The 114,076-nt window shown below is 73.6% G+C and carries 100 protein-coding genes and 1 pseudogene (1 of these 101 cut by a window edge); 44 read left to right on the top strand and 57 right to left on the bottom strand.

The features are described from left to right. Window positions 1–429 carry the 5' end (the start) of a cytochrome ubiquinol oxidase subunit I gene (locus tag ACH4T9_RS28900; RefSeq protein ID WP_396674256.1) on the bottom strand. 987 nt of this gene lie to the left of the window's left edge, so the window shows 429 of its 1,416 coding nt (coding positions 1–429); its start codon is at window positions 427–429; the stop codon falls past the left edge of the window. A 184-nt stretch (window positions 430–613) separates the two neighbouring features. On the opposite strand from ACH4T9_RS28900, the gene ACH4T9_RS28895 reads away from it, so the two are divergent. Then, window positions 614–1,390 (top strand): lysophospholipid acyltransferase family protein, encoded by a 777-nt coding sequence (locus ACH4T9_RS28895; protein WP_396674257.1) that lies wholly within the window; start codon window positions 614–616, stop codon window positions 1,388–1,390. A 33-nt stretch (window positions 1,391–1,423) separates the two neighbouring features. Here ACH4T9_RS28895 and ACH4T9_RS28890 read toward each other — a convergent pair whose 3' ends face one another. After that, window positions 1,424–1,837: a nitroreductase/quinone reductase family protein gene (locus ACH4T9_RS28890; RefSeq protein ID WP_396674259.1), complete on the bottom strand. Its 414-nt coding sequence runs from the start codon at window positions 1,835–1,837 to the stop codon at window positions 1,424–1,426. Window positions 1,838–2,341: 504 nt separating this feature from the next. On the opposite strand from ACH4T9_RS28890, the gene ACH4T9_RS28885 reads away from it, so the two are divergent. The 3 genes from ACH4T9_RS28885 (at window position 2,342) to ACH4T9_RS28875 (ending at window position 5,317) form a co-directional block, all read left to right on the top strand. Next, window positions 2,342–3,109, top strand: a complete 768-nt coding sequence (locus ACH4T9_RS28885; protein ID WP_396674260.1) for a glycerophosphodiester phosphodiesterase — start codon at window positions 2,342–2,344, stop codon at window positions 3,107–3,109. 22 nt (window positions 3,110–3,131) lie between these two features. Further along, window positions 3,132–4,523: an MFS transporter gene (locus ACH4T9_RS28880; protein ID WP_396674262.1), complete on the top strand. Its 1,392-nt coding sequence runs from the start codon at window positions 3,132–3,134 to the stop codon at window positions 4,521–4,523. Window positions 4,524–4,609: 86 nt separating this feature from the next. Then, entirely contained in the window at window positions 4,610–5,317 is a 708-nt protein-coding gene (locus tag ACH4T9_RS28875; RefSeq protein ID WP_396674264.1) for a thymidine kinase, read from the top strand. 13 nt (window positions 5,318–5,330) lie between these two features. Here ACH4T9_RS28875 and ACH4T9_RS28870 read toward each other — a convergent pair whose 3' ends face one another. After that, the gene (locus ACH4T9_RS28870; protein WP_396674266.1) at window positions 5,331–5,789 is read right to left on the bottom strand and encodes a hypothetical protein; all 459 of its coding nucleotides are present in this window, start codon (window positions 5,787–5,789) and stop codon (window positions 5,331–5,333) included. Between the two features lie 119 nt (window positions 5,790–5,908). Between ACH4T9_RS28870 and ACH4T9_RS28865 the strand changes: the two genes are divergently transcribed. Further along, window positions 5,909–7,615: an acyl-CoA dehydrogenase family protein gene (locus ACH4T9_RS28865; RefSeq protein ID WP_396674267.1), complete on the top strand. Its 1,707-nt coding sequence runs from the start codon at window positions 5,909–5,911 to the stop codon at window positions 7,613–7,615. Window positions 7,616–7,644: 29 nt separating this feature from the next. Here ACH4T9_RS28865 and ACH4T9_RS28860 read toward each other — a convergent pair whose 3' ends face one another. Continuing rightward, window positions 7,645–8,646 carry a tyrosine-type recombinase/integrase gene (locus tag ACH4T9_RS28860; protein WP_396674269.1) on the bottom strand — a complete coding sequence of 334 codons (1,002 nt, stop codon included), beginning with the start codon at window positions 8,644–8,646 and terminating at the stop codon, window positions 7,645–7,647. Between the two features lie 211 nt (window positions 8,647–8,857). After that, a complete protein-coding gene (locus ACH4T9_RS28855) occupies window positions 8,858–9,283 on the bottom strand; it encodes an Hsp20/alpha crystallin family protein (protein WP_396674270.1) in 426 nt (141 codons plus the stop codon). A gap of 409 nt (window positions 9,284–9,692) precedes the next feature. On the opposite strand from ACH4T9_RS28855, the gene ACH4T9_RS28850 reads away from it, so the two are divergent. The 4 genes from ACH4T9_RS28850 to ACH4T9_RS28835 all read left to right on the top strand — a co-directional run bounded on the left by ACH4T9_RS28850 (window position 9,693) and on the right by ACH4T9_RS28835 (window position 13,644). Continuing rightward, window positions 9,693–10,535, top strand: a complete 843-nt coding sequence (locus ACH4T9_RS28850; RefSeq protein ID WP_396674271.1) for a TIGR04222 domain-containing membrane protein — start codon at window positions 9,693–9,695, stop codon at window positions 10,533–10,535. A gap of 46 nt (window positions 10,536–10,581) precedes the next feature. Further along, window positions 10,582–11,043, top strand: a complete 462-nt coding sequence (locus ACH4T9_RS28845; protein WP_396674273.1) for an HNH endonuclease — start codon at window positions 10,582–10,584, stop codon at window positions 11,041–11,043. 563 nt (window positions 11,044–11,606) lie between these two features. Beyond that, a complete protein-coding gene (locus ACH4T9_RS28840; protein WP_396674275.1) occupies window positions 11,607–12,569 on the top strand; it encodes a phosphotransferase family protein in 963 nt (320 codons plus the stop codon). A 619-nt stretch (window positions 12,570–13,188) separates the two neighbouring features. After that, the gene (locus ACH4T9_RS28835; RefSeq protein ID WP_396686871.1) at window positions 13,189–13,644 is read left to right on the top strand and encodes a pyridoxamine 5'-phosphate oxidase family protein; all 456 of its coding nucleotides are present in this window, start codon (window positions 13,189–13,191) and stop codon (window positions 13,642–13,644) included. A 156-nt stretch (window positions 13,645–13,800) separates the two neighbouring features. Here the strand turns inward: ACH4T9_RS28835 and ACH4T9_RS28830 are convergent, their stop codons facing one another. Beyond that, window positions 13,801–14,577 (bottom strand): maleylpyruvate isomerase family mycothiol-dependent enzyme, encoded by a 777-nt coding sequence (locus ACH4T9_RS28830; RefSeq protein ID WP_396674278.1) that lies wholly within the window; start codon window positions 14,575–14,577, stop codon window positions 13,801–13,803. 375 nt (window positions 14,578–14,952) lie between these two features. Here ACH4T9_RS28830 and ACH4T9_RS28825 point away from each other — a divergent pair, with 375 nt between their 5' ends. Further along, window positions 14,953–15,597 carry a DUF1062 domain-containing protein gene (locus ACH4T9_RS28825; protein WP_396674279.1) on the top strand — a complete coding sequence of 215 codons (645 nt, stop codon included), beginning with the start codon at window positions 14,953–14,955 and terminating at the stop codon, window positions 15,595–15,597. A 683-nt stretch (window positions 15,598–16,280) separates the two neighbouring features. On the opposite strand, the gene ACH4T9_RS28820 is transcribed toward ACH4T9_RS28825, so the two are convergent. The 7 genes and pseudogenes from ACH4T9_RS28820 to ACH4T9_RS28790 form a co-directional block, all read right to left on the bottom strand. Continuing rightward, window positions 16,281–17,027, bottom strand: coding sequence for a hypothetical protein (locus tag ACH4T9_RS28820; protein WP_396674281.1), 747 nt, complete (start codon window positions 17,025–17,027; stop codon window positions 16,281–16,283). Window positions 17,028–17,259: 232 nt separating this feature from the next. Then, window positions 17,260–17,949 carry a class I SAM-dependent methyltransferase gene (locus ACH4T9_RS28815; protein ID WP_396674283.1) on the bottom strand — a complete coding sequence of 230 codons (690 nt, stop codon included), beginning with the start codon at window positions 17,947–17,949 and terminating at the stop codon, window positions 17,260–17,262. 80 nt (window positions 17,950–18,029) lie between these two features. Beyond that, a pseudogene (locus ACH4T9_RS28810) lies at window positions 18,030–18,278 on the bottom strand (transposase); the annotation flags it as partial. 27 nt (window positions 18,279–18,305) lie between these two features. After that, window positions 18,306–19,391: a hypothetical protein gene (locus tag ACH4T9_RS28805; protein ID WP_396674285.1), complete on the bottom strand. Its 1,086-nt coding sequence runs from the start codon at window positions 19,389–19,391 to the stop codon at window positions 18,306–18,308. Next, window positions 19,391–19,711: a PadR family transcriptional regulator gene (locus ACH4T9_RS28800; RefSeq protein ID WP_396674287.1), complete on the bottom strand. Its 321-nt coding sequence runs from the start codon at window positions 19,709–19,711 to the stop codon at window positions 19,391–19,393. The genes ACH4T9_RS28805 and ACH4T9_RS28800 overlap by 1 nt, the downstream gene beginning before the upstream one ends. 236 nt (window positions 19,712–19,947) lie before the next feature. Next, window positions 19,948–20,631, bottom strand: a complete 684-nt coding sequence (locus ACH4T9_RS28795; protein WP_396674288.1) for a response regulator — start codon at window positions 20,629–20,631, stop codon at window positions 19,948–19,950. Next, window positions 20,628–21,725: a sensor histidine kinase gene (locus tag ACH4T9_RS28790; protein ID WP_396674290.1), complete on the bottom strand. Its 1,098-nt coding sequence runs from the start codon at window positions 21,723–21,725 to the stop codon at window positions 20,628–20,630. The genes ACH4T9_RS28795 and ACH4T9_RS28790 overlap by 4 nt, the downstream gene beginning before the upstream one ends. A 113-nt stretch (window positions 21,726–21,838) precedes the next feature. On the opposite strand from ACH4T9_RS28790, the gene ACH4T9_RS28785 reads away from it, so the two are divergent. Both ACH4T9_RS28785 and rox read left to right on the top strand, forming a co-directional pair. Further along, window positions 21,839–23,263 (top strand): serine hydrolase domain-containing protein, encoded by a 1,425-nt coding sequence (locus tag ACH4T9_RS28785; protein ID WP_396674291.1) that lies wholly within the window; start codon window positions 21,839–21,841, stop codon window positions 23,261–23,263. Between the two features lie 332 nt (window positions 23,264–23,595). Beyond that, entirely contained in the window at window positions 23,596–25,023 is a 1,428-nt protein-coding gene (rox, locus tag ACH4T9_RS28780) for a rifampin monooxygenase (RefSeq protein WP_396674293.1), read from the top strand. A 155-nt stretch (window positions 25,024–25,178) separates the two neighbouring features. On the opposite strand, the gene ACH4T9_RS28775 is transcribed toward rox, so the two are convergent. From ACH4T9_RS28775 to ACH4T9_RS28750, 6 genes are all read right to left on the bottom strand, one after another. Further along, window positions 25,179–27,524, bottom strand: coding sequence for a glycosyl hydrolase family 18 protein (locus ACH4T9_RS28775; RefSeq protein ID WP_396674294.1), 2,346 nt, complete (start codon window positions 27,522–27,524; stop codon window positions 25,179–25,181). Window positions 27,525–27,872: 348 nt separating this feature from the next. After that, the gene (locus ACH4T9_RS28770; protein ID WP_396674295.1) at window positions 27,873–28,346 is read right to left on the bottom strand and encodes a DUF1992 domain-containing protein; all 474 of its coding nucleotides are present in this window, start codon (window positions 28,344–28,346) and stop codon (window positions 27,873–27,875) included. 73 nt (window positions 28,347–28,419) lie between these two features. After that, window positions 28,420–28,995, bottom strand: a complete 576-nt coding sequence (locus ACH4T9_RS28765) for a GNAT family N-acetyltransferase (RefSeq protein ID WP_396674296.1) — start codon at window positions 28,993–28,995, stop codon at window positions 28,420–28,422. A 114-nt stretch (window positions 28,996–29,109) separates the two neighbouring features. After that, window positions 29,110–29,934 carry an SDR family NAD(P)-dependent oxidoreductase gene (locus ACH4T9_RS28760; protein WP_396674297.1) on the bottom strand — a complete coding sequence of 275 codons (825 nt, stop codon included), beginning with the start codon at window positions 29,932–29,934 and terminating at the stop codon, window positions 29,110–29,112. Next, window positions 29,931–31,247 carry a flavin-containing monooxygenase gene (locus ACH4T9_RS28755; RefSeq protein WP_396674299.1) on the bottom strand — a complete coding sequence of 439 codons (1,317 nt, stop codon included), beginning with the start codon at window positions 31,245–31,247 and terminating at the stop codon, window positions 29,931–29,933. Before ACH4T9_RS28755 ends, ACH4T9_RS28760 begins: the two co-directional genes overlap by 4 nt. 62 nt (window positions 31,248–31,309) lie before the next feature. Then, window positions 31,310–31,951 carry a TetR family transcriptional regulator gene (locus ACH4T9_RS28750; protein ID WP_396674392.1) on the bottom strand — a complete coding sequence of 214 codons (642 nt, stop codon included), beginning with the start codon at window positions 31,949–31,951 and terminating at the stop codon, window positions 31,310–31,312. A gap of 79 nt (window positions 31,952–32,030) precedes the next feature. Between ACH4T9_RS28750 and ACH4T9_RS28745 the strand changes: the two genes are divergently transcribed. Beyond that, entirely contained in the window at window positions 32,031–33,380 is a 1,350-nt protein-coding gene (locus tag ACH4T9_RS28745; RefSeq protein WP_396674300.1) for an MFS transporter, read from the top strand. 51 nt (window positions 33,381–33,431) lie between these two features. Next, a complete protein-coding gene (locus ACH4T9_RS28740) occupies window positions 33,432–34,574 on the top strand; it encodes a hypothetical protein (RefSeq protein ID WP_396674302.1) in 1,143 nt (380 codons plus the stop codon). A gap of 15 nt (window positions 34,575–34,589) precedes the next feature. Here ACH4T9_RS28740 and ACH4T9_RS28735 read toward each other — a convergent pair whose 3' ends face one another. After that, the gene (locus tag ACH4T9_RS28735) at window positions 34,590–36,071 is read right to left on the bottom strand and encodes a peptide MFS transporter (protein WP_396674304.1); all 1,482 of its coding nucleotides are present in this window, start codon (window positions 36,069–36,071) and stop codon (window positions 34,590–34,592) included. A gap of 241 nt (window positions 36,072–36,312) precedes the next feature. Between ACH4T9_RS28735 and ACH4T9_RS28730 the strand changes: the two genes are divergently transcribed. Further along, window positions 36,313–36,654, top strand: coding sequence for an RNA polymerase-binding protein RbpA (locus ACH4T9_RS28730; RefSeq protein WP_007460094.1), 342 nt, complete (start codon window positions 36,313–36,315; stop codon window positions 36,652–36,654). 95 nt (window positions 36,655–36,749) lie between these two features. On the opposite strand, the gene ACH4T9_RS28725 is transcribed toward ACH4T9_RS28730, so the two are convergent. The 9 genes from ACH4T9_RS28725 to ACH4T9_RS28685 all read right to left on the bottom strand — a co-directional run bounded on the left by ACH4T9_RS28725 (window position 36,750) and on the right by ACH4T9_RS28685 (window position 46,989). Then, entirely contained in the window at window positions 36,750–37,274 is a 525-nt protein-coding gene (locus ACH4T9_RS28725) for an FxsA family protein (protein ID WP_396674305.1), read from the bottom strand. A gap of 54 nt (window positions 37,275–37,328) precedes the next feature. Continuing rightward, a complete protein-coding gene (locus ACH4T9_RS28720) occupies window positions 37,329–38,135 on the bottom strand; it encodes a polyprenol monophosphomannose synthase (protein WP_396674307.1) in 807 nt (268 codons plus the stop codon). 38 nt (window positions 38,136–38,173) lie between these two features. Next, on the bottom strand, window positions 38,174–39,733 hold the full coding sequence (lnt, locus tag ACH4T9_RS28715) for an apolipoprotein N-acyltransferase (RefSeq protein WP_396674393.1): 1,560 nt from the start codon (window positions 39,731–39,733) through the stop codon (window positions 38,174–38,176). A gap of 508 nt (window positions 39,734–40,241) precedes the next feature. Further along, window positions 40,242–41,579 carry a glutamate mutase L gene (locus tag ACH4T9_RS28710; RefSeq protein ID WP_396674309.1) on the bottom strand — a complete coding sequence of 446 codons (1,338 nt, stop codon included), beginning with the start codon at window positions 41,577–41,579 and terminating at the stop codon, window positions 40,242–40,244. Beyond that, window positions 41,576–41,968, bottom strand: coding sequence for a hotdog domain-containing protein (locus tag ACH4T9_RS28705; RefSeq protein WP_387024127.1), 393 nt, complete (start codon window positions 41,966–41,968; stop codon window positions 41,576–41,578). The genes ACH4T9_RS28710 and ACH4T9_RS28705 overlap by 4 nt, the downstream gene beginning before the upstream one ends. Continuing rightward, window positions 41,965–42,717, bottom strand: a complete 753-nt coding sequence (locus tag ACH4T9_RS28700; protein WP_396674310.1) for an OAM dimerization domain-containing protein — start codon at window positions 42,715–42,717, stop codon at window positions 41,965–41,967. The genes ACH4T9_RS28705 and ACH4T9_RS28700 overlap by 4 nt, the downstream gene beginning before the upstream one ends. Next, on the bottom strand, window positions 42,714–44,273 hold the full coding sequence (locus ACH4T9_RS28695; protein ID WP_396674395.1) for a lysine 5,6-aminomutase subunit alpha: 1,560 nt from the start codon (window positions 44,271–44,273) through the stop codon (window positions 42,714–42,716). Before ACH4T9_RS28695 ends, ACH4T9_RS28700 begins: the two co-directional genes overlap by 4 nt. A gap of 74 nt (window positions 44,274–44,347) precedes the next feature. Beyond that, window positions 44,348–45,934 carry an amidohydrolase gene (locus ACH4T9_RS28690; RefSeq protein WP_396674312.1) on the bottom strand — a complete coding sequence of 529 codons (1,587 nt, stop codon included), beginning with the start codon at window positions 45,932–45,934 and terminating at the stop codon, window positions 44,348–44,350. A 5-nt stretch (window positions 45,935–45,939) separates the two neighbouring features. Next, window positions 45,940–46,989: a zinc-binding alcohol dehydrogenase gene (locus tag ACH4T9_RS28685; protein ID WP_396674397.1), complete on the bottom strand. Its 1,050-nt coding sequence runs from the start codon at window positions 46,987–46,989 to the stop codon at window positions 45,940–45,942. Between the two features lie 156 nt (window positions 46,990–47,145). Between ACH4T9_RS28685 and ACH4T9_RS28680 the strand changes: the two genes are divergently transcribed. Further along, complete coding sequence (locus ACH4T9_RS28680) at window positions 47,146–48,552, top strand: KamA family radical SAM protein (RefSeq protein ID WP_396674314.1); 1,407 nt, start codon at window positions 47,146–47,148, stop codon at window positions 48,550–48,552. Window positions 48,553–48,775: 223 nt separating this feature from the next. Here ACH4T9_RS28680 and ACH4T9_RS28675 read toward each other — a convergent pair whose 3' ends face one another. Both ACH4T9_RS28675 and ACH4T9_RS28670 read right to left on the bottom strand, forming a co-directional pair. After that, window positions 48,776–49,510 carry a cation transporter gene (locus ACH4T9_RS28675; RefSeq protein WP_396674315.1) on the bottom strand — a complete coding sequence of 245 codons (735 nt, stop codon included), beginning with the start codon at window positions 49,508–49,510 and terminating at the stop codon, window positions 48,776–48,778. Beyond that, entirely contained in the window at window positions 49,510–49,839 is a 330-nt protein-coding gene (locus tag ACH4T9_RS28670) for an ArsR/SmtB family transcription factor (protein WP_396674316.1), read from the bottom strand. The genes ACH4T9_RS28675 and ACH4T9_RS28670 overlap by 1 nt, the downstream gene beginning before the upstream one ends. A gap of 370 nt (window positions 49,840–50,209) precedes the next feature. Between ACH4T9_RS28670 and ACH4T9_RS28665 the strand changes: the two genes are divergently transcribed. After that, entirely contained in the window at window positions 50,210–50,851 is a 642-nt protein-coding gene (locus ACH4T9_RS28665; RefSeq protein ID WP_396674399.1) for a DsbA family protein, read from the top strand. 95 nt (window positions 50,852–50,946) lie between these two features. Beyond that, window positions 50,947–51,507: a vitamin K epoxide reductase family protein gene (locus ACH4T9_RS28660; protein ID WP_396674400.1), complete on the top strand. Its 561-nt coding sequence runs from the start codon at window positions 50,947–50,949 to the stop codon at window positions 51,505–51,507. Window positions 51,508–51,622: 115 nt separating this feature from the next. Here ACH4T9_RS28660 and ACH4T9_RS28655 read toward each other — a convergent pair whose 3' ends face one another. Next, window positions 51,623–51,817, bottom strand: coding sequence for a CsbD family protein (locus ACH4T9_RS28655; RefSeq protein ID WP_396674318.1), 195 nt, complete (start codon window positions 51,815–51,817; stop codon window positions 51,623–51,625). 170 nt (window positions 51,818–51,987) lie between these two features. Here ACH4T9_RS28655 and ACH4T9_RS28650 point away from each other — a divergent pair, with 170 nt between their 5' ends. Further along, window positions 51,988–52,596 (top strand): histidine phosphatase family protein, encoded by a 609-nt coding sequence (locus tag ACH4T9_RS28650; protein WP_396674319.1) that lies wholly within the window; start codon window positions 51,988–51,990, stop codon window positions 52,594–52,596. Here the strand turns inward: ACH4T9_RS28650 and ACH4T9_RS28645 are convergent. Genes ACH4T9_RS28645 through ACH4T9_RS28630 form a run of 4 tightly spaced genes read right to left on the bottom strand, consistent with a single transcriptional unit; the run spans window position 52,529 to window position 55,571 of the window. Beyond that, window positions 52,529–53,032 (bottom strand): Lrp/AsnC family transcriptional regulator, encoded by a 504-nt coding sequence (locus ACH4T9_RS28645; protein ID WP_396674321.1) that lies wholly within the window; start codon window positions 53,030–53,032, stop codon window positions 52,529–52,531. The genes ACH4T9_RS28650 and ACH4T9_RS28645 overlap by 68 nt on opposite strands. A 59-nt stretch (window positions 53,033–53,091) precedes the next feature. Next, complete coding sequence (locus tag ACH4T9_RS28640) at window positions 53,092–53,307, bottom strand: DUF433 domain-containing protein (protein WP_396674323.1); 216 nt, start codon at window positions 53,305–53,307, stop codon at window positions 53,092–53,094. A gap of 9 nt (window positions 53,308–53,316) precedes the next feature. Continuing rightward, a complete protein-coding gene (locus ACH4T9_RS28635) occupies window positions 53,317–54,459 on the bottom strand; it encodes an acyl-CoA dehydrogenase family protein (protein ID WP_396674325.1) in 1,143 nt (380 codons plus the stop codon). Further along, window positions 54,456–55,571 carry a M24 family metallopeptidase gene (locus ACH4T9_RS28630; RefSeq protein WP_396674327.1) on the bottom strand — a complete coding sequence of 372 codons (1,116 nt, stop codon included), beginning with the start codon at window positions 55,569–55,571 and terminating at the stop codon, window positions 54,456–54,458. Before ACH4T9_RS28630 ends, ACH4T9_RS28635 begins: the two co-directional genes overlap by 4 nt. Window positions 55,572–55,789: 218 nt before the next feature. Between ACH4T9_RS28630 and ACH4T9_RS28625 the strand changes: the two genes are divergently transcribed. From ACH4T9_RS28625 to ACH4T9_RS28615, 3 genes are all read left to right on the top strand, one after another. Next, window positions 55,790–56,539: a Clp protease N-terminal domain-containing protein gene (locus tag ACH4T9_RS28625; protein ID WP_396674329.1), complete on the top strand. Its 750-nt coding sequence runs from the start codon at window positions 55,790–55,792 to the stop codon at window positions 56,537–56,539. A 264-nt stretch (window positions 56,540–56,803) separates the two neighbouring features. Beyond that, window positions 56,804–57,031: a hypothetical protein gene (locus ACH4T9_RS28620; protein ID WP_396674331.1), complete on the top strand. Its 228-nt coding sequence runs from the start codon at window positions 56,804–56,806 to the stop codon at window positions 57,029–57,031. 70 nt (window positions 57,032–57,101) lie between these two features. Next, a complete protein-coding gene (locus ACH4T9_RS28615; RefSeq protein ID WP_396674401.1) occupies window positions 57,102–58,001 on the top strand; it encodes a 5'-3' exonuclease H3TH domain-containing protein in 900 nt (299 codons plus the stop codon). Between the two features lie 52 nt (window positions 58,002–58,053). Here the strand turns inward: ACH4T9_RS28615 and ACH4T9_RS28610 are convergent, their stop codons facing one another. After that, a complete protein-coding gene (locus ACH4T9_RS28610; RefSeq protein ID WP_396674333.1) occupies window positions 58,054–60,855 on the bottom strand; it encodes a DEAD/DEAH box helicase in 2,802 nt (933 codons plus the stop codon). 131 nt (window positions 60,856–60,986) lie between these two features. Here ACH4T9_RS28610 and ACH4T9_RS28605 point away from each other — a divergent pair, with 131 nt between their 5' ends. Then, window positions 60,987–61,712 (top strand): HAD family hydrolase, encoded by a 726-nt coding sequence (locus tag ACH4T9_RS28605; protein WP_396674403.1) that lies wholly within the window; start codon window positions 60,987–60,989, stop codon window positions 61,710–61,712. 63 nt (window positions 61,713–61,775) lie between these two features. On the opposite strand, the gene ACH4T9_RS28600 is transcribed toward ACH4T9_RS28605, so the two are convergent. Then, window positions 61,776–62,708 (bottom strand): diacylglycerol kinase, encoded by a 933-nt coding sequence (locus ACH4T9_RS28600; RefSeq protein WP_396674334.1) that lies wholly within the window; start codon window positions 62,706–62,708, stop codon window positions 61,776–61,778. A gap of 272 nt (window positions 62,709–62,980) precedes the next feature. Here ACH4T9_RS28600 and ACH4T9_RS28595 point away from each other — a divergent pair, with 272 nt between their 5' ends. The 5 genes from ACH4T9_RS28595 (at window position 62,981) to ACH4T9_RS28575 (ending at window position 68,172) form a co-directional block, all read left to right on the top strand. Further along, window positions 62,981–63,694, top strand: a complete 714-nt coding sequence (locus tag ACH4T9_RS28595; RefSeq protein WP_396674335.1) for a tryptophan 2,3-dioxygenase family protein — start codon at window positions 62,981–62,983, stop codon at window positions 63,692–63,694. A gap of 76 nt (window positions 63,695–63,770) precedes the next feature. Further along, window positions 63,771–65,051 (top strand): hypothetical protein, encoded by a 1,281-nt coding sequence (locus ACH4T9_RS28590; protein ID WP_396674337.1) that lies wholly within the window; start codon window positions 63,771–63,773, stop codon window positions 65,049–65,051. Continuing rightward, window positions 65,048–66,226 (top strand): aminotransferase class V-fold PLP-dependent enzyme, encoded by a 1,179-nt coding sequence (locus ACH4T9_RS28585; RefSeq protein ID WP_396674339.1) that lies wholly within the window; start codon window positions 65,048–65,050, stop codon window positions 66,224–66,226. Before ACH4T9_RS28590 ends, ACH4T9_RS28585 begins: the two co-directional genes overlap by 4 nt. After that, complete coding sequence (locus tag ACH4T9_RS28580; protein WP_396674340.1) at window positions 66,223–67,254, top strand: methyltransferase; 1,032 nt, start codon at window positions 66,223–66,225, stop codon at window positions 67,252–67,254. The genes ACH4T9_RS28585 and ACH4T9_RS28580 overlap by 4 nt, the downstream gene beginning before the upstream one ends. 162 nt (window positions 67,255–67,416) lie before the next feature. After that, entirely contained in the window at window positions 67,417–68,172 is a 756-nt protein-coding gene (locus ACH4T9_RS28575; RefSeq protein WP_396674341.1) for a zf-HC2 domain-containing protein, read from the top strand. A 94-nt stretch (window positions 68,173–68,266) separates the two neighbouring features. Here ACH4T9_RS28575 and ACH4T9_RS28570 read toward each other — a convergent pair whose 3' ends face one another. From ACH4T9_RS28570 to ACH4T9_RS28555, 4 genes are all read right to left on the bottom strand, one after another. Further along, the gene (locus ACH4T9_RS28570; protein ID WP_396674404.1) at window positions 68,267–68,842 is read right to left on the bottom strand and encodes a sigma-70 family RNA polymerase sigma factor; all 576 of its coding nucleotides are present in this window, start codon (window positions 68,840–68,842) and stop codon (window positions 68,267–68,269) included. Window positions 68,843–69,246: 404 nt separating this feature from the next. Next, complete coding sequence (locus tag ACH4T9_RS28565; protein ID WP_396674343.1) at window positions 69,247–69,762, bottom strand: PepSY domain-containing protein; 516 nt, start codon at window positions 69,760–69,762, stop codon at window positions 69,247–69,249. 71 nt (window positions 69,763–69,833) lie between these two features. After that, window positions 69,834–71,117, bottom strand: a complete 1,284-nt coding sequence (locus tag ACH4T9_RS28560; RefSeq protein WP_396674345.1) for a sensor histidine kinase — start codon at window positions 71,115–71,117, stop codon at window positions 69,834–69,836. Further along, the gene (locus ACH4T9_RS28555) at window positions 71,114–71,806 is read right to left on the bottom strand and encodes a response regulator transcription factor (protein ID WP_396674347.1); all 693 of its coding nucleotides are present in this window, start codon (window positions 71,804–71,806) and stop codon (window positions 71,114–71,116) included. Before ACH4T9_RS28555 ends, ACH4T9_RS28560 begins: the two co-directional genes overlap by 4 nt. 102 nt (window positions 71,807–71,908) lie before the next feature. Here ACH4T9_RS28555 and ACH4T9_RS28550 point away from each other — a divergent pair, with 102 nt between their 5' ends. Further along, window positions 71,909–72,373, top strand: a complete 465-nt coding sequence (locus tag ACH4T9_RS28550; RefSeq protein WP_396674348.1) for a septum formation initiator — start codon at window positions 71,909–71,911, stop codon at window positions 72,371–72,373. 27 nt (window positions 72,374–72,400) lie between these two features. Here ACH4T9_RS28550 and ACH4T9_RS28545 read toward each other — a convergent pair whose 3' ends face one another. Next, window positions 72,401–72,724, bottom strand: coding sequence for a TraR/DksA family transcriptional regulator (locus tag ACH4T9_RS28545; RefSeq protein WP_396674350.1), 324 nt, complete (start codon window positions 72,722–72,724; stop codon window positions 72,401–72,403). Between the two features lie 524 nt (window positions 72,725–73,248). On the opposite strand from ACH4T9_RS28545, the gene ACH4T9_RS28540 reads away from it, so the two are divergent. After that, on the top strand, window positions 73,249–74,298 hold the full coding sequence (locus ACH4T9_RS28540; RefSeq protein ID WP_396674351.1) for an LD-carboxypeptidase: 1,050 nt from the start codon (window positions 73,249–73,251) through the stop codon (window positions 74,296–74,298). Between the two features lie 73 nt (window positions 74,299–74,371). Here the strand turns inward: ACH4T9_RS28540 and ACH4T9_RS28535 are convergent, their stop codons facing one another. The 5 genes from ACH4T9_RS28535 to ACH4T9_RS28515 form a co-directional block, all read right to left on the bottom strand. Beyond that, the gene (locus ACH4T9_RS28535) at window positions 74,372–75,295 is read right to left on the bottom strand and encodes a siderophore-interacting protein (RefSeq protein WP_396674406.1); all 924 of its coding nucleotides are present in this window, start codon (window positions 75,293–75,295) and stop codon (window positions 74,372–74,374) included. Between the two features lie 150 nt (window positions 75,296–75,445). Continuing rightward, on the bottom strand, window positions 75,446–76,006 hold the full coding sequence (locus ACH4T9_RS28530) for a GNAT family N-acetyltransferase (protein WP_396674352.1): 561 nt from the start codon (window positions 76,004–76,006) through the stop codon (window positions 75,446–75,448). 245 nt (window positions 76,007–76,251) lie between these two features. Then, on the bottom strand, window positions 76,252–78,429 hold the full coding sequence (locus ACH4T9_RS28525) for a carbohydrate-binding module family 20 domain-containing protein (RefSeq protein ID WP_396674353.1): 2,178 nt from the start codon (window positions 78,427–78,429) through the stop codon (window positions 76,252–76,254). A gap of 368 nt (window positions 78,430–78,797) precedes the next feature. Further along, complete coding sequence (locus tag ACH4T9_RS28520; protein WP_396674354.1) at window positions 78,798–80,297, bottom strand: MFS transporter; 1,500 nt, start codon at window positions 80,295–80,297, stop codon at window positions 78,798–78,800. A 91-nt stretch (window positions 80,298–80,388) separates the two neighbouring features. Beyond that, window positions 80,389–81,102: a siderophore-interacting protein gene (locus tag ACH4T9_RS28515; RefSeq protein WP_396674355.1), complete on the bottom strand. Its 714-nt coding sequence runs from the start codon at window positions 81,100–81,102 to the stop codon at window positions 80,389–80,391. A gap of 56 nt (window positions 81,103–81,158) precedes the next feature. On the opposite strand from ACH4T9_RS28515, the gene ACH4T9_RS28510 reads away from it, so the two are divergent. From ACH4T9_RS28510 to ACH4T9_RS28495, 4 genes are all read left to right on the top strand, one after another. After that, window positions 81,159–83,264: a penicillin acylase family protein gene (locus tag ACH4T9_RS28510; RefSeq protein WP_396674408.1), complete on the top strand. Its 2,106-nt coding sequence runs from the start codon at window positions 81,159–81,161 to the stop codon at window positions 83,262–83,264. A 14-nt stretch (window positions 83,265–83,278) separates the two neighbouring features. Next, window positions 83,279–83,845 carry a GNAT family N-acetyltransferase gene (locus ACH4T9_RS28505; RefSeq protein ID WP_396674410.1) on the top strand — a complete coding sequence of 189 codons (567 nt, stop codon included), beginning with the start codon at window positions 83,279–83,281 and terminating at the stop codon, window positions 83,843–83,845. Between the two features lie 133 nt (window positions 83,846–83,978). Then, complete coding sequence (locus ACH4T9_RS28500) at window positions 83,979–84,137, top strand: hypothetical protein (protein ID WP_396674356.1); 159 nt, start codon at window positions 83,979–83,981, stop codon at window positions 84,135–84,137. After that, window positions 84,137–85,102 carry an N-acetylmuramoyl-L-alanine amidase gene (locus ACH4T9_RS28495; RefSeq protein WP_396674357.1) on the top strand — a complete coding sequence of 322 codons (966 nt, stop codon included), beginning with the start codon at window positions 84,137–84,139 and terminating at the stop codon, window positions 85,100–85,102. Before ACH4T9_RS28500 ends, ACH4T9_RS28495 begins: the two co-directional genes overlap by 1 nt. Before the next feature lie 51 nt (window positions 85,103–85,153). On the opposite strand, the gene ACH4T9_RS28490 is transcribed toward ACH4T9_RS28495, so the two are convergent. Beyond that, window positions 85,154–86,314 (bottom strand): helix-turn-helix domain-containing protein, encoded by a 1,161-nt coding sequence (locus ACH4T9_RS28490; protein WP_396674358.1) that lies wholly within the window; start codon window positions 86,312–86,314, stop codon window positions 85,154–85,156. A 191-nt stretch (window positions 86,315–86,505) separates the two neighbouring features. Between ACH4T9_RS28490 and ACH4T9_RS28485 the strand changes: the two genes are divergently transcribed. Beyond that, the gene (locus ACH4T9_RS28485; RefSeq protein WP_396674360.1) at window positions 86,506–87,795 is read left to right on the top strand and encodes a YncE family protein; all 1,290 of its coding nucleotides are present in this window, start codon (window positions 86,506–86,508) and stop codon (window positions 87,793–87,795) included. Window positions 87,796–87,856: 61 nt separating this feature from the next. Here the strand turns inward: ACH4T9_RS28485 and ACH4T9_RS28480 are convergent, their stop codons facing one another. Continuing rightward, entirely contained in the window at window positions 87,857–88,657 is an 801-nt protein-coding gene (locus tag ACH4T9_RS28480; protein WP_396674361.1) for a S1 family peptidase, read from the bottom strand. A 212-nt stretch (window positions 88,658–88,869) separates the two neighbouring features. Then, complete coding sequence (locus tag ACH4T9_RS28475; RefSeq protein ID WP_396674363.1) at window positions 88,870–91,485, bottom strand: CHAT domain-containing protein; 2,616 nt, start codon at window positions 91,483–91,485, stop codon at window positions 88,870–88,872. Window positions 91,486–91,679: 194 nt separating this feature from the next. Here ACH4T9_RS28475 and ACH4T9_RS28470 point away from each other — a divergent pair, with 194 nt between their 5' ends. From ACH4T9_RS28470 to ACH4T9_RS28460, 3 genes are read left to right on the top strand one after another with little or no spacing between them, the layout of a single operon-like run. Continuing rightward, window positions 91,680–92,987 (top strand): S8/S53 family peptidase, encoded by a 1,308-nt coding sequence (locus tag ACH4T9_RS28470; protein ID WP_396674364.1) that lies wholly within the window; start codon window positions 91,680–91,682, stop codon window positions 92,985–92,987. Between the two features lie 31 nt (window positions 92,988–93,018). After that, window positions 93,019–93,651, top strand: a complete 633-nt coding sequence (locus ACH4T9_RS28465) for an RNA polymerase sigma factor (RefSeq protein WP_396674366.1) — start codon at window positions 93,019–93,021, stop codon at window positions 93,649–93,651. After that, the gene (locus ACH4T9_RS28460; RefSeq protein ID WP_387024260.1) at window positions 93,626–94,090 is read left to right on the top strand and encodes a hypothetical protein; all 465 of its coding nucleotides are present in this window, start codon (window positions 93,626–93,628) and stop codon (window positions 94,088–94,090) included. Before ACH4T9_RS28465 ends, ACH4T9_RS28460 begins: the two co-directional genes overlap by 26 nt. Window positions 94,091–94,449: 359 nt before the next feature. On the opposite strand, the gene ACH4T9_RS28455 is transcribed toward ACH4T9_RS28460, so the two are convergent. The 3 genes from ACH4T9_RS28455 to ACH4T9_RS28445 all read right to left on the bottom strand — a co-directional run bounded on the left by ACH4T9_RS28455 (window position 94,450) and on the right by ACH4T9_RS28445 (window position 98,931). Continuing rightward, a complete protein-coding gene (locus tag ACH4T9_RS28455; RefSeq protein ID WP_396674368.1) occupies window positions 94,450–95,049 on the bottom strand; it encodes a hypothetical protein in 600 nt (199 codons plus the stop codon). Between the two features lie 132 nt (window positions 95,050–95,181). After that, entirely contained in the window at window positions 95,182–95,820 is a 639-nt protein-coding gene (locus tag ACH4T9_RS28450; protein ID WP_396674369.1) for a hypothetical protein, read from the bottom strand. A 246-nt stretch (window positions 95,821–96,066) separates the two neighbouring features. Next, window positions 96,067–98,931 (bottom strand): condensation domain-containing protein, encoded by a 2,865-nt coding sequence (locus tag ACH4T9_RS28445; RefSeq protein WP_396674371.1) that lies wholly within the window; start codon window positions 98,929–98,931, stop codon window positions 96,067–96,069. A 137-nt stretch (window positions 98,932–99,068) separates the two neighbouring features. Between ACH4T9_RS28445 and ACH4T9_RS28440 the strand changes: the two genes are divergently transcribed. Genes ACH4T9_RS28440 through ACH4T9_RS28425 form a run of 4 tightly spaced genes read left to right on the top strand, consistent with a single transcriptional unit; the run spans window position 99,069 to window position 109,673 of the window. Beyond that, the gene (locus ACH4T9_RS28440; RefSeq protein ID WP_396674373.1) at window positions 99,069–104,786 is read left to right on the top strand and encodes an amino acid adenylation domain-containing protein; all 5,718 of its coding nucleotides are present in this window, start codon (window positions 99,069–99,071) and stop codon (window positions 104,784–104,786) included. After that, window positions 104,783–106,288: a class I adenylate-forming enzyme family protein gene (locus ACH4T9_RS28435; protein WP_396674375.1), complete on the top strand. Its 1,506-nt coding sequence runs from the start codon at window positions 104,783–104,785 to the stop codon at window positions 106,286–106,288. The genes ACH4T9_RS28440 and ACH4T9_RS28435 overlap by 4 nt, the downstream gene beginning before the upstream one ends. Window positions 106,289–106,311: 23 nt before the next feature. Beyond that, entirely contained in the window at window positions 106,312–109,383 is a 3,072-nt protein-coding gene (locus ACH4T9_RS28430) for an amino acid adenylation domain-containing protein (protein ID WP_396674377.1), read from the top strand. After that, a complete protein-coding gene (locus ACH4T9_RS28425) occupies window positions 109,383–109,673 on the top strand; it encodes an acyl carrier protein (protein ID WP_387024225.1) in 291 nt (96 codons plus the stop codon). Before ACH4T9_RS28430 ends, ACH4T9_RS28425 begins: the two co-directional genes overlap by 1 nt. Here the strand turns inward: ACH4T9_RS28425 and ACH4T9_RS28420 are convergent. After that, the gene (locus ACH4T9_RS28420) at window positions 109,648–110,049 is read right to left on the bottom strand and encodes a hypothetical protein (protein WP_396674378.1); all 402 of its coding nucleotides are present in this window, start codon (window positions 110,047–110,049) and stop codon (window positions 109,648–109,650) included. The two genes, ACH4T9_RS28425 and ACH4T9_RS28420, sit on opposite strands and share 26 nt — an antisense overlap. Before the next feature lie 84 nt (window positions 110,050–110,133). Here ACH4T9_RS28420 and ACH4T9_RS28415 point away from each other — a divergent pair, with 84 nt between their 5' ends. Then, complete coding sequence (locus tag ACH4T9_RS28415) at window positions 110,134–110,754, top strand: L-threonylcarbamoyladenylate synthase (RefSeq protein ID WP_396674379.1); 621 nt, start codon at window positions 110,134–110,136, stop codon at window positions 110,752–110,754. Between the two features lie 112 nt (window positions 110,755–110,866). Continuing rightward, window positions 110,867–112,429 (top strand): WD40 repeat domain-containing protein, encoded by a 1,563-nt coding sequence (locus ACH4T9_RS28410; protein WP_396674380.1) that lies wholly within the window; start codon window positions 110,867–110,869, stop codon window positions 112,427–112,429. Between the two features lie 69 nt (window positions 112,430–112,498). Here the strand turns inward: ACH4T9_RS28410 and ACH4T9_RS28405 are convergent, their stop codons facing one another. Next, entirely contained in the window at window positions 112,499–113,617 is a 1,119-nt protein-coding gene (locus ACH4T9_RS28405; RefSeq protein ID WP_396674382.1) for a DUF4185 domain-containing protein, read from the bottom strand. 88 nt (window positions 113,618–113,705) lie between these two features. Beyond that, the coding region (locus tag ACH4T9_RS28400; protein ID WP_396674383.1) for an FG-GAP-like repeat-containing protein at window positions 113,706–114,076 on the bottom strand (371 nt) is incomplete at its 5' end.

Raw genomic sequence — 114,076 nt, 5'->3', positions numbered from 1 at the left:
GATGAAGTAGGCGCTGAGGTTGGTGCCGATGGCGGCGGCCCAGATGGCGGCCAGGTGCAGGCGTTTGGGCAGCCGGTCCCAGCCGAAGATCCACAGGCCGATGAAGGTGGATTCGAGGAAGAAGGCGACGAGGGCCTCGATGGCCAGGGGGGCGCCGAAGATGTCGCCGACGAAGCGGGAGTAGTCGCTCCAGTTCATGCCGAACTGGAATTCCTGCACGATGCCGGTGACCACGCCCATCGCGAAGTTGATCAGGAAGAGCTTGCCGTAGAACTTGGTGAGTTTGAGGTAGCGCTCGTTGCCGGTGCGGTGCCACAGGGTCTGCAGGATGGCGACGAGCACGGACAGGCCGATGGTCAGCGGCACGAACAAGAAGTGGTAGACGGTGGTGACACCGAACTGCCACCGGGCGACGTCCAATGCGTCCACCTGATAACCCCCAGCCTTTCATACTACGAGACGTAGTAGATACTACTGGGTGTCGTAGGGAAGTCGTCAGGGGCGGAGGTCCCGAGCCGGCCCGGGACCAATGACCTTGATCACCACTGCCGCTCGGCCCACCCGGGCGGGCGGCCCCCCGGCTGTGGCGGCGGCGTGCGACCATCGAGCGCTGATGGACACCCCGACCGGCCCCTGGCGGCCACCCCTGCTCTGGCGTGGCGCCCAACTGTTCGCCCGCGCCCTCGTCGGCGCCCTGGCCCGCCTCGAAGTCACCGGCGACGTGCCTGACCGGCTGCGCCGCGGCCCGCTGATCCTGGCCGCCAACCACCTCAGCCCGTTCGACCCGGTGGTCCTTGCCGCCGCCTGCCGCGCCCGCGGCGTCGCCCCCCGGATCATGGCCACCGGCGGCCTGTTCCGCACCCCGCTCGTCGGTGCCGCGATGCGCCGCGCCGGGCACCTGCGCGTGGACCGGGGCACCGACGCCGTGCACCGGGCCCTCGACGACGCGGCCAGGGCCGTGGCCGACGGGTCGGTGATCCTGGTCTACCCGGAGGGCCGCATCGGCCTGGACCCCGGCCTGTGGCCCGAACGCGGCAAGACCGGGACCGCCCGGCTCGCCTTCGCCTGCGGCGCCGCCGTGGTGCCTGTCGCGCAGTGGGGCTCCCACGAGGTGCTGCCCTACCGGGCCCCGAAGGGCATGCTGCGCGCCGTCGCCCGGGCGGTGGTTCGCCGGCCGGTGCTCAGGGTGCACTTCGGGGCGCCCGTGGACCTGACCGGCATCGACCCCGCAGCCCCGGGCGCGGCGACCCGGGCCACCGACCGGATCATCGACGCGATCACCGACAGCCTGGTCCCGTTGCGCCCCGACGAGCCCGACCGGCCCCGGCACGTCGACCCGGGCCGCCCCAGCGACACCAGCCGCTCCCACCGGCGAGGCATGCGGCCCTGACCCGGTCGCGTCGGGGCGCCCGACGCGACCGGGTCAGGCGGCCGGTTCCAACGCCACCACCGGGATCACCCGGCCCGCCCGGGCCTGGTAGTCGGCCCAGCCCTGGTCGGCCTGCGCCGCGCGGGCGAAGGCCCGGTCCCGCTCGTCGCCGGCCAGCACGACCGCCCGCGCCCGCCAGGTCGACGTCCCGTCCTCGACGGTGACCAGCGGATCGGCCGTCAGGTTGCGGAACCACTGCGGGTCCCGCGGCGCTCCCCCGGCCGAGGCGATGACGAGAACCCGGCCGTCCTCGCCGGTCACCCGGCCCACCGGGGTGGTGTGCGGTGCGCCGGTGCGCGTCCCTGTGGTGGTCAACAGCAACAGCCGGGCGCCCTCGAACCACCCCCCGACCCGGCCGCCGTTGGCGCGGAACTCCTCGATGATCTGCTGGTTGAAGTCGTTGGGCATGCGGTGTCCATTCTCCGGACCGGGTGCTCGCCTCGCGCGGGGCGGGCGGCGGGTGACGGGAAGAAGCGGCCGGCGCGTGGCCCCCAGAGGGGCCACGTCGGGGGCGCTGCGGAAGGTGACGTGAAGCGGCAGGACGAGACACCCGCGCGGGGCGGGGCGGTGGATGTCACTCACGTATGGCGGGCCGCGGGCCTGCCCGGCCTTCACGCCTCGGCCGGGTGCCCTGTCCGCTCGTGGCCCAAGGCCGACCCGGCAGTCACGATGTCCGATACTAGTGTCGCCTCCGGATCACCGGCAACGCCCCCGGCCGCTTACGCAGACGGTCCCGCGTCTGATCCGACGAACCGCCACACCGCCCCGGGTGCGGACCTGCAGTTTCGTCGGCGTCGAACTCGCCGACCCCGACGGCCGGGCGGTAACCGGCTGGCCGACCTGACCGGCCCGCCGGCGGTTGATTCCCGGCCGGACACCCGCCGGCCACTGCGGCCCGGCATACTGCCCACCGTGCAGCCCCGCTCCGGCTACCTCGACGCGCCCGCGCCGCTGGCGTTCGCCCACCGCGGCGGTGCGGCCGACGGCGACGAGAACACCGTCGCCGCGTTCTCCCGCGCCGTCGACCTGGGCTACCGGTACGTCGAGACCGACGTGCACGGCACCGCCGACGGCGTCGCCGTGGTCTTCCACGACACCACCCTGCGTCGGGTCACCGGCGAGCCGGGGCGCATCGCCGACCTGCGCTGGGCCGACCTGGCCTCGGTGCGTGTCGGCGGCGCCGCCGTGGTGCCCCGCCTCGACGATGTTCTCGGCGCCTGGCCGGACGTGAGGTTCAACATCGACGTCAAGGCCGACGGGGGCGTCGAGGCGACCGTCGCCGCGCTCGGTCGGGCCGGCGCCGGCCACCGGGTGCTGCTGGCCTCGTTCAGCGACGCCCGGCTGGCCCGGCTGCGGGCGTTGACCGACGGGCGGATCGCCACCGGCCTCGGCATGCGCGGGGTGGCCCGGCTGCGGGTGGCGTCCCTGCACGGCCGGCAGCTTCGGCTGCCCCCGTCGGTGGTCGCCGCCCAGGTCCCGCCCCGCTACGGCCGGATCCCGGTCGTGGACCGCCGGTTGATCGCCTACGCCCACCGGCTCGGACTCCATGTGCACGTCTGGACGATCGACAAACCTGCCGAGATGCACGAGTTACTTGATCTTGGAGTGGATGGCATCATGACCGATCACGTCGGCGTGCTGCGCGACGTCTACCGCAGCCGCGGCCACTGGGCCGCCTGAGAACCGGCGGAGGAAAACCCCCATGGCCGAGACCGTCACCCCGACGGTGGACAACCCCCCGCCGCCGGCGAGCACCGCCCGCGAGCGGCGCGGCTGGTACCTCTACGACTGGGCCAACTCGGCCTTCCAGACCACGGTCATCACCGTGTTCCTCGGCCCGTTCCTGACCACCGTCACCGAACTGGCCGCCGGCTGCGAGCTCGGCGCGGACAGCTGCGACGGCTACGTCCACCCGCTGGGCATCCGGGTCGCCGCCGGCTCGTACTACCCGTACCTGATCTCCCTGTCGGTGTTGCTGACGGTGTTCGTGCTGCCCGTGATCGGCGCGGTCGCCGACCGCTCGGCGCACAAGAGGCGGCTGCTCGGGGCGGCGGCGTTCACCGGCGCCGGGGCGACCATCGCGATGGCCCTTGTCACCGGTGAGCGGTACCTGCTCGGCGGGGCGCTGTTCCTCGTCGCGAACATCTCCTTCGGCGCCGCCGTGGTCGTCTACAACTCGTTCCTGCCGCAGCTCGGTGGCCCCGACGAACGCGACGGCATCTCCAGCCGCGGCTGGGCCATCGGCTACCTCGGCGGCGGGGTGCTCCTGGCGCTGAACCTGGTCGCGGTCACGATGTTCAGCGAGGACGGCAACCCGCAGCGCACCTTGGACCTGGCCCGCTGGTCGATCGTGTCCGCCGGCGTGTGGTGGGCGGTGTTCACCCTGGTGCCGCTGCGCTGGCTGCGTGAACACCCCACCGCCGCGGCGCTGCGTGGCGGCGGCAACGTGCTCAGCGACGGGTTCCGGCAGCTCGGCCGCACCCTGCGGGAGATCAAGGCGTACCCGCTGACCCTGTACTTCCTGCTGGCGTTCCTGGTCTACAACGACGGCATCCAGACCGTGATCACCCTGGCCAGCCAGTACGGCACCGAGGAGCTGCACCTGGAGCAGGGCACCCTGATCGTGACGATCCTGCTGGTGCAGTTCCTCGCCTTCGGCGGCGCCCTCGGCCTCGGCGCGCTGGCCCGGCGGATCGGGGCGTGGAAGACGGTGCTGATCAGCCTCGTGCTGTGGACCGGTGTGATCATCGCCGCTTTCCGGCTGCCCGAGAAGGCCCCGCTGCCGTTCATGATCCTCGGCGGGGCGATCGGCCTGGTCCTCGGCGGCAGCCAGGCACTGAGCCGGTCGCTGTTCAGCCAGCTCATCCCCGCCGGCAAGGAGGGCGAGTACTACGGCTTCTACGAGATCAGCGACAAGGGCACCAGCTGGCTCGGGCCCCTCGCGTTCGGGCTGGTGTTCCAGCTGACCCAGTCCTACCGGGTGGGTCTGGTCTCCCTGCTGATCTTCTTCGTGGTCGGGTTCGCGCTGCTGGCCGCCGTGCCGATCCGCCACGCCATCGTCGCCGCCGGCAACACCCCGCCGCGGGTGCTGTAGCGCGCCGGTCCGGTGCGTGGGTCCCGTATCCCGGGGCCCACGCACCGGACCGATGGCCGGCCGTCGATGGGCTAGGCTGCCCCGACGTGACCGACGACGCCGCCCCGATCTGCCTGGCCCGGCCCCTCCCCGGCCCGGACGACACCCGTGCCGGCTGCGCCGCAGCCCGGGGCGTCGATGGCCGCCCGCTGCACGCCGCCGCGCTGAAGTTCTTCTGGGGGCCGATGGACTGCGGCAAGTCCACGATGGCGTTGCAGATGAACTACAACCACGCCCGGCAGGGTCGCCGTGGCCTGGTCACCACCCGCATCGACCGGTCGCTGGGCCCGCAGGTCACCACCCGCATCGGGCTGGCCCACTCCGCGATCGAGGTCACCGACGGCCTCGACCTGCGCGACCTGGTCCGCGACGCCTGGGCCGAGGGGGTCCGGGTGGACTACCTCATCTGCGACGAGGCGTCGTTCTACGACCTCGAACACATCGAGCAGATGGCCGAGCTGGTCGACAACTACGACGTCGACGTGTACGCCTTCGGCCTAGCCACCGACTTCCGGTCCTGCCTGTTCCCCGCCGCCCGGCGGCTGTTCGAGCTGGCCGACTCCGTCGCCCGCATCCAGGTGGAGGTGCTGTGCTGGTGCGGCAGGGAGGGACTGCTCAACGCCCGCGTCGTCGGCGGCCGGGTCGTCCGCGAGGGTGAACAGGTCGTCATCGGCGACACCGCGAACAGCGCGCAGGTGCGCTACCAGGTGCTGTGCCGGCGGCACTACCGCTCCGGGGACCTCGGCGGCCGGTAACACCGCCGACGGGTCAGTACGGGTCCCCGCACACCCGCCAGCCGTCGGACTCCCGCACCACGGGCAGCTCCCGCTGTTCGCTGCCGCCGCCGTCGCGGGTCAGCCGCACCGCCACCGTGCCCCGGGGACGGCCGCCTCGGGTGGCCACCGCCACGTCGGTGATCTCGAAGCCCGTGACCTGCGGCGGGGTCCGCAGCCACGCGGCGAAGCCCGCCGCGCTCCACCGGCTGCGCGCGTCGGCGCACAACCGCCCGTAGGCCCGGTCGACGTCGCCGGCGGACACCTCCCGCAGGAACCCGTCGGCGGTCTCCCGCACCGGGCCGCTGGACCCGGTCACCACCTGCACGTTCCACGCCCCCAGACCGGCCACCCCGACCAGGCACAACCCCAGCCCCGCGCCGGCGGCCAGCAGCCCGACGCGCACCGGCCGGCGCCGCCGGGCCGGCCGGCTCCACGACCGCTCACCGCCCATCACCTCCGACCGTAGGCGGCCGGCCGCCGGCCCGCAGCAACTCGCCCCCGGTCGCCTCCGGGGCGCACATCGTCTACCGTCGGCGCACACCCCGACGCGAGCGCCCCGGAGGCGAGACGATGACCCGTTACGTGCAGCCGGTGCCCACCCCCGAGGACCCGTACACCGGGGACCGCCTGCTGCGGTCCTGGCTGCGACGGCAGCTCGGCGCGGACGGACACGACGCCGCGCAGGGCCCACTGACCGACCTGGCCGCCGACGTGGCCGGGCCGCTGCGCGCCGCGCACGCCGACGCCGAGGCCCACCCGCCGACCCTGGTCCGCTACGACCCGTGGGGCGCCCGCGTCGACCGCGTCGACACCTCCGCAGGCTGGCAGGCCCAGCGCGCCGCCGCCGCCCGGCACGCCGTGGTCGCCCTGCCCTACCTGGAATCGGCGCGCGGCACGTGGGGCGCCGCCACCCGCGTCGTCCAGCACGCCCTGCTGCACCTGTACGGGCCGGAGTCGGCCACCTTCTCCTGCCCGGTGGCGATGGCCGACGGCGCGGCGGCGCTGCTCAGCCTCCCCGAGGTCGACGCGGGCGTCCGCGACGCGTGGCTGCCCCGGCTCACCTCCACCGACCCGGACACGGCGATCGTCAGCGGGCAGTGGATGACCGAGTCGCAGGGCGGCTCCGACCTGTCCCGCTCCACCACCACCGGCCGGCCCGCCGCCGACGGGTCGTGGCGGCTGACCGGGGACAAGTGGTTCTGCTCCGCCGCCGACGCCCCGATGGCGGTGGCCCTGGCCCGGCCCGAGGGAGCCGGCCGGGGCAGCCGGGTCCTCGCCCCGTTCCTGGTGCCCCGCTACGCCGCCGACTCGCCGCTGGCCGGGGCCACCGCCGCCCCCGACACGCCGGCGCCCGGGGTGACCGTGCACCGGCTCAAGGACAAGCTGGGCACCTGGGCGCTGCCGACGGCCGAGATCGGGCTGCGCGACGCGTACGCGCTGCCGCTGGGCGACCCGGCCGTGGCCGGACTGGTCCGGGCGATGACCCTGGTGGTGGTGACCCGGGTGCACAACGCCTCCGCCGCGGCCGGCGGGATGCGCCGCGGCCTGGCCTACGCCCGCGCGTACGCCGACGCCCGTGCCGTCGCGGGCGGGCGGCTGACCGACAACCCGCTGCACCGGGCCACCCTCGGCGCCCTCGCCGTCGACGCCGCCGCCGCGTTCGCCCTGGCCGGGCACGCGTTCGCGCTGCTCGGCCGGGTGGAGGTGGGCGCCGACCCGGACGCCGCCGCCGAGTTGCGGGTGGTCGCCCCGCTGGCCAAGCTCGCCACCGGCCGGCTCGCCGTCAGCTCCGCCAGCGAGTACGTGGAGTGCTTCGGCGGCGCCGGGTACGTCGAGGACACCGGCGTGCCCCGGCTGCTGCGCGACGCGCAGGTCCTGCCGATCTGGGAGGGCACCACCAACGTGCTCGCCCTGGACGTGCTGCGCGCGGTCACCCGGGAGGACGCCGGCGCGCCCCTGCTGCGCCGGCTGGCCGCCGCCGTGGACCTGGCCCGGCCGCTCTCCCCCGCCCTGGCCGACACCCTCGCCACGGTCACCGGAGAGCTGACCACCGCCCTGGCGGACGTCACCGCCGACCCGCGGGCCGCCGACGTGGTCGCCGGGGCGCGCGGGCTGGCATTGCGCCTGGCGGCGGCGCTGGCCTGCGCCCTGCTCGTCGAGCACGCCGCGTGGGGCGACGAGCAGGCCGAGGTGGCCGCCCGGCTGTGGGCCCGGCGGCGGCTGCGCCACGAGGACATCTCCGGCGACGCCCACCAGCACCTCGACCTGCTCTGCTGAGCGGGCGCGTCGGGTGCGACGTCAGGGTGTCAGCTCCGGCGCCGCGCCCGCGCCGCCCAGATCACGTACGCCGGGTCACGGTCGAGGTTGTGCCGGTCCCGGTCGTAGCGTCGGGTGGTCCTCGGGTCGGCGTGCCCCATCGCGTCCTGCACGTCCTCCAACGGCACCCCCTCCGCCCGTGCGGTGGTGGCGAACGCGTGCCGCAGCGAGTGCGGGGACAGCTTCGCCCACGCCGGGATGCCCGCGGTGCGGGCCAGCCGGCGGACCAGCCGGAACACCGAGTGCCGATCCAGCCGGGCGCCGGTCGCGGTGACCAGCAGCGGGCCGGTCAACTCGTGCACCGCGACCCCCTGCGTCGCCGCCCGCTCGGTCAGGTAGGCGTCCACGGCGTACGCGGTGGACGGGGTCAACGCCCGCCGACGCGGCTTGCCGCCCTTGCCGACGAACCGGACGCTGCGGTGCCCCCGCTCCGCACCCAGGTCGGACAGGTTCAGCGAGACCAGCTCCCCCACCCGCAGTCCCAGGTCGGCCAGCAGCCCGACCGCAGCCCGGTTACGCGCCGCGGTCGGCCCGGTCTCGGCTTCCGCGGCGGCCAGCAGCGTGTCCACCTCCTCGGGGGTGAGACCCACCGTCGCCGAGTGGTCCCGGTCGACGCGGGGCCGGTCGGCGCCGGAGACCGGGTTCGCCTCGACGGCGCGCAGCTTCACCAGGAAGTCGTACCAGCTGGACAGGGCCGACAGTTTGCGGGCCACGGTGGCCGGGGTCAGCGGCTGGCCGCTGCGCGCGGCCGGGGTTGCCTCCAGGGACCGGCCGTAGGAGTTGACGTCGAGGAAGTTCGCCCGCAGCGGGTCCAGGTCCCGGGCCACACACCAGGCCAGCCAGCCGGCGACGTCCCGCCGGTACGCGTCGCGGGTGTGCTCGGACAGCCGCCGGTTGCGCAGCCACGCCTCGGTGAAGTCGCCCGGCCCCGCGCCGGAAAGGGCCGGGCGGGCCGACGGACGGGACAGCACCGGGAACTCGGAGGGCTGCATGTGAGGAAGACTCTCAGCCTGCGGTCGGATCGCCGGTGAGGCGCGCCCGGGCGGGTTTTCCCCCGGTCCCGTTGATGGTCACCGGGTAGCGACGGCTACCGCGCGGGGCTGGTCGGCCGGGCCCGCAGTGGCCCCAGGTCCGGGTTGCCCAGCAGCGGACGTGACCGGGGGCGGGCGGCCACGCCGGCCACCCGCCCCCGGTGTCGAAAAGTCAGGCGTTGATCTCCTTACGACCGTTGCCGGTGGCCGTGACGGTGACCCGGCGGGGCTTGGCGCGCTCCGCGACGGGGATCCGCAGGGTCAGCACGCCGTTGTCGTAGCCGGCCTCGAGCTTGTCGGTGTCGAGGGTGTCGCCGAGGAACAACTGCCGGCTGAAGGTGCCCATCGGGCGTTCGGCGGCGACCATCTCGACGCGCTCGCCGATGGGGCGGCGGCGCTGCGCGCGGACGGTCAGCACGTTGCGTTCGACCGTGCAGTCGATGCTGTCGGGGTCCACCCCCGGCAAATCGAACGCGGCGTAGAAGTGGTCCCCGTCGCGGTAGGCGTCCAGGTGCATCACCGCGGGACGGGAGGTGGTGCCGAAGAACTGTTCGGCAAGCCGGTCGATCTCACGAAACGGGTCGGTACGCATCAGCATGGTGTGCCTCCTACGGGTCTCCTGGCCGAAGGTGCCATGTTGAGCCTTGGTGACTCAACTTCCTGGTTCTTATTTACCGCACGCCGCCGCCGTCGTCAACCGACGCAGACCCATCGCCGACTGCGGTGGAAAAGGCCACGTCGCCGCCCGGTTACGCGGCAGCGAAAGGTCTGAGCGGTGATCCAGGCCGGGTGCTGTGGCTGGTCGTGATCCCCTCACCCGTGCAGGCCGCCCGTCAGCGGCCTGCACGGGTCAGCGCCGCCAGTTCGCCCGGCCGGTGAACGCTCCAGCGCCCAGACCAGGGCGATCCGGCGCCGCCGGGGGGACGTGGCGGCGGGTTGCACGGTCGTGCTCATGCACGGCGAGGCCGGCGCGGTGGCCGAGCGCCCACCTGATCCATACTGGACGTGTGCTCTGGGGTGTCGACGGTCCGCAATTCCTGGTGGACTACGTGGTGGCGGTGGCCGTGGCGCTCACCGTCGCCCTGTCCGTTCGCTGGCTGACCGGATGGCGCACCCGGGGCCGCGAACCCGGCGTGACCGCCCTGGCGTACCTGACCGACCGCACCGTTCTGGCCTGCCAGGTCGCCGCCGCCGCGCTGCGCCGCGCCGGGGTGCTGCGGGTGGGTGAGCTGTCCACCCTGGTCGCGACCGGGCCGCCCCCGGCACGGTCGGGGCCCCTCGTGCGGGCGGTGCACGCTGCGGTACGGCAGCCGCAGACCTGGGCGGCGGTGCTCGCCGACCCGGGTGTCAACCAGGTGCTGCGCCGGCTGGTCGCCCGCCTGCTGCGCGACGGCTGGCTGTTGACCCGCTGGCAGCGCCGTCGCATCGCCCTCGCCGCGTTGCCGCTGTTCGGGGTGGCCGCCGTGGGCATCCTCCGGCTGGCCGAGAGCGCCCTGCTGTCCCACGACATCGGCGGGCCCGCCCCCGTCGTCGGCCTGCTCCTGGCCTGCGGGGCCACCCTGCTCGGCGGGTGGCGGCTGTGTGACGTGCCGGAGACCGGGGCCACGGCCCGCAGGCTGCTGCGCCGCACCCGACGCGCCCACGCCGACCTGGACCCGCAGCACCGGCCGGTGTGGCGCGAACGCGGCACCGGCGAACTGCTGACGGCGATGGCGCTGTACGGGCCGCGCCCGCTGCTCGCCGTCGACCCGACCTTCGCCGACCTGGTCGGGGTACCCGACGAGAGCCCTCGCCCGCCGACTCCCCGGCAGCTCGCGCGCCGCGAACGGCGCGGCGCTCTGCGCCGGTGACAGGACCGGGGCCGGGAACGTCGCAGGACGTTCCTACAGTGAGGCCATGCTGTCCGACGTCAACGGCCTGGCGCGTCACTTCACCCCGGAAAGCCTGCGGGAGCATCTGCTCCAACGCTCGGCGCGTTCCGACGACGGCTGTCTCATCGTCCGTGGGTACGGCACCCGACGCGGGGTCCACCAGAAGATCGCGCGCCGGGCGTGGGCGCACATCGCGGCGTACGCCGTGTTCGTCGGCGGTTACGACCCCACGCTGGACGTGCACCATGTCTGCGGTGTCAGGGACTGCGTCGAGCCGACCCATCTACAGCAGCTCACCCGGGCCGAAAGCTGCCGCAGCCGTGTCCGCGATCCCCGATGCCGCAACGGGCACGAGCGGGAGATCGACGAACGGACCGGGCAGTACCGGAGCGTGTGCCGGGCCTGCAACCGAGAGGCGCAACGTCGTTGGCGCGAGCGGGAGGCTGCCGCCGTGGCCCGCGCCCAAGCCGAGACCTGGACCGGCTGACCCCCGTTTCTGAATTCTCCGTCCGCCATAGGGTGCGGCATCCCGCGCGGGCCTCGTGTCTCTACTCTCCCCCCGGAGACCGGATAAGGCAGGTCTGAGCGCTCGCCGACCTGGTTTGTCCGGGTCCGGTGAAGCTGACAAGGCGTGCCTCCGTCGAGCTGGGGTTTATCAGATGCACGGGGCCTTCCATCCGGCGTCCGGTCCGCCGTATCTGATAGGAGCGAAATCGGGCTGGTCGCTTCGAAGGCGAGTGCGTCGGTCATCTGGGTCGATCCGTTCGTGGAGCGGGTGTCGATGCCCCGGATCCGACCTCGAACTCCGAGAGATTCGAGCGCTGACCGCCCGCCACCGACCGAAGGCTCGCGACCACACCCCAGCAGTTCCCCTCCAGCTCAACGGCGGACAACTTCAGAGATCGCAGCCAACCCACCGACGTCGATCTTCTTATCAGGTCGGGTGGACCGTTTGTCACACCGGTGGTCCGGCATGCCCGGCGCCAGGCGGCTCGGCCAACGAGGTTAGAACCCGCGCGCATGCCGTCCTCCGGATGATGAGGTGACACGGTGACCAACCACGATGACGAGACGGCTGTCCTACCGTTGACGCTGGCTTGGGTGAGCCGGCACCTGGATGTCGGCGAACGAATCGTCAGGACCGAGATGCTGCACGGCGGCATCACTGCCCAAATGCGGAGGCTGACCATCGGCAGGCCGGACGGCAGCACCCGGGTCCTGGTGCTGCGGAGCTTCGTCGACCCGTTCTATGTAGGACACGCCAAGGACTGGCTGAACAGGGAGGCCGACGCCCTTTCTCTGCTCACGCGGACCAGCGTGCCGGCTCCTGGACTGGTCGCGGTCGATCCGACCGCTACGCATTGCGAGTATCCATCGCTCCTGATGACACATCTGGCAGGCCGGCCGATCCTCCACGATGAGGGCGTGGAGACGCGCGTTCTCCTGCTGGCCCGTCAACTCGTGGCGATCCACGCGGTGCGACCCACCGAGCGGCCCCGAAAGTATGCGACGTTGACGACCGCGGACACCGTCGTCACTCCGAAGGGCGCCGACGCGGGGGCTTGGGCCGCAGCGATCGACGTGATCCGCAAGCCCGCGCCGCCCTATGACGGGCGATTCCTGCACCGGGACTTTCAACCCGGCAACGTGCTGTTCGACGTGCCGTCCCCAGGACCGGCAGGTACCCGGATCACCGGGGTCATCGACTGGGCAGGGACCTCCTGGGGCCCGGCGGATCTCGATGTGGCGCACTGCTCCACCAATCTCGCGCTGTTGCACGGCCCGGCGTGGGGCCCGCAGTTCGCCCAGGCGTACGAGGAGGCCGGTGGGGTGCTGGCCGCAGCCGCGAGCGAGCGGCTGTACTGGCGAGTGCGGGACGCGCTGGCGTGCTCAGAAGAGGTGCAGTCGGTGGCGCAGCCATGGCGCGAGGCAGGCAGGACAGAACTGACAACGCGGGCCGTGGAGGAGCGTCTGAACGCCTATGTCACCGCCCTGATGGACGCGTCGGGCTGAATCGAGGCAGGTTCGGCGCACGGCAGGAGCTCCATCGTTCACCGCTCAACCAAGCGAAGGCTCTGGTTCGACAGCGGTCACGTCATGATCGGCGGGCCACCCTCTTGTCAGGTTGGTTGGACCTTTGTCAGGCCGGCGGTCCGACGTATCAGTTACGCGGGGACGCCACCAGCTACAGCGGGACCCGGATATGGCTGTTGCCGGGCGGGGAGCACCATCCCAACTCCTTACGCACAATAACTGTCATTATGATGCGTTGACCTTTTGCCCGATTCATCCGCCCTGATTACTGGATTTGCGTTACCGGTAATCCAGTAATCAGGGCGGCGATAGCCGAGGCCGCGCCAGCCAGTGTGACGGCCAGCCCCGGGGCCTCGACTTCCCGAGGTGCCAGCCTCCGGCGCAGCCGGAGGCTGGCACCTCGGGAGCGGCAGGGCCGGAGTTGAGGAAGAGCGGTACAGCGGTTAGTGCTGAGAATGATCTTGCTCTGGACGCACATGATCGCGTTCGGTGCGGTGACGGCGTGCACCAGCATCACCGGGTTGCCGTACCTGTAGCTGCCGTGCCGCTCGCGGCCGCCGTCACCACAGCCGCAAGCCGCGCCGCCGTGCGTAAGCAGATGACCGAACTCACCGAGCAGACCCGGCGGTTGATCAGCTGCTCATCGCTGGTCCTGGTCGCCAGCGTGGACGCCGAGGGCAACTGCGACGTCTCCCCGCGCGGCGGCCCCGCCGGGTTCGTCGCCGTCCTGGACGCGCGGACGGTGGCGATACCGGACGCGACGGGCAGCAAGCGCCTGGACAGCCTGCAGAACGTCATCGCCACCGGGCCGGCCCGGCTGCTGTTCGTCATCCCGGCGCGCACCATGACACTCAGGGTGAACGGCCGGGCCTGCGTCTCCACTCGCCCCGAGCTGCTGTCGCAGCTGACCGCCGTGGGCAAGCCACCGGCCAGTGCGCTGGTGCTGGGCATCGAGGAGGTCTACCCGCACTGCCCCAAGGCGCTGCTGTGCAGCGGGGCCTGGAAACCGGAGCAGTGGCTGCCGGCGGAGCCCAGCCGACCTCGGCCGAGGTGACGCTGGCCCCAGCTGCGGATGCCGGAGCTGACGATCGCCGACATCGAACAGGTGGAGGCGGACTCGCTGAAATACCGCTACGAGTGACGGGCCGCGGACCCACCGCCGTGCGCTGAGGCCGAGGTCGGCGCAGGGCGGTGGGTCCGTCGTCGCGTCCTATTCCTCCGGCTCCCAGGCGATCAGCTGGTCGAAGACACGCCGGTCGCCGTCGAGCCGCAGCGAGTCCATCGGAATGCGGCCGTAGCAGAACATGACCAGCTCATTGGCCGTGCCCCGGGCGGAGACATAGGCCGCCTCCGGGCCCTCGCCGGCGACCGGCGTGGGGAGGCGGGCGGTCCGGGCACCGTCGGCGGAGAACCAGAGCCGCCAGGAACGGCCCTCGGTGGCGTGGTAGTCGATGACCGCGGGCTTGTGCGGCCACGCGACCGTCGTCGCGACGCAGGTGGTCAGGAACTCGTCGACACCGTCGAGGGCCACCTCGTCCGGCAGCGGCTGCGGGGCGCCCACGGCGACCTGGGCGTCGTAGGTGTGCACGGCGACCTGCTGGAGCTGGTGCCGGGCGACGGCACCGGTCGTCTGCGGCGACTGCGACAGACCCCACCACGTCCAGCAACCACGATCCGGGCCGGCCTCCCGCAGCGCGTCCAGCAGTTCCCCCGTCGACGCGGCGAACCAGGCCAGCAGGGCCTCGCGCTCCCGGGGCGCCACCGTGGCGGACATCGCCGGCGGAGCGTCGGCGGGCCCCGCGGCCACGATGGCGGCCCACTTGCGGCGCCCCTCGCCCAGGTGCTGCACCAGGTCGAACAACGTCCACTCGGGGCAGGTCGGCACCCGCACGTCGAGGCTGGGCGCCGCGGCGACCGCCGCCAGGAAAGCGGTCGATCGTTCGTCCATCAGCCGCAACAGGTCAGCGAACTCCAGGTTCTTTTCCACTGCGGCTTTGTACCGCCACCCTCCGACAACCGACAGCGGATTTCCCCACCCCCGGCGACGGGGCCACGCGGAAAATCCGTTGCCCGGCGGCCCACGGGTTGACCATGCTGACGCGCATGGATCAGTAACCAGTGGCGCACGTGCGCGATGAAGACGGGTTCGAGTCACCTCCCCGTCTCCGTCCGCCGTGCCACTCGAAGCCCGCACCGCGTGACCGGTGCGGGCTTCCTTCACGCGACGTGATCTGCGACGTCGCGCCAGCCGGCGTGCTCCCCGTCGAGACGCCGGCTGCCCGCCACTGGATCCGGGAGGCACCCCCGGCGCGCCATCGCGCTGCCAGGCGCCTCCTGCCTAGACCTTGGAATCGCCGAAGCCATGAATAGTTCCCGCCATATCCGCGTGCCGGCCCACGGTCGCGGACCCGGCATCGACCGCAAAGCGCTGTGGGTGGTCAGCGAGCTCGGACTGCCCACCATCGTCAAAACCTGCGTGTCATGCAGGTCCACGCGGCACCGTCCCACCGGCAAGATCCGGGTCAACGCCAACCACAAGCTGCTCGACGTATGGCTGCTGATCTGCTGCGACCTGTGCGGCCGCACTTCGAAAATCCCCGTCCACGAGCGCATCAACGTGCGGGCGCTGGACAACGAGCGGCTACTGATGTTCGAGAACAACGATCCGGCCATGGTGCGACAGCTGACCATGGACGCGGCGCTCGCCCACAAGGCCGCCTACCAGCTCGACTGGACCGGCACCTGGCAGCTGGACACCGACATACCGTTCTACGACCTCCAGCGCGAGGATGCCGCGCCACTCGAGGTCATCATCAGGTTCGAGCTCCCGGCACCCATCCGGGTCGAGAAGCTGCTCACCGCCGGGTTCGGCCTGAGCCGCCCCGCCGTGCGAGTCATGGTCGACTCCGGGCGCATACGCCTGCCCCTGCCCATCGACGCCAAGGCCCGCGAGGACTTCACTTTCCTGGTCGTCACCGCCCCACCGCTGTCACCCGAGCGGGCATGAGGTGCCGCCCCACGGCGCGATGACCTGCGCCGTGGGGCGGCCCGTACCATCCGGCCCCGCCGGCCGTAGCGGTCGGCGGGGCCGGCCCAGCGTGCGGCGGCTCACTTGAATGTGCCGGCCTTCGCCCACACGGACATGCCTGCGTGCGAATCCCGTGCTTCAAAGACCTCCGCTTGGCTGTCCGCGACATCTCGCCTGAGCGACTACTCCCGCCTCGCGAGCAAGCATCCACCCTCGGGGCCGGACAGCACCTCCGCTCGCGGCCCGCGCCGCGGACACCGAACCCGCGCCTTATCGCCCCGTTACACACCGCTGCCACGCACTCAGACGGGCGCCCCCTTAAGGCCGGGCGCGGATCGCCTGCGTCATGGCCTCAGTCGACACCGGCATCGGGTCCGGCTGCGTCCCGGTCGCGTTGGGGCGCCGGTAGGAAACGTGTCACCAACCGCAAACGCCGTTGATCACAAGTGCTCGATGTAGCCGGCGGGGATGTCCTCGGGCGGGTTGGTGTAGCGCTGGGACTGGTGACCGGGCCTGCGTTCGAGTTCGTAGGCGTCGCTGCCGGTGGCCTCGGCGAGCGCGAAGGCGAACGAATGCCGCAGGTCGTGGGGGCGCAGCGGGCTGATGTGCCGGGCCGGGTCCGGTGTGTTCGGCGTCGTGGGAGCGGCTGATCTGTTCGCAGATCAGGTTGATCGATCGTGGGGAGAGCCGGCCGTCGGGGCGCCGGGAGCCGATCGAGGCGGCGGACAGGAACAGCGCGGGCGTCGTCGCGCCGGCATCGCCGGGGCGTTCGTGTTCCAGGTAGTCGGCCAGGGCGGTGCGGCCGTCGGCGCCGAGGAACACGGTGCGGCTGGTCCGGCCCTTGCCGCGCACGCCGCTGATCTTCGCCTTCTTCGCCGCGTGAAGCGCCTCCGGGTGTTCGGGGTTACCTGGTCCAGGTCGAGGTTGACCAGCTCCTCGCGGCGCAGACCGGTGCCGAGCAGGGTGTACACGATCGCGTAGCGGCCGTGCAACTCGCCAACCGCGCCTCGGCGACGGCCCTCGTGCCGGTGGAAGCGCGGCAGCCGGTCGAGCACGTTCTTCAGCGTGCGGACCTGACCGGGGCTCAGGGCACGGGGTTCGAGCGGGCAGGTCACCGACCCTGGCGCATGGGCGGCAGGGCGGCGGTCGTGAGCGCACACCCAGGTGGTGAACCCGGACAGCGAGACGAGGTGGGTGTTGACCGTCGCCGGAGCCAGGCCGAGTCCGCCGGCGTCCCGGTTGGCGGTGAGGTGGGTGCGCCAGGCGACGACCTCGCGCTGGACGACGGCGGAGAGCCGCTCGTGGCCGTGGGCGGCATGGGAGTAATCGCGGAACCGGGCCAGGTGCAGGGCGACCTCGGCCGAGCGGAGCCCGCGGACGGCGGCGTCGAGGTACCGGCCGGCCCACACACCTCGATCGCGTGCGGGTCTCGAAGAGGTCGACGGGCTGGAAGCGCTACTCAAGGGCTTCCGAGCTGGTACCGGCGCTGGGGCCGCGGAGACCGTGTAGCCAGCCGGGCTCGTCGCCGCGGTCCACTACGGCCTGTCCTGTCGATCAATGTGAGCCAGGCCAGTTCGCCTCCGTGGGCATACGTCCGGACGGCCGTAGGAACACATCCCCTGCTCTGCCCGGAGTTTCCTCCTAGGCGGACTCGAGGACGAAGAAGAGGAAACACATGAAGGACCCGGAGTCCAGGTCGGGCGGAAGCAGTTCCGCCGGAGTGTCCGGAGAAGGGGGCGGCTCGCTGATCGTCGCGATGCGGAACCCAGCAGCAGCAAAAGCATCTGCCATGGCGTGCAGCGGCCGGTGCCAGAAGGTCAGCCACACAGTCTGGCCGTCCATGATGTAGTCCTCGGAGTACTTGGTAAGCGCAAAGTATTTGCGATACTCGATCGCATGGGCGACGGGGTGATTGACCGAGAGCAACAGGCGACCGCCTGGCTTCAGCACGCGACGCAGCTCGGCGAGAGGGCCGGACCAGTCCTCCAGGTAGTGCAGGACCAGGGACGCGACGACGTCATCGAACTCGGCGTCTGGAAACGGCAGCGGCGCGCTCAGGTCCGCCACATGCAAGTCGGCGTCCTCACCCAGCCTCTGGCGGGCCAGGTCGACCATGGCCGCACTCACGTCAAAGCCGGTGACCACGGCACCCTTGGCGCGCAGCGCAGCTGACAACGGGCCGGAACCGCACCCCGCGTCGAGGATTCGGCGGCCCGAGACGTTGCCGGCGAGGCGAAGCATCGCGGGCCGCTCGTAGTAGGCGTTGAAGAGGCCGGACTCGTTCTCCGCCGAGTAGACGTTCGCAAAGTTGTCGTAGTCGCTTGTCGCCACCGTGACCCATTCCTATGAGAGGCAAGGGTGTATTCCTACCAATTCCGCGTGGGTGCGGCAAACAAGCACCCCGGCCCGTGCGCGTGCGCGTGGATCCGATCCCACGCCCCGTCCGCCGCCGCAACCGCTCATGGCAGCTTTTCCACGGCCCATGGCGGTCGGGCAGGTCCCGTACGGCATTCCGGTCAGCAGCTTCCACAAATTCCGTTGATGACCTCGCCGTACGGGGCGGTGTGCGTCCAGAACAGCGGGGTCAGGCCACGCCGGTCGGCGCCGGTCGGCTGCGCGGCCCAGCCGTCGTCGGCGAGGACGTCCTGGACCGCGAACAGCCGTGGGTGCGGCCCCTGCCGTTCCACTCACGACGAAGCGGTCGTGGGCACTGCCTCGGCGCGCGGGCGTGGGAGTGCGGCCAGCGCCAGGCCGAGCAGGGCGCAGCCGCCACCGACGACGAAGAGCAGCGAGAACGTCGGCTGGCCCAGCCATTCCCACATCGGGTGCCACGACGGATGCGGTTCGTCGAGATGGTGCTGCGCCGTCAGTGGTACCGCGAACAGGGTCGGCGCCCACCACAGGACCATGGTCGCACCGAACAGGGTCGTGACGACCCCGCCCGTCAGGCGCCGCCCGTCGGTGCGGCGGCTTGCCCAGCCGAACAGCAGGAAGGCGGCGACCGCGCCCGCGAAACCGCCGACGACCGCGAACGGGTAGACGGTCGGCGGCGTCGCGCGTTGGAAGGTTGCCGTGAGGAACGTGCTGTCCGCGGTGGACTCGGAGTTCACCTGGAGCGTCAGCGTCGTGTTCCCGCGCTGCGCGACGAGGGTGGTGTCCGTCGGAATCGCCGACGGATCGCACGGCGGCCCGATGCACTCGTACATGTTGCGCACGATCGGCCTGTACACCGTCCAGCCGGTCTCCCGCAGCCGCTGCCGGGTCAGGTCGAGCGTCTCCTGCGGCGACTGGCTCGGGACGCCGTCGACGGCGCCGCCGACGCCATTCAACGCGTATTCAGCACCGTCGCCGAACAGCATGTCGTTGGCGGCAGCCCAGCGGAGCGGCTGGCCGTAGATGACGAACATGGCCGGCGCGTCCTCGATACCGCGGAGTTCCTGCCCGGGCAGGAACTCCGCGAGCATGGCCCGGGTCTGCGCGGCCCGGGGCAGCGGTTCGGCCGTCTCCCAGCCGGCGCGCGTGGCGAACGCGGCGGCGAAGACCCCGCTGATGATCGCGGCGAGGACCGCCCAGGCGGCGACGGTGCGGCTGGCGGGGCGGCCGAGGCGGGCCCGCAGCCCGTGCCGGATCAGGTTGGCGGCCTCACGCACCGTCGGCCGGGTGCGCCCGGGCGGGGTCGCCTCGATCAGGGTGGCGAGCAGTTCGTCGCGGCGGTGGGCGCGCGGGTAGCAGAAGAGCAGCCGGCGGTACCGCCGGGCGAGCGGCCCCGTCATCAGGCGATGCCCGGGCGGAGGGTACGCAGCCGGGCCTCGGCCGCGCCGGTGAGCTGGCGCAGCCGGGCCGTCTCGACCGTCAGGGCCGTCAGACCTCGCGCGGTGAGCCGGTAGTAGTGGCGCACCCGGCCGTCGACCTCCTCGTCGCGGTCGTGTTCCACGAGTCCCTCGGCGGTCAGCCGGTCGAGCGCGGTGTAGAGCGTGCCGGTGAGGAGGTTGACCCGCCCTTCGGAGAGCACCTCGACCTCCTGGACGATGCCGTACCCGTGGCGAGGGGCCCCGGCGAGCGCGGTGAGGATGAGGAACGTCGGTTCACGCATCGGCTTCACACCGCGAATCATACGTAGATGATCAATCTATCGTCAAAGGTTCCTTGCCGGCACCTCGACCAGGAACGTGTGGCGGTACGGCCGCAGGGCGTCGAGCTTCTCCCCGCCCGGTCGAGACGCGGGCGTGGCCGATGCGGATTTCAGCGGTGACCGCTGGGGTGGGGAACTTTTTGAGACTTCCGGGCGGGTCGCTGGACCCCACGGAAGCGGCCGTCGGAAAACGGAAGTCATTCGAGGGGAAGGTTGTTCGTGGCGAGCGACGGCTCCTCGGGCAGGCGTGCTTGGTAGCCGGCGATGACGAGTTGGGCGCGGTCTCGGGCTCCCAGTTTGGTCAGCAGCCGTCCGACATGTGTCTTGAGGGTGGCGCGGCTGATGTGCAGGGCGGCTTGAATCTCGGGATTGGACAGGCCTCGGGTGATGAGCGTCAGGACTTCGCGTTCGCGGGGCGTCACGCCGTCGAGGGGTCGGGTGGCGGTCGGCCGGTTGGTGAAGGCGGCGATGAGGCGGCGGGTGACGGTGGGGGCGAGCAGTGCCTCGCCCGCGGCCACGGTGTGGATCGCGTCGAGCAGCCGGGGTGGGGTGGTGTCCTTGAGGAGGAAGCCACTGGCGCCGGCATGGAGTGCCCGGTAGACGTGGTCGTCGAGGTCAAAGGTGGTCAGGATGAGCACCCGGGGCGGGTGAGGGCTGGCGGTGAGCTGTGCGGTCGCGGTGATGCCGTCGATGTCCGGCATGCGGACGTCCATGAGGGCGATGTCGGGACGATGTTCGGCGGCGAGTGCCAGGGCTTCGCGTCCGGTGCCTGCTTCGGCGGCGACGGTGATGCCGGGGCTGGCGTCGAGCAGGCGGCGTACGGTGGCTCGGAACAGGGGTTCGTCGTCCGCCAGCAGTACGCGGATGGCGTCGCTGCTCATGCCGGGAACGGGAGGGTCGCCCGCACGGCGAATCCGCCGGTCGGCTGTGGGCCGGTTGTCAACGTGCCGCCGTGCAGGGCGGCACGTTCCCGCATCCCTGCCAGCCCGTGTCCGGGGGCCGTGTGACGGCGGGCGGTGGTAGTGCCGTCGTCGACCACGCAGAGTGTGAGGGCATGGGGCGTCGCTGTGACGGTCACGTGGCAATGGCGTGCCTTGGCGTGCCGGCGCACGTTGGTGAGGGCCTCTTGCAGGATGCGGTAGGCGGAGGTCTGCACGGCAGCCGGCACGGCCGACAGGTGTGGCCCGTCCACGGTGACGTCCACACCGGCCGCCCGGGCGGCCTCGATCAGCCCGCCGATACCAGCCAAGTCGGGTGAGCTGTCCTGGCTGTCATCGGGTGAGGGTTCGTCGCGCAGCCCACCCAGTACGGCCCGGACGTCGTTCAAGGCGCCGCGGCTCACCTGCTCGATGGTGCGTAGGGCGGCGTTCTGCTCGGTGCCCAGGTGTTGTGCGACGGCGGCGTTCATGGCGATCAGGCTGAGATTGTGTCCGACGACATCGTGGACGTCCCGGGCGATGCGCAGCCGTTCCTCGCTGATCGCCCGAGCGGTGCGCAGCCGGGTCAGTTCAGCGGCGTGCCGGCGGCTGCTCCGCACCGCCCAGGCCAGCGACCACGAGCCCGCGATGACGGCGATGCTCATCGCGGTCGCCAGCCAGGGCGTGGTGCTGAACGACTCCACCCCATCCGTGACAGGAATGAGGGGAAACCGGCTCGTGGCAGCGTCGCTGAGCCCGGGAAGCAGAACCGCTGCCAGCGCGGTCGGCAGACCCCAGGCCGCGGCCTGGGCCGAGATGACTGCCACCGGGTAGAGCGCGAACGCGACGGCCCACATCGACACCTCCGCTCCCACCCCGGCGAGCACCGCAACAGCCGCAGCCGTGCCGACGAGCGCCAAGACGGGCACCGGCCGCCGGCGGCGCGCCGCGAGCGGCAGGCCGACGAGCGCGGACAGCGCCCACACCGCCACGCCGGAAGCCGGCGTTCGCAGCACGGCGGCGGCCGTGACGGCGACCGCGAGCAGCACGTCGGCCATGAGGAGGGCGCGGCGGGGAATCAGCACGCATGTCACCGTAGTGACGGCCATTCCGCCGCGCATCGGACCACCGTCCGATGCGCCGAGGGGACGTCGCCACGCAGGCTGGCGCGGTGCTGATCCGAACGCTGACCGCCCTGATCCTCGCCGCCCCGACCGCGCCCACCGCCCCGGCCGTGGAGATCATCCCGGCCACGATCGACGCGGCGGTCCAGTCGTACCGCGAGGTCACGGGCGTGCCGGGCGTCGCGGTCGCCGTCACGCGGGGTCGCACCGTGATCCATACCGCGGGCTACGGGAACACCGCACAGGGCGACGCCGTCACGGACCGTACCGTCATGGCTGTCGCCTCGGTCAGCAAGTCCATGACGGCGCTGGCCGTTCTGCAGCTGGTCGACGCCGGCCGCATCCAGTTGGACGTTCCCGTGCGCAGCTACCTGCCGGAGTTCACCCTGGCGGACGAGCGCGTCGCGCAGGTCACCGTACGGCAGCTGCTCCACCACACCTCGGGGATGTCGGACCGGACGTACAAGTCGTTCAGCGGCCCTGCGGTGCACAACCTGCAGGAAGCGGTCGCCTCGATGCGTGCCGCCCGCCTGGCGGCCGACCCGGGCACCCGGTTCGAGTACCACAACCCCAATTACCAGGTCGCCGCGCGTCTGGTCGAAGTCGTCAGCGGCCAGCCGTTCGACGCCTATCTGCGGCAGCAGGTGTTCGGCCCCCTCGGCATGGTGGACAGCCGGACCATCAACACCGCCGACGAGCTACCGCCCAGCAGCCGCGGTCACCTGATGATCGCCGGCACACCCGTCGCCCTGCCGGAACCTCCTGCGTTCGGCGCCGGCTCCGGCGCTGTGCTGAGCACCGCCCACGACATGGCCGCCTGGCTCATCTGCCAGAGCAACCACGGCCGCGGCCCCGACGGCACGCCGGTCGTCTCTGCCGACGCTGTCGCCGACATGCAGCGCCCATCCGCCGACGACTACGGCCTGGGCTGGCAGAGCGACACCACCGGCTCCGGCGCACCGCTGATCGAACACGACGGCGACATGATGACGTTCACCGCCTACCAGGCCATCCTGCCCGGCAGTGGGTACGGCGTCGCGGTGATGGCCAACACCGGAACTCTGCACCGCGACGCCCAGGCCATCGGGGCGCGCCTCATCGACCTCATCGAAGGACGCGCCCCGTCGCGCCCCAACACGTCCCTGGTCTGGATTGACATCACCATCCTGATTCTCGTGCTCGCCGTGGCGCTGCTGGGCGCACGCGGGATCCGCCAGACCCGCGGCTGGGCTACCAACCGCCGTCCTGACTGGGGTATCGCCGCCCGGCTCCTGCCCTACTTGCTGCCGTTGGCCCTTCTTGTCGAGCTCGACCGTGTGGTGAGCTTCCTCTATCGCGGCCGTGACATCTCCTGGCTTCAGACGGCCTACCTCTATCCCACCTTCACGCTGCTGCTCGCGGCGGCATCAGCCGCTGGCATCGCGGTCATCGTCAGCCGGCTGACGCTACTCGTTCGCAATCCGCAGCGGTAGTTCCTCACCTACAGCAGGTCGATCAGGTCCCGTCCACAGCGGGCCGACAAAAGGAAAGGCAAGGAGATTATCCACTCCTTGCCACTCTCAATATATAGCGCACTGGGGGCCTTGCGGCAAGACCCGGGTCGTGCCGCAGAATCTCCAGCCGAAGCCAGAACCTGCGGTAATCAGGGATTCGCGAAGTGCGTTGCCTCTGGTCGACGGCGGGGTCTCGCGGGACGTCGAACCGCTGGTGGGACTAGCGGTGCGGATGCGCGCACTCGGCGCGGAGGTGCGGGTTACTGCGCGGGCGACTGGCCGAAATGCAAGCTTGTTCATTGGGGGTTTCCATGATTGACGTCATCATTGCCGGCGGCGGACCGACCGGCTTGATGCTGGCCAGCGAGTTGCGGCTGCACGGCGTGCACGCGCTCGTGCTGGAGAAGGAGACGGAGCCGGCCAGGTATGTCCGCGCGCTCGGCCTGCACGCGCGCAGCATCGAGGTGATGGCCCAACGCGGCCTGCTGGAGCGGTTCCTCGCGCTCGGCCAGCAGTACCCGGCCGGTGGTTTCTTCGCCGGCATCCCCAAGCCGTCGCCCGGCCGGCTGGACACCGCACATCCGTACGTCCTCGGCATCCCGCAGACCGTCACCGATCGCCTGCTGGCCGAGCACGCCATCGAGGTCGGCGTCGAGATCCGGCGCGGCCGTGAACTGGTCGGGCTGAGCCAGGACGACCACGGGGTGACCGTCGAGCTGGCCGACGGCACGCAGTTGCGCTCGCGCTACCTCGTCGGCTGCGACGGCGGCCGGAGCACGGTGCGCAAGCTGCTCGGCGTCGGCTTCCCCGGCGAGCCCACCAGGGTCGACACGCTGCTGGGCGAGATGGAGGCGGCCGTGCCGCCGGAGACGCTGGCCGCCGTGATGGCCGAGGTCCGCAAGACGCAACTGCGGTTCGGCGCCGGGCCCCTCGCGGACGGGGTGTACCGCATCGTCGTGCCCGCCGACGGGGTGGCCGAGGACCGTACGGTCCCACCGACCCTTGAGGAGTTCAAGCAACAGCTGCGGGTCCACGCCGGCACCGACTTCGGCGTGCACTCACCGCGCTGGCTCTCCCGCTTCGGCGACGCCACCCGGCAGGCCGAGCGCTACCGGGTCGGCCGGGTGCTGCTGGCCGGCGACGCGGCGCACGTCCACCCGCCGTTGGGCGGGCAGGGGCTCAACCTCGGCATCCAGGACGCGTTCAACCTGGGCTGGAAACTGGCCGCCGAGGTCAACGCCTGGGCACCGGAGGGGCTGCTGGACAGCTACCACGCCGAACGGCACCCGGTCGCTGCCGACGTGCTGGACAACACCCGCGCGCAGACCGTACTGATGTCCACCGAGCCGGGTCCCCGGGCAGTGCGCCGGCTGGTGGCGGAACTGATGAACTTCGAGGACGTGAACCGGTACCTGACCGAGAAGATCACCGCGATCGGGGTCCGCTACGACTTCGGCGAGGGGCATGAACTGCTCGGCCGGCGGCTGCGGGACGTGGGGCTGAAGCGGAGGCGCCTCTACGAGCTGTTGCACGGCGGCCGAGGGCTGCTGCTCGACCAGACCGGCCGGCTCTCGGTGTCGGGTTGGGCGGATCGGGTCGACCACGTCGTCGACGTCAGTGAGGAACTGGACGTGCCCGCCGTGCTGCTGCGGCCGGACGGCCACGTGGCGTGGGTCGGTGAAGACCAGCAGGATCTGCTCAGCCACCTGCCCAGGTGGTTCGGCGCTGCCGTCAGCTGAGCGCGTAACTGTGGCTCGACAGGGCGGGACGGGCCAGCACCAGCCAGCGGGCCGTTCGGCTGGTCAGGACCGGCTCGCCGCCGTCGTGCTGGACCGGCTGTTCCCGACCCCGCCGGGGGCGGCGGCGCGGTGGCCCCGCCGCCCCCGGGTCGGTGTCAGCGCGGTGACGGCAGGCCGGTGTCCACCGCGGACATCAGGGTGCCGGCGGTGGTGTCGCCGGACATTTCCCAGATCATGCCGCCGAGCAGGTTCTGCTGCTTGGCCCAGGTGGTCTTCTGGCCGATCGACCACGGGTCGTCGAAGCTCCACCACTGCCCGCCGTTGCCGGTGAAGCAGTACGACGAGACCGACTGGGTGTCGTGGTGGACGGTGCAGCCGGGCACCATCGCGAGCAGGTTGGCGTACCCGCGGGTGCCCGCCTCCTCGGCGAACTGGCCGGGCGCCGCCCCGGTGGCGGTCTGCCACTCCCCGTTGGCCGAGCCGCCGCCCGGCAGGGTTCCGGCGGCGACCCCCTGCCAGCCCCGGCCGTAGAAGGCGAAGCCGACGGTGAGCTGGCGCGGGTTGACCCCGGCGGCGGTGTACGTGCGCACGGCGCGTTCGACGCTGAACTCGAACGGGTACGGGTCCTGCGCGTCGCGGTACAGGTTGCCCTGGTGCCCGGTCCGGTTCGGCTCCCACGAGTTGTCGCTGCCGGCGCCGTGGAAGTCGTACCCCTGCACGTTGGCGAAGTCGAGGTAGTCGAAGACGCTCGGCGTGCCGTCGGCGCGGCTGATGTCCCACCCCGCGTCGATCTTCGCCGGATCGGCCGGGGTGAACGCGGTCAGCAGGTACTGCTTGCCGGTGGTCGCGCCGAGTTCGTTCATCTGCCGGCGGAACTCGGCGAGCAGCGCCGTGTTGTTGGCCTTGTCCTGCGGCCCCCAGTGGTTGCCGGGGTGCCCTTCGGCGCCGGGCCACTCCCAGTCGAGGTCGATGCCGTCGAAGATGCCGGCCGCGGTGCCCGGCCCGCCGGAGTTACCGGCTACCGGCAGGTTGCCCCGCAGGTAGATGTCCAGGCACGAGCGGACCAGCTTCTCCCGGCTCGCGGGGGTCGCCGCGGCGTCGGAGAAGAACTTGGAGTACGTCCAGCCTCCGAGCGAGATCAGGATCTTCAGGTGCGGGTGCTTGGCCTTCAGCTTCTTGAGCTGGTTGAAGTTGCCGCGCAGCTTCTCCCAGCCGGTGTCGGCCACACCGTCCACCGACTGCGCCGCGCTGAACGGTCGGCCGTAGTCGGCGTCGGCGTCGCCCGCGCCGGTGCCCTGGTCGGGGTCCTGCGGGTTCTGGGTGGTGCCCCGGGTGACGCCTTGCAGGCAGGTCAGGTTCACCGGGTCGAGGTTGGCGAAGGAGTAGTTGATGTGGGTCAGCTTCGCTGCGGCGCCAGACGTGTCGAGGTTCTTCACGAAGTACTGCCGGCCGTAGATTCCCCATTGGACGAAGTAGCCGACCTTGGCGTACCGGCCGGCGCCCATCACGTCGTCGGTGGTGACGGTGACCGGCGCGCTGGCGGGCGAGACGTTGTCGTAGGTGTCGCGGGCGCGGACGGTGAAGGTGTACGCGGTCAGTGCGGTGAGTCCGCCGACGGTGATGCTGGTGCCCGTGCCGTTGACCGTGGCGGCCAGTTGGGTGCCGCGGTAGACGTCGTACCCGGCGATGCCGCTGGCGTCGTTGACGGCGTTCCACGCGAGCGTGACGCTGTTGGCGGTCACGGCGGTGCTGCGCAGGCCACCGGGTGCCGGCGGGGCGGCGGTGTCGTCGGCCGGGTTGAGCGTGGTGGCCGACGCGGTGGCGCTCGCCGGCGAGGTGTTGCCGCGGGTGTCCTTGGCCACGACGGCGAAGGTGTACGGGGTGTTCGGCGTCAGCCCGCCGACGGTCGCCGCAGTGCCGGTGACCGTCGCGACGACGGTCCCGCCGCGCAGCACGTCGTACCCCGCGATCGGGAAGTCGGTGGCGGTGGCGGCGGTCCAGGTCAGCGACAGGGTCTTGGTGGTCCGCCCGCTGACCGTGAGGCCGGTCGGCGTGCCCGGCGCCCGGTCGGGGCTACCGTCGCACTTGTTGCCGTTGACCCGGCAGTTCGTCGGCGCGGTGGCCGTGCCGGTCGCGATGTACCAGAAGCTGTACGGCTCGGTGCTGCCACCGGCCGCGACGGTGCCGTTGTAGTGCGCGTTGACGACCGTGACGTGGTCGCCGACCCGGGTGACGGTGCCGTGGTAGGCGTTGCCCATGGTCACCCCGGCCGGCAGGTCGAACTCGAGGGTCCACCCGGAGACCGCGGTCGGCGTCGGGTTGCTGATGACGTACTTGTCCATCCGCCACGAGCCGTTGTCGGACGAGGAAAAGGTGGCGGTGAGGCCGGCGGCGGCATAGGCCGCGGTCGACGGCGCGACGATGGCGCCGACCACGGCCAGCAGGACCGCGACGGCCAGCGGCAGGCGGGTGGATCTTCGCGGACCGGTACGACCGCCCATGACGTCCTCCTTTTAGGAAACTTTCCTAAAAGTTAAATCGGCGGCGATCGATAAGTCAAGGCCGTCACCGCGGAGCGCGGAACCTCCCTGGGCTGCAAGGCCCGGGGTAGGTGACGTGACGACTGGGAACGGTCTCCTGATGGCGAAGTCACGGCACAAACTTCAGCCCTCCCCGGAGGCCATCGCCGAGCTGACCAGCCTGCTGGCCCCCGGGGAAGGCGCCCGGCGCCAAGGGGGGCGGCACACCAGCCGCACAGCCGGGGGACGCAGTGCTCGCCCTGCTCCTCCTCCACCGCGTCCAGGGGCCACCGGCCCGGCCGGGTTGGTGAACAGCGGGCACTGCGTCGGTCAGGCGCGGCGGCGCCAGGGCCGCCACCAGCCCTGACGGCTTCGCGGCTGCGTCGGTTGCGGTGCGGGGTCGGTCTCCGCCCGGGACCGGTCCCGGGCCGCGCGCCACTGTCGGACCACCTCGTCGGCGTTGGCGGGCCGGACGACGACCCTCGGCCCGGTCGGGTTGCGCAGCCAGGCGAGGACCTGCGCGTTGAGGTCGCCCACATACGCCCGCACGGCCTGCTCGGTGGGCAGGTTCCGCACCTCCTCGGGGATCCGCTCGATCCGGCGGCGCAGTTGCAGCGGGGTGGGCAGCAGCAGGGCGGCGGGCAGCGCCTCACGCTCCAGGAAGCTCTTGATCCACCACGACTCGTCGTAGGGGGTGTTTCGTCCCGGGAGCGGCTTGCCCATGCCGGGCAGGTTGTCGAACTCCCCGCGCTCCTGGGCGGTGCGGATCTGCGCCTCGGCCGCCGCTTCCCACCTGTCGGTCACCGTCGCCACCTCCCGCACCCACCGTAACCTCTGCCGTCTGGGGCAGCGTCGCGTCGCCGCAGGGCATTCCCCGTCAGGCCTGGACGCGGCGGGGGGCCGGCGGTGCCCCGCGGACGTGCCGGTGCCCGTCGCGGGGAAACGGCGCGCGGGCCGGCAGGATCTCGCGCAACAGGTAGCCGGTCTTCTCGGCCACCCGGCACGAGGCCAGGTTGTCGACCTGGTGCAGCAGTTCCAGCCGGGCCAGCCCGGTCGCGGCGAACCTGGTGAACGCCCAGCCGGTGACCGCCTCCACCGCCCGGGGCGCGACGCCGCGCCCGCGCGCCCAGGCGGCCGTCCAGTAACCCACCTCGGCGTGTTCGCGGCCGGGCAGGACCTCCTTGAGCACCACCGTGGCGACGAGCCGGTCCGCTGCGGCGGGTCGAGGCTCCAGCACCGCGAAGCTGAACCGGCTGCCGGCGGCCCAGCCCTGCCGGCTGCGGGTCACCCATCGCCGGGCGCCGTTGACGTCGTCGATGGGGTGGCGCACCCAGCGGCGCAGCTCCGGGTCGCGGTAGACCTCGATCAGCTCGGCGATGTCCGCGTCGCACCACGGGCGGAGCAGCAGCTCGGGGCGGTGGGCGGTCGCGGGAGCCCGCAGCAGGACCGGCATCCCCGTAGTGTGGCCCATCGCGTCGGTCGGGTGCTGCCCCCGTCGGACCGCCCGCAGGCCGGGCCCGGCGGCGTCGTCGAGCCGGCCTGGGCCTGACCCGGATCGCCGCGCCGGTCAGCCGGTGGCGTCGCGGTGGCGGCGGACGAGGCCCTCTGCCAGCGGCGCGCCGTCGAGGTCACCGGCGGCCACCCGGCCGGCGACGGTGCGCCGCACGAGGCGGTCGGCGAGCGCGGGCGCGTGCCGGGCCAGGGCCAGCTCGAGGCGTCCCCGGGCGGTGGTGGAAACGTCGCGCGGCGCGCGGCGGGCGGTGGCGGCGCGCAGGATCGCCGCGATGACGCCCTCGACGGATTCCAGCCGGGACACCCCCCGCAGGGACAGGCCGGCGCGGGAGGTGCTGTCGTGGATGGGTGAGGCGACCATGCTGGGGTAGACGACGCTGACCCCGACGTGGGTGCCGACCTCCAGCCGCAGCGCGTCGGCGTACGCGACGAGGGCGCGCTTGCTGACCCCGTACGCGGCCGCGAGGGGTAGCGGCAGGACCGCCATCCGGCTGGCCACGAAGATCACCCGGCCGCGGGCATCGACGAGGGCGGGCAGGGCGGCGGCGGTGGTCCGCCACGCGGCGAGCAGATTCACCTCGATCTGCTGGCGCACGGTGTCGTCGGGCGCCAGTTCGGCCGGGGCGGGTCCGCCGACGCCGGCGTTGTTGACCAGCAGGTCGAGGCCGCCGAGCCGGGCGACGGCGGCGCGCACGGCCGCGGTCGTGGCGTCCGGGTCGGTCAGGTCGACGCCGAGCACCGGCACTCCGGCGGTGGTGCCGGGGTACAGGTCGAGGCCGATGACGCGGGCATCGGCGGCGGCCAGGGCCGCGCACAGCTCACGTCCGAAGGTGCCCCGGGCGCCGGTGACGACGACCCGGCGGCCGGTCAGGGCGCTCATCGCGTTGTCCGGGCTCGGCGGACGCCGGCGGCCAGTTCCCGGCGCAGGTCGGCCAGGTACGCGTCGAAGTCGACCCGCATCGCCGGTCGGCGCTGCCCCCACCGGGCGGTGGCGGCGCGCAGCTCGGCCCGGCAGGCGGCCCGCCGCCGGTCCGCGTCGGGCAGGGCGTACCGGCCGGCCAGGTGCGCGGCGACGAGCCGGGCCTGCGCCTCGACCAGGGGGAACGCGGCTCCGGTGGACTGCATGAGCCCGACGAACGCCAGGCCGGGGGCGTCGAGGTGGAACACGTGCCGGTACAGCGGGAGGGTGTCGGGGCCGGCGCCGAGCAGCGCCGGGTCGAGGAAGTCCACGGCGACGCGGTAGCCGGTGCACCACACGACGAGGTCGATCTCGTCGACGCGGCCGTCGGTGAACTCGACCCGGTCGCCGTGGAAGGCGGCGATGCCGGGGCGGGTCTCGACGGCGCCGTGGGTGAGCCGGGACAGCAGGGTGTCGGAGAGGGTGGGGTGGTCCTGCAGGAAGCCGTGGGTGGGGGCGGGCAGGCCGTAACGGGGCGGTGGGCCGACGGTGGCGGCGAGCATGCCCTGGCTGATCCGTTGACGCAGCCGCCAGGGCAGCCGGCGCGCGAGCGCCCCGTTGAGGGTGTCCGACGGGCGGCCGAGCAGGTACTTGGGCACCACCCACACCCCCCGGCGCAGGGACAGCAGGGTGCGCCGGGCGGCGTGGGAGGCGTCCACGGCGATGTCCATCGCGGAGTTGCCGCCGCCGACGACCAGGACCCGCCGGCCGGTGAGCTGCTCGGGGCCCCGGTAGTCGTGGCTGTGCAGCTGTTCGGCGGCGCAGTCACCCGGGTAGCCGGGCTCGGGTGGGCGGGGCACCCGGTTGTGGCCGTTGGCGACGACGACCGCCTCCACGTCGACCTCGACGGGGCCGTGCGGGCCGGTGGCCCGTACCGTCCAGCGGCCGTCGGCGCCGGGGGCGACGTGGGTGACGGTGTGTCGCAGTGCGACGGCGTCGAGCAGCCCGAAGCGTCGCGCGTAGTCGTTCAGGTAGCCGGCGACGCGGGTGTGGTCGGGGTAGTCGGGCCAGTGCGCCGGCATGGGGTGGTCGGCGAACTGGGTGCGGGTCCTGCTGGTGTTCAGGTGCAGGGTGCGGTAGGCGGGCGAGTCGGGGGCCCCGTACACCCACAGGCCGCCGACGGTGTCGGCGGCCTCGTAGGCCACGGCGGTGATGCCGACGTCGGCGAGGGCCTTGAGGGTGGCCAGGCCGGCGGCGCCGGCGCCGACGACCGCGACCCGTGGCGGTGCCCCCATGCGGTCCCCCTCGACAGTTAATCCAACGCCTGCCGGATAATGCGCGGACCGGGCCCCGCTCGTCAAGCCGGCGGGCCGTACAGGGCATCGAGCAGCCGGCGCAGGAACGCCCGGAACTCCCGCCGCTCCCGTGCCGGCGACCCCCCGGGGGTGGCCAGCGCCACCACGTGCGCGTGCACCGCCCACACCAGGCTGCGCACCGTGACGTGCGGGGTCGGCTCGACCAGTGCCCCGCCGGCCGCGGCGGCGGCCAGCAACTCCTCCACCAGGTCGTACAGGGGAGTCGCGTAGCGCTGGTCCAGCTCGGCGTGCCGGTCCGGCTCCAGCCAGCGGCGCAGCCACAGCGCGGTGGTCTCCGGCCGGCCCTCCAGGAAGTCGACGAACACGTCGAGCAGGTCGTACAGGGCGCGCCGTGCCTGCAGCGGCCCGGCGTCGAGGGCTTCGCGGGCCCGCGCCGCCCCGGCCTCCAACACCGCCCGCTCGGCGGCGAACACCCGGGCGAAGCAGGCGTCGTAGAGCTGCGCCTTCGTACCCGTGTGGTGGGAGACCGTGGCCACGTCGACGCCGGCGGCCGCGGCGACCTCCCGCAGCCCGACGGCGTCGACGCCGCGGGCGGCGAACAGTGCGGTGGCGGCGGCGAGCACCACCTCGCGGGTGTCTCGGGTGTCGGAACGCCGGGGCCGACCCGGTCGCCGTCGGGGCATGGTCACGGCCGCCATTGTCCCCCTACAATCCAGCAACCGTTGGATTGGGGGCGGCGTGCCGCCGGAGGGACGCAAACCTATGACCGGGCTCGACACCCGCGACCGCACGCCGGGCACCCGCCTGCCGCGCGGGCCGCTGCTCGGCTTCGCCACCGGCTCGCTCGGCATGGGCGTCTGGGTCACCGTACCCGGGTTGCTGCTGCTGTACTTCCTCACCGACGTCCTCGCCGTGGCGCCGTGGCTGGCCGGCCTGACGCTGCTGGCGCCGAAGGTCGCCGACGTGCTGCTGCACCCGTGGGTGGGGCACCGCTGCGACGTGCAGCAGGCCCGCCGCGGGGACCGGCGACCCCTGCTGCTGGTCGGCTGCCTGCTGCCGGTGGCGTTCGCCGCGCTGTTCGCCGTACCCGGCGGGCTCACCGGTGCGCCGGCGGCGGGCTGGGTGGCGGTGTGCTTCGTCGCCGGGAACCTGCTCTTCGCCGCCTACCAGGTGCCCTACCTGGCCACCCCGGCCGACCTGCGGATCGGCTACCACGAGCGGACCCGGCTGATGGCGTTCCGGATGGTGGTGCTCACCGCCGGGATCCTGGTCGCCGGCCTGCTGGCGCCACTGCTGACCGGCGGGGACACCGCGACACGGGCCGGCTACCAGCGGATGGGACTGCTGCTGGGCGTGGGCGCCCTCGCGGCGATGCTGGTCGGGATGACGGGCATCGGCCGGCTGCGCCTGGCCGCCGGGACGTCGGGCGACGGCCACGCCCCGGACGGGTGGCGGGTACTGGTCGCGGCGCTGCGCGACAGGCAGTTCCGCTGGCTGGTCGCCGCGTACCTGGCGATGTCGACCACCACGCACCTGGTGCTCGCCGGGGTGCCCTACTACGCCGAGTACGAGCTGGGCCGTCCCGCGCTGACCACCGTGCTGGTCGCGGCGTTCGTCGCCCCGGCGCTGCTGGTCACCCCCGGCTGGCTGGCGGTGGCCCGGCGGGTCGGCAAGCAGCGGGCGCTGCTGGCCGCGCAGGGCGCGTTCGCCGCCGGGTCGCTGGTGCTCGCCGTGGGCCGACCGGCGGGCCTGCCGGTGCTGGTCGCGGCGGTGGCGGTGCTCGGGGTGTCGTTCGCCGGGATGCAACTGCTGCCGTTCGCGATGGTGCCCGACGTCATCCGCGCCGCGGGCGCCACCGGCGCGGGCACCTACACCGGGGTGTGGACGGCCACCGAGGCCACCGGCGCGGCGTTGGGCCCCTACACGTACGCGCTGTGCCTCGCCGCCGGCGGGTTCGTCGCCTCGGCCGGCGGCGAGCCGGTCGCCCAACCCGGCGCGGCGCTCACCGCGATCCGCTACGGATTCGGGTTGCTGCCGGCCGCGCTGATGCTCGCCGCGTTGCTGGCGCAGCGCCGCTACACCCTCGACGGCGCGGCCCGCGCCGCCGGCTGACCCGCCCGCCCGGCGCCCCCGGCAGAGCGGCGTGGCTAGACTTCCGCCTCGATGGACGCCCAGCCCTCCCCCACCGAGGCCCGTCCCTGCGCGCACTGCGGCCGGGACGTGCCGCAGCGGGCCGGCGCGGGCCGGCCGTTCCGCTACTGCCGGGACAACGACGGCGCCTGCCAGCGGGCGTCACGCAACAACCGGATGCGGCACCGCAACGCCCCGGGCCTGCCCGGGCAGGTCGCCCGCACCTGGGAGGCCGTGGACCGGCTCGACCAGGTGGTGGAGACCCTCACCGAGGCGCTGCACGCCGAACTGTCCCCGGCGGGGGTGGAACGGCAACTGGCGCAACTACGCGCCGAGACCGCCGCCGAACTGGCCCAGGCACACACCGAACGCGACGAGGCCCGCCGCGACGCCGAGGACGCGGCGGCAGGCGCCGCCCGAGCCCGTCAGGAGGCCCGCACGGCCGCAGCCGAGGCCGACGCCGCCCGCGAGCGGACCGAACGGGCCGAGGCCGACGCGGCCCGGGGCCGGGAACGGGCCGACGCCGCCGAGGTGGCCCGGGACTCCGCGCGCCGCGACAACGGGGCGGCGCAGGCGCTGCGGGTGCAGGCCGAACGGGACCGCGACGCCGCCCGGCACGAGCTGCGTACGGTGACCGGCGAACGCGACGACGAACGACGGCGGGCCGCCGACCTGACCGCCGAGCGGGACACCGCCGCCGCCGACGCGCGGCGCTCCGCCGACGCGGCGGATGAGGCACGGCGGCGCGCCGGGCAGGCCGACGCCGACGCCGAGCGGACCCGCGCCGACGCGCGGCGCTCCGCCGAGGCAGCAGAGGCGGCGCGCGTCGAGGCCGCCCGGGCCCGTGAGGAGACCGACCGGCTGCGCGCCGACGCGGGCGAGGCGCGCCGCGCCGCCGAGCAGGCGCACGCCGCGGCGACGGCGTCCCGACAGGAAGCCGCGGCGCTGTCGGCGCGGCTGGCCGAGGCCGACGCGGCCCGCGACGCCGTCGCCAGCCAGTTGGCCGCCGCCCGGGAGGCGACGGCTGCCGTGCAGGGTCGCCTCGGTGAGCTGGAGGCCCGCCTCGGCGCGGCCGAGGCCGACCGGGACGCCGCGCAGCGGCGCTCGGCGCAGCTCGTCGACCAGGTCAGCGACCTGGCCGCCGCACTGGCCCGGCTCGGTGCCGCACCACGCTGACGTGTCCCTGACCTTTCAGTGGATGCCGACCATCAGCCGGCGGAGGTGCCGGGAGAACATCACCGCGCCGAGGCCCAGCAGCGCCGACGCCACGCCGAAGACGAGGAAGTAGGTCGGCTCCGGCCACGCCTCGGCGAGCCGGGCCACCTGACCGCCGATGGCGTCACCGACGGCGGTGGCCAGGAACCACAGGCCCATCATCTGGCTGGCGTACTTCACCGGGGCGAGTTTCGTGGTGGCGGACAGGCCGACCGGACTCAGCGACAACTCCCCGGCGACCTGGATGGCGAAGACCGCCACCAGCCACCACGGGGAGACCAGGTCACCGCCGACGGCGGCCTGCGCGGCGGCGGCCATCAGCACGAAGGACAGGCCGTTGAGCACCAGGCCGACGGCGAACTTCACCGGGGTGGAGACCCGGTGGCCCAGCCGCAGCCACAGCCACGCGAACAGGGGCGCCCCGATGATGATCAGGATCGGGTTGACCGACTGGAGCCAGGACGCGGGGAAGGTGAACCCGAACACGTCCCGGTCGGTGCGGTCGGCGGCGAAGATGTTCAGCACCGACCCGGCCTGGTCGTAGATGAGCCAGAACGAGGCGGCGAACACGAACAGCCACACGTACGCCTTCATCCGGCTGCGTTCGGTGCCGCTGAGTTCCCGGTCGGTGAGGATCCGCGTGAAGTACCCGACGGTGACCAGCACGGTGGTGGCGGTGAGCAGGTTGACCATGGTGTCGACGGTGAACAGCCCGGCGACGGCCAGGGCTGCCAGAACCACCGCCAACGCGCCGGCGGCCACCCCGACGCGGGTCAGCGCGCGGCGGCGGTCGGCGCCGAGCAGCGGGTCGGCGGGGCGGGCGCCGGCGTCGCCGAGGTGCCGCCCACCGATCACGTACTGGATCACCCCGAAGGTCATGCCGACGGCGGCGACGGCGAACCCCAGGTGCCAGTTGATCCGCTCGCCGAGGAAACCGGTGATCAGCGGGGCGACGAAACCACCCAGGTTGATGCCCATGTAGAACAGGGAGAACCCGGCGTCGCGGCGCGGGGAGTCCCGGTCGTACAGGTCGCCGACCATGGTGGAGATGTTGGGTTTGAGCAGCCCGGTGCCGACGACGATCAGCGCCATGCCGGCGAAGACGCTCCAGCCCACCGGGATCGCCATCACGTAGTGGCCGCAGGCGATGGTGACACCGCCCCACAGCACGCTGCGGCGGGCGCCGAGGAGCCGGTCGGCGACCCACCCGCCGGGCAGCGCCATCAGGTACACCATCGCGTTGTACGCGCCGTACACGGCGGTGGCGGTGGACTGGCGCAGACCGCCGCCGTCGTCGGCGACCGCGGCAGTCAGGTACAGCACCAGAATCGCCCGCATGCCGTAGAAGCTGAACCGTTCCCACATCTCGGTGAGGAACAGGGTGGCCAGGGCGCGGGGGTGGCCGAAGAAGGTCCGGCCGGCGGGCGGCCGGTGGTCGACCGGCGCGTCACTCGACATCGACACCTCCGCACGGCTGGGGTTCGATAACATCCCCGTAAACCGCCGAAACACTCCCACCGACTCGACCGGCCGGGGCGACCCCGCCGGGTGCATGTCCTGTCCGGCTACCCTTGCGGGGCGACGGCCGTGCCGCGCCCCACCGGGTGGGCGGGTTCCGGCCCGCCAGGGCGGGGAATGGCCCGGCCGGCACGGACCGTTACACGAGAAGACCAGCACCACGAGCGAGGGGAAGTCGATCATGGGCGAGCGTATGCTGCGCGGAAGCCGTCTGGGCGCGGTCAGCTACGAATCCGACCGCAACACGGAGCTCGCGCCGCGTCAGACCCGCGAGTACCTCTGCGCCAAGGGCCACCAGTTCGAGGTGCCGTTCGCCGTCGACGCAGAGGTCCCCACCACCTGGGAATGCAAGTTCGACGGCAGCGTCGCCCGGCTGGTCGACGGCAACGAGCCGGAGCAGAAGAAGGCCAAGCCGCCGCGCACCCACTGGGACATGCTGCTGGAGCGCCGCTCCATCGCCGAACTGGAGGACATCCTCGCCGAGCGGCTGCAGGAGGTCCGCACCCGCCGCGGCCGAGCCTGAACGCCAGCCCCGAACAGCACAAACGCCCCCGGGAGATCACTCACCGGGGGCGTTCGCGCATGTCCCGCCCAAGACCGACGCTTCCCGCGTCGACGTCAACGGCCGGGTTCGACGATCTCCCCCTCGATGGCCCGGCCACCGTCGACCACTGTCGGCTCGACCGGCGCCTCGTCGGACGGGGAGGGCTGGGCCGCACCACGGCGCACCCGCACCACCCGCGGCCCGAACAGGTCACCGGCGACCATCGACGACACCCGCCGCTCCGCGGCCCGCCGCACCCCGGCCCGGGTGAGCCGCCGCACCGGCGGCACCAGCAGCAACGCCCCCACCACACCACTGACCAGACCCGGCACCGCCAGCAGCAACGCCCCCAACAACCCCACCAGCCCGTCGGTGACCTGCGGGCCGGGCGGCTGACCCGCCTGCGCCGCCGCCCGGAACCCCCGCCACGCCCGCATACCCTCACGCCGCAGCAGCACCAGCCCCAGCAGCGACGCCGCGAACACCAACAGCACCGCCGACCCGAACCCGACCAGCCGGCCGACCCCGACGAACACCGCCAGTTCCACCAGCACCGCCAGCAGCGCCGCCACCGGCACGAATTTCAGTCCTCGGCGCATCTCACCCCATCGGCCGTTCCGACATCCCGCCGTTCAAGCATGACACGCCGCCGGTCACGGCCACCGCGCCTGACCGGCGCGGGTGCCGTACACCCCACGCCGCCACGCCGCCCGCCGGTCCTGCACCGCCCACACGCTGATCCGCCACAACGCCTCCGCGACGATCACCGGGCTCATCTTGCTCGCCCCCCGCTCCCGCTCGGCGAACGTGATCGGCACCTCCACGATCCGCGCCCCCGCCCGGTGCGCCAGCCGCGACAACTCCACCTGGAACGAGTAGCCCTGCGAACACACCGACCCCAGGTCCACGGCGTCCAACGCCGCCAACCGGTACACCCGGTACCCGCCGGTCGCGTCAGCCACCGGCATCCCCAACGCCACCCGCGCATACAGGTTCCCGCAACGCGACAGCAGCAGCCGCCGCAGCGGCCAGTCCACCACCTTCGCGCCCCGGCACCAGCGGGAACCGATCACCACGTCGGCGTCCCCGGCGGCAGCCAGCAACCGCGGCAAATCCTCCGGGGCGTGGGAACCGTCGGCGTCCATCTCCACCACCGCGTCGTAGCCGCGCTCCCGGGCCCACCCGAACCCCGCCAGGTAGGCGGCACCGAGGCCCTGCTTACCCGGCCGGTGCAACACCCGCACCCGAGCGTCGGTGGCGGCGAGCGCGTCGGCGATCGCCCCCGTACCGTCGGGGCTGTTGTCGTCGGCGATCAGCACGTCCACGTCCGGAGCGGCGGCGCGGACCCGCGCCACGATCGGCGACACGTTGTCCGCCTCGTTGTAGGTGGGGATGACCACCAACACCCGCCCCAACCCCGGCCGCCGCACCTGCGGACGCACACCCACCGCTCCGCTCACCGTTCCTCCGCCCCCGCCGACGCGACGCCGACGTGTCGCTACCGGGCGACGGCCGACCGTCGGCGCCGCCACACCGCCCCGGCCAGGGCGGCCACCGCCGCAGCGGTCAGCGCCGCCTCCGGCCACACCCCGACCCGGGTGGCCAGGGTGCGCCCGTCACCGAGGCGCAACTGGCGCAGCACCACGGCGCGGGTGTTGAACCCGGTGGCGTCGGATACCCGCCCATCCGGGGCCACGAACCCGGACACCCCGACCGTGGAGGCCATCAACGACGCGCGGCCGTGCTCCACCGCCCGCAGCCGCACCATCGCCAACTGCTGACGGGCCTCGGCGACGTCGAACGTGGCGTTGTTGGTCTGCACCACCAGCAGCTGCGCCCCACCGGTGACGGTGTCGCGGACCAACCCGTCGTAGGCCACCTCGAAGCAGATCACGTCGCCCAGGACCGCCGGGCCGGCGTCGACCACCCCGGCGCGGTCACCGGGCACCATGTCGCTGCGAACCCGGTCGACCTCTTTACTGACCATCCGCGCCACGTCCCGCAGCGGCACGTACTCGGCGAACGGCACCGGATGCCGCTTCGTGTACATCTGCTCCAGGTCCGGGCCGCTGCCGGGCCGCCACAGGATTCCCGCGTTGCGGCTCTGCCCCTCACCGGGACCCACCAGCACCGCCCCCACCAGGATCGGCGCCCGCACCGCGTCAGCCGCCGCACTGATCCGCTGCCCCGCCACCGGGCTGCGCAGCGGGTCGATGTCGCTGGCGTTCTCCGGCCACACCACCAGGTCCGGCTGCGGCCGCTGCCCCGCCGCGACCTGCGCCGCCAGGGCGAGGGTGGCCTTTACATGGTTTTCCAACACCGCCTGCCGCTGCGCGTTGAAGTCCAGGCCCAGCCGGGGCACATTGCCCTGCACCACCGCCACGGTGACCGTGCCGCCGCCCCCGGCGACCCCCACCGGCACCAACAACCCCACCGCGAGCACCCCGGCCGCACCCACCACCGCAGCCCCCGCCGTCCACCGTGACCGCGCCGCACCGCCCCGCCAGGGCCGCCACACCGCCGCCACCAGCAGACCACCGGCCACGGCGACGGCGAACGTCACCAGCGGCGCCCCACCCACCGCCGCCAGCCGCAGCGCCGGGGACTCGTCCTGGCTGAACGCCAACCGGCCCCACGGGAACCCCCCGAACGGGGCCCGCGACCGCAGCGCCTCCTGCCCCACCCACAGCACCCCGGTCAGCGCCGGCCACGACCACCGCCACCGGTCCACCAACGGCGACGCGTACGCCGCGGCCCCACCCAGCAACGCCACGTACCCGGCCTGCAACAACGACAACAACAGCCACGGCAGGTAACCCGTGTGCAGGTTCGTCCACGACAGCAGCGGGCCGAACAACGCCACGCCCGCCACGAAACCCAACCCCACACCGGCGCGCACCCGACGCCGGTGCACCGCCGCGCCCAGCAACGCCACCCCCACCGGCGCGGCCGGCCACCACCCGTACGGGGGGAACGCCACCAGCATCGCCAACCCGGCGACCACCGCCAACGGCACCGCCACCCGCAACGGCAACGGCCCCCCGCGACCGGCCCGCACCCCGGCCGCGGGACCAGACGGGTTCTGCGCGACAACCGTCACCGGCACCTCACCTGCGATCACACCGCCGAAGGCTACCCGTCCCAGCGCGGCACCCGGCGCGGCACCGCCCACCCGGGGCGGAAACGAAAATCGGGGCGCGGCAGCTGCCGCGCCCCGATGCTCCCAGGCCCTTCCCGGCCGGTGGGGCGAGGATCAGGCACGCCGACCTTCGGACCGACCCGACGGGAAACTGGCTGCCCCCGCCTGGCCGTTGTCTACTGGCCGTGCACCTCACCCTGCCCGTACACCGGTAACCGCGGCCGGTTCGCGCCGCCCCGCCGACCCCCGCCCGCTGGACCTGGCCGCCGCGACCCGAAGGTCACTCGGCCAGCGGACGAAGGGACGAAGCGAACAACAGCCGCTTCCCGTAGTAGGACTCAAAGACGGTACGTGCTGCACCCCACGCCCTGTCAACCCACCAACGGCCAGTCGTGCCGTTCACCACGGCGTGTCGCGTCGGCGTGTCTCAATCCGCCCCGAAGTGCCGGCGCAGCAACGCCCCCGCCGCCACCGGATGATCCCCCGCCAGCAGCCCACCCGCGGCCAGCACATAGTCAACGTCCACCACCGGCCGGGCATCCCGCGGCACCGGCCACCCACCCGCGTGATCACCCAACACCGCCCCCAACACCGCCGCCGACACCACCGGCGCGACGTGACGCAGCACACCCCCCGACCCCACCAGCAGCCGCACGTCCCGCAGATCCCGCCCCCCACGCTCCCCCGTCGCCCCACCCCGCGCATGCCGCCGCACCGCCACCGTCGCCGCCAACGCCGCGAACCGCGCATCCAACGCCCGCTCCGCGTCACCCGCCGGCAGGAACCCCGGATCCGCCGCCCGCACCCGCGCCGCCGCCGCCAACCCGGCCTCCTCACCGCCGCCGACCAGCCGCTCCTCCACCGCCGCCCGCACCACCCCCGGGGCGCTCCACCGCATCCCCAGATCCCCCTCCACCGTCCGGGCCCGCCACAGCGTCCCCGCCACCTCCCGACCCGGACCGTCAGCCCGCTCGTCCGGCGTCAACACCGAATACACGTCCGTGGTCGCCCCACCCACGTCCACCACCACCAGATCACCACCGACCGCGTCGGCGAGGACCTCCACCCCCGTCAGCACCGCGTCCGGGGTGGCCGCCCGCACCAACCGGGCAAACCGCGGCCCCCGCGACAACCGCTTCCCACCGATGACGTGCCGCAGGAACACCTCCCGGATCGCCGCCCGCGCCGACGCCGGCGCCAGCACCCCGATCCGCGGCAACACATTGTCCGCCACCGTCACCGGCACCCCCGCCGCCACCAGCAGCGCACCCAACCCGTCACGCACATCGACGTTGCCGGCCAACACCACCGGCACCCGCCACCGCGCCCGCGCCAGCCGGGTCGCGTTGTGCGTCAACACCTCCTCGTCACCGCCGTCGGTGCCCCCGACCAGCAACACCACGTCCGGACGGGCCCCCCGCAACGCCGCCAACCCCGCCGCACCCAACCGGCCGACGGCCACGTGCACCACGTTCGCCCCCGCCGACAACCCCACCCGCCGACCCGCCTGCGCCGTCACCAGCGGCTCGTAGCCGACCACCGCCAGCCGCAACCCACCACCGGCCGACGAACACACGTACCACGGCGCGTCACCCACCGCGACGCCCACCGTCGCCGACGCCACCGCCGCGTCCAAGCCACGCAGCACATCACTGCCCACCGTCGTCGGCGCCGACCCCGCCGCCACCAACCGACCGGAGTCCAGGTCCACCACCGCGGCCTTCGTGTACGTCGACCCGACGTCGGCGCAGACCGCGACCCTCACGCCGACGCCGGCACAACCACCGTGCCGGTCGCCGTGACCGCCACCACCGCCGGATCCAACACCTCCGCCGCCGACTCCGACCGGTCAGGACGACCCCGACACACCACCCGCGCCTCGAAGTCGATCGTGCGGCTACGCGTCCCCACCCGGGTCACCGTCGCCGTCACCTCCAACACGTCCCCCGCCCGCATCGGCGCCCGGAACTGCACATCCGAATACGACGCGAACAACCCCTCATCACCATCAGTACGGATACACACCTCCGTCGCCACATCACCGAACAACCCCAACGCGTACGCCCCGTCCACCAGGCTCCCCGCATAATGCGCATGCGAATACGGCACATACCGCCGATGCGTCACCGTCAGACCGACCCGGGAATCACTCATGCCTTCGCCTTCTTACTCGTCACCAACGCGTGCACCAGATAGGAAGCCACCTCACCCGGCGTGGTGCCCCGCCCGAAAATCCGATCAACGCCCAACTCGCCCGTCATCGACTCGTCGAACCGCGGCCCACCCACGATCAACAGCGGACGCCGGCCCGCCGGCATCGCCTCCCGGAACGCCGCCGACATCTCCCGCGTGTTGTGCAGATGCGCGTCCCGCTGCGTCACCACCTGCGACACCAACACCGCGTCGGCCCGCTCCGCCCGCGCCGCCTCCACCAACTCCGGCACACTCACCTGGGCCCCCAGGTTCGACACCTTCAACTCCCGGTAGTACTCCAGACCCTTCTCCCCGGCGATGCCCTTCACGTTCAGGATCGCGTCGATGCCCACCGTGTGCGCGTCCGTGCCGATACACGCCCCCACCACCGACAACTTCCGCCGCAACCGCTGCTTCACCAGCGCGTTGACCTCCTTGGCCGACAGCAGCGGAAAGTCCCGCTCCACCACCCGCACCGCCGCCAGGTCCACCAGATGGTTCACCCGCCCATACACCACGAAAAACGTGAACCCGTCACTCATCGGCTTCGCGTGCACCAACATCGCCGGGTCGATGCCCATCCTGTTCGCCAACTGCACCGCCGCGCCCTCGGCCCGCTTGTCATGCGGCACCGGCAACGTGAACGACACCTGCACCATCCCGTCGCCGGTGGTGTCCCCGTACGGCCGGACGACCTGCTTCTCCGTCATGCCGACTGCTCCAGGATCTCCGTCGCCGGGTTGTAGTAGTCACCCTCGTGCGCCGCCACCCCCGACAGACCCTTACCCCGGTCCGCCGGCCGCTTCATGATCCCGAACGTGCCCTCGGCGATCGCCGTCAACAACGACTGCTCACCGATACGCTCCAACAGATCCAACGCCTCACCCAACACCCGATTCGCCCGCTGCTGAATGAACCCACCCGGCGCCGGCACGAAATCCTCGTGCAACCCACCCGCCGCACCCAGCACATACCGCACGTTCTGCAAGGCGATATCCCGATCCGACAACCACGGCGTCACCACCGCCTCCGTCATCATCCCCACCAGCAGGATCCCCTGCCCCGTCATCGCCCCCACCAGGTTGAAGAACCCGTCGAGCAGATTCCCCCGGAACACATCCCCTGTCATGTGCTTCGTCGGCGGCATCCACTTCAACGGCGCATCCGGGAACAACTCCCGCGCCAACAACGCGTGCGCCAACTCCAACCGGAACGACTCCGGCACATCCGGGTTGATCTCAAACGCGTGCCCCAACCCCAACTGCCAGTCCGCCAACCCCGCCTCATGCGCGAAGTACTCGTTCAACAACTGCGACACCGTCACCGTGTGCGCCTCATCCACCGCATCCGCCGTGGTCAGATAATTGTCCTCACCCGTGTTGATGATGATTCCCGCCCGCGCGTGCACCTGCCGCGAGAACCGCTGGTCCACGAACGTCCGCACCGGGTTGATGTCGCGGAACAGAATCCCGTACATCGAATCGTTGAGCATCATGTCCAGACGCTCCAACCCGGCCAAGGTCGCCATCTCCGGCATGCACAACCCCGACGCGTAGTTCGTCAACCGCACATACCGACCCAACTCCCGCGACGACTCATCCAGAGCCGCCCGCATCAACCGGAAGTTCTCCTGCGTCGCATACGTCCCCGCGAACCCCTCCCGCGTCGCCCCCTCCGGCACATAGTCCAACAACGACTGCCCCGTCGACCGGATCACCGCGATCACATCCGCACCCGCCCGCGCCGCCGCCTGCGCCTGCGGAATGTCCTCGTAAATATCACCCGTCGCCACAATCAGATAGATCCACGGCCGCTGCACCGGATCCCCGTACCGCTTCACCAACCGATCCCGCTCCACCCGCCGCCGGTCGATCTGCCGCACCCCCGCAGCCACCGCCCTACGCGCGGCCCGCCGCGCCGCCGTGGCCGACCTCCCCGCCGGCAGGGCGAACCGCACCGACCCCGCCGCCGCCTTCTGCGCCAACAACGTCACATCAGTGCTCTGCTCCCGCACCAAGGCGTCGAACACCGGCAACGCCACCCCATGCCCCAACCCCACATCAGCGACAACCGCATCCACCAGACGATTCACCCACGGAATACCGTCCGGATCCGCACCCGTCACCCCCGCCAACCGCAGCACCGCCCGCTCCACCGACACCGTCGTATGGCTACGCGCCAGATCCACCACCGGCCGCCCCGCACGACGCGCCAACTCCCGCGCCCGCGCCACCAGCACCGGATCCAGGCCAAGCTTCCCCGTCACACCGCCCCCCAATTCGCTCGACGACGACGCGACACGCGCCTGCACCACATCAACGGTTCGCTCGCTACGCTCGCTCACGCAGACCCTTCCTCATAGATCACCTCGCCACGCAGCACCGTGCGCCGACACACCGGCAACGGCGTCACATCCTCCGCACCCCGCGCCTCCGGATCCGACGCCTGCAACACCGGCAGACCCCGATCCACCCCCGCCGGCGTCGCCCACACCGCGAACGTCGCCGCCGCCCCCAACGCCAACACACCCTCACCATCGCGGTGCACCGCCCGCCACCCACCCCGGGTGTGCGCCGCGAACGCCGCCCGCACACTCATCCGCTGCACCGGGTTGTGATGCGCCACCGCCGCCCGCACCGACCCCCACGGATCCAGCGGCGTCACCGGCGAATCCGACCCGAACGCCAACGCCACCCCGACCGAATGCATCGCACCCACCGGATTCGACTCCAACGACCGACCCAACCCCAACCGCGACTCATACATCCGACCCGCCCCACCCCACAACCGGTCGAACGCCGGCTGCACACTCGCCACAACCCCGAACTCCACAAACCCCGCGATCAACCGCCTACTCATGATCTCCGCATGCTCCACCCGGTGCCGCGCCGCCCGCACCCGATCCACACCCAACCTCTCCGCCGCCCCCGCGAACCCCTCCAACACCGTCGAGATCGCCGCATCCCCGATCGCGTGGAACCCGCCCTGCATGCCGTGCGCCGCACAGTCCAACAAATGATCACGCACCTGCTCCGCGCTCACATACCCGTGCCCACACGCCCCCGGCTCACCATCCAGGTACACCCCCGACACGTGCGCCGTCCGCGACCCCAACGCCCCGTCCGCAAACAGATCCCCACCCGCACCCACCGCACCCAACTCCCGCGCCCGCGCCGCACCACCCAACTCACCCCAGTACCCGTACACCTCCGGCAACCCCGCACCCGACAACGCCAACAACCCCGTGAAGTCCTCCTCGCCGGAAATCTCCGGCCCACCACACTCGTGCACCGCCGCGATCCCCAACGACGCCGCATGCGCCAACGCCACCCGCTGCGCTGCCACCCGCTGCTCCCGACTCACCGACGCCAGCGCCGCCGCCCGCACCACATGGTGCGCGTCCCGCCGCAACCACCCCGACGCGTCGAACCCCGACGCCCCGGCCGCCTCCGGACACGCCACCAACATCGCCTCCGACACCAACGCCGAATGAATCGACGCCTGCGACAGATACACCCGCCGCCCCCCAGCCGCCCGCCCCAACCCGGCCGCACCAGGCAACGCCTTCTCCACCCAACCCGACTCGTCCCAGCCATGCCCCAGCACCACCGCATCCGCCGGCAGACCCGCCGCGAACCCGGCCACGGCGTCCAACAACCCACCCGCCGACCGCACCCCCGACAGGTCCAGCCCCGACAACGCCAACCCCGTGTCCGTGGCATGCACATGCGCGTCCACGAACGCCGGCGTCACCAACGCCCCGCCCAGATCCACCACCCGGTCCGCCACCGGCGCGTCCGCGTCGACCCCCAACCAGGCGATCCGCCCGTCCCGCACCAGCAACGCCGTGGCACCCGGATCCGCCGGACAATGCAGCACGCCACCGCGGTACAACGTCACCGGGCGCGTCGTCGAGGGGTTCGTCATGGCTCTCAGTCTGCCGCCAACCGCGCCTCGAAGAGACCACGCACCCCCGGCTCGGACCGCAACAACCCCAACGCCAGCTCCGCGTGCCCCGGCACGTACCCGTTGCCCACCAGCATCGTCACGTCCGCAGCCAGCCCCTCCGCGCCCAACGCGGCGGCAGCGAAACTCGTCGCCATCGAAAAGAAGATCACTGTCCCGCCGTCAGCCGTGGCCAACACCGCACCATGCTCACAACCCGGCACGTCCACGCACACCACCGTCACGTCCGCCGGCACCCCCAGCGCCGTCGTCACCGCCGTCGACAACGCCACCGGATCCCGCGCGTCGGCCAACGCCACCTCCGTGGCCAGACCCGCCGCCACCAGGGCGTCCCGCTCCGCCGCCACCGGCACCACCCCGACCGTACGACCCGCGCCCGCCCGACGCGCCGCCGCCAACGACAGCGACCCGCTCTTGCCCGCCCCACCGATCACCGCCACGCTCACCGGCGTCGGATCGCCCTCCCACTCCCGCCGCCGCACATGCCCGTGGACCACCCGCGCGGTCAGCGCCGGCGCCCCGCACACGTCCAGCACGGCAAGGGACAACTCCGGGTGCAGATCCGCCGGCAGCACCGCCGCGATCGACCGGGCGAACAGGATCGCGTACCCGTCGCACGGCACCTGCTCGCTGCGGCCCTCCCAGCGGGCCAGCCCGTCGGTGATCGTCAACGGGGTCAGCGTCAGCGACACCAGCGTCGCCACCCGGTCGCCCGCCTTCAGCCCCAACGGGGAACGCCGCCCCGCCTCGTCGACGGTGCCGATCAGCATCCCACCCGACCCGGTCACCGGGTTCTGCATCTTGCCCCGGGTGGAAACGATCTCCAGGACCTCGGCGCGGACCTTCTCCCCGTCCCCGCCGTGCTTCTCCCACAACTGCCGGAAACTCGCCGCGTCCAGGTTCAGCCGCTCCACCCTGATACGCACCTCGTTCGGCGCGATCGTCGCACTGGCGTCCAGCCGCCATGCCGCCTGCGGCAGCACCCCCGCCGGTTCGACAACGCGGTGCAGACCCACCGGTGACGTCACGCCGACCTCCCCCTGTCCAACCGCCCGAAGCCCTGGCCAGGACTCGCGTCGCGGGAAAACTTACGGCAGACTAATTTCTTCACCGGATATTTTCCAGTAGCCTACGGCCTGCTGATCATCCGCACCACGCACCGAGGAGGGGCCGTGACCCAGACCCAACCGGTTGAGACCATCCCTCAACCCCGTCACGCCCCGGTCGCCGTACCGACCGCCGGGCAGCCGTACGAATACCGCCGCAGCCCCCTGGTCGAACCCGACTGGACCCGCTTCCCCGGCTGGCGCCACGTCACCCGCGAGCAGTGGGAGAACGCCCAGTGGCAGCGCGTCAACTGCGTCAAGAACATCAAGCAGCTCCGCACCGTCCTCGGCGACACCGTCGACGAGTCCTTCTACGCCGACCTCGAGGCCGACCAGAAGGCCCTGGCCACCATGTCCATGCTGGTGCCCCCACAAATGATCAACACCATGGTTCCGTTCGCGCCGATGACCACCGAGGCGCTCCTCGCCGACCCGATCCGGCGCTACATGCTCCCCGTGGCGTCCGACCGGCGCACCGACTGGCCCTCCCACCCCTACGCCAGCCGCGACTCCCTGCACGAACACGACATGTGGGTCGCCGAGGGCCTCACCCACCGCTACCCCACCAAGGTCCTCGCCGAACTGCTCTCCACCTGCCCCCAGTACTGCGGGCACTGCACCCGGATGGACCTCGTCGGCAACTCCACCCCCACCGTCGACAAACTCAAGCTCACCCTCAAGCCCGTCGACCGGTACGACGCCCACATCGCCTACCTCAAGGCCCACACCGGCGTCCGTGACGTCGTCGTCTCCGGCGGCGACGTGGCCAACGTGCCGTGGCGCAACCTCGAGTCGTACCTGATGCGGCTGCTGGAACTGGACACCGTCCGCGACATCCGGCTCGCCACCAAGGCCCTCATGGGCCTGCCCCAGCACTGGCTCCAGCCCGACGTCGTCGAGGGCCTGGAACGGGTCGCCCGCACCGCCGCCCGCCGCGGCGTCAACCTGGCCATCCACACCCACGTCAACCACGCCCAGTCGATCACCCCGCTGGTCGCCCGGGCCGCCCAGACCGCCCTCGACGTCGGCGTGCGGGACGTACGCAACCAGGGCGTGCTCATGCGCGGCGTCAACGCCACCGCCCCCGACCTGCTCGACCTCTGTTTCGCGCTCCAGGGTGAGGCCGGCATCCTGCCGTACTACTTCTACATGTGCGACATGATCCCCAACGCCGAGCACTGGCGGGTCCCCGTCTGGCACGCCCAGCAGCTCCAGCACGACATCATGGGCTACCTGCCCGGCTACGCCACCCCGCGGATCGTCTGCGACGTCCCGTTCGTCGGCAAGCGCTGGGTGCACATGCTCACCGAGTACGACCGTGAGCGCGGCATCTCGTACTGGACGAAGAACTACCGCACCTCCATCGAGTCGGCCGACCTCGAAGCGCTCAACAAGCGCTACGCCTACTACGACCCGATCGACACGCTCCCCGCCTCCGGCCAGCAGTGGTGGCGCGAGCACCACGACGACTGACCTTCGGTCCTCGGTCCGCCCAGCCAGCCCCGGCATTAGCCGGGGCTGGCTGGTTTCGGTTTTGGTGGGACGGGTCTCCGTTGGTGAGGCGTCCTAGGACACTAGTTGTCATGGGGTTGGCGGGGCCGAGGGGTCGCCTGCGGGGCGAGAAGCTGACGCTACGGCGGCGGTCTGCAGCTCCGCATCGATGCGGCCCGTACGGTCGCCGGCATCCGGCGGAGGATCACTTGCTGTCCGCGGCGCAGCAGGAGCATCCCGGCTGGCACCCGCGCGCATCGCCGGGTGCGCCGGCCTGCTGGGGGGCGGACAGTGGCGCTGGCACGGCGCAGCAGGTGTCGCCCCGCCACGCCTCCCGGCCTTCCCTCACTGCGACCACGGCGATGACCAGGGCGGCGATCGGGTCGGCCCACGACCAGCCGAAAAGGCTGTTCACGGCCAGCCCGACCAGCACCACTGCGGACAGGTAGGTGCACAGCAGGGTCTGCTTGGAGTCGGCCACGGCTGATCGCGAGCCGAGTTCGCGGCCGGCGCGACGTTGCGCGTAGGACAGCACCGGCATGACCAGAAGCGACAGCGCGGCCAGGGCTAGGCCGATGCTGGAGTGGTCGGCCTCGGCCCCGCCGATCAGGGCCCGCGTCGATTCGACGGCGACGTAGGCCGCCAGGGCGAAGAACGACAGCGCGATGATGCGCAGCGCGACCTTCTCGCGGGCCTCGGGATCGCGGCCGGCGAACTGCCACGCCACCGCGGCCGCCGACGCCACCTCAATGATCGAGTCCAGGCCGAAGCCGATCAACGCGGTCGACGAGGCGATCGTTCCGGCGGTGATCGCCACGACGGCCTCGATCACGTTGTAAGTGATCGTCGCGGCCACGAACCAGCGCACCCGACGGGCCAGCACCGCCCGCCGCGCCGACGTCGGCCCCGCCGGGGCCAGTTGCATCAACGGCAGGCTCATCAGCAGCAGCCCTTCTCCCCGGAATCCGGGCACGCGGCCGGGTCGACCGCGAGGACGAGCCCGAGAAGATCACCCAGCGCGTGCCCCATCCGCGCGTCGGCGAGCTCGTAGCGGGTGCGCCGGCCCTGGGGCACTGCCACCACCAGGCCGCAGCCGCGCAGGCAGGCCAAGTGGTTGGACAGGTTCTGCCGGGTCGTGCCCAGCAGCTCGGCCAGCTCCGCCGGATAGCCCGGCCCTTCGCGCAGTGCCAGCAGTAGCCGCGCCCGCGTCGGATCCGACAGGGCGTGGCCGAAGCGGGCCAGCACCTGCCCGTGCGTCAATGTCTCCACCCCCCGAAAGTACACCGGACAATGTACTGACGGAACATCCCGCCCCTGGGCAGCTCAGCCCCCTCGTCGCCCTCCACAGCAAAGACTCAGGATTCATCCAGCAATGAATAAAGCCGGAGCTGTATCTTCGCGGACGGGCTCATGGACGGGACGCGCTCGCGCGCGCTGGACAACAGGTGAGGGTGTCATGCCGGCGAACAACGCCAAGGCGCGCAAGCGCACCGCCAAAGGCATCACAGCGGGAGCGGCGCGGCCCGCCGGTTCCCCGGCTGCCGACAGCAGCCGGGCGGCGCAGGCCGAGCCGGGTGCAGGAGCCGTCGCGAGCGGCAAGGCGAACGCCGGCAAGGCCGCGCGCCCGGTCCGCACCGGCATGAGCACCAACCTGAAGGTCACCCTCGGCGTGCTGGCCGCCGCCCTGGCCGTGCTCATCGGAATCGTCGTGGTCAACCGGGACAGCACGCCCACCACCGTGGCGTCTGAGGCGCTCGTGCGCCCCGACAGCCACCGCCTGTCCACTGCCACGGACGGCAAGACCACCGTGGTGGAGTTCCTCGACTTCGAGTGCGAGTCGTGCCTGGCCGCCTACCCCGGTGTGGAGAAGCTGCGCGCCGAGTACGGCGATCGGATCACCTACGTGGTGCGCTACTTCCCCATCGCCAGCCACCCCAACGCCTTCAACGCCGCGCACGCCGCCGAGGCCGCCGCCCGGCAGGGCAAGTTCGAACAGATGTACAAGACCCTGTTCGACACCCAGAACGCCTGGGGGCACAACCAGCAGTCGCAGGCCGCCGTCTTCGAGGGCTACGCGCGGGAGTTGGGCCTCGACATGGCCAAGTTCAAGGCCGACGTGGCCAGTGCCGACGTCGATGCCCGGGTCAAGGCCGACGCCACCGACGGCGAGAACCTCGGCGTGCAGGGCACCCCGACGTTCTTCATCAACGGTGAGAGGTACACCGGCTCGCCCACCTACGCCGGCCTGAAAGCCTCGATCGACACCTCCCTCGCCTCGTGAACCTGGCCCAGGCCCACGGCGCCGACCAGGAGACCGGACCGGTCCCCCACCCGGACGCCGACGCTGCCGCACCTCGAATCCTCAGCGACGGACTGATGGGCTGGATCCTGACCATCGGCGGCCTGGTCGGCGCCCTCGCGGCGTTCGTGCTCACCGTCGAGAAGATCGCCCTGCTGAAGAACCCCGCCTACGTGCCCAGCTGTTCCATCAACCCGATTCTGTCCTGCGGATCGATCATGACCACCGGCCAGGCCGAGGTGTTCGGGTTTCCCAACCCGCTCGTCGGCCTGGCCACCTTCCCCGTCGTCGCCGCCACCGGCATCGCCGTGCTCGCCCGGCTCCAGTTGCCCCGCTGGTGGTGGCTCGGCATGCAGGCCGGCACGCTGTTCGGCATCGCGTTCGTGCACTGGCTGTTCTTCCAGAGTTTGTACCGCATCGGCGCGCTCTGCCCGTACTGCATGGTCGTGTGGGCCGTCATGATCGTGCTGTTCAGCTACACCACCCTCTACAACCTGCAGGACGGCCGGCTGCCCGCCCCCCGCCGCATCACAGACGCCGCCCTACGGGTGCACAGCGCCATCCCGACCCTCTGGCTGCTGGCCTTCACCGCGCTGATCGGCGTGCGGTTCTGGACCTACTGGCGCACCCTCATCTGACCGACGCTGACCAACGCGATCCCGCACCGCCAAAGCGCCCCCGCTCCGTAGGCATCCCCGGACATGAAGACGGCGGGCCCGGAGGGAATCCCCCTCCGGGCCCGCCGCGGTCAGGTCACTTCGTGAACGCGTCCCGCACGTCCCGGCCGGCGTCCTTGACATGCTCGCCCGCCTGCCGGGCCCGCGCGTCGCTCTGTTCGGTGGCGCCCTCGGCCCGCATCCGCTCGTTGTCGGTGGCGGCGCCGATCCGCTCCTTGGCGGCGCCGGTCAGCTCCTGGGCCTTGTTCTTCGCCTTGTCGGTGAAGCTCATCTCGGACTCCCTCTGCTCCGGCGGTTCCGGGGCCGTGTGGCCTCCTGTCATCAGGCATGCCCGGTCGGCCCGCGCCGGAAACCTCACTCGGTGCGGGGCACAATCCGTAGGGCATCCTAGGAGGCTAGGTGAAGTGGGGTGACCGCGGGTGGGCCTGGTTGACTGGGCGGATGGGAGAGATCATGCTCGTCCGGCACGGCGAGACCGAGTGGAGCGCCAACCGCCGGCACACCTCGTACACCGACCTGGACCTCACCCCCGACGGCGAGCGGCAGGCCCGCACGCTGGGCGCCTTCCTCGACGGCCGGCGGTTCAACCGGGTGCTGTCCAGCCCCCGAACGCGGGCGCTGCGCACCGCGCGGCTGGCCGGGCTGACCGTCGACGACACCGACCCCGAGCTGGCCGAATGGAACTACGGCGAGTACGAGGGCCGGACCACCGCCGACATCCAGGCCGACCGACCGGGCTGGGACATCTGGACCGACGGCTGCCCGGGCGGGGAGTCCCCCACCGAGGTCGGCGAGCGGCTGGACCGGGTGCTCGGCCGCGTCGCCGCCCTGCTCGACTCCGGCGACGTCGCCCTGGTCGGCCACGCGCACAGCCTGCGGGTGCTCGGCGCCCGGTGGATCGGGCTGCCGCCGGCCGCCGGCGGGCGGCTACGGCTGGACACGGCCACGGTCAGCGTGCTCGGCCACGAGCACGGACGGCGGGTCATCCAGCGGTGGAACCAGTCGACTCCCCCGCCGCCCGGGGCCGACGCGTCGGCGGGTCGCCACTGATCTTCGGCGGCCGGTTCTCGTACGGGGTGGACAGGACGACCGTGGTTCGGGTGGTGACGTTCGCGGCCGTGCGGATCTCCTGGAGCACCCGCTCCAGGTCCGCCGGGCTGGCCACCCGTACCAGCAGCAGGTAGAAGTCCTCCCCCGCCACCGAGTAGCAGGAGTCGATCTCCGGCAGGTGGGCCAGCCGCTCCGGGGCGTCGTCCGGCTGTGACGGGTCGAACGGCCGGATCGCCACGAAGGCCGTCAGCGGCAGGTCCAGCGCCTCGAAGGACACCCTGGCGGCGTACCCCTTGATCACCCCGCGCTGCTCAAGCCGGCGGACCCGCTGGTGCACCGCGGACACCGACAGGCCGACCTTCTCCGCCAGAACCGTGTACGACAGCCGCCCGTCGGCGGTCAGCGCCGCGACGATGGCCCGGTCGATGTCCTCCACGGCGTGCAACCTACCCGTAGTCGCGCTCACCCGCGACGAGGGGCCGGCCGGGGGCGCGCTCAGCGTGCCGTTCGGTCGCGTACCGCGTCCGCCGCGTAGTGCAGCACCTCGGTCATGTCCTCCTCGTCCAGGAACGGCAGGTCGGTGAGGATGTCCGTGGCACTCATCCCGTCGGCCATCATGGCCAGGACCGTGGCGACCGGCACCCGGGACTGGCGCACGCAGGGCGCGCCGCCCATGACGTCGGGGTCGACGGTGATCCGCTCGAAGACCATCGGACCAGGCTAGCCTCTGGCCAGGTCGCGGGAGATGACCAGCCGCTGGATCTGGTTGGTGCCCTCCACGATCTGGAGCACCTTGGCCTCCCGCAGGTACCGCTCGACCGGGTGGTCGACCACGTAACCGGCGCCGCCGAGCACCTGCACCGCGTCGGTGGTCACCCGCATCGCCATGTCGCTGGCGAACAGCTTCGCCTTCGCCGCCTCGATCGAGTACGGCCGGCCGGCGTCGCGCAGCCGGGCCGCGTGCAGCGTGAGGGCGCGGGCGGCGGAGATCTGGGTGGCCGCGTCGGCCAGCATGAACCCGAGGCCCTGGAAGTCGACGATCGCCCGGCCGAACTGCTGCCGCTCCCGGGCGTAGCCGACCGCGTAGTCGAGGGCGGCCTGGGCCAGGCCCACGGCGCACGCGGCGATGCCGAGCCGGCCGGAGTCCAGGGCGGACATGGCGATGGTGAAGCCGGCCCCCTCCCCGCCGATCAGCCGGCCGGCGGGGACGCGGGCATCGTCGAAGGCGATCTGGGCCACCGGGGACGAGTGCAGGCCCATGGTCCGCTCGGGGGCCTGGGGGATGATGCCGGGGGTGTCGCGGTCGGCGAGCAGGCAGGAGATGCCCTTCGGGCCGGGCCCGCCGGTGCGGCAGAAGATGTTGTAGAAGTCCGCGACCCGGGCGTGGGTGATCCACGCCTTGGTGCCGGTCACCACGTACGCGTCACCGTCTCGGGTGGCGCGGGTGGTCAGCGCCGCCGCGTCCGAGCCTCCCTGGGGCTCCGACAGGCAGTACGCGCCGAGCAGTTCGCCGCCGAGCATGTCGGGCAGCAGTTTGCGCTGGGCGTCGGTGCCGAACTGGGCGACCGGGTAGCAGGACAGGGTGTGCACGCTGACCGCCTCGGCGGCGGCGAGCCACCGGCTGGCGAGGATCTCCAGCACCTGGAGGTAGACCTCGTACGGCTGGGCGGCGCCGCCGTGCTCCTCGGGGTACGGCAGGCCGAGCAGGCCCGCACGGCCGAGGGTGCGCAGCACCTCGCGGGGGAACTCGGCGCGCTGCTCGAATCCGGCGGCCCGGGGCGCGAGTTCCCGGTCGGCGAGTTCGGTGGCCAGGTCGAGCAGGTCGTGGGCCTCGTCGGTGGGCAGGATCCGGTCGACAGTCATAGCGCGATGAGCTCCGTGGGGGTGGTGTTGAGCCGGGCCACGCCGTCCGTCGTGCAGACGACGATGTCCTCGATGCGGGCGCCGTGGCGGGCCGCGAGGTAGATGCCCGGCTCGACGGAGAACGCCATGCCGGGTTCCAGCGGCCGGGGGTTGCCGGCGACCACGTACGGGTCCTCGTGGCCGTCCAGGCCGATGCCGTGGCCGGTGCGGTGCAGGAACGCCGGGCCGTACCCGGCCGCGGTGATCAGGTCGCGGGCGGCGGCGTCGACGGCCTCGGCGGTGACGCCGGGGCGGACGGCGGCGACGGCCGCGGCCTGGGCGGCGTGCAGCACCGCGTAGTAGTCGGTGAACTCGGCCGGGGGCGGGCCGCCGGCGACGTACGTGCGGGTGCAGTCGGAGCGGTAGCCCGACGGCATGGTGCCGCCGATGTCGACCACCACCGGCTCGCCGGCGCCGATCGGCCGGTCGGAGGTGCCGTGGTGCGGGCTGGCGCCGTTGGGGCCGGCGGCGACGATGACGAAGTCGACGGTGACGTGGCCGGCGGCGCGGATCGCGGCGGCGATGTCGCCGGCCACCTCGGCCTCGGTGCGGCCGGGGCGCAGCCACCGGTCCATCCGCAGGTGCACGGCGTCGATGGCGGCGCCGGCCTCGGCCAGGGCGGCGACCTCGGCCGGGGACTTACAAATGCGCAACTCGCGCAGCACCTCACCGGCGAGGCGCTGGGTGGCGTCGGGCAGCAGGGCCCGCAGGGCGAGGACCTGCTCGGCCCACATCCGGTCGGCCAGGCCGACGGCCGCGACCGGCCCGTCGAGGGCGGCGGCCACCAGGGGGTACGGGTCGGCGCCGTCGGGATGGTCGACGATCCGCACGCCGGTGGCCGGGGCGGGGGACGCCTCGGCGGCGGGACGTTCCAGGGTGGGCACGATCAGCGTCGGCTCGCCCCGGGCGGGCAGCACCAGGCAGGTCAGCCGCTCCCCCGCGTGGGCGTCGTAGCCGGTGAGGTAGCGCAGGTCCGAGCCGGGGGTGAGCAGCAGCGCGTCGAGGCCGGCGGCGGCGGTGGCGCGCTGCGCGGCGGCCAGCCGCCCGGCTGGGTACAGCTCGTCGATTCCCACGCGCTCAGCTTAACGGTCGTTTGGCAACCGCCGGACACCCGGTTCGGTCGGCGGCCGGGCCGCAACGGCCGCACCCGCACCGGCGCGGCGGCGGGCCACAGAGCCGGGCATCCGCTTGCCACAGGGGGTGAATCGTGGGGAGGCAAACGCTTGTGAAGATACCCCCGGCGGGGGTATAACTACTACATAACCCCTTGATAACCCCGGCGGAGGCGGCAATGCCGAAGATCAATGTCTACCTGCCCGACGACCTGGCCGGCGCGGTGCGCGACAGCGGCGTCCCGGTGTCCGCGATCTGTCAGCGCGCCCTGGAACAGGCGGTCCGCCAGGTCACCGCCATCCGGCAGGTCGCGCTCGCGGGCCTGGAGGCCGACGACCTGGCCGAGCGACTGCCGAGGTTCACCGCCCGCGCCCGCACCGTCGTCAAGCTGGCCATCGCCCGGGCCCGGGTGGCCGACGCGGCGTCGGTGGGCACCGGCGATCTGCTGGCCGGCATACTCGCCGAGGGCGAAAACCTGGCGCTGCACGTGCTCCAGGCGATGGAGATCGATCCCGCCCTGGTCCAGCGCGACCTGGACCGGCGCCCGGGCAACGCGGCGGAGGCGACCGACGCCCCGTCCTCGATCCACTTCAGTCGCACCGCCGCCTCGGCGCTGGAGATCACAGCGACCGAGGCGATCGCGATGGGGCACAACTACGTCGGCTGCGAGCACCTGCTGGTGGGCCTGGCCGCCGAGCCCGACGGCACCGCCGGGCAGGTGCTGCGGACGCTGGGCGGCGAGCCCCGGCTGGTGCGCCGGGCCGTGACGGCGGCCCTCGCCGGCTACATGTACCTGCGCGCCCAGGCCCCCGCCGCCGGCGGCGGGACCGACCCGACGCAGGCGCTGGTCGCCGCGGTGCACCAGCAGCTCCAGCCGCTCGTCGCCCGCGTCGAGACGCTGGAGCGCCGCCTCGACGCACCCCGATGACGCCCGACGCCCCCACGACACGGAGCAGACCTGTGGGCACCACGCGTGTTGCTGCCGGCCACCAAGGACACCAGGTCGCGTTGATGGTCGACCTCGGCGCGGGCGACGTCGAGGGCGTCCGCGACTGGTTCGACCGGTGGTGACCGGCGCGCCGGCCGGTGGGCTCCGGGCGAAGCCGCCCGGAGCGGGTCGCCGCCTGGCTAGCCTGGAGCTACGCCGGCACCAGTGCGGCGGGCGGCGACGAGCGGAGGGCGGGCGGCGCGGGTGGCGGACGGCGAGCGGGAACGGGGCGCGCGGCGGCGCCGTCGGCTGCTCTGGGCCGGCATCCTCGCGGTGGCCGGGCTGGCGCTGCTGGCCATCGGCCTGACAGTCGCCGACGGCGCGGTGGCGTGGCTGGAGGCGGTCGTCGCGATCGTCCTGCTGGTCGCGAGCTACGCGGTGCAGCGGCTGGCCCGCCGGGAGACCCTCTACCGACACGACGAGCCGCGCTGACCGTCGCGTCGTACCCGGATCGTCGGACCGCTGTGCCAGGCTGTCCGGCGTGGCACACCGACCCCCGATCATGCTGATCGACGCCCCCAGCCTCTACTTCCGGGCCTACTTCGGCATCCCCGAGTCCGCGGCGAAGGCCCAGGACGGCACCCCGGTCAACGCCGTACGCGGCTTCCTCGACATGCTCGCCACGCTGATCCGCACCCGCCGTCCCGACCGGATGGTCTGCGCGATGGACCACGACTGGCGGCCGGACTGGCGGGTGGCGCTGCTGCCGTCGTACAAGGCGCACCGGCTGGCCCCGGAGGGCGGCGAGGTGGTGCCGGACACCCTCACCCCGCAGGTGCCGGTGATCCTCGACGTGCTGGCGGCGATCGGCATCACCACCGTCGGCGCCGCCGGCTACGAGGCCGACGACGTGCTGGGCACGTTGTCGGTGACCCAGCCGGCCCCGGTGGAGGTGGTCTCCGGCGACCGGGACCTGTTCCAGCTCGTCGACGACGAGCGCGGGGTGCGGCTGCTCTACGTGGGGCGTGGCGTGGCGAAGCTGGAGGACTGCGACGACGCGGCGGTGCGGTCCCGCTACGGGGTGCCCGCCGACCGGTACGCCGACTTCGCGGCCCTGCGCGGCGACCCGAGCGACGGACTGCCCGGGGTGGCGGGCGTCGGGGAGAAGACCGCGGCCCGGCTGATCGACCGGTACGGCGACCTCGACGGCATCGTCGCCGCCCTCGACGACCCCGACTCCGGATTCGCCTCCGGCCTGCGGGCGAAACTCGACGCCGCCCGGGACTACCTGGCCGTCGCGCCCAAGGTGGTGCGGGTCGCGCTGGACGTGCCGCTGCCGGAGCTGCCGACCGCGCTGCCGCCGTCGCCGGTGGCCCCGGACCGGCTGCTGGAGCTGGCCGAGCGGTGGAACCTCGCCGGGTCCTGCCGCCGGCTCGTCGACGCCCTGGCTGCCCAGGGCTGACCCCACCGACGGCCGGCCGGGCCGTGGGCCCCGCCGGCCGCACCGGTGATGATCAGGCGGTGGCGTGGTAGGCCAGGACACCCCGGTTCACCGCGGCGATGGCCTGTCGGGCGGTGGCCCGCAGCTCGGTGGACGCCCCGCCGGAGTCGGCGAGCTGGCCGAGCAGGTCGACCACCTGCCGGGCCCAGCGGACGAAGTCCCCGGCCGGCATCTCGCCGTCGATCTCGTGGCCGCTGGCCAGTACCTTCGCCAGCGCCTCGCCCCGCGCCCAGCGGTAGACCGGCCAGGCGAAGCCGAGGTCCGGCTCGCGGGTGACCGTGAGGCCCCGGGCGGCCTCGTCGGCCTCGATCTCCCCCCACAGCTTCAGCGTCTCCTCGACGGCATCGGCGACCGGCCCACGGGGCAGCGACGCCCGCTCGTCGACGTCCCGGCGGGCCTCGAAGACCACCACCGAGACCGCGGCGGCCAGCTCCGACGGCGACAGGCCGTCCCAGACGCCCCGGCGCAGACACTCGGCGACCAGCAGGTCGGCCTCGGTCCAGATCCGGCCGAGCATCCGACCGGCGTCGGTGACCGCACCGTCGGCGGACAGATAGCCGCGCGCGGTGAGCAGCGCGACGATCCGGTCGAACGTGCGGGCCAGCGAGCCGGTGCGACCGGCCACCCGCTGGCGCAGCTCCTCGGTGTCGCGCTCCAGCCGGCGGCGGCGCTCGGCCCAGCGGGCGTGTTCCTCCCGGTCCGGGCAGTCGTGGCAGGGGTGCCGGCGCAGCTCGGAGCGGAGCTGGCTGATCGCGTGGTCCTCGCCGGCGCCCTGCCGGGACCGGCCGCCACGGCGACCGCCGTGCCGGTCCAGCCCGGTGCCGCTGACCTCGGCGGCGAGGTCTCGGCGGGCCCCCGGGGAACGGTGGTTGAAATGCTTGGGCACCCGGATGCGGGCAAGCACCTCGGCCGGGGTGGTGAAGTCGCCGGGGCCGACCCGGCCGGCCCAGCGGTCCTGGGTGAGCACCAGCGGGCGGGGCTCGCCGAACCCGCCGGTGGCCGGGTCGAGCACCACCGCGAGGCCGGCGCGCCGGCCGGACGGCACCCGGATCACGTCGCCGACGCGCAGCCGCTCCAGCGACTCCACCGCCGCGGCCTTGCGCTGCTGCTGGCCCTGCCGGGCCACGGCGCGTTCCCGGTCGGCGATGGCCACCCGCAGGGCGAAGTACTCGTCGAAGTCGCCGTGGTGGCAGCCGGCCTCCACGCCGTACGCGTCGATGGTCTCGGTGTTGCGCTGCACCTGGCGGGCCAGGCCGACCACCGACCGGTCCGCCTGGAACTGGGCGAACGAGGACTCCAGCAGCACCCGGGCCGGCTCCGCGCCGACGGAGCCGACGAGGTTGACGGACATGTTGTAGGACGGGCGGAAGCTGGAGCGCAGCGGGTAGGTGCGGGTGGAGGCCAGGCCGGCGACGTGCCGGGGGTCGGTCTCCGGGGACCAGACGACGACCGCGTGCCCCTCCACGTCGATGCCCCGGCGGCCGGCCCGGCCGGTGAGCTGGGTGTACTCCCCCGGGGTGAGGTCGACGTGCGCCTCGCCGTTGTACTTGACCAGGCGCTCCAGCACGACGCAGCGGGCCGGCATGTTGATGCCCAGGGCGAGCGTCTCGGTGGCGAAGACCGCCTTGACCAGGCCCCGGACGAACAGCTCCTCGACGATCTCCTTGAACACCGGAAGCATGCCGGCGTGGTGGGAGGCCAGCCCGCGCTCCAGACCGTCGAGCCACTCCCAGTAGCCCAGGACCGTCAGGTCCTCGCCGGGAATGGCGGTGACCCGGCTCTCGACGACCCGGCGGATCTCGGTGCGTTCCTCGGGTGAGGTCAGCCGCAGGCCGGCGGCGAGGCACTGCTGCACGGCGGCGGCGCAGCCGGCGCGGCTGAAGAGGAACAGGATCGCCGGGAGCAGCCCCTCCCGGTCGAGCCGGTCGACGATGTCGGGGCGCAGCGGGCCGCGCCAGCGGGGGCCGCGCCGCCCGGCGCCGGGGCCTGCGCTGCGCCCCTCGCCGAGCTCCAGCCGGCGCATCGTGTCGCGGGTGTAGCGCAGCAGCTCCGGGTGCACATCGTGCTTGCGGGCGGCGTCGGCGTCGTGGAACAGGTCGAACATCCGCTTGCCGACCAGCATGTGCTGCCACAGCGGCACCGGCCGGTGCTCGCTGACCACCACCGTCGTCTCGCCGCGCACGGTGACCAGCCAGTCGGCGAACTCCTCGGCGTTGGAGACGGTCGCGGACAGCGAGACCAGGGTGACCGAGGCGGGCAGGTGGATGATCACCTCCTCCCACACGCCGCCGCGGAACCGGTCCGCGAGGTAGTGCACCTCGTCCATGACCACGTAGGCCAGGCCATCGAGGGTGGCCGAGCCGGCGTAGAGCATGTTGCGCAGCACCTCGGTGGTCATCACCACCACCGGGGCGTCCCCGTTGATGGCGTTGTCGCCGGTGAGCAGGCCGACCTGCTCGACCCCGTAGCGGTGCACCAGGTCGTGGTACTTCTGGTTGGACAGCGCCTTGATCGGGGTGGTGTAGAAGCACTTGCGCCGGGTGGGCGCCGCGTCGGCGCCGTCGGCGCCCGCCGGCTGGGCGGGGCCGCCGCGCAGGGCCAGGTGTACGGCGAACTCGCCGACCACCGTCTTGCCGGCGCCGGTGGGGGCGCAGACCAACACCCCGCTGCCCCGTTCCAAAGCCTGACACGCCTCCCGTTGGAAGTCGTCGAGATCGAACCCCAGGTCAGGGGCGAACTCGTCCAGCGCCGGAAACTGTGAGGCCTGCGCGGCCCGGCGGCGGGCCGCGGCGTACCGCTCGGCGGGACTCGACATGTCGTCAAGATTAATGCGTGCGTCGCGGGACCACCTGTCAAGGCCGTCCGACACCGGCGTCCGGGGCGGTCGGTAGGGTGCACGGCGTGCCGGACCATGCCGAACCGCCCCGCCCGACCCCGCCGCGCGGCATCGACGCCGCCGCCAGCGCCCAGGCGTCCCGCCGGCCCGTGGAGGCGGTGCTGTTCGACTTCCACGGCACCCTCGCCCAGGTGGAGGAGCCGCACGACTGGGTGCAGGCCGCCGCGGCGGCCTGCGGGGCGACCCTGGACCGGGCCCGGGCCACCGGCCTGGCCGACCGGCTGCTCACGGCGGGCCGGGCGGGCGGGCCGCTGCCTGCCCGGGTGCCGCCGGCGCTGGCCGAACTGTGGGCCGACCGGGACCTCTACCCGCACGCCCACCGGGCCGCGTACACGGGGCTGGCGGCGACCGTGGACGCCGGGATCGACGGGCTGGCCGACGCGCTCTACGACCGGGTGCTGGTGCCCGAGGGCTGGGTGCCGTACCCGGACACCGCGCCGACCCTGGCGGCGCTGCGGGAGGCCGGGGTGAAGGTGGCGGTGGTCAGCAACATCGGCTTCGACATCCGGCCGTTCTTCGCCGCCTGGGGGCTCGACGGGCTGATCGACGCGTACGCCCTGTCGTACGAGGTGGGGCGCTGCAAGCCGGACCCGGGGATCTTCTGGCGGGCCTGCGGGATGCTCGGGGTGGACCCGGAACGGGCGCTGATGGTGGGCGACACCGCGGCCGACGCCGGGGCGGTGCGGGCCGGCTGCGCGGCGCTGGTGCTGCCCGAGGCCGAGCCGGGCCGACTCAACGGGCTGGGTTCGGTGCTCGGGCTGGCCCTGCCGACCTGACCCGCCCGGGGGCCACTGACGGCGCGGGGTGTCCGGTCGGCGGGGCCTTCGGCTCACCCCTGGTCACCGCAGCAGCCGGACCGCGCCCGGGACGGCGGTGACGGTCACCGGCAGGTCGAGGGCGCGCTCCCCGTCGGCGTACGTGGTGATGCCCTCGGCGGCCAGTTCCACCGTCCGGGCCCGGTGGCTGCTCACCAGCGGATGCTGGACGTGGGTGCCCCGGTAGATGCGCGGCTTCACCCGGACCAGGGTGCGCCGGTCGAACCGGCCGCCGACCACCACGTCGAGCAGCCCGTCGGTCGGGTTCGCGTCCGGGCAGATCCGCATCCCACCGCCGTAGCTGGCGCAGTTGCCGACCGCGACCAGTACCGCGTCGACCTGCAACGGCTCGCCGTCGAGGCGCAGCGTGTACCGGCGGGGGCGTAGCCGGGCCAGCTCGACCAGGATCGCCAGGTCGTACCGGCGGGGGCCGCGCGGGTGGCGCATCCGGTTGGCCCGCTCGTTGACGATCGCGTCGAACCCGGCGGCGAGCACCGCCCCGTACCAGCGGGGCGGGCCGTCCGGCCGGGTCATCCGGGCCAGGTCGACCGGGCTGGTCCGGCCGGCCCGCAGGGCGTCGGCGATCGCATCCGCGGCGGCGAGCGGGTCGGTGGGGAAGCCGGTGTCGGCGGCGAAGTCGTTGCCGGTGCCGGCCGGCACCACCCCGAACGGCACGGTCGTCGCGGCGACCGCCTGCAGTCCACGGTGCACGGTCCCGTCCCCGCCCACCGTCACCAGGGCGGCGATCCCGTCGGCCAGCGCCGCGTGGCACGCCCGTTCCGCCTGGTCGGCCGTGTACGCCTCCAGCAGGCGCACCGGCCGGCCCGCCCGGGCCAACCGCTCCAGCAGGCCGGGCAGCAGTCCCCGGTGCCGCCCGCGGCCGGCCGTCGGGTTGGCGAGCACGGCGACGGGGCCCTCGGGGTGCGGGCCGGGGGCGGTGCGGTCGACAGCGGTCACGGCGAGCACCGTACCGCCGGGCGGGCACCGCGATCATCTTCCTGCCTGCCCGGAATCCGCCGGGCGCGCCAGGGATTGACTACGGTGGATTGCCGTGCTAAACGACGCGGGAATTGCCATGAAAACAGCGGAGACGGACCCATTGGTGGCGCTGCGGGACGGTCTGCCACCAGGGCGTGACACATTGCCATTCGTCGTTCAATAATGGCTGCCGTCGATCCACCTCGGGTCGGGTGCGGGGTCACCGACACCGATCGAAGGGAAGCTATTCCGTGAAGCGGGACCATTCACCCGTGCTGCCGGGCGACGGCGCCACCGACTACGCGCGTTACATGCGCACGGACGAGCTGCTGGAGCTCCAGCGCCCCCCGGAGCAGATGATCCACCGCGACGAACTGCTCTTCCAGGTGGTACACCAGTCAACCGAGCTGTGGCTGAAGCTGGCGGGGGCCGAGCTGGCCGAGGCGGGCGCCCGGGTGGCCGCCGACGAGCCTGCGGCGGCGGAACCGCTACTGGCCAGGGCGACGCTCGGGGTGCGGCTGGTCACCGACCAACTGGAGATGTTCCGGCACCTGCCCCCGGCGGCCTTCCAGGCGATGCAACCGGCGCTCGGCACCGGATCCGGCGCCGAGTCGCCCGGCTGGCGCGGGGTGCAGGCCGGGAGCCGGAAGCTCGACCGGGCCTTCACCGACCACCTCGCACGACGCGGGACCGACCTGTCGCGGCTGCTCCGGGCGGACCCGACGGACCCGGCGCACCGGCTGGCCGAGGCCATGGTCGAGTGGGACGAGCGGGTCGCGTTCTGGCGGGTGCGGCACTACCAGGCCGCGATCCGGGTCGGCGGCCACGGCGTCGCCGGCACCGAGGGCAGCCCGGCCAACATGCTCGCCAGGCTGATCGACCACCGGTTCTTCCCGGAACTGTGGCAGGCACGCGTCGCCCCCGCCACGCCGGCCGAGGGCATTTTCCACCCGGATCGGCCCTGAAGAATCCCGCCGGACCGAAATTCGCCGAAACGTCACCGTCCGTGTTTTACATAATTGTAATGTCGAGGTGCGGTTCGTGCGCGAGCTGACGAGCTGGCTGTCCGGGGGGGCCGATCCCGACAGTTTTCCCTACCTCCCGGTGATGGCTGAGTTCCACCGGACCGGCAAACATTTCGTCGGAAAGGGGCTGCTCGCTCTCCTTGACGAGGCGAGGGCGCACGTCGCCGCCCGGGCGACCGGCGCCGGGCCGGCGGACTCCGGGCCCGTCCGGCTGCTGCGCGACTTCCTCGACGTCGCGCTCGACAAGTGGGACGGTCGGTACGACTACCGCAGCTACCTGGCGTTGCGCCTGCTCGGGCTGCCCTGCGGCGACGGCGGTGGCGGCTCGGTGACGGATCGGGCCGCCACCCGCCAGGGCCGCGACCGGCTCCTCGTGCACCTGGTCGCCGACGCGCTGGCGTTCGAGCTGGCCGCCGCCGCCGGCACCACCGAGTTGCTGCCCGAGCAGCGGCCCGGGCCGGCGCTGGTGGCCAAACGCCACCGGCTGGGCGTCCGGGCCGTCTTCCCCGCGGTGTCCCGCCTGGGCCTGACCGTCGACGATCCCCAGCCGGCGGCGGCCGCCGCGGCACTGCACGCCCTCGCCGCCGCCGACCGCAGCGCCGTTGAGGAGCGGGCGCTGCGGCTGAGCATGCTGCCGGTGTACCTGTCGCACGACGAGTACCTGTTCATCCGGGTGCTCCAGGCCTACGAGTGCGTCTTCGCCGGGCTCGCCGACGAGCTGCACGCGACGATCGACGCGATCGACGCGGGCCGGGCCGTCGCGGCGGCGGAACGGTTGGGGTACGCCCGGGACCAGCTCGCCTCGGCCGCACCCCTGTTCTCGCTGCTGGCGAGCATGCAGCCGGAGTCGTTCCGGACGTTCCGGGCGTACACCGAGGGGGCCAGCGCGATCCAGTCCCGCTCCTACAAGCTGATGGAGTCGCTGTGCCGTACCCCCGAGGGGTCCCGGCTGGACTCGGCCGCCTACCGGTCGGTGCCCGAGCTGCGCGACCGGGTACGCGCCGGAGGGCCCTCGGTCGACGCGGCGCTGCGGGCGGCCGTCCGCGACGGCCGGCTGGCCGGGGCGGACCGAGCCCTGGTGGAGCTACGGATGCGTGAGTTCGCCGCGACGGTGCTGCACTGGCGCCGCACCCACCACCGGCTGGCGGTCCGGATGCTCGGCGAGCGGCCGGGCACCGGCTACACCGAGGGGACACCCTACCTGGCCGAGGTCCGGGCGATCCCGGTCTTCACCGCCGTCACCGCCGACCCCGACCAGGCGGCCCCGTCCGAACCGAGTGGAGGCTGTCCCGAGTGAGCGCACCCGAACTGGAATCCGCGATCGGCGGGCCGCGGCGTCTCGACGCCGCCGCGCACGCCGCGCTGCGCGCCGAGTTCCCCCTGCTGGAGACCTGCCTCTACCTGAACAACAACTCGACCGGCGCGGTGCCACGGGCGGCGCAGGGCGTTCTCACCGGTTACTGGGACACGTTGCGCACCTGGCGGGACGACGTGTGGCAGGGCTGGCACGAGGGCCTCGACCGGTACGCCGACGGGCTGGCCGCGTTCATCGGCGCCCCGCCGGGCAGCGTGGTCACCGACGCGAACCTGAGCATCCTGCTCGGCCGGGTCGCGTCCTGCTTCGACTACCGCCCGCCGCGCGACCGGGTCGTCATCACCGACCTGGAGTTCCCGGCCGTGCCGTTCGTGTGGAACGCGTTCCGCCGCTACGGCGCCCGGCTCGACGTGGTCGGCACCGGTGGCCCCGGCTTCGACGAGGACGCGCTCGTCCGGCGCATCGACGAGCGGACGCTGCTGGTGTGCGTGCCGCACGCCAGCTTCTCCTCCGGGGCCACCGTCGACCTGCGCCGCCTGGTCGCGCGCGCCCACGACGTGGGCGCCCTGGTGGTGGTGGACGCCTTCCAGAGCGTCGGGATCATGCCGCTGGACGTGACGGCCCTCGGCGTCGACGTCGTCCTCGGCGGCGCGCACAAGTGGCTGTGCGGGGTCGGCACGGCCTTCCTGTACGTCCGCCCGGACCTGACGTCGACCCTGGAGCCGGCGGCGACCGGTTGGCAGGCCGGTGACCGGGCGCTGACCTTCCGGCCGTCGACCGGCTGGGCGGCCGGGGCCCAGCGGTTCGCCGGCGGGACCCCGTTCCCACTCACCTCGCTGGTCTCCCAGGTCGGCCTGGACCTGCTGGCCGGTGTGGGCATCGCCGCGATCCGGGAGCACTCCCTGGCGTGCACGTCCCGGATCCTGGCCCGTGCCGGGGCCGCCGGCATCACGGTGGTCAGCCCGACCGAGCCGCACCTGCGCGGCGGCGTCGTGTGCCTGGACGTCCCAGACGGTGAGGCGGTCAAGCGGCGGCTGGCCGCGCGGGACGTGATCTGCAGCTGGCGGGGCTACCTGCGGGTCGGACCGCACGTCTACAACACCCTCGACGAGGTCGAGGCGTTCATGGACGCACTGGAAGAGGAGCTGGGCCGATGACCGTCACGCTGTCGCCGCGGGCGCTGATGAGCCTGCTCGCCAACGGCACCAAGGCCATGGACGTGCTGGAGACGGCGCTCACCATGGGCCTGCTCGACGTGCTGGAGCCGGGTCCGGCCGTCCTCGGTGAGCTCGCCGAGAAGTTCGGGGTACGGCCGCTGCGGCTGTACAAGTTCCTGGACTGCCTGGAGAGCCTCGGGTTCGTCGAGCGGGACGAGCCCGGCGACGACATCACCACGGCCCGCTACCGGGCCGTGCCCGGGCTGCGCGACGCCGTGGCGGCGGTCGCCGGGCCGGACGCGATCGAACGGGACCGGGACCGGTACCCGTGGCGGCGGCTGCACGGCCGGCTCGCGGAGAGCCTGCGCGGCGACGCCGGCATGACCGATGACGACTTCGCGTGGCCGCCGCGCGACGACGAGCAGACCGCCGCCTTCGAGCGCAGCATGGCCGTCGGCCTCGGCCCGGTGCTCGAGACGGTCCACCGGCACGCCGACCGGTTGTGGCCGGGCCGGTGCCGCCTGCTCGACGTCGGCGGCGGCGACGGCACGCTCGCCGCGCGGGTGCTCGACGACGCCCCGGGGCTGCGGGCCGACGTGTACAACCTGCCGGCGGTGGCACCGCTGGTGGAGCTGACGCGGGCCCGCTGCGGGCACCCGGACCGGCTGGGGTTCGTCGGCGGCGACTTCCTCGCCGAGCCGCTGCCGGGCGGCTACGACGCGCTGGCGTTCGTACGGGTGCTGCACGACTGGCCGAACGACGTGGCCCGCACGCTGGTCGAGAAGGCGTACGCCGCGCTCGCGCCGGGCGGGCTCCTGCTGATCTGCGAGGAGTTCCGCACCCCGGACCGGCTGGCGATGCAGTTCTTCTGGAGCTACTTCCTCATCGGCGTCGACAGCTGCGTCAGCCGGCTGCGGGAGGTGGAGTTCTACACCGGCCTGCTCGAGGAGGTCGGCTTCACCCGGGTGCGGGTGCTGCCCGGCGGCTGGGAGCTGGTCACCGCGTACAAGCCGCCGGACGCGCCGTGAGCCGGGCGGGGCGGGCGGCGTCGCGGCTGCCGACCGGGGGCGGGGGCGCGCTCGCCGTCGAGCAGCGGCTCGCAGCTGACGGCCGCCCGCCGAAAGGCAGCGCCGGGTGGCACGTGGCTCGTCGGCGGGAACCACACGCCGCCGGCGAGCGACTATCGGTACATGCGGTGTGAGCAGTGGCGGGAGATCCTGTCGGCCCAGTTGGACGGGGAGGAGAGCCCGGCCGAGCGGGCCGCGGCCGAGGGGCACCTGGACGCGTGCGGTGACTGTTCGGCCTGGTTCGATGCGGCGGCGGCGGTGACCCGGCGGGCACGTACCCGGCTGGTGTCGCCGGGGCCCGACCTGGCCGACGCGGTCCTCGCCGCCGTCCCGGCCGGGGCTTCCCCCCGCCGGTGGACGCCCGCCCGGCGGGGCCGGCTGGTGGCCGGGTTGCGGGCCGCGCTGGGCCTGGTCGGCGCCGTGCAACTGGTGCTCGGGCTGGCGCAGGTCGGTCGGGGCGCGGTCGTCGCGCACGCGCACGCCGCCGGCCAGCACCTGTGGCACGAGTCGGCGGCGTGGAACGTCGCCGTCGGCGCCGGGTTCCTGTTCGTCGCGGCGCGGCGGTTTGCGCCCGCCGGGGTGCTGCCGATGCTCAGCGCCTTCGTCGCGACGCTGGTGCTGCTGTCGGTGAACGACCTGATGACCGGCCAGGTGGCCGCGTCCCGGCTGGTCAGCCACGGTTTCCTGGTGGTCGGCTGGGTGCTCACCGGGCTGCTGTCGCGGCCCCGGCTGCGCCCGGGTGGTCCGTCGCCGGGGCAGGGACGGTCGCGGGCATCCCGCTGGCGGGTCGAGCCGGACCAGTCCGAGCAGCCGGCCCCGCTGCGCCTGGTGCCACCGCAGCCGTACGCCGCGCAGGCCAGCGACCGCCGGGCCGCCTGAAGGCCGGCCCTCGGCGGGCGGGGCCGTCGGCGGCGCCCGAAGGCTCAGCGGGCCGGGCAGGCGTCGGCGGTCTCCCGGCCGCCCGCCCGGGAACTCAGCCGGCGCTGGTCGGGCGGGCCGGGCGGGCGTCGGCGTGCCAGGCGGCCACCAGATCCTCGCGCGCCCGCGCCACCCGGGAGCGGATCGTGCCGACCGGGCAGCCGCACACCTGGGCGGCCTCCGCGTAGGACAGGCCGGCCACCTGCGTGGCCACGAACGCCACCCGTCGCTCCGGGGCCAGAGCGGCGATCAGCCGGTGCAGGGCGACACCGTCGTCCACCGCGGGCTCGACCGCGCCCACGCCCTCCGCCGCCGTGCGCCAGTCCGGCAGGGCCGCGGTACGCGGGCGGGTCACCGCCGCCCGGACGTGATCGACGGCGACCCGGCGGGCGATGGTGAACAGCCAGGTGCGGGCCGAGGAGCGGCCGGCGAAGCCGGGCAGGCTGCGCAGCGCCCGCAGGAACGTCTCCTGGGTCAGGTCGTCGGCCTCCCCCGGCCCGGCGAGGTGGGCCAGGAACCGCCACACCGGGCGTTGCAGGGCCCGGACGAACGCCGCGGCGGCCTGCTGGTCGCCCTGCCCGGCGAGGCGTGCCCAGCGGGTCACCTGCTCGTCGTCGGCCTCCGCGGTCACCACCGCCGGCCGCCCGACCCGACGCGGGTGGCCGACCCGACGCGGGTGGCCGACCCGACGCGGGTGGCCGCGCCCGCCCGGTGGTGCGCTTCGGCGGTGCTCACGCGAACCGGTACGGCGCGCGGCGCTGTTGCGTTCACGTGGTCTGTCTCCCGGCCCGGCTCCGGCGGCTGACGCCTCCCACCAGCGGTGGGAGGGCGGTCTCCGCGCGCCGCCCCGGTGCGACGCACCACTGTTTGTCGGTCGCGGGGAGGGAAAAGTTCCACGCCGCGCCGGAAACGCCGTCGGGCGGTGCGACGGCTGGCCGGGCGGCGGGGGCGAAGACGGAGACGGGCCGCTCCCCGTGTGGGAGCGGCCCGTCTCCGGGTCCGGCGACGCCGGGCCGGGCACCGGGGTGCCGGCCCTCAGTCGTCGTCGCGGTCGTCGTCATCGTCCTTGTCGTCACGGTCGTCGTCGTCGTCATCGTCGTCATCGTCGACCGGCTCCTGCTCGGCCTTGACCACCGTGCCGTCGTTGCGGTCGACGTCGACCTCGTGCTCGGTCTGCCCGTCGACGATCTCGACGCTCCACACCTGACGGCCGTCCTCGTCCTCGGCCTCGACCTCGACGATCCGGCCGCCCCCGGCGCGCGCCAGAGCGATCTCGCCGGCCCGCCGCTCGTCGACGCTCCCGCCGGCGGGCGAGCCGGTGGGGGGCGGCGTCGCCGTGCCGGCGGGCGAACCGGTGGCGGGCGCACCGGTCGCCGGCACCGAGGTGGGGGCGTCGTCCGGGCTGCCGGTCGCCGCCGGCGCCACGGTGGCGGCGACCAGGGCGGTCGGTGCGGCGCGGTCGTCGGCGGCGGTGACGCCGAGGGCGACCCCGGCCACCGCCAGCATCGCCGCGCCGCCGACGGACGCCATGATCAGGGAGTTGCGCTTCATCTCGGTGCACCTTTCCTCGGTTACTACGTCGAGGATCGGCCGTGGCGGGATAGCGGCGCGCTGCACGAACGCTAAGGCGCGGTTAAGGTCGCCGGCGGGGCCAGCCACAGGCGCACCTCGGCCCCGCCGCCCGGGGCGGTGCGCAGCTCCAGCCGGCCGCCGCCGGCCTCCGCCACCCGGCGGGCGATGTCCAGGCCCAATCCGGTGGACCCGGCCGGGCTGGCTCCCCGGCGTACGGTGGCGGGCGGCATGCCGGGGCCCCCGTCGGCCACGACGAGGACCACCCCGTCGGAGTCGCGGGCGAGACGGACGGTGAACGCGGTGCCGTCCGGGGTGTGCGCGAACACGTTGCCGAGCAGCGCGTCGAGGGCCGCGGCCAACTCCTCGGCGGGCACCGTGACCGGCAGCGGCCCGGGATCAAGGTCGCAGCGGACCTCCCGCCCGGTGTCCTCGGCCAGCACCGACCAGAACGCCACCCGGTCGGCGACCACCGCCGCCGCGTCGCCACCGGTGGCGGCCGGCGACCGGTCCCGGCGGGCCTGGCGGATCAGGCCGGTCACGGCCCGCTCCAACCCGTCCACCGCGGCGGCGATCCGCGTCGCCTCCTGCGGCTCACGCAGCGACTCAGCCTCCAGGCGGAGCGCGGTCAGCGGGGTGCGCAGCCGGTGGGAAAGGTCAGCCACCTCCTCACGCTCCTGGGCGAGCAGAACCTGGATCCGGCCCGCCAGGTGGTTGAGCGCGCCGGCCACTTCGCGCAGTTCGGCCGGGCCTGCCGGCGTCACCCGGGCGTCCAGCTCGGCGTTCGCCAGCCGGTGCGACACCGCGGACAGCTCGGCGATCGGCCGGACCAGGGTGCGGGCCAGCCGGTCGGCGACCAGCAGCCCGAGCAGCACCAGCAGCACCCCGAGCAGGGCCAGCACCAGCCAGGCCCGGGTCACCCCGGCGGTCAGCTCGGCGCGCGGCACCACCGTCCTGATCACGCCCGTGCCATCCGGCCGGCCCTGCACGGCGATGACCACCTCGCGTCCCTCGTCCGACTCCGCGGTCAGGCTTCGCCCCCGTTCGGCCAGGGCCACCGCCGGGGTACGTGGGACGGGCGTGCCCAGCACCGTGTCGCCGGGCAGGAACACGCTGACCGGCCGGCCCGACTCCGCGGCGAGCTGCTCGGCGGTCAGCCGAATGGTGGCGGCGTCGGCCGTACCCACCACCGGCACCAGGCTCTGCGCGTCCGCGGTCGCCCGGACCGTGGCCCGGTCCTCGGCCACGGCCCGTACCAGCAGCGCCAACGGCACCAGGAAGGCCACCAGGGTGAGCACGCTGACCGCGGCGGACAGCAGCGCCAGCCGCGCCCTCACCCGGCACCGCCCGGGGACTCCAGCCGGACCCCCACCCCCCGCACCGTGTGCAGGTATCGGGGCTGCTGGGCGCTCTCGCCCAGCTTGCGGCGCAGCCACGACAGGTGCACGTCGACGGTCTTGTCCGCGCCCCCGTACGGGATCTGCCAGACCTCGGTGAGCAGCTCCCGCTTGGTGACCACCTCGCCGGACCGGGCGGCTAGGTGGTGCAGCAGGTCGAACTCGCGCGGGGTCAGCTCGACCGGCGTGCCGTCGAGGGTCACCTGCCGTGAGCGCGGGTCGACCCGCAGCCCGCCCACCGCCAGCGTCGGGTCCTGCGCCGCCTGGGCCGCGCCGCGCCGGAGCACCGCGCGGACCCGCGCGTCCAGTTGGGCGGCGGTGAACGGCTTCACCACATAGTCGTCGGCGCCGGCGTCGAGGACCCGGATTATCTCGGTCTCGTCGTCGCGGGCGGTCGCCACGATGATCGGCACCGCGCTGACCGCGCGCAGCATCCGCAGCAGGTCCCGCCCGTCGAGGTCGGGCAGGCCCAGGTCCAGTACGACGAGGTCCGGCCGGTCGTCGAGGGCGTCGCGCAGACCCGCCATCGCGGTGGACGCGGCGGCCACGGCGTGACCCCGGTCCCGCAGCGCCCGCGCCAGTGGCGTCCGGATGGTCAGGTCGTCCTCGATGAGCAGCAGGCGGGGCACAGGATGCAGGCTAACCGCCGGGACCGCCGCCGGCCGGTTCCTTAACCCTCTCTTAGCGTCGACCGGTGCTCCCGCCAACCTTCGATCGGGGATAGTCGGGGGATGCGTCGTCGCCGTGCCCTCGCCTTCGCCGGGTGGCTGGCCACCGCCGTGCTCGCCACCCTGGTCGGGGTGGCCGCGATCCGGCTGGTCGGGGAGAGCATCACCGGCACCCCGGGCGGGGTGCACAGCCAGCGGGACGTCGAACGGGCGCTGGCCTCGCCGCAGGCGAGCACGGCGGCCCCGGGCGGCAGCCCGTCCACCGGGCCGGGCGCGCCCCCGGTGACCGCGTCGCCGGGGGCCGGCGCGCGCCGGGCCTTCGCGACCACCGGCGGCAGCGCCGTGGCCGAGTGCACCTCGGGCGGGGTGCGGCTGGTGTCCTGGGCGCCCGCGCAGGGCTACCGGGTCGGCGACGCCGACCAGGGCCCGGACGACGACGTCGAGGTCACCTTCGTCGGGTCGGGCGGCGAGCACGAGCTGAAACTGCGATGCGTGGCCGGCGAGCCGGTGGCCGTCGCCGACGACTGATCCGGCGACGGCCACCCGCGGATCTGGTCAGCCGTGGTGCTTCTGCTGGCAGGGCACGCAGAAGCGGGCGTGCGGGACGACCTCCAGCCGCTCCGGCGGGATCTGCGCCCCGCACTTCTCGCACGCACCATAGCGACCGTCCTCGATGCGGTGCAGTGCGTCGACGATCCGCTCCAGGCTCATCCGGGTCGCCGCGATCAGCGCGGCGCGGGTGTGCGCCTCGCCCGGGTCGCCGGTGTCGGCGGTCAGCTCGGTCAGCCGGACCGTCTGGGCCGCGTGATCGTCGGTCAGTGTCGCGCGCAGGTCGGCGAGCCACTGCTGGCCGCTGGCCTGCTGGATGTCGGTGCTCATGTCGCGTCCTTCCGGAAAAGGGTAAAAGAAAAGGGCCGAAGCCGGAAGCTTCGCCCTGGTGGCCGTACCCGTCGGAGATGTTCCGGCGGTGGGCCACGCCCGCTGGGGATCGGGCTCGGCAGCCCGTGGATGGGGGCGGCACCGGGCGACGGCGCGCCCGCCGGGCGGGTGGCCACCCACGTGCGCCGGCGGCCGGCGGCAGCCGGCGACGCCGTCACGGCGGTGACGGTGACGCGGGCGAGCGGGGCGGCCGATGGCATGGGGCCACCATAGGCCGCCCCGCCGCAGAACCCAACCACGTTGCTCGCCGGCGTCCCGGCCCAGGCACGGCACGCGTCCCGTCCGCGGCGAGGTGGCGCCGTCCGGTGCGAGTTGGCATTGGGTTGGCACCCGTCCGGTTGAAGGTGGCACCTCGGTACGGCTCGCCCGTTGACGCCGGGCACCGCGCCGATAAACCCAGGCCAACGCGGTGATACACCCCAAAATGGGATGCGTACGGACTGGCGCACCTGTTGGATCTCGGCATGACGCACGATCTTGTTCTTCCTCGGAAGGCGCGCCCAGGCGACCACATCGCAGTTCTCTCCCCGTCCTTCGCCGCAGCAGGTGCCTATCCCGAAATCCACGAGCAGGCCATGCGACGGCTTGCTGACGTGACCGGCCTCGTTCCGGTCGAATACCCGACCACCCGCAAGGTGGGTGCGACCGCGGCAGCGCGCGCAGCGGACATCAACGCCGCCTTCGCAGATCCCGAGGTGCGCGGCATTCTCGCCGTCGTCGGAGGCGAGGACCAGATCACGGTCATCCCGCATCTGGACGCCGACCTCGCCCGAGCCGATCCGAAGCCGTTCCTCGGCACCAGCGACAACACCAACCTGCACCACTGGCTCTGGGGCCTTGGCATCGCCAGCTTCTACGGCGGATCCTCCCAGGTACACCTTGGCCCCGGGCCTGCCGTGGACGACATCCACGCCCGGTCGCTGCGAGCGGCGCTACTCACCGGGGAGCGGCTGGAGATCACCGATCCGGGCGAATCCGAAGATGTCGGGATCGATTGGGCCAATCCGCAAGCGTTGGAACACTCCGGAGAACGCGAACCGACGGAGCCGTGGAACTGGTACGGGCCGCGCCGCACAGTCACCGGCACCACCTGGGGCGGCTGCCTGGAGGTCATCCAGTGGATCCTGACGGCGGGACGCTTCCCATTTCCCCCGCAGATTCTGCACGGCGGGGTGCTGATCATCGAGACGTCGGAAGAACTCCTCCCTGCGCGCGATGTCAGCTTCATCGTCCGCTCACTCGGTGAACGCGGCATCCTCAGCGCCGTCGACGCGGTCCTGCTCGCCCGTCCGCCGGTCTCCGACCACACCCGTCGGCCCGCTGCCGCGGATCGGGCACGGCTACGCGAGCAGCAGCGCGACACGGTCGTCGACGTCGTGGCCCGCTACAACCCGGAGGCAGTCGTCTGCGTCGGCATCCCCTTCGGCCACACCCGACCGCAATGGATCCTTCCCCACGGCGGAGCCATCACCGTTGATGGCGTGGAACGTCGAATTTTCGCCGACTATCGATAGAACCCTCCACACGCCTGCCCGACCCATATCAAGCCGTCGCTCAACACCCAGAGGGCGGCACCGCCGGTCATGGTCAGATCGGGTCGACCCGGCCCAGCCGCCAGTAGCCCATGAACGCCACCGCCCGCCGGTCGATCCCCCGCTCGGCGACCAGGTGCCGGCGCAGCGTACGGATCACACCGGCCTCGCCCGCCAGCCAGGCGTACAGCGGCCCCGACGCCACCGAGGGCGACACCTCCCAGAGGAAGTCCCGGTCGACGTCCACGTCGGCGATCGGCGTCCGCCCGAACGGCAGGCCCGCCATGGCCGGTGTCCGGCCGGGCAGCAGGCTCGCCGCCGCCGCGGCGACGGCGGGAACCAGGCGGCTGCCGTGCGGACCCCCGTCGCGGGGCAGCCAGGCGACCTCGACGCCGGCCGGGGTCGGGACGGACAGCGCATCGGCCCGCTCCGGCACCTCCAGCAGCACCCGGCCCCGGGCGTCGGCTGGGAGCCGTTCCAGGATGGCGCAGATCGCGGGCACGGCCGTCTCGTCGCCGGCCAGCAGCAGGTGGCCCGTCGCCGGGGGCCGGAACTCGATCCCGCCGTGCTCGCCGGGGTAGCCGGCGTCGGGGCCGAGCAGGGCGGCTTCGTCCCCGGGCCGGACCCGGTGGGCCCACCGGCTGGCCGGACCGCCGTCACCGTGCAGGACGAGGTCGATGTCGACCTCGGCCAGGTGCGGCCGGGCCGCCCGGACGGTGTAGGTGCGCACCGGGCAGCGCCGGTCCTCGGGCAGGGCCCGCCACCTCACGTGCCAGTCGGCGCCGACGGGGAGCTGGACCCCGCGCTCCCCGGGCAGCGGCAGCGCCAGTTTGACCCGCTGGTCGTAGCCGTTGTCCGCGAACCGGTCCAGGTCGGGGCCGGTGAAGGTGACCCGGAGGAACGAGGGGCTGAGCCGGCGTACGGCGCGGACCTCGACGGCGAACAGGCGCCACGGCGCGATGGGCAGGGTCCCGGTCATGACACCCTGCGCCGGCTGCGGCTGGGCGTGATCAGTCGACACGAGGTTAGGCTAACCTAATGTCCCCGGTCGGGTGTGAGGCGGTACGACCTTCCCTCCCTCGGGCGACGGCCACCGGCCTGACCGGGCCGGACGGTGCCCGCCTGCGGGTCACCCGAGCGCGGCGTCCCGGTCCAGGAAGAGCAGCTGGGCCCGCTTCTCCGGCAGGTCGATCTGCGGCCCCGGCACGAAGCCCGCGCGGGTCAGCCGGGCGATCGCCTTGTCGTTGCGCGCGTCGGGCTCCGCCACGATGCGCCGGCGGCCCGGGTCGGCCAGCACGAAGGCGAGGAAGGTGTCGAGCAGTACGGCGGTGAAGCCCCGCTCGGTGCCCCCGTCCGGCGGTCCGATCATCAGGTGGATGCCGAAGTCGCCGGGCCGGACGTCGTAGCACTCTCCCACCGGATCGGCCGCCGGCTCGTACGTCTGGAACAGCGCCACCGGCCGGCCGTCCCGGTGGATCAGGTAGGCGTGGTGCGTGGCGAGCGAGTCCAGGTACTCGTAGATCTCCAGCACCCGCTCGCGGCTGGCGTCGAGCATGCCCCAGAACCGCGAGCGCTCCCGGGTGACCCAGTCGTGGATCACGTCGATGTCCTCGGCCGGCCGCACGGGCCGGATCGCCACCTCGCCGAAGCCGTCGATGTGACGCGAGCAGGAGGTCGGGGCAGTCGTCATGTCTCTCCTCGATGGGCCGGCACCGGCGTGGACCGCCGTCCGGCCGGCGTCCTGCCACACCGACGGCGCCGGCCGCCGTCACCGCCTGCGGCACGGCACCGTGACGGAAAGTCAGGACACGCCAGCCTAGACCGTCGGGCGCGTGCCACGGTCCACAGTCTCCCGCCCGGCTGGCCCGCGACCACCGACGGGGTGGCCGACTCCGGGGAGCCGGCCACCCCGTGTCGCAGGGGGCGGTGGGGTGCCTACCGCCAGGTGTCGGTGCTGGTCCTGGTGCCGCTGGCCGGGGTGGTGAAGGTGCGGTTGCCGCCGTTCTCCCAGGTGACGGAGCCGTTTGGATTCTTCTTGATGTACTTGTACTCCACCGCCGTGTTCGGGGGCAGGTTCAGCGTGGCCCGCCAGACCGGGTAGTCGGCCGAGGAGAGCGCGACGGCGTTGGCCGGGTTCCAGCCGCCGAGGGCCGCGATGTTGCCGACGACGTAGACGGTCTGGCCGTAGGAGGTGGTGACGGTGGCGTGGAACGAGGCGGCGATCTGCCCGCCGGTGTCGGTGTCGCCGCGGAAGGTCTCGTTCACCGTGTAGGTGCCGCCCTCCGGGGTGGTGAAGGAGCGGTTGGCGCCGCTCTCCCAGGTGACGGCGCCGGCCGCGTTCTTCTTGATGAACTTGTACTCCACCGGTGTGGACTGCGGCAGGTCGATCACCGTCTGGTACGTGTTGGCGCCCTGCGCGGTCAGCTTGACGGCGCCGGCCGGGGCCCAGGAGCCGAGGGCGGGGATGCTGCCGACGACGTAGACCTCCTGGTCGGCGGCCGGGGTCGCGGCGACGGTGAAGGTGGTGGCGACCTTGTCGGTGGGGTTGACCGTCGGGGTGACCGTGGGCGACGGGGTGGCGCCGCCGGGCCGGGCGTTGACGTGGATCGCGACCGCGTTGTTGGCGGGGATGGACACGGTGGCCCGGCCGCCGGAGACGGTCACCGTGCCGCCGGCGCAGCCGGACGCGGTGGCGGGTCCGGAGACGACGTCGCAGTACTGCCCGTCGGCGAGGCCGGTGGTGAACGTGGCGGTGGTGGCGCTGCCGGAGTCGTTGACGCCGAACCAGGCACGGTCGCCCCGGTGGAAGCCGATGACGTTGCTGTTGACGGTGGTGAAGTCCGACACGCTCTTGACGGAGCGGGCGGCGTTGGCCCAGCCGACCATGCCCTTGACGCCGGTGGACTGGGTCAGGCAGTTCCAGGCGCCGCCGCAGACGGTGTCGGTGACGTAGCCGCTGCCGTTGGCCGGCGGGGACTGGTTGCGGCCGGACCAGGAGAAGCTGTCGTAGACCGAGGGCTTGCCGTGCGGGTAGGCCAGGGCGAAGTAGTTGGCCAGGGTGTAGTCGGTGCCGTTCTTGTAGGACAGCACGACCCCGTCGCGCTCCAGGTCGTGGTTGGTGACCATGGAGAAGACGTTGGCGCTGGGGGCGTCGAGGTTCCAGCTCGGGATGTTGGCGAGCGTGGAGATCGAGCCCTGGAAGGCGGACCTGAGGCCCTTGGCGTACGCGAAGTCGAGCACGTCGCCGTTGCTGGTGAACGCCCGCGCCTTGAGCGCGTCGTTGCTGGCGCCGTCGAAGATCTCCTGGGCGATGTACGGGCGCTTGTTCTCGGCCACGGTGTTGTTCAGCTTGCCGAGGAGCGCCGCGAAGTCGTCCTTCTTGATGTGCTTGACCGCGTCGACCCGGAAGCCGTCGACACCGAGGCCGATCATGTCGTTGAGGAAGGCGGCGATCTTCGTACGGACGCTGTCCTTCTCGGTGTACAGGTCCGTCAGCTGCAGCAGCTCGCAGTTGGTGACCTGGGCCTCGTTGTTCCAGTCGTTGATGCCGCCGCCGGTCGGGCAGTTGTCGCCCGGCCGGTGAAAGTCCCCGTTGCCGTAGGGCACGGCCGGGAAGCTGTAGCCGGGGCCGGAGAAGTCCGTGCCCGCGTACCCGACGACGGACTCGTCGTTGTTCGCGCCGGCCATGTGGTTGACGACCGCGTCGACGTACACCCGCACGCCGGCGTTGTGGCAGGCGGTGACCATCGCGGCGAACTGCGCGCGGGTGCCGAACCTGCTCTCCAGCTTGTACGACACCGGCTGGTACACCTCGTACCAGGGGTGCACGCCGTCGACGCTGTTGGGCAGGCTGACCGACTCCTGCGGCGGCGCGACCTGGACCGCGCCGTACCCGGCGGGGCCGAGGTGGTTGGTGCAGGCGGCGGAGACGGACGGCCAGTTCCACTCCCACAGGCTGGCCGTCACCTCGCTGTTGTTGAGCCCGGCGGCGGCCTGGGCTGGGGTGGCGGCGGTGGTGGTCGCGATCGCGACCGGCAGGGCCAACGCGGCGACGGCGGCGGCGAGCAGCAGGCCGCCGGCGCGGCCACTAAGGGGTGACCTCAGACGTTCCATGACGGGTGAACCTTCCTCCGGGGGTCGAAGAGGCACTGGTGGATGGACGGCCGTCCAGGTAGCAAGACGATGCGGTATGGATGAAAGACTTTGCAAGACCTTTCGGCAAGATTTTTGAAACCTGCCGGCAATATGCACCCGCGCAGCCTCTCCTACCGCGCTCAGCGCATCCCCACTGCCCACTTCGGAGGAATCCCCCCTCGCGCTGGAGGGAGTTCCTTGACATACCGGGAGAGATCGGCGCAACCTTGCCGCAACAACTTCCAGTATTTGCGAGCAGCTTGCAGGACCCCGTCGCCGCTACGCCGCACGCTCCGGCCGGCGTCGCGCCCCGCCCGGAGTGCGCCTCAGCCGGTCCGGAGTGCGCCTCAACCGGTGCGGTGCGCCCGCCGCAGCAGCCAGGCGGCGACCAGGCCACCGGCGAGGACGGCGACCGCGCCCACCGTCTGCCCGGACTCCGACGCGGCGCGGAAGGCATCGGCGACCTGGGCCCGCTCCGCGTCGGTCCGGGCGGCGGCCAGCGCCGCGGGGAACGACCCGGCACCGGCCAGCGCGGCGGGCAGCAGGGCCGCGAACCGGGCGTTCAGCACGGCGCCCAGGACGGCGACGCCGAGGCTGCTGCCGACCTCCGTCATCGTGCCGTCCACCCCGGCGCCCGCGCCGGCCTTCTCCGGCGGGATCGCGCTCATCACCGCCTCCACGATCGCCGGGTTGGCCAGGGCGCAGCCGGTGCCCATGGTGAGCAGGCCGGCCAGCAGCAAGCCGTAGCCGTCTCCCGGAGCATGGGTGACGAACAGCAGGCCGCCGCAGAGCAGGGTCATACCGACGGCGATGGCCCCGGCCGTGCCGAGCCGGTGGATCAGCCGGGCGGCGATGCCGGCGAGGTTGAGCACGACGATGGACAGCGCGAACGGCACCATCCGCAGTCCGGCCTCCCAGGCCGGATACCCGCGCACGAACTGGAGGTGCTGGGTCAGCAGGAACAGCGCGCCGGTGGCGCCGAAGGTGATCAGGACGACCCCGGAGACCGCGCCGACGAAGCGGCGGTCCCGGAAGAAGCCCATGTCCAGCATGGGGTGGGCGATCCACCGCTCCCACCACACGAACGCGGCGAGCAGCAGCACTCCCCCGGTGGCCGTGCCGAGCACCGGGGCGGAGGCCCAGCCCCGGTCGGGGCCGGCGATGATCGCGTACACCACGGCGGTGAGGCCGGTCGTGGACAGCACCACCCCGCCGAGGTCGAGGCGACCGCCGGACGGGTTGCGGGACTCCGGCACGAGGAGCCCGGCGGCCACCAGACAGACCACCACGATCGGGACGTTGACCAGGAAGATCGCCTCCCACGGGAAGCGGGCGAGGATGAGCCCGCCGACGGGCGGCCCGGCCGCGAAACCCAGTGCGCTGGCCGCCGCCCAGATGCCGATCGCCCGGGGCCGCTCGGCGGCGTCGAAGACCTGCATCGCCACCGCGAGGGTGGCGGTGACGAGCAGTGCGCCGCCGATGCCCATGCCGGCCCGGGCCGCGATGAGCTGCCCGGTGGACTGGGCCAGCGCCGCGGCCAGCGAGCCGGCTCCGAACAGGACGAGGCCGGCCAGCAGCAGCCGGCGCCGGCCGTACCGGTCGACGGCGCTGCCCGCGGTGAGCAGCAGTCCGGACTGGACCAGCGCGTACGCGTTGATGGTCCACTGCACGTCGGCGGTGCTGGCGCCCAGCTCGGCGGTGAGCACGGGCACCGCCACGGTCAGCACGGTGTTGTCGAGCACCACCGTGACCTGGGCGAGGCAGAGCACGGCGAGGATCAGCCACCGGGTGGGCAGCGGACGGGCGGGGACGGGCAACGTCCGGACGGCGGGGTCGGACAGGCTCATGGCGCTCCTGGGCGGAAGGGAAGCGGTCGGACCGCTCAGCTCGCGGCGAGCACCGGGACGTGGGGGGCGGTGAGCGTGCCGATGGGCGACCTCACCGTGCGCTCCAGTAGCCGAGCGCGGTGAGTTGGTGCTTGCCCACGCCGAGGGTACGGCGCAGGTGCCTGGTCAGGTCGCGGGTGTTGGCCGCTTCGCAGGCGACCCAGTAGTGGGCGTCGTCGGCACCGGCGGGCAGCGCCGCGCGGACGGTGTCGACGAGGTGCCGGCCGTCGTCGCGACGGGGCACCCAGTGGATCTCGTGGCCGGCGCGGTCCCGGGTCGGCAGCGCCCGCTCGCCGTCGTGGGCGTACTCCACCCAGGCCGTGGCCGGGATGTCCGTGGCGGCGTCCAGCAGGCTGTTGACCGCCGGCAGGGACGCGGCGTCGCCGACCAGGTAGAGGTGGCGCGGGGCCGGGTCCGGCAGCCGGAACGCGCTGCCCTGCACGGTGGCCTCGATGGTGTCGCCGGCCCGGGCGGCGCTCGCCCACCGGGCGGCGCACCCGTCGTGCAGGGCGAACTCCAGGCTGAACCGGCCGGCCGCCGGGTCGGGGTCGACGAGGGTGTAGGCGCGCTGGTGGGAGCGGCCCCCGTTGTCGAACCACAGCCGGACCCACATGGTGGGGTGGACCCCGCACTCCGCCAGCAGGCCGCCGTCGTCGAGATGCAGCCGCTGATAGCTCCCGCCGACCGGCTCGGTCCCCCGCACGGTCAGCCGGAAGGTCCGGCCGCCCATCGCGCGCAGCACCAGGGCTTCCCAGTTCCGTTTCACGCACCCCTCCAGTAAGGTCAACCTAAGTTAGGGGAGGGTAACCTAAATTGGAACTGTTGTGGGAGCCTGCCTCGCCGCGCGCGCCGCACGCCCGGACAACCGGCATCCGTCGCGACGCCTGGGGCGTGGCGCACCTGTGGGCGGACACCGTGGACGAACTGGCCCGGCTCCAGGGCCGGGCGGCGGCGCTCGACCGGGCGTGGCAGATCGAGGTGGAGCGGTGGCGCTCCGAGGGCCGGCTCGCCCAGCACGTCGGGCCCGCCGAGGTGGGCTGGGACCGGTTCGCCCGCCGGGCCCGCCTCGACGACACCGCCCGGCGCTGTTACGCCGGGCTCGACCCCGCCACCCGGCGCTGGGCCGCCGCCTACGCCCAGGGGGTCAACGACGGACTCGCCGAGGGAGCCGCCGGGGCCCCGGAGTTCGCGGCGGCCGGCTGCGCCCCCGGCCGGTGGCGGCCGTGGTCCCCGCTCGGGGTCTTCCTGGTGCAGCACGTGCTGTTCGCGACCTTCCCGAACAAGCTGTGGCACGCGCACGTAGCCGCCACCCTCGGGCCGGCGGCGGCCGGGCTGTTCAGCGCCGAGCCGCCGGCCGGTTCGGGCAGCAACGCCTGGGCCGTGCCCGCCGACCCGGCCACCGGGCGGGGTCCGGTCATCGCCGGCGATCCACACCGGATCCTCGAACTACCCGGCATCTACCACCAGGTGCGGCTGGCCTGCCCCGAGTTCGACGTGCTCGGGTTCGCCTTCCCCGGCGTCCCCGGCCTACCGCACTTCGGCCACGCCGGCGAGGTGGCCTGGGCCGTGACCAACGCGATGGCCGACTACCAGGACCTCTACCGGGAGCAGCTGCGCCGCGACGGCGACCGGGTCCTGGTGCGCGAGGCCGACGGCTGGGCGCCGGCCCGCCACCACATCGAGCGCATCGGGGTACGCGGCGGCGACCCGGTGCAGGTCGAGGTGATCGAGACGCCCCGGGGCCCCGTCATCGACGAGGACCGGCACACCGGCGAGGCGATCAGCCTGCGCACCCCCACCCGGGTCGAGCAGCGCCTCGGCTTCGACGCGCTGCTGCCGCTGCTGCGGGCGCGGACCGTCGGCGACGTCGCCACGGCGCTGCGCCACTGGGTCGAACCGGTCAACAGCGTGCTCGTCGCCGACCGGTCGGGGGCGATCGCCCAGCTCGTCACCGGCCTCGTCCCGGTCCGCGACGAGCGGTGCCGGCGGGAACCGGTGCCCGGCTGGGAGCCGCGCTACGACTGGACCGGCGAGTACGCCCCGATGTCCCGGACCGCGGTGACCGGGCCGGCGGTCTGCGCCAACGACCGCCGGCCCGACGTGGCGGCGCTCGGCGTCGACTTCGCCCCGCCGCACCGCGCCCAGCGCATCCGTACGCTGCTGACGGCCGGGGCCGAGCCGTCCACCGTGCACACCGACGACCGGCTGGAGGCCGCCGTCCTGCGCGGCGCCCTCGACCGCCTCGACGCCGACGTCCTCAGCACGCCGGCCCGGGCGCTGCGCGACCGGTTGACCGCCTGGGACGGGCGGATGCGCGCCGACAGCGCCGACGCCGGCGCGTTCGCCGCCTGGCGGGCGGCGCTGGCCCGCGGGCTGCACGAGCACCCGCGGCTGCGCCCACTGCGCGCCGGGGGCGCGTACGACGAGCTGTTCGCGGCGTGGACCAACCCCCTGGGCCGCATCGGTCACGCCCTCGACGCCGTGGTGGCGGGGCTGGACCGCCTCGGCGTCGACGTGGGGCCCGTGGCCGCCGCCGCGCTGGAGGAGGTGGCGCACGGCGACCCGCCCGGCACCTGGGGGCGGCGGCACGTCCTGCACCCGGTGCACCTGTCGGTGGCCAAGGAGGTCGACGTCGCGGTGGAGGAGATGCGCGAACGCGTGGCGCTCTCCGGCGACGCCGACTGTGTGCTGGCCACGAGCAGCGTCCCCGGGCTCTCCGACGCCTGCTGGCGGGGCCCGGTCGCCCGCTACGTCTGGGACCTGACCGACCGGGCGGACAGCCGGTGGGTGGTGCCGTTCGGCGCCTCCGGCCGCCCCGACGACCCGCACTTCGACAACCAGCTGCCCCTGTGGGCCGCCGGCGAGCTGATCCCGGTGGTCACCGACTGGGCGCAGCTCACCCCCGAGCAGGAGACGAGCAACCCGTGACACACCAGAAGACCGTGGCGTACCGGGAGGGGCTACCCGACGTCGGCGAGCTGTCCCTCGTCGCCGTCGACCCGGCGGCCCACGCCGAGCTGCTGCACGGCTGGGTGACCCAGCCCCGGGCGGTGTACTGGGGATTGGCCGGGCACACCGTCGAGCAGGTGCGCGACGTGTATGCCTTCGTCGACGGGCTGGCCACCCACCACGCGTACCTGATCCAGCTCGACGGCGAGCCGATCGGCCTGTTCCAGAGCTACGAGCCGGAGGCCGACCCGGTCGGCGAGCGGTACCCCGTCCGGCCCGGCGACGTCGGCATGCACCTGCTGCTCGCCCCCGGGCGACGCCCGCCGCGCAACCTCACCGGCGCGGTGGGGCCCGCGCTGGTGCGGTTCCTCTTCCGCGACCCGGCCCGGCAACGGGTGGTGGTCGAGCCGGACGTGCGAAACGGGCGCGCGCTGCACCGGCTGGAGGGGTCCGGCTTCGCCTTCGACGATGAGATCGACATGCCCGACAAGCGGGCGCAGCTGGCCTTCCTCACCCGGGCCCGGTTCGAGGCCGACCACTGCGCGCCGGCGGCCGGCTGAGCCGGATCGGGCAGAAAGCTTCAGGATGATGTGAGGGGTCGAAGGGTATCGACATCGACTCTCGTGACGGTATAACGTGCCCGTCATCGTGATCGCCGATCGACGGGGCCCCCGTCCTTCATCGAGGAGTGTCGTGGCCACCTCCCCCTCCGCCACCCTGCGGCGTCGCCGCCTGCTCGGCCTACCCGCCCTGCTGGCCGCCGCGTTCACCGTCACCGCCACCGCCCGGCCCGCCCCGGCCCGCGCCGCCACGCCGGCCGAGTGCCTGGCCGATTTGATCCAGGCCTCCTGATGGCCCCGGTCCCCTGGCTCGCCGACGTGCTGCGGGCCGCAGGCGTGCAGGTCGTCGAGGAGGGCGACTGGCGCAACCGGGCGCGCCCGGGCGACTTCGCCCCGATCGGGGTGCTGTGGCACCACACCGCGTCCACCTCCAGCGCCACCAACCCGCACCCGGCGCTGAACATCTGCATCAACGGCCGCTCCGACCTGCCCGGCCCGCTCTGCCAGGCCCTGGTCGACTACCACGGCGTGTTCCACCTGATCTCCGCCGGCCGGTGCAACCATGCCGGCGCCAGCCGCGGCAGCGGCCCGATCCCGGCCGGCGACGGCAACACCCTGATGATCGGCTGGGAGATCGACTACAACGGCGTCAGCCAGGAGATGACCAGCGCCCAGTACAACGCGTGCATCGCCGCCACCGCCGCGGTGCTCACCCGTTTGGGCCGGGACGCCAGCCACGCCCGGGGCCACCGCGAGACCAGCACCTCCGGGAAGATCGACCCGTCGTTCATCGACCTCGACGTGATGCGCGCCGACGTCGCCGCCCGGATGTCCGGCGGGAGCGCGTGGAGCGCGATCGTGGACAACTCCACCGCCGGGCGGTTCACCGCCAGCGCCAACTGGGGCGTCTCGTCGTACTCGGGGCAGCGGTACGGCGCCGACTACCGCTACGCCGATCCGGTGCAGTCCAGCGACGTCGCCTGGTACCGGGTCAACGTCCCGGCAACCGGGAGCTACCGGGTCGACGCCTGGTGGCCGGCGAACGCCGGCTACAACAGCGCCACGCCGTACATCGTGGCCACCACCGCCGGCAACCGGACCGTCCACGTCGACCAGCGCGCCACCGGCGGGCAGTGGCGTTCCCTCGGCACGTTCGCCCTGCCGGCCGGGGACGCCAACCGCGTCGGGGTCAGCCGGTGGACCACCGCCGCCGGGCTGGTCATCGCCGACGCGATCCGGCTCACCCGGATCGTCTGAGGCCACCGCAGGGGGGTGGGTGAGGCGTGCGGCCCGGACCGGCGGCACGCCTCACTCCTGCCCCAACCAGGTGCGCAGCGCCCACCACCAGCGCACCGTCTGCGGGACCGGCCACCGGCCGCCCGGCTCGGCGAGGGTCGGCGGCAGCCCGGCCAGCTCCTGCAACCGGCGCAGCCGGTAGCGCACGGTGTTCGGGTGCAGGTGCAGGGCCGTGGCCGTCAGGTCCAGCCGTTGACCGTGGTCCAGGTAGGCCAGCGCGGTCGAGGCGAGCTGGCGGTGGAAGTCGTCGGCCTGGTCGAGGGCGCCGAGCAATTCCCCGCTGACCAGCCCGGCCAGCTCCGGCTGGGCGGCCAGCGCGGTCTCGCCGGCCAGGTCGACCACCCCGTGCAGACCGCGCAGCCCGGCCCGGGCGGCGACGCGCAGCGCGGCCACGCACAGCCGGTGCAGGGCCGGGGCCTCGGCCAGCGGTCGGGCCGGGGCGGCCACCACGAGCACGGCGGCGTCGGCCAGGTCGGCGGACGGCAGCCGCGGGGACAGGCCGGCGAGCCGGTCGTCGACCGTGCCGAAGACACCCCCGCCCCCGCAGAACTGCCGCCGCACCGCTGGAATCCGGGCCGGGTCGGTCAGGTCGGTGACCACGCAGTGGTACCGGCCGTCGGGGCGCAGCCCGAACCCGGCCAGCTCGTCCGGCCGACCGTCGGCCGCCTCGTCGAGCAGCAGCCGCCGCAGCAGCCGGTTACGGGCGTCCCGCCGGGTGCGGACCAGTTCCAGCTCCGCCGTGTGATGGCCGTCGACCAGGGCACGCTCCAGGGCACTGGCGTACCGGCCGAGCTCCAGCATGGCCTCCAGCAGCGCGGTGTCGGATATCCCGGCGGCCCGGCCGCGGTCCAGCGCGATCTCCACCACCTTCTGCCTGCCCGCCTGCACCCCGCGCAGCAGGCCCGCGACGGAGACGCCCTGCCCGGCCCGGTCGGCGCCGAGCCGCCGCGCCTCCGCGAAGTCCCGTTCGCTGGGCTCCGCCAGGCGCTGGAAGGAGGCCAGCCCAGCGGCCAACAGGGCCGCCACGTGCCGACGGTTCTCCGCCGGCGGCAGCCGCGCCACCTCCGGTGAGTGCACCCGGGCGGCCTCGACCATCTCGTCCACGACCTGCCGGTCCGCGGCCAGCTCGCGCAGCAGCGCACCGAGGGGCCCGGTCCGTTCCGTCAACGCCATCGGCCCGCTCCCCTCGCCACGGCCACTGTGGCCCGTCCACAACGACCCGGCCCGGTTTTGGCCTCCGTCGCCTACCGGGAGTCCGGCTTCGGTTGGTTTCCTTCTGTTACCGCAAAGTAACACCGCGTTCCGCACCGCGTTCCGCACCGCGGAACGCCACACCACGGCCGCCCCACGTCCAGGAGTAGTCCATGACCACAGCACCGTCCGCGCCCCCGCGCGCCCACCGTCCCCGCCCACGCCGGTACGGCAGCCTCGCCACCGCCCTCGCCCTCCTCACCCTCGCCGCCGCGCCCGCCCCCGCCGTCGCCGCCGTCGTTCCCGCCTCCGCCGGGCTGGCGGAGGTGATGTTCGTCGGCAACAACTGGGAGGGCACCGTGGACGTCATCCGCCCGCGCGGCGACTACGCCCGCCTCGGCCGGATCAACGTCGTCCCGGACAGGCAGCAGCGGCTCTGGGAGATCTACCTCAACCCCATCAAACTCGCCTTCTACCTGGGCATCCAGCAGGGCCCCGGCGAGGGGCACGACCAACTCGTCGACGACATGTACACCACACCGGACGGCACCGCGCTGGTGGCGTCCCGGCCCAGCTTCGCCGACGTCGTCTCGATCGACCTGAGCACCGGGGCGGTGCGGTGGCGGTTCCCGGTCTCCGGGTTCCGCTCCGACCACATGGCGGTCTCGCCAGACGGCACCCGGGTCGCGGTCTCCGCCTCCACCTCGAACAAGGTGCACGTCCTCGACATCAACACCGGCCAGCAGGTCGGCTCGTTCGGCACCGGCGACAAGCCGCACGAGAACCTCTTCACCGGCGGCGGCCGGCACATCTGGAACATGTCCATCGGCGAGGTGAACACCTCCCTCGACGACCCGTCGCAGGACTGGACCAAGGGCGACCGGCACATCACGATCGCCGACGCCGGCACCCTGCAGACGGTGAGGGAGATCGACATGCGGCCCCGGCTGGACGCCTTCGGCCGCGGCGACCTCTCCGACGCCGTCCGGCCCGCGGTCTTCACACCCGACGAGCGCAAGCTCTACTTCCAGGTGTCGTTCTTCAACGGCTTCGTCGAGTACGACGTGGCCACCGACAAGATCACCCGGGTCGCCACCCTGCCGAAGAACCCCAACACCAGCGAGGACCGCACCACCTGGGTCAACGACTCCCGGCACCACGGCATGTCGATCAGCCCCGGCGGCGCGAAGCTCTGCGTCGCCGGCACCATGGACGACTACGCCACCGTCGTCGACCGGGCCACCCTCGCCCCCGGCCCGCTGGTCACCGCCAGCAAGCCGTACTGGGCGACGGTGAGCGGGGACGGCCGCGACTGCGTCATCTCCGAGTCGGGCGCGGACCGGGTCACCGCGATCAGCTTCGCCACCGGCCAGAAGGTGGCCAGCGTGCCCGTGGGCGACCACCCGCAGCGGGTCCGGATCGGGCACCTGCCGAGCGACTGGACGCCGCCCGCCGTCCAGTAGGCCCGGCGCACGGTGCGGCCCGGCCGGACTACCGGCCGGGCCGCACCGTGCTGTCGTCCGGTCAACCGCCGAGGCTCGCGGCGCCCGCGGCGATCGCAGAGGCGAAGTAGCTCACCTGGGTGTAGACGCCCGGGTAGTTGGGGCGGGCACAGCCGTTGCCCCAACTGACGATGCCGACCTGGATCCAGGCGTTGCTGGCGTCGCGGCGGAACATCGGGCCGCCCGAGTCACCCTGGCAGGTGTCGGTGCCGCCGCTGGCGTAGCCGGCGCAGATCTCCTCGGCCGGGATGATGTCGCCGCCGTAGTTCGAGTTGCAGACCGAGTCGCTGACGAACGGCACCGTGGCCTTGAGCAGGTAGCGCTGCTGCGCGCCGCCCTCCCGCGCCGCGCCCCAGCCGGCGATGGTGAAGGTGCCGCTGTCGTACGCGCCGCTGGTGGCGATCGGCAGGGTGGCCAGGGTGGTGACCGGGGTCGCCAGCCGGATCAGCGCCCAGTCCTTGCCGGAACCGTTGTAGCCCGGGGCGCGGTAGACGTAGTTCGACCGGACGGTGATCCGGCTGCTCGACTGGAGGTCGACCGCGCCGAGGGTGGCCGTGATGCTGGTGTTGGCACCAGTGGCGCCCACGCAGTGCGCGGCGGTGAGGACCAGCCGGGGGCTGTAGAGCGCCCCGCCGCAGCCCATCGAGAGTCGCACCATGAACGGGAACTCGCCCTGGGTGGCCCGGGTGCCGCCGACGACGTTCGGGGTCATCGTGCCGTCGGGCGGCGCGGCGGCGGCGGGTGCGGTGAGGGTGAGGCTGCCCGCGGTCACCGCGACCAGCGCGGCGGCCAACAGGCCAGTGAGGGTGCGCCAGCGAACCATATGTTCCTCCGCATCGAGGGACCGGCGCGCCGGTGGGCGCACCGTGTTCGGGATGACGGAGATTCTATTGATGTATATAAATTTCTGATCATCCTCTCCTGGTCATACGACGGTGCTATCCGCCCGCCGGGCCGAGACCCCGGCGGGCGGCGCGACTAAGCCGTCGAACCGATCCGAGCCGTTCGGGCCGGGTCGAGCACCGCCGGCACCGCTCACCCGGCGCCGAAGCAGACGAAGGCGGCGGCCGTGGCCGCGGCGGAGCCGTCGCCGGTGGCCACGAACGCGGCCTGGGCGTCGGCGAGGGCCTGTGCCGGCCGGACGCCGGCGCGCATTCGGCGGTGCAGGTCCAGCATGAGTGCGGTGGTGAGGTCGGCCGGCACCGGCAGCACGGCCGCCACCAGACACCGGGTGCCCAGCGCCAGCAGCACGGCGGTGAAGCCGAGCACCTCGTCGCCGGGGCGCACCCCGGAAAGCCCCGAGTCGCACGCGGAGAGCACCACGCAGCCCGGCGGGCGGGGCAACCGTTCCAGCTCGTACGCGAGCAGCGGCCCGTCGGCCAACTCCAGGCCGGAGAAGAGCGGGTTGTCGGCCCGGAACGTGCCGTGCGCGGCGATGTGGGCCAGCCCGGCGCCGTCCAGCGCGGCGGTCAACGCGCCGGCGGTGGCGTCCGCCCCGGCGAGCAGCCGGGAGCCGGGCAGTTCGCGGGCGAGCAGCCCGACCTCGGTCCGCGCGGCCGGCAGGCGCGGGCCCGCCGCCAGCACCGGTGCGCCATCGGGCGCGATCCGGCCGTCCGCGCGCAACCAGGCCGTGGCCGACGGGGCCACCGTCACCGGCCGCCCGGCGCAGGTCGGCAGGCCGGACCACGGGACCGCGTGCAGCGCCGCCGTCGGGACGAGCACCAGGGGGCGGTCGCCCAGCCGCCGGCGCAGCGGGTCGAACAGCTGCCGGTCCAGCACCGCCGCGGCGTGCCCGACCCCGGCGCGGGCGGCCGCGGTGTCGCCGGTGGTGACCAGCCGGCGCAGACCGAAGCGATGCCGCCGGGCCTGCTCCACCGCCTCGGCGAGCGGACCGAGGTCGTGCAGGCTGGCCCGGCCGTCGCGGACCAGCACCGCCCGCAGATGGTTTCCGTGCGCCACCAGTTCCACCAGCACGCGCGGGCCGAGCCGGGCGGCGAGCGCCGCGACGCCCAGCGGGGCCGTAACGTCGCCGCCGCCGGGCGCGCGCCGGGCCAGGTCCCGGATGCGCTGTTCGAGCCGGGCCTGTCGTCCCCGCAGCGCGTGCGTCGGCCCGCCCGCGAGCAGGGCATCCTCCAACAGGCTGCTGACCAGGCGAAGCTCGCTGAGCGCCGCGACCAGGTCCGGGTCCTCGGGCGGCAGCGCCGGCCGGGTGCGCAGGGCATTGGCCCGCCACCGCTCCGCCCAGGCCAGGACCCGGCCGGGGGCGCCGGACCGCACCGCGAGGTCCAGTCCCTCGGCGGCCAACTGCTGCCCGTACGCCCCGCTGTGCGCCCGCAGCTCGGTGGCGCCGAGCGAGGCCCGGTGGCTGTCCAGCACGGCCAGTCCGCGCCGCAGCGCCCGGGCAGCGGAGCGGTCGTCCCCCTCGAGCCGGCGCGCCAGCGCCAGGGCGTACCACCCCTGGGCCCGGCTCGACGCGGTGCCCCGCCGACGGGCCCGCGCCGCCCGGCCCAGCAGGGTCGCCGCCTTCTCGGTGCGGCCGAGCGCGACGGCCAGCCGACCGGCGTCGATCCGGGTGGTCAACGCCGGGCCGGGCCAGCCGGTCGCGTCGAGCTGGTCGGCGGTACGCACCAGCGCGGTGAGCAGCGCCGCCGAGCCGGTGCCGCGACGAAACTCGGCGCGCAGCTCGACGTGCCGGGCGAAGGCAGCCCAGGTGCGGCGGCCCTGGCGGCGGAAGCGGACCCGCGCCCGGGCCGCGGCGTCGGTGGCGGTGTCCAGGTCCCCGGCGAGCAGCGCGGCGCGGGCCTGGGCCAGCAGCGCCTCAGCCAGGTCGGAGGCCATCCCCCGGCGGCCCAGCTCCCGCACCGCCGCCCCGGCCACCTCGACCGCCTCGTCGAGCAGCGGCACCGACAGCAGCAGCTCGAACCGGTCCAGCAGCAGCGCCGGCCGGGGCACCGACAGCCGGCGGTACTCCTGCTCGACCTCGGCGAAGCAGCGCAGCGCGCCCACGGTGTCGCCGCGCTGGCCCGCCGCGATGCCCAGGTTCCAGCGGGCGTCGGCGGCGGCGAGTTCCAGCCCGAGCCGCTGGAAGATCGCCGCCGACCGGGCGAGGTCGTCGTCGCGGCCCCGGCCGGCACCCCGGTGGGCGTTGAGCAGACCGCGGTTGTTGCGGGCCCGGGCCTCCAGCAGCTGGTCGTCCTCGCGCTGGGCGATCTCGACGGCGAGGGAGTAGTCGCGCACCGCCTCGTCGTAGCGGCCCCGGTAGTGCAGCACCACGCCCCGCTGCAACTGGGCGTGTCCGGCGTCGGCCCCGGTGAGCGGGGGCAGGGCGGCGGTCACCGCGCGCAGGGCCGCGCCGGTACGGCCGGCGTTGGCCAGCACGTAGCCGAGGCTCATCCGGGCCAGCGCGCGGGTACGGGGCGTCGCGGCGACCCGCACCGCCCGACGCAGGTGACGCAGCGCGCCAGGCAGGTCGTTGAGTTCCCGCAGGGCCAGGCCGACGGCCCGTTCGGCGGTGGAGCGCTCGTCGCCGGTGCCGGCGCGGCCGGCGGCGAGCACCCGCTGTGCGAGGGCGATCGCCTCGCGGGGGTAGCGCTGCACCGCGTCGAGCGCGGCCTGGGCCGCTCCGGCACCGGAACCGGCGCTGTCGACCATACCGGACAGCGTTCCCGATGAACCGGCCAGCGTCAATGCGGACGGGGCAGGTGGGAATTCCACGGATCGCAGTGACGATTCACGTCATTGACATTCAACAATGGTTTGGAAGAATCGACCGAGCCCGGCAAGTGCTGTGGCGACCGCACCGGGGACACCGTCGATCGTGCCGCCCGCAACCGCCTGGAGGACCGGTGCCGCCTGACCTCCCCCGCACGCCGCCGGCCGGCCGGCTGTCCCGTCGGCGGCTGCTGGCACTCGGCGCGCTCGCCGCGGCGGCGCCCCTGGGCAGCGCGCTGCGACCGGCCGCCGCCGTTGGCGACACCGGCGACGACGACGCGTACCAACGCGCCTTCTCCGACGCCCTGGCCGCCGACCCGAACGTCCGCCGGCACACCGTCCCGGGCCGGGAGTTCCTCTACCGTCCCCGGCAGTTGCTCGCGGCCAATGCCGACGCCCAACGGGTCACCGCCTGGCTGCGCTCGCGCGGGCACCAGGTGACCGTCGGCGCCGGCTTCGCCGGGGTCACCCGGCTGCTGTTCGGCAAGGAGACCGACATCCCCACGGTGGTGACGGCGCTGCGCAACCCCCAGCAGTGGCCGGGCCAGACCGTGCCGGCGGCACAGCCACACCACGTGCTGCTGGGCCTGGGCAACATCATGGGCAGCCCGGGCAGCCCGCCCCGGGCCGTGGCCGCGCTGGCCCCGCCGAACCCGGCCCGGCTCGGCGAGGGCGCCGGGGTGACCGTCGGCGTCTGCGACACCGGGATCTGGCAACAGGCCGGCGCGTACCACCCCCAGTGGCTCGGTGGCAGCTACCTCCCGGAGCCGGACGACGAGGACGCGCTCTACGTCTCCGGGACCGTGCTGGCCACGCAGGGCGGCCACGGCACCTTCGTCGCCGGGGTGGTCCGGCAGGCCGCGCCGGGAGTCAAGGTCGACCCGGAGCAGGCGCTGAACCCCACCGGCGTCGGCGACGAGGCGATGCTGGTGGCCGCCATGTCCCGCCTCGGGCCGCAGGTCTCCATCGTGAACCTGTCCCTGGGCGGCTTCACCCAGGACGACCTGCCCCCGCTGCCCCTGGTCAACGCCGTGGCCGCGCTGCCGGCGCAGACCGCTGTGGTGGCCGCCGCCGGCAACGCCGGCACCAGCCGCCCGGCCTGGCCGGCCGCCCTGGGCCGGGTGCTCGGCGTGGCCGCGGTGAGCCGGGTCGGCACCGGCATCGTGCCGGCGGCGTACAGCGGTTTCGGCCCGTGGGCCGACGCCTGCGCGGTCGGCGAGCGCGACAGCACGTACGTCGAGGGCCAGCTTCCGCTGCCGGGGCGGCCGACCCGGGTGTTCCACGGCTTCGCCGGGTGGGCCGGCACCTCGTTCGCCACCGCGTACGTCTCCGGCCGGCTGGCGGCCATGATGGTCGCCGGGGGCCTGAGCGCCGACGCGGCCCGGGTCGCGCTGCTCGCGAACCCCCGCTGGCACCCCGACTACGGGGTGCTGGTCTCGTGAGGCCCGGCCCGGACGGCGAAGGGGCACGCCGGTGAGCGAGCCGACCGCCACCGGACTGGTCGCCGCCGCCGCCGGTGGGGACGAGGCGGCCTGGACCGAGCTGGTACGCCGCTACACCCCGCTGGTGGTGTCGGTGATCCGGGCACACGGGATGAGCCGCGCCGACGCCGCCGACGTCAACCAGACCGTCTGGCTGCGCCTGGTGGAGCGGCTGGACCAGGTGCGGGACCCGCAGGCGCTGGCCGCCTGGCTGGCCACCACCGCCCGGCGGGAGTGCTACCGGCTGTCCCGCCTCGGCCGGCGCAGCCAGCCGGTCGACCCGCACGACGACGCGCTCGACGCCCGGCACGGGCCGCCGGTGGACGTGGCGGCGCCGGACGAGGCGCTGCTGCGGGCCGAACGCGGCCAGGCGCTGCGGGAGGGCTTTGCCCAGCTCCCGCCCCGCTGCCAGGAGCTGCTGGCCCTGCTGACGGCCGACCCCCCGGTCAGCTACCGGGAAATCGGCGAGCGACTCGGCATGCCGGTCGGTAGCATCGGCCCCACCCAGGGCCGCTGCCTGCACAAGCTGCGTAACTGCCCGGCGCTCGCCCCGTTCCTCGGGGCCCGTCGCGGCCCCAAGAGGAACGGGGGTGACCGCGATGGCGCCGTGGCCGCCGGTCGATGACGATGCCCTGACCGTGGAGTTGGGCGCGGCGCTGTGGGACGCCGGGCCCGTCCCCGAGGAGTTCCTGACCGCCGCGCGGGCAGCGTTCGCCTGGCGGACCGTGGACGCCGAACTGGCGGTCGCCGAGCTGACGTTCGACTCGGCGTGCGATGCCGAGCCCGCCGGGCTCACCCGCTCGGGTGGCGCGGCGCGGACCCTGTCCTTCCGCAGCGGCGCCGTGGTGCTGGAGATCGAGGTGAGCGACGCCGGCATCGTCGGTCAGCTCTCCCCGGCCCGCGGCGGGCGGGTCACCGCCCGGACGGCCACCGGTCAGTACGACGAGTCGCCGGTCGACGAGGTGGGCTTCTTCTCGCTGGGCGCTCCCCCGGCCGGCCCGGTCCGGCTCGCCGCCCGCGCCGACGGGTACGCGGTGGCCACCGACTGGGTCAGCCTGGGCTGAGGCCGCCGCCCGGCCTGTCCACGCCGGCGGCGCCCTTCCCTCGGATCCGACATCGCGGGCGACCTGCCCGGGTTGTCCTGGCTGTTCAGGGCCACTGTCCGGCACCGTCCGGGACAGCGTCGGGTCGCCGCTTCGGGTGGCGACGGGCCCTGCTGGCAGTGCAACAAGACCTACGGAGGCCACTGCTCCTACAACGCCCCGTGCTCGACGTGCAGATGATCGCCTTGCTGACAGGCGTACGTCGGGGTCGGGCGGACCGAACGGTCCGGGACCCCGCCGTACGCCTACCGGGCGGCGACGGTGGCGATCAGCGGGCCGGCGACGGCGAACGGCCGGATCCGGCGCGCCGCCCGCGAAGGCTAGACCGACTGGAGGGCGCGCCAGGCGATGTTGTTGTTGTACCGGACGTTGACCTGCAGGTCCGGGGTGAGCAGCGGCAACGGGTCGTCCGGGGACTCCCACACGGCCAGCAGCGAGAAGTTCCCGGGGCCGGGCACAGCGCCCCACGAAACGACCACGGTCGTGGCGCCCGGTGGCACCACGACGGACACCGTCGCGACCCAGGTCAGGTCCGCCGGCCAGGCCATCCCACCGCCCGGGGACGTGCGGTAGATCCGCAGCGCCCCGCTGTCGATGCCCGAGCCGTACGGCCCGGGGTTGCGCAGCGTGACGGAGATGTAGTTGGTCACGCCGACGATCGCGTTCCCGCTGGTCGCGCACGGCGGTACCATCGGGCAGACCTTGATGTCGGGGCTGGCCCAGATCGGGTTGTACATGTGCGGCTGGAGGCCGACGTCCGAGGCGACGTCCCGCATCCAGACGTCGGTGACGGCCATGGCCCGGTCCGGCTTGACAGCAGGTGGAGCGGCGGTGGCGGTGGCGGCCAACAGGCTCGCCAGGGCTGTGCCGGCGAGCAGGGCCACCGCCACGCGGCGGGCACGGCTACCCAGAAAAGCCATGACACTGTCTCCCATCGACGGAGGTGACCGGCCCGGTTCCCGCGCCGGCGTGGTCATGCCTTCAGGAGCCGACCGACCGACCGCAGATACCGACACCGGGGGTGGCGGTTGCCCAGATGACGCCAGGCCGGATCAATCAGACGCCGGGGCCGGAGGCCCACCCGTGAACGGGTTGATCGAGTTGAGGTCGCGCCAGGCGATGTTGTTGTTGTTCCGGACGTTGGTCAGGATGTCGGCGGTCAGGAACGGCAACGGGTCGTTCGGGGACTCCCACACGGCCAGCAGGGAGAAGTGGCCGGGGCCGGGGACGCCGCCCCACGGGACGCTCACCGTCGTGACACCCGGCGGCACGACGACGCTCACCGCCGCGACCGGCAGCCAGCCCATCGGCCAGGCCAGGCTGCCGCCCGGGGTCGTGCGGTAGAACCGCAACGCCCCGCTGTCGATGCCCGAGCCGTACGGCCCGGGGTTGCGCAGCTTCACGAAGATGTAGTTGGTCACGCCGACGATCGCGTTCGCGCTGGTCGCGCACTCCACCGCCGTCGGGCAGATCTTGACGTCGGGGCTGGCCCAGATCGGGCTGCCCGAGTGCGGCTGGAGGCCGACGTCCGAGGCGACGTCCCGCATCCAGACGTCGGTGACGGCCATGGCCCGGTCCGGCTTGACAGCAGGTGGAGCGGCGGTGGCGGTGGCGGCCAGCAGGCTCGCCAGGACTGTGCCGGCGAGCAGGGCCAACGCCGCGCGGCGGGCACGGCTACCCAGAAACGCCATGACAACTGTCTCCCATCGACGGAGGTGACCGGCTCGGGGACTCTCCGGCCCCGCGTCGGTGTGGTCATGGCTTCAGGAGCCGGCGCGGCGAGCGGAGATACCGTCGCGGGCACCGGTCTTTGACAGATGACGCCAGGCCGGATCAATCACCTCATGAGGCAACAGCTCGGCCACCCGGGCTGACGGCCCAGGCGCGCAGGCATGCCGGCGGCACGTCCCCCGCCACACCTGCGCCACCCGTCAGCCCTACCGGGGAAAGGCGGAGGCCGGCGACGGCGACCACGGCCAGGGCACATCGTGGAAGGCAGCCTCGACCAGCAGGGCCTCGACGGCCCGCAGGAACCGCTCGGCACGCTCCGGCGGCAGGTAGCGGGTGTCCACGGTGATCGCCAGCTCGACCGCGCCGGGGGCGTCGATGACCTGGAGGCGGCAGCGCCAGGCGAACCGGTCCAGCTCCTCCAGCCAGCGGAACGTGCTGCGGCCCGCCGCCGTCCGAAGGGCAGCCTCGTCCGGGCCGACCGGTTCGGGGTCGGTGGCGTGCGGCAGCCGGATGTCGTTGAGGTAGCAGAACGGGGCCAGGGCGGTGCGGTAGTCGAGCCCTCGCTCGGCGAACGCGCGTTCCAGCTCGGCCGGGTCGTAGTAGGCGTGCCGGTACGCGTCCAGCGACGCCCGGCGGGCGCGGGAGAGCAACTCAGCGAACCCGGGCCGGTCGGCCAGGTCGAGCCGGCAGAGCCCGATCTGGTTGAGCTTGCTGATCGCGACGTCGTACTCGGGCTGGAACCGGTTGTTCGCCATGGTGAACACGCCGCAGACGTCCCCGCCGTTGTCGGCGGTGAGCACGGCTGCGGTCGCCGCGAGCAGGACGGAGGCGTTGCTGACGCCGTGCCGGACGGCGACGAGCCGGGCCGCGTGATGCACTGCCTCGGAAACCAGCGAACCCCGACGGTACCGGGGGCTGAGCCCGGGTCCTACCTGGTCGAACAGGCCCACCGTGAGGCCGGGGAACTGTCGCGTCCAGTACGCCACCGCCCGGTCGCCGCGACGCCGTTCCCCGTCCCGTTCCCGCTCGGCCACGTCGAGGGACTGCGGACCGGGCGGGGTGGGCAGCGAACCGCGCAGCACGAGCATCCGCAGGTCCCGCAGCACGGTCTCGGTGGCGTGGAAGTCCACGGTGGAGTGACTGAATACCAGCACGACCTGTCGTACCCGGTCGTCCACGGTGACCAGCGCGGCCCGCAGCGGCCACTCGGCGGCGTGGTCGAAGCGGGGGGCGCCCAGCCGGTCGGCCAGGGCCGCGGCGGCGGTCCGGCCGTCGGGATCGGCCGCGGCGTGCGGGACCGGGTGCACCAGGACGGGCAGCCGGCCCGCCGGGGCGGCGGACTGGTACAGCTCGCCGTCGACGGAGCACACCCGGGTGCGCAGCGACTCGTGCCGGTCCACCAGGGCCGCGACGGCCCGCACGGCCCGCGCCACGTCGACGTCGGCCCGCCGGGAGACGGCCAGGACACGGCGCAGGTTCAGCACGCTGTGGCTCGGGGACTCGAACTCCTCGACGGCCCGCCACATCGCCCGTTGGCCCCAGGTGAGCGGGCCGGTCCCGACCCGGCCGCCCGCGAACTGGGCGTACGCCACCTCCCCGCCGGCTTCGGCGGGGAGCACCACGGGCGGCGGCGCCGCCACCACCGGGGCCACCACCGCCGCCACCACCGGGGCCGCCGACGGGGCCGCCGACGGCCAGGACACCTCGGCGAATGCCGCTTCCACCAGCAGTTCCTCCAGCTCGCGCAGGAACGGTTCGACCGTGTCGACCGCGACGTGACGGGTGTCGACGGTGAGGGTCATCCCCACCCCGCCCGGCTCGTCGACCACGTGGGTCAGCAGGTGCCAGGACGCCCGGTCCAGCCCCCTGGCCCAGGAGAAGCCGGTGCGCGCCATGGCTGCCCGCAGGTCGCGACGGGTCACCTCCGGCGCGGCAGCCGCAGCGCCGGCGGGCAGCCGGACATCGTTGAAATAGTAGTGCGGCAGGAATGCGGTCGCGTAGTCGCGGTCGGCGTCGACGAATCCCCGGCGCAGCGCGGAGGGGTCGTAGAAGGCGTTCCGCAGGCCGGTCAGCGACGCCCGCCAGACGCGGGACAGCAGCAGCGGGAACGCGGGGCGGTCCGCCACGTCCAGGACGCCGAACCCGATCTGCCCGAGGTTCGCCACCGCGTTCGCGTACCTGGCGGGGAACCGGTTGTGCGCCATCGGGAACAGGCCGCAGCGGTCCCGCCCGGACCGGGCGGCGGCCAGCGCCGTCACGCCGGCGAGCAGCACCGCCGAGGTGCTGACCCGGTGCCGGGCGGCGATCGCCCGGGCCGCCAGGTCGACGGCCGAGGAGACCAGCACTCCCCGGCGCAGCCGGGGGGTGAGCCCAGGGCCGCCCGGCGGCAGCGGCTCGGCGGGCAGCCCCGCGAACTCCCGCAGCCAGTACGCCACGGCCCGCTCGGAGCGGCGTCCCTCGGCACCGTGCTGGAGCCGGGCCACGTCCACCGACTGAGGCCCGGGCGGGGTGTCGATCCGCCCGCGCAGCAGGAGCAGCCGCAGGTCCCGCAGGACCACCTCGGCGGCGTGGGCGTCGACGGTCGAGTGGCTGAAGACCAGCACGACCTGCCGTACCCGGCCGTCCACGGTGACCAGGGCGACCCGCACCGGCCACTCCCGCGCATGGTCGAACGCCACGTCGGCGAGACGGTCCGCGGCGTCCCGGGCGTCCCGCGCGCCGTCACCGGTGCCGGCGAGCACCAGCAGCGGCAGGTGCCCCGTCGCGGCGGTCTCCTGGCGGTGCTCGCCGTCGACCGTGCGCACCCGGGTGCGCAGCGACCCGTGCCGGCCGACCAGCGCGCCGAGCGCCCGGGTGGCGCGCTCGGTGTCGGCGCCGGCCCGGGCGGAGACCGGCACCGTGCGACGCAGGTTGAGGAAGCGGTGGTTGGAGCCGTTGCGGGCGTTCGCCCGCCAGGTCACCTGCTGGGCCCAGGTCAGCGGCGCCGTGCCGGCGTCGGCACCGTGAAAGGGCGCGTGAACCAGCATCTCGTCCGCCCATTCGGCGGGCACCACGGCATCGGCAAATCGCATCCCCGACCGTACGACGGGCCGTGCCGCCCGGGGTCGGACGATCGGATTCTCCACCGTGGACCGATCAGACGACGCGATGCTCCGTTTGCAGCATGCAGACTACGGGCCCCTGTCCGACACCGGCGTGAAGGCATCGCGTGACGAATCTCGACCTACCGACGCGGGCCATCCCCCTCCCGCCCCCCGCGACGCCGCCCGACGTCGCCACGGGACCGGCGCTGTCGTTCGGCCAGGAACGGATCTGGTTCACCGAGCAGCTGACGCCCGGTACCGCCGCGTACCTCGTCTGGTCGACGACCCGGCTGCGCGGGCCCCTGGAGATCGAGCTGCTGTCTGCCGCACTGGACGGCACCGCCGCCCGGCACGACAGCCTGCGCATGCGCTTCGCCGAGAACGCCGACGGCGAGCCCGTGGTGGAGGTGCTGCCCGAGGTGCGGGTGCCGGTCACCGTCACCGACGCGGGCTCGCTGGCGGAGGCCCGCGAGCTGGCGGCCGCGTCCGTGCGTACCCCGTTCGACCTCGGCGCCGCTCCCCTGCTGCGGGCGACGGTGGTCCGCCTGGGCGCGGACGACCACGTCCTGCACCTGGCCATGCACCACATCGTCAGCGACGGCTGGTCGCTGGACCTGCTGTTGGGCGAGGTCGCGGCCGGCTACGCCGCGCTGCGCGACGGCGGGCCGGCACCGGCGGCCCCGACGACGGGATACGTCGACTACGCCGCCTGGCAGCGGATCCGCCTCGACGGCCCGGCGACCGGGGACGGGTTCGCCTACTGGGCCGGGGCGCTGGCCGGCGTGCCGCCGCTGGAGCTGCCCACTGACCGGCCCCGACCGGCCGTGCAGTCCTACGCCGGTGGCACCCACCGGTTCGCCGTCGACGCCGACCTGACCGACGGGCTGCGCCGGCTGAGCCGGGCGCACCGGGCCACCCTCTACATGACCCTGCTCACCGGCCTGCAGGCGGTGCTGTTCCGGCACAGCGGGCAGCGGGACTTCGCGATCGGGTCCCCCGTCGCCGGCCGGGTGGTACCGGAGCTGGAGAACCTGATCGGCCTGTTCGTCAACACCCTCGCGCTGCGGGCCGACCTCTCCCCGGTGGGCGCGAGCGCCGACTCACCCGGCACGGAGCCCAGCTTCGCGGCGCTGCTGCGGCGCACCCGCGGCACCGTGGTGAAGGGCCTGGCCCACCAGGAGATCCCGTTCGAGCGGCTGGTCCGGGAGCTGAACGTGCCCCGGGACGTCAGCCGCTCCCCGGTGTTCCAGGTGCTGTTCACCCTGCAGAACTACGCCCGCACCGGCGGCCGGTGGCCGGCGGGGCTGAGCACCGAGAGCCTGGGCACGGACGCCGCCGCCGCCCGTTTCGACCTGTCGCTGTACGTCAGCGAAGCCGCCGACGGGCTGCGCGGGATGTTCGTCTACAACACCGACCTGTTCGACGCGGACACGATCGCCAGGCTGGCCGCGAGCCTCGACACGCTGCTGCGCGCGGCGGTCGCGCAGCCGGACCTGCCGGTGGTCGACCTGGACCTGCTCGGTCCCGCCGAGCGGGACCGGGTGCTGGCGCTGGCCCGTCCCGACCAGGACAAGGTCGGCCGTGCCGAGCCCGGGGCCGATGGGGTCGGGGCCAATGAGGTCGGGGTCAGGGCCGGTGGGGTCGGGACCGATGGGGTCGGGGCCCCCGGGACGGCGGCCACCCTCGCCGATCTGATCGCCCCGCACGTTGCCGCCGCCCCCGACTCCCCCGCCGTGGTGTGCGGCGCGGACGCGGTGACCTACCGGGAACTCGACCGGCGGGCCAACCGGCTGGCGCACTGGCTGCGCGGGCGCGGCGTCGGCCCGGACGTACTGGTCGGGGTGCTGCTGGAGCAGTCGGTCGCGCTGGCCGTGGCGCTGCTCGGTGTGCTGCGGGCCGGCGGGGCGTACCTGCCGCTGGACCCGGAGCAGCCGCCGGCCCGGCTGGGCCTGATGCTCGCCGATGCCCGGCCGGCGGTGGTGCTCACCAGCCCCGAGCTGCGCGACCGGCTGCCCGGAGGGGTCGAGGCGACCTGCCTGGGCGCCGTGGCCGCCGAGGTTGCCGCCGGGCCCGACACGCCGCCGCCCACCGGCGCGACCGGCGGGAACCTGGCGTACGTCATCTACACCTCCGGCTCCACGGGTACCCCGAAGGGGGTGGCGGTGGCGCACCGACAGGTGCTGCGCTACCTCGACGGGGTGGCCGACCGGTTCGCCGTCGTCCCGGCCGCCCGGTACGCGCTGATGCAGTCCATGTCGTTCGACTTCGCCGTCACCGTCTTCTACCTGGCGCTGGCCACCGGCGGGACCGTGCACCTGGTGCAGCGCCGGTGCACGGGGGCGGAGCTGGCCGAGCAGCTGCGCGCCCACCGGATCGACTACCTGAAGATCACCCCGTCGCACCTGGCGGCGCTGGCCGCCGACACCGGGCCGGGCGACCTGCTGCCGGCCCGCGCGCTGATCCTCGGCGGCGAGGCGTCCGACCTGGAGCGGATCGTGCCGCTCGCCGCCGCCGGCGGGGCCCGGGTGTTCAACCACTACGGCCCCACCGAGGCCACCGTCGGCGTCGCCACGTACGAGGTGGGCGCCGGCGGGCCCGCCACCGGCCCGGTGCCGACGGGCCGGCCGCTGCCGCACGCCCGGGTGTACGTGCTCGACGAGCGGATGCGGCCGGTGCCCGTCGGGGTGCCCGGCGAGCTGTACCTGGGCGGAGACCGCCTCGCCCGCGGCTATCTCAACCGGCCCGGCCTGACCGCCGAGCGGTTCGTGCCCGACCCGTACGGCCCGCCGGGTGCCCGCCTCTACCGCACCGGGGACCTGGGCCGGTGGCGCGCCGACGGGCAGTTGGTGTTCCTCGGCCGCCGCGACCACCAGGTGAAGATCCGCGGGTACCGGGTGGAGCTGGGCGAGGTCGAGGCCGCGCTGCGGGACTGCCCGGGGGTGCATCAGGCGGCGGTGCTGCTGCGCGACGACCGGCTGGTGGCGTACCTGGAGCCGACGCCCGGGGCGCAGCCGCCGGACGTGGCGGGGCTGCGCCGGGTCCTGGCCGACCGGCTGCCCGAGCACATGGTGCCCGGCCGCTGGGTGGTGCTGGACCGGCTGCCGTTGCAGGAGCACGGCAAGGTCGACCGGCGGGCCCTGCCGGAGCCGACCGACGAGGTCCCGGCCGGGGAGCGGGTGCCGCCGGTCGGGCCCGTGGAGACACTGATCGCCAGGATCTGGCAGGCCGTGCTCGGGGTGGCCGAGGTGGGCGCCACCGACGACTTCTTCGACCTCGGCGGGCACTCGCTGCTGGCCACCCAGGTGGTGGCCCGGCTCCGCCGGGAGCTGCCGACCGTCGACGGCGGCACGACGGGCACGGTCAGCGTGATGGACCTGTTCCGGCACCGGACCGTCCGCGAGCTGGCCGTCCTGGCGACCGGCGGCGGGACCGGGCCGGACGGGCTGCTCCACGAGCTGACCCCGCCGATGGCCGCCGCCGACCGGGTCGCCACGCTGGTCTGCGTCCCGTACGGCGGCGGCAGCGCCGTGGTGTACCAGCCGCTGGCCGACGCGCTGCCGGCCGGGTACCGGCTGCTGTCGGTGGCCATGCCGGGCCACGACATCGGTCTGGCCGACGACCCGGCGCCGGTCGAGGAGGTCGCCGCCGACGTCGCCGCCGAGATCCTGTCCCGGGTGGAGGGCCCGCTGGTGCTGTACGGGCACTGCGGCCCCGGCGGGGCCCTCGCCGTGGAGGTGGCCCGGCTGCTGGAGGCCGCCGGCCGGGAGTTGGAGGCGGTGTACCTCGGCGCGGTGTTCCCGTTCGGCCGGCCGGCCGACGGGCTGCTCGGGCCGCTGCTGCGGCTGCGCCTGGCCGAGCGGATGCGCAGCGACCGGATCTACCGGACCTGGTTGCAGGCACAGGGCACGTCCGTCGGCTCCCTCGACCCGGACGAGGTGGCGTTCCTGATCCGGGCGATGCGCCACGACGCCCGGGTCTCCGAGGAGTACTTCACCGAGCTGATGCGCCAGCGGGTCACCCCGCTGCGGGCGCCGGTGGTCTCGGTGGTCGGCGAACGGGACCGCAGCACCGACTACCACAGCGAGCGGTTCCGGGAGTGGCACTTCCTCACCGACCGCACCGCGCTCGCGGTGATCGACGAGGGCGGGCACTACTTCCTGAAGTACCGGGCCGGCGAGCTGGCCGAGATCGTCACGACCGTGCACCGGCAGGTCGACTCGCCCGTCCCGCCCGTGCCGCTGGCCGGGCCGGCCGGGGCCGCCGGACGGACCGAGACCGCCGACCCGACCGGCCCTGAGCCGGCCGGCGGGGCGCTCGAGCCGGCCGGCGGGCCGGAGCCCGCGTGGCAACTGGTCGCCGTCTCCCGCCAGCCGGCCGGGCCCCCCGGCACGCCGGACGCCCCGACCGCCGGCCCGGCGAAGGCGCCGGAGCCGAGCATGCGCCGCTTCGGGCTGGTCGCGGCCGGGCAGGTCATCTCCGGCATGGGCACCGCGCTGACCAACTTCGCGATCCCCCTGTGGATCTACCTGGAGACCGGGTCGCTGGCCCGGTTCGCCCTGTTCGCGGTGCTCGGCCTGCTGCCCGGACTGCTGGTGGCCCCGCTGGCCGGCGCGTTGATCGACCGGACCAGCCGGCGGCGGGTGCTGCTGGCGGCGGGCGTCGCCGCCGGGGGCGCGAACGCGGTGCTGGCCGCCCTGGTGCTGGCCGACCGGGCGCAGGTGTGGCACTTCTACCCGCTGGTGGCCTGGCTGTCGGTGGCGCTGGCCTTCCAACGCCTCGCGTTCGTCTCGGCGGTGCCACAGCTGGTGCCCAAGCGCTTCCTCGGCCACGCCAACGGCGTGACCCAGACCGCGATGGGCCTGACCCAGTTCACCGTTCCGCTGGTCGCGGTCGCCCTGCTGGACGCGGTCGGGCTGCGCGGCATCCTGCTCATCGACGTGGCGTCGTACGTGTTCGCGATGGGGGTGCTGGGCCTCGTCCGGTTCCCCCGGACCCTGGCCCTGCAACGCCGGGAGGGGCTCGGCGAGGAGATGGTCGCCGGGCTGCGCTACGCGCTGCGCCGCCGGGAGTTCCGCGCGATGCTGACCTTCTTCGCCGCCCTGAACCTGTTCCTGTTCCCGGCGCTGTACCTGCTCTCCCCGCTGGTGCTCGGCTTCGCCGACCTGGACCAGGTGGCGCGGATCGCGCTGACCGGCGGCGTCGGCGCGGCCGTGGGCGGCCTGGTGATGCTGGTCTGGGGCGGCCCGAGCCGCCGCCGGATGCGGGCGGTGCTGCTGGGCACCCTGGGCATCGCGGTGGCCGCCGTGCTGACCGGGCTGCGGCCGGACCCGCTCCTGGTCGGCGCGGGCGCGTTCGGCATGTACCTGTCGCTGGGCATCGTCAACGGCGTCTACAACACGATCATCCAGACCAAGGTGCCACCACGCTTCCACGGCCGGGTGTTCGCGCTCAACCAGATGATCGCCTGGTCGACCATGCCCCTCGGCTGGGGAATCGTCGCCCCGTTCGCCGCGAAGGCGACCGAGCCGCTGCTGCTGCCCGGCGGCGCGCTGGCCGGCACGGTCGGCGCGGTGATCGGGGTCGGCCCCGGCCGGGGCCACGGCCTGCTGTACGTCGTGTTCGGGGTGTGCATCGCGCTGACCGCGCTGGTCGCGCTGGCCACGCCGGTGCTGTCCCGGTTCGACGACGAGGTGCCCGACGCGCCGCCGGACGACCTCGTCGGCATCGAGGAGCGCCAGGCCCGGGCCACCGTCGGCGTCACCGCGCCGGGGGCCCACGCCGCCACCGACGGCGTCGAGAAGGTCCGAGCGCAGGTCGCCGGGACCGGGGGTGGACGGCGGTGACCGTGACGACGAGCGGCCCGCCGGCCGCCCGGACGGTGCCGGAGCTGCTGGCGTGGCGCACCGCCCTGCACCCCGACCGGGTCGCGGTCGAGGTGGCCGGGGTGGCCGGGCTGACCTTCGCCCAGTGGTCCGCCGGCACGACCGCCGTCGCCGCCGGGCTGCGCCGGCGGGGGCTGCGCCCCGGCGACCGGGTCGGGCTGGTGTTCGGCGCCCGCGACTGGACCCGGTTCGCCGTGGCGTACTGCGGGGTGCTGCGGGCCGGCGGGGTCGCGGTGCCGCTGTCGGACCGGCTCGCCGCCGGGCAGCTCGGCCACGCGCTGACCCACTGCGCGGCCACCGCCGTCGTGCACGGCGACGACACCGCCGCGCCGCACGCCCCCGCCGGGCTGCCGGTGTGGCGGGCCGGTGACCTGGCCGCCGGGCCCGCGACCGACGCCGACCTGCCGGCGGTACGCCCCGGCGACCTCGCGCAGATCCTCTACACCTCCGGCACCACCGGCCGCCCGAAGGGCGTCGGGGCGAGCCACGCCAACCTGACCGTCGGCGCGTCCACGAACCCGCGCCGGCTGGCGCTGGGCCACTCGCAGCGGTTCCTGCACGCGTTCGCCATCGGCACCAACGCCGGGCAGACCATGCTGTTCAACGCGCTGACCGCGAAGGCCGGCGCGCTGACCCTGCCCGCGTTCACCCCGGTCCGGTTCGCCCGGCTGGTCGAGACCCCGGGCACGGGGACGCTGTTCGTCGTCCCGTCGATGGCGATCGAGCTGCTCGACTCGGGGGCGCTGCGGGGCCGGGACCTGGCCGGCGTACACCTGATCGGGTCGACCGCGGCGGCGCTGCCGCCGGCGGTGGCGGCCCGGCTCGCCGAGGCGTTCCCGCAGGCCACGATCGTCAACTACTACACCTCGACCGAGGCGGCACCGGCCCAGACCACGATGATCTACGACCCGGCGCGTCGGGACGCGGTGGGCCGGCCGGTCGGCGGGCAGCTACGCGTCGCCGACGCCGACGGCGTCCCGCTGCCGCCCGGGACGACCGGCGACGTGTGGCTGCGTGCCCCGTACCCTCGCGCCTACTACCGCGACGAGGCCGCCAACCGGGCCACCTTCCGCGACGGGTGGGTGCGGATGGGCGACGTCGGGCGGATCGACGCCGACGGCTTCCTCTACCTCACCGACCGGCACCAGGACGTCATCAAGTCCGGCGCGTTCAAGATCTCGTCCCTCGAGGTGGAGGCGGCGCTGCACGAGCACCCCCTGGTCGCCGAGGCGGCCGTGGTCGGCGTGCCGCACCCGGTGCTCGGGTCGGCGGTCGCCGCCGCCGTGGTGCCCCGGCCGCAGGCCGTCGCCGACGGGCTGACCCTGCCGGCGCTGCGCGGCTTCCTCGCCGACCGGCTCGCCGGCCACCAGCTTCCCGCCCGGCTGCTGCTGCTCGACGGCCTGCCCCGCAACGAGGGCGGCAAGGTGCTCAAGCGGCAGCTCGCCGGCCTGTTCGACAACTGACCACCAGCACGGGACCGCGATTCATGGGAGAGCATGTGGGCACCGCCGAGGCGACATACGCGCAGCACGCCGTCTGGTTCACCGAGCAGGCCGGGGTCGCCGGCACGGCGTACCACATGGCGCTCGGCGTCCGGTTCGCCGCCGACCTGGACCGCCGGGCCCTCGTCGAGGCGTGCGCGGCGGTGACCGACCGGCACCCGGTCCTCGGCATCCGGGTGGTCACCGAGGCCGACGGCACCCCCGGGCTGGCGCCGGCCGACGTGCGGCCGGCGGTCACCTTCGGCGAGTGGACCGACGACCGGGTCGCGCGGGAGCTGACCCGCCCCCACGACCTGCGGGTCGGCCCGCTGTCCCGGTTCACGCTGCTCACCGCCGCCGACGGCCGGCACCTGCTGCTGGTCACCGTCCACCACCTGGTGTTCGACGGCATGTCCAAGGACGTGCTGGCCCGGGACCTGGCCGACGCGTACGCCGCCGCGCTCGCCGACATCCCGGCGCGGGCCGCACCCCGCTGCGACGGGTACGCCGGGGACGCGGCGGCCGAGCGGGAACGCGTCGCGGTCGACCTGTCGGCGGCCCGCGCGTACTGGGCGCGGCACTGGTCCGGCCCGGGCGACGTGGTGCTGCCCGGCCTGCGCCGGCTGCCCACGGGCGCGGAACCGGGTGCCGCCGTGGACGTCGACCTGCCCGCCGACCTGGCCGACGGCGTGGGCCGGGCCGCCGGGGCGCTCGGGGTGACCCGGTTCGAGCTGCTGCTCGCCGCGGTGCACGCCCTGCTGGCCCGGTACGGCAACCGGGGCGTCCCGGTCGGGGTCACGCTGTCCACCCGCACGGCCACGCAGGCCGACCGGGTCGGGTTGTTCGTCAACGAACTGCCCGTCGCCGCCGACCCGGCCGCCGGCACCTTCGCCGACCACGCCCGCGCCGTGCGGGCCCGGCTGCGCGAGCTGTACCGGTTCCGCGCGGTGCCCCTCGCCCACGCCGTGTCGGGGCTGCGCCCCGCGCCAGCGCTGACCGGAGTCTCGGTCGGCTACCGGAGGCGCGGCGCCGAGCCGGCCTTCCCCGGGGTGGCCACCGGAGTGGACTGGACGCTGTTCGGCGGTGCGGCCCGCAACGCGCTGCACGTGCAGATCGTGGACGGCCCGACCGGGATCACGGTGAGCCTCCAGCACAGCCCCGCCGCCATCGACACCGACGCGGTCACCCGGATCGGCGCTCACCTGCGCACCCTGCTCGCCGCCGTGGTCGCCGACCCCGGCCGGCAGGTCGCCGACCTGCCGGTGCTGCCCGCCGACGAGCTGCACCGGGTCACCGGGGGCTGGAACGACACCGCGCGGGCGTACCCCGGCGACACCGTGCCCGAACTGTTCGCGGCCCGGGTCGCGGCGGATCCGGACGCGGTGGCCGTCGTCGACGGCGACGTCATGCTCAGCTACGCCCGGCTCGACGCCGCCAGCGCCCGGCTCGCGGTGCTGCTGCGGGAGCGCGGCGTCGGCCCCGGGTCGCTGGTCGCGGTCGCGCTGGACCGGTCCTGGCGGACGGTGGTGACGATGCTGGCGGTGCTGCGCCGCCGGGCCGCGTACCTGCCGGTCGACCCCGGCCACCCGCCGGGCCGGCGGGACCTGGTGCTCGCCGACGCCGACCCGGCGCTGGTGGTGACCGCGTCCGGCGGCACGCAGGACGCCCGGCCCGAACTCGCCCTGGACGGGGTGGACCTGCTCGCCGGCCCGGAGCCGGCGCGGGACCCGGCCGCGCCGACCGCCGAGGACCTGGCGTACGTGCTGTACACCTCCGGCTCCACGGGCCGGCCGAAGGGCGTCGCGGTGCGCCACGGGGCGCTGACCAACCTGCTGCTGGGGATGCGGGACCTGCTGGACAGCCGGCCCGGGCACCGCTGGCTGCACCTGACCTCGCCGTCGTTCGACATCTCCGCGGTGGAGGTGTTCCTGCCGCTGGTCACCGGCGGCCGGGTGGTCGTCGCCTCGGCGGTGAGCGCGATCGACGGCGCCGGGGTGCTGCGGCTGGTCCGCGACGCCGGGGTGACCCACGTCCAGGCCACCCCGTCCGGCTGGCGGGTGCTGCTGGAGGCGGGCCTGGACGCGGCGGGCCCGCTGGTCGCCCTCGCCGGCGGGGAGGCCCTGCCGGTCGCCCTGGCCCGGGAGCTGCGGGCCCGCACCACCCGGCTGGTCAACGGGTACGGCCCGACCGAGGCGACGATCTACGCCACCACCGCCGACGTCCCCGCCGACCCGGCCGAGGTGACCATCGGCCGTCCGCTGCCGAACGTGCGGGCGTACCTGCTGGACGAGGCGCTGCGGCCGGTGCCGGTCGGGGTGCCCGGCGAGCTGTACCTGGCCGGCGCCGGGCTGGCCGACGGCTACCTCGGACGCGACGACCTGACCGCCGAACGGTTCGTGCCGGACCCGTTCGGAGACGGCGAGGGGCGGCTCTACCGCACCGGCGACCGGTGCCGGTGGCTGCCGGACGGCCGGCTCGACTTCCTCGGCCGGGCCGACGACCAGGTCAAGATCCGCGGGTACCGGATCGAGCTGGGCGAGGTCGAAGCCCGGCTGCTGGAGCACCCGGCGGTGGCGCAGGCCACCGCGGCGCTGCGGGCCGACGGCGACGGCGAGGCCCGCCTGGTGGCGTACGTGGCGGCCCGGGCCGGCGCGGTCGCGGACCCGGCGGACCTGCGCCGGCACCTGGCGCTGAGCCTGCCGACGGCCGTGCTGCCCACCGACTGGGTGCTGCTGGACCGGCTCCCGACGAGCCCGAACGGCAAGGTCGACCGGGCGGCGCTGCCCGCGCCGGCGCCCCGGGACGCGCCGGTCGGTATCGTCGCCGAGAACGCGGCGGCCGACGACGACCCGGTGGTGCAGACGCTGCGTGAGATCTGGCAGGACGTGCTGAAGATCCCCGACATCGGCGTGCACGAGGACCTGTTCGACCTGGGCGGGCACTCGCTGACCATCACCCGGATCAGCGGCCGGATCCAGCAGCGGCTCGGCGTCGAGGTGCCGCTCGACGCCTTCTTCGACACCCCCACGATCGCGGAGATCGCCGAGATCGTCCGACAGTCCGGAAAGGAACTCTGATGGGCACGACCGAGCTACGCGCGCGGGTCGCCGCACTGGTCAGCGAGGCCACCGGGGGTGACGTGCCGGCCGCCGACATCCTCGGCGGAGGGTCGCTGGTCGCCCTCGGCGTCGACTCCCTCGGCCTGCTGCGCCTGGTCGACGCGATCGAACTGGAGTACGGCGTGGAGGTCGAGCTGACCGAACCCGGCCACCGGCTGGACACCCTCGACGACCTGGTGGCGGTCGTCGAGGCGGCCCGCCCGCACGACGCGGGGGCGGTGGTCAGCGCAGCCGGTGACGGCCGCTGAGCCACTCCCGGGCGGACCGGGAGTTCAGGGCCCACAGCACCCAGGCCAACAGGCCGACCCCGACGATGGTGATCGCGCCGAACATCCCGAGCGAGGCCACGGCGAACAGCCCGGACGACACGTACGCGGGGTAGGCCGCCCACGGGCGGCGGCCGGACAGGCTGAACGCCACGAAGGCACAGGTGGCGGCCATAGCGGCGAAGAACACGGCGGCGCCCAGCGAGCCGTCCTCGGCCAGCAGCCGATGCACCGTCGCCAGCGCGAACAGCAGCGCCAGGAGCGCGAAGGCGAGCACGGTGGCCAGCACGGGGCCGGGCATCGGGGGGCGGCGCAGCACGCCGTCGTACCCACCGGCGTGGGGCGGTCGAAGCACCATGGAACAACGATGGAGGTCCACCCGCAAGGGGATCCAACACTGTCAGGAAGACGACACAGCCAGGCGTCGGCCTAAGCTTCCGCCATGGCGAAGTACTACGACGTGCACCCCGACAACCCGCAACCCCGGACGATCCGCCAGGTGGTCGACCTCGTCCGGGGGGACGGGTTGATCGCCTACCCGACCGACTCGTGCTTCGCCCTGGGCTGCCGGCTGGGCAACAAGGACGGCATGGACCGGATCAGGGAGATCCGCCACCTCGACAGCGGCCACCACTTCGCCCTGGTCTGCCGGGACTTCGCGCAGCTCGGCCAGTTCGTCCACCTCGGCAACGCCGTGTTCCGCGCCGTGAAGGCGGCCACCCCCGGCAGCTACACCTTCATCCTGCCCGCCACGAAGGAGGTGCCGCGCCGGCTGCTGCACCCGAAGAAGAAGACCGTCGGCGTCCGCATCCCCGCGCACACCGTCGCCCAGGCGCTGCTCACCGAGCTGGGCGAGCCGCTGCTGTCGAGCACGCTGCTGCTGCCCGGCGACGCCGAACCGATGACCCAGGGCTGGGAGATCAAGGAACGCCTCGACCACGTCGTCGACGCGGTCGTCGACTCCGGCGACTGCGGCACCGAACCGACGACGGTGGTCGACTTCTCCGACGGCGAACCCGAGATCGTCCGCGTCGGCGCGGGCGACCCGTCCCGCTTCGCTTAGCGCGACCGGCCGCCGCCGCACGGTGGCGGCCGTCCGACACAATCGGACCGGCATTCGCTCAAAGCTCATCGATCCCCGGCCGGGCCGGGGACGCGGACTGTGAGGTCATCCGATGGTGCGACTCGTCCTGCCGGTCGCCGCGACGCTGCTGGTGCTGATCGCGGTGCGGTGGTCACAACCGGACGCCCTGCGGATCGACGGATTCTGGCCGCTGGCGGCGGTCGCGGTGGTGACGGCCCTCGGCTCGGCCCTGACCCTGGGCCTGTCCCGGGTCGTCTTCTCCCGGACCGCGCCGTGGATCCGCGGGTTCCTCTCGACCGCCGTCGCGTTCGTCCTGCTGGCCGCGTTCACCGGCGAACCCGGTCCGGCGGCGGTCGTCGGTGGAATCCTGGTGACGCTGGCGGTGCTGTTCTCGCTGCTGCGCGGCGGTGGTCGCGCGCTGCGGGCGGAGCCGTTCCCGCCGGACGTCCTCGGCGTGGCCCGGCTCGCGGCGCGGTTCGTGGTGCCGGCGGCCTGGTACCTCGCCGCCGTACAGGTCGTGCCGGGCGTGCAGTCGGCGCACCGGTGGCCCGGCGCGCTGCTGGGCGGCCTCGTCGCGGGAGGCACCCTCGTCGCCGGCACCACCCTGGCGTGGACCAGGCCGTGGCACGCCTGCGTGACACCGGTGCGCGTGGGCGGCCGCGTGCGTGCCGCGTACGGCGGGATCGGGCACCTCGTCGGGATCGGCGACCCTGGCACCGGCGAGCACCTGCGGACGATGGGCTCCGGCGGCGTGCTCGCCGACCTGTCGGGCCTGCTGCCGGACCAGATTCCCGACGGTTTCCGCCGGCACCTCGACCGCCTCACCCCGGGCGTGGTACGGGCCGCCTGCGCGATCGAGACGCCGCGGCGGTTGCTGCTCGCCTCCGCCAGCTACGACGCCGCCGTGCACCTGTGGGACCCCGAGACCGGTCAGGCGGTGCACGCCCTCGCCGGGCACCTGGCCCCGGTGAACGCCCTGTGCGCCGTGCCGGTCGGCGACACCGTCCTGCTCGCCTCCGGTGGGGACGACTGCCGGATCCGGATCTGGGAGCCGGAGACGGGCCGCCGGGTGCGGGTCGTCGGCCCGCAGGTGCGGTGGGTCGTCCGGGCGCTGTGCACCGTGCCGGTTGACGGTCGGATCCTGCTCGCCGCCGGGTACGCCGACAGCACCGTTCGGCTGTGGGACCCGGTCGACGGTCGGCTGGTCCGCCACCTGGGCGCCCAGCAGGGCGGCGTCAACGCCGTCTGCGCGGTCACCGTCGACGGCACGACCCGGCTCGCCTCGGCGGCCGGCGACGGCACCGTGGTCCTGTGGGACCCCGACAGCGGCGAGCGCCTCGACTCCTTCGACGACGAGGCCCCCCGCTACGCGCTCTGCACGGTGGAAATGGACGGCGAGGTGCTGCTCGCCGCGGCCGGGGACGGCATCGGCGTGACCCTGTGGGACCCGGCGAGCGGGACGCGCCGGGGCTCGCTGGGCACGGGGTCGCTGCTGGGCCTGCTGAACGGCTCGGCGGGTTGGATCCGGTCGATGTGCCAGGTCGGCGCCGACGACGACGCGTTCCTGATGCTCGCCGGTTACAACCGCGCGGTCGAGCAGATCCGCCTCCGGCCGGCGCTGCGGTCCCTCGCCGCCCCGGAAGGCGCCTCCTGACCGACCGCGTCCCGCGTCGGGCGACGCCGGGCGGACGGCGGCAGCCCGCCGCCGCCCGGCGACCCAGGTTCAGAGGGATCCGACGAACTGGCTGACGTGGTAGGCGGTGCTGCGGTTGTCGAGCCCCCTGGTCCACTTCGAGACCATCAGGTGCAGCTCGTTGGCGTTCCTGCCGGACCAGGGGTGGATGAAGCCGCCGTACAGCGCGGGCTCCTGCCACGGGAACACCTGGATCTTCTCGCCGGACCACACCTGGTCCGGCCCGCCGGCGGTACGGGTGACGATGCAGCCGGTCACACAGTTGACGTAGGACATGACCCAGGTGCCGTCGTGCAGTCTGCGTACCGACGGTTCGCCGAACCGGCCGTTGAGGATCGGGGTGCAGGGCCTGCCCCAGCCCCAGTTGCTGCCGTTCCAGCCCCAACCCTCGTACGACTCGGGGTAGAACAGCCGGTCCCAGCGGACCCGGCGCAGCATCATCGGGCCGTCCTGGCGACCCGCCCGGACGGAGAAGACGTAGACCCAGTCCCCGTCGCGCTGCATCGTCCACATCTGGAACGGGTCGGTGTTGTTGCCGTTGTTCCACCACTTCAGCGGGGTCCGGACGAAGTCGTTGCCGTTGTCGGAATAGGCCAGGCCGGCGTAGCGCGAACGCCAGTGCGGGCCGGCGGGACCGACGGAGTCCCAGTTCTCGATGCTCATGTAGGAGACCAGTTGGCGGCCGGTCTCGGGGAAGCTGATCCCGTCGTTGGGGATGACGCTGACCTCCCACAGGCCGTCGATCCCGATCCCGTGGTGACCGTTGTGCATGATCTCGGGGGCCCGGCCGTTGCCGGCCACCCGCGCGGCGCTGTCGAAGACGATCCCCCCGGGCGCACCGGGGTGGACGTTGGAGCGCAACATCACCGGGGACCGCCAGTCGTTGGGCAGCGGCGGGCCCTCGGGCCACGGGGTGTTGAAGGTGTCGCCGAAGAGGTACCCGATCGAGCCGTTCTCCAGCACGTACGGGATGCCCAGGTCCGTGCCGGCGACCTGCCATCGGCTGTTGGTGTCCAGGTCGGCGCCGGTGAGGCGCTTCTTCCAGGCGGCAGCCTGGGCCGGGCCGGGGAAGGCCAGGGCCGGCGCGACGGCCGAGGCCGTGGCGACCGCAGCGACCCTGCCGAGGAATGCACGACGGTCCAGTGCCATGTCAGGTCCTTCCCGCCCGGCCGGTCCGGCCGGGCGCGCTCGATGCCTCCCCGGGAAAGACGGCGAGGCGACTCGGGTGGGGGTGGGTTCAGAGGGTGGTTTCTCCGGGGAGGCCGAAGAAGTCGTGCCATTTTTGGGGTGGGCCGAAGGTGGTGCCGGTGGAATGTGCGGTGTGGACGTCGTTGGTGTTGTTTTTGGTGAAGACGATGATGTCGTCTTTGTTGTCTCCGTTGATGTCGGCGAGGTAGGGGAATTCGCCGGGGGTGCAGAAGTAGTCGTGCCATTTGATGGTGGTGCCGGTGAAGGTGGTGCCGGTGGAGGTGGCGGCGTAGACGTCGGCGTCGGTGTTGCAGGTGAAGGTGACGATGTCGTCTTTTCCGTCTCCGTTGATGTCGCCGACGCGGGGTTGTTCGTTGCCGACGGCGAAGAGGTCGTGCCATTTTTGGGGTGGGCCGAAGG

This window comes from Micromonospora sp. NPDC020750 (genome assembly GCF_044334565.1).
Lineage (GTDB): Bacteria > Actinomycetota > Actinomycetes > Mycobacteriales > Micromonosporaceae > Micromonospora.
The sequence above is the reverse complement of the archived record's forward strand: the minus strand, read 5'-3'. Positions and strand labels throughout refer to the sequence as shown.

Bases quoted from the DNA above. Each gene is read 5' to 3' on its own strand.
- ACH4T9_RS28415 (WP_396674379.1), top strand. From the start codon at position 110,134: ATGGCGAAGTACTACGACGTGCACCCCGACAACCCGCAACCCCGGACG.
- ACH4T9_RS28775 (WP_396674294.1), bottom strand. From the start codon at position 27,524: ATGGGCGGTCGTACCGGTCCGCGAAGATCCACCCGCCTGCCGCTGGCC.
- ACH4T9_RS28735 (WP_396674304.1), bottom strand. From the start codon at position 36,071: ATGTCGAGTGACGCGCCGGTCGACCACCGGCCGCCCGCCGGCCGGACC.
- ACH4T9_RS28795 (WP_396674288.1), bottom strand. From the start codon at position 20,631: ATGAGCAGCGACGCCATCCGCGTACTGCTGGCGGACGACGAACCCCTG.
- ACH4T9_RS28475 (WP_396674363.1), bottom strand. From the start codon at position 91,485: ATGGTCGACAGCGCCGGTTCCGGTGCCGGAGCGGCCCAGGCCGCGCTC.
- ACH4T9_RS28665 (WP_396674399.1), top strand. From the start codon at position 50,210: ATGAGCACCAACCTGAAGGTCACCCTCGGCGTGCTGGCCGCCGCCCTG.
- ACH4T9_RS28800 (WP_396674287.1), bottom strand. From the start codon at position 19,711: ATGCGTGAACCGACGTTCCTCATCCTCACCGCGCTCGCCGGGGCCCCT.
- ACH4T9_RS28765 (WP_396674296.1), bottom strand. From the start codon at position 28,995: ATGCCGGTCCTGCTGCGGGCTCCCGCGACCGCCCACCGCCCCGAGCTG.
- ACH4T9_RS28730 (WP_007460094.1), top strand. From the start codon at position 36,313: ATGGGCGAGCGTATGCTGCGCGGAAGCCGTCTGGGCGCGGTCAGCTAC.
- ACH4T9_RS28410 (WP_396674380.1), top strand. From the start codon at position 110,867: ATGGTGCGACTCGTCCTGCCGGTCGCCGCGACGCTGCTGGTGCTGATC.
- ACH4T9_RS28610 (WP_396674333.1), bottom strand. From the start codon at position 60,855: ATGTCGAGTCCCGCCGAGCGGTACGCCGCGGCCCGCCGCCGGGCCGCG.
- ACH4T9_RS28565 (WP_396674343.1), bottom strand. From the start codon at position 69,762: ATGAAGCGCAACTCCCTGATCATGGCGTCCGTCGGCGGCGCGGCGATG.
- ACH4T9_RS28495 (WP_396674357.1), top strand. From the start codon at position 84,137: ATGGCCCCGGTCCCCTGGCTCGCCGACGTGCTGCGGGCCGCAGGCGTG.
- ACH4T9_RS28705 (WP_387024127.1), bottom strand. From the start codon at position 41,968: ATGAGTGATTCCCGGGTCGGTCTGACGGTGACGCATCGGCGGTATGTG.
- ACH4T9_RS28865 (WP_396674267.1), top strand. From the start codon at position 5,909: ATGACCCGTTACGTGCAGCCGGTGCCCACCCCCGAGGACCCGTACACC.
- ACH4T9_RS28725 (WP_396674305.1), bottom strand. From the start codon at position 37,274: ATGCGCCGAGGACTGAAATTCGTGCCGGTGGCGGCGCTGCTGGCGGTG.
- ACH4T9_RS28890 (WP_396674259.1), bottom strand. From the start codon at position 1,837: ATGCCCAACGACTTCAACCAGCAGATCATCGAGGAGTTCCGCGCCAAC.
- ACH4T9_RS28660 (WP_396674400.1), top strand. From the start codon at position 50,947: ATGGGCTGGATCCTGACCATCGGCGGCCTGGTCGGCGCCCTCGCGGCG.
- ACH4T9_RS28430 (WP_396674377.1), top strand. From the start codon at position 106,312: ATGGGAGAGCATGTGGGCACCGCCGAGGCGACATACGCGCAGCACGCC.
- ACH4T9_RS28835 (WP_396686871.1), top strand. From the start codon at position 13,189: ATGACCGAACTCACCGAGCAGACCCGGCGGTTGATCAGCTGCTCATCG.
- ACH4T9_RS28855 (WP_396674270.1), bottom strand. From the start codon at position 9,283: ATGCTGATGCGTACCGACCCGTTTCGTGAGATCGACCGGCTTGCCGAA.
- ACH4T9_RS28700 (WP_396674310.1), bottom strand. From the start codon at position 42,717: ATGACGGAGAAGCAGGTCGTCCGGCCGTACGGGGACACCACCGGCGAC.
- ACH4T9_RS28745 (WP_396674300.1), top strand. From the start codon at position 32,031: ATGACCGGGCTCGACACCCGCGACCGCACGCCGGGCACCCGCCTGCCG.
- ACH4T9_RS28550 (WP_396674348.1), top strand. From the start codon at position 71,909: ATGCGTCGTCGCCGTGCCCTCGCCTTCGCCGGGTGGCTGGCCACCGCC.
- ACH4T9_RS28650 (WP_396674319.1), top strand. From the start codon at position 51,988: ATGGGAGAGATCATGCTCGTCCGGCACGGCGAGACCGAGTGGAGCGCC.
- ACH4T9_RS28675 (WP_396674315.1), bottom strand. From the start codon at position 49,510: ATGAGCCTGCCGTTGATGCAACTGGCCCCGGCGGGGCCGACGTCGGCG.
- ACH4T9_RS28755 (WP_396674299.1), bottom strand. From the start codon at position 31,247: ATGGGGGCACCGCCACGGGTCGCGGTCGTCGGCGCCGGCGCCGCCGGC.
- ACH4T9_RS28750 (WP_396674392.1), bottom strand. From the start codon at position 31,951: ATGCCCCGACGGCGACCGGGTCGGCCCCGGCGTTCCGACACCCGAGAC.
- ACH4T9_RS28420 (WP_396674378.1), bottom strand. From the start codon at position 110,049: ATGGTGCTTCGACCGCCCCACGCCGGTGGGTACGACGGCGTGCTGCGC.
- ACH4T9_RS28895 (WP_396674257.1), top strand. From the start codon at position 614: ATGGACACCCCGACCGGCCCCTGGCGGCCACCCCTGCTCTGGCGTGGC.
- ACH4T9_RS28615 (WP_396674401.1), top strand. From the start codon at position 57,102: ATGCTGATCGACGCCCCCAGCCTCTACTTCCGGGCCTACTTCGGCATC.
- ACH4T9_RS28445 (WP_396674371.1), bottom strand. From the start codon at position 98,931: ATGCGATTTGCCGATGCCGTGGTGCCCGCCGAATGGGCGGACGAGATG.
- ACH4T9_RS28530 (WP_396674352.1), bottom strand. From the start codon at position 76,006: ATGACGACTGCCCCGACCTCCTGCTCGCGTCACATCGACGGCTTCGGC.
- rox (WP_396674293.1), top strand. From the start codon at position 23,596: ATGATTGACGTCATCATTGCCGGCGGCGGACCGACCGGCTTGATGCTG.
- ACH4T9_RS28450 (WP_396674369.1), bottom strand. From the start codon at position 95,820: ATGGCGTTTCTGGGTAGCCGTGCCCGCCGCGCGGCGTTGGCCCTGCTC.
- ACH4T9_RS28535 (WP_396674406.1), bottom strand. From the start codon at position 75,295: ATGACCGGGACCCTGCCCATCGCGCCGTGGCGCCTGTTCGCCGTCGAG.
- ACH4T9_RS28455 (WP_396674368.1), bottom strand. From the start codon at position 95,049: ATGGCTTTTCTGGGTAGCCGTGCCCGCCGCGTGGCGGTGGCCCTGCTC.
- ACH4T9_RS28805 (WP_396674285.1), bottom strand. From the start codon at position 19,391: ATGACGGGGCCGCTCGCCCGGCGGTACCGCCGGCTGCTCTTCTGCTAC.
- ACH4T9_RS28870 (WP_396674266.1), bottom strand. From the start codon at position 5,789: ATGGGCGGTGAGCGGTCGTGGAGCCGGCCGGCCCGGCGGCGCCGGCCG.
- ACH4T9_RS28655 (WP_396674318.1), bottom strand. From the start codon at position 51,817: ATGAGCTTCACCGACAAGGCGAAGAACAAGGCCCAGGAGCTGACCGGC.
- ACH4T9_RS28825 (WP_396674279.1), top strand. From the start codon at position 14,953: ATGAATAGTTCCCGCCATATCCGCGTGCCGGCCCACGGTCGCGGACCC.
- ACH4T9_RS28425 (WP_387024225.1), top strand. From the start codon at position 109,383: ATGGGCACGACCGAGCTACGCGCGCGGGTCGCCGCACTGGTCAGCGAG.
- ACH4T9_RS28405 (WP_396674382.1), bottom strand. From the start codon at position 113,617: ATGGCACTGGACCGTCGTGCATTCCTCGGCAGGGTCGCTGCGGTCGCC.
- ACH4T9_RS28760 (WP_396674297.1), bottom strand. From the start codon at position 29,934: ATGAGCGCCCTGACCGGCCGCCGGGTCGTCGTCACCGGCGCCCGGGGC.
- ACH4T9_RS28860 (WP_396674269.1), bottom strand. From the start codon at position 8,646: ATGCAGCCCTCCGAGTTCCCGGTGCTGTCCCGTCCGTCGGCCCGCCCG.
- ACH4T9_RS28880 (WP_396674262.1), top strand. From the start codon at position 3,132: ATGGCCGAGACCGTCACCCCGACGGTGGACAACCCCCCGCCGCCGGCG.
- ACH4T9_RS28635 (WP_396674325.1), bottom strand. From the start codon at position 54,459: ATGACTGTCGACCGGATCCTGCCCACCGACGAGGCCCACGACCTGCTC.
- ACH4T9_RS28640 (WP_396674323.1), bottom strand. From the start codon at position 53,307: ATGGTCTTCGAGCGGATCACCGTCGACCCCGACGTCATGGGCGGCGCG.
- ACH4T9_RS28790 (WP_396674290.1), bottom strand. From the start codon at position 21,725: ATGGCCGACGTGCTGCTCGCGGTCGCCGTCACGGCCGCCGCCGTGCTG.
- ACH4T9_RS28460 (WP_387024260.1), top strand. From the start codon at position 93,626: ATGGCGCCGTGGCCGCCGGTCGATGACGATGCCCTGACCGTGGAGTTG.
- ACH4T9_RS28485 (WP_396674360.1), top strand. From the start codon at position 86,506: ATGACCACAGCACCGTCCGCGCCCCCGCGCGCCCACCGTCCCCGCCCA.
- ACH4T9_RS28580 (WP_396674340.1), top strand. From the start codon at position 66,223: ATGACCGTCACGCTGTCGCCGCGGGCGCTGATGAGCCTGCTCGCCAAC.
- ACH4T9_RS28490 (WP_396674358.1), bottom strand. From the start codon at position 86,314: ATGGCGTTGACGGAACGGACCGGGCCCCTCGGTGCGCTGCTGCGCGAG.
- ACH4T9_RS28480 (WP_396674361.1), bottom strand. From the start codon at position 88,657: ATGGTTCGCTGGCGCACCCTCACTGGCCTGTTGGCCGCCGCGCTGGTC.
- ACH4T9_RS28625 (WP_396674329.1), top strand. From the start codon at position 55,790: ATGCCGAAGATCAATGTCTACCTGCCCGACGACCTGGCCGGCGCGGTG.
- ACH4T9_RS28740 (WP_396674302.1), top strand. From the start codon at position 33,432: ATGGACGCCCAGCCCTCCCCCACCGAGGCCCGTCCCTGCGCGCACTGC.
- ACH4T9_RS28540 (WP_396674351.1), top strand. From the start codon at position 73,249: ATGACGCACGATCTTGTTCTTCCTCGGAAGGCGCGCCCAGGCGACCAC.
- ACH4T9_RS28520 (WP_396674354.1), bottom strand. From the start codon at position 80,297: ATGAGCCTGTCCGACCCCGCCGTCCGGACGTTGCCCGTCCCCGCCCGT.
- ACH4T9_RS28545 (WP_396674350.1), bottom strand. From the start codon at position 72,724: ATGAGCACCGACATCCAGCAGGCCAGCGGCCAGCAGTGGCTCGCCGAC.
- ACH4T9_RS28690 (WP_396674312.1), bottom strand. From the start codon at position 45,934: ATGACGAACCCCTCGACGACGCGCCCGGTGACGTTGTACCGCGGTGGC.
- ACH4T9_RS28575 (WP_396674341.1), top strand. From the start codon at position 67,417: ATGCGGTGTGAGCAGTGGCGGGAGATCCTGTCGGCCCAGTTGGACGGG.
- ACH4T9_RS28845 (WP_396674273.1), top strand. From the start codon at position 10,582: ATGCTGTCCGACGTCAACGGCCTGGCGCGTCACTTCACCCCGGAAAGC.
- ACH4T9_RS28525 (WP_396674353.1), bottom strand. From the start codon at position 78,429: ATGGAACGTCTGAGGTCACCCCTTAGTGGCCGCGCCGGCGGCCTGCTG.